Source organism: Adhaeribacter arboris, from assembly GCF_003023845.1.
Taxonomy (GTDB): domain Bacteria; phylum Bacteroidota; class Bacteroidia; order Cytophagales; family Hymenobacteraceae; genus Adhaeribacter; species Adhaeribacter arboris.
Map to the genome: position 1 here is coordinate 171,648 of NZ_PYFT01000001.1, position 115,343 is coordinate 286,990.

Annotated in this window: 92 protein-coding genes, 1 tRNA gene, 1 pseudogene and 1 riboswitch (1 of these 95 only partly in view); of the genes and pseudogenes, 64 read left to right on the top strand and 30 right to left on the bottom strand. The window is 42.0% G+C overall.

Annotation, left to right across the window (positions count from 1 at the left end; all coding sequences use genetic code 11):
• Positions 1-372: 372 nt before the first annotated feature.
• Both AHMF7605_RS00750 and AHMF7605_RS00755 read left to right on the top strand, forming a co-directional pair.
• Complete coding sequence (locus AHMF7605_RS00750) at positions 373-741, top strand: YciI family protein (protein ID WP_106925502.1); 369 nt, start codon at positions 373-375, stop codon at positions 739-741.
• A gap of 44 nt (positions 742-785) precedes the next feature.
• Positions 786-2,018 (top strand): RNA polymerase sigma factor, encoded by a 1,233-nt coding sequence (locus AHMF7605_RS00755; RefSeq protein ID WP_199200171.1) that lies wholly within the window; start codon positions 786-788, stop codon positions 2,016-2,018.
• A gap of 185 nt (positions 2,019-2,203) precedes the next feature.
• Here AHMF7605_RS00755 and AHMF7605_RS00760 read toward each other — a convergent pair whose 3' ends face one another.
• From AHMF7605_RS00760 to AHMF7605_RS00770, 3 genes are all read right to left on the bottom strand, one after another.
• Positions 2,204-4,951, bottom strand: a complete 2,748-nt coding sequence (locus AHMF7605_RS00760) for a T9SS type B sorting domain-containing protein (RefSeq protein WP_106925506.1) — start codon at positions 4,949-4,951, stop codon at positions 2,204-2,206.
• Between the two features lie 168 nt (positions 4,952-5,119).
• On the bottom strand, positions 5,120-5,596 hold the full coding sequence (locus AHMF7605_RS00765) for a hypothetical protein (RefSeq protein WP_106925508.1): 477 nt from the start codon (positions 5,594-5,596) through the stop codon (positions 5,120-5,122).
• A 212-nt stretch (positions 5,597-5,808) separates the two neighbouring features.
• Positions 5,809-8,568, bottom strand: a complete 2,760-nt coding sequence (locus tag AHMF7605_RS00770; RefSeq protein ID WP_106925510.1) for a T9SS type B sorting domain-containing protein — start codon at positions 8,566-8,568, stop codon at positions 5,809-5,811.
• Positions 8,569-8,956: 388 nt separating this feature from the next.
• Between AHMF7605_RS00770 and AHMF7605_RS00775 the strand changes: the two genes are divergently transcribed.
• From AHMF7605_RS00775 to AHMF7605_RS00790, 4 genes are all read left to right on the top strand, one after another.
• Positions 8,957-9,637 (top strand): succinate dehydrogenase cytochrome b subunit, encoded by a 681-nt coding sequence (locus tag AHMF7605_RS00775; RefSeq protein WP_106925512.1) that lies wholly within the window; start codon positions 8,957-8,959, stop codon positions 9,635-9,637.
• Between the two features lie 18 nt (positions 9,638-9,655).
• Positions 9,656-11,569 (top strand): fumarate reductase/succinate dehydrogenase flavoprotein subunit, encoded by a 1,914-nt coding sequence (locus AHMF7605_RS00780; RefSeq protein WP_106925514.1) that lies wholly within the window; start codon positions 9,656-9,658, stop codon positions 11,567-11,569.
• Positions 11,570-11,754: 185 nt separating this feature from the next.
• Positions 11,755-12,510, top strand: a complete 756-nt coding sequence (locus AHMF7605_RS00785) for a succinate dehydrogenase/fumarate reductase iron-sulfur subunit (protein ID WP_106933300.1) — start codon at positions 11,755-11,757, stop codon at positions 12,508-12,510.
• A gap of 165 nt (positions 12,511-12,675) precedes the next feature.
• Positions 12,676-13,200, top strand: a complete 525-nt coding sequence (locus tag AHMF7605_RS00790) for an NADPH-dependent FMN reductase (protein WP_106933301.1) — start codon at positions 12,676-12,678, stop codon at positions 13,198-13,200.
• Positions 13,201-13,466: 266 nt separating this feature from the next.
• Here the strand turns inward: AHMF7605_RS00790 and htpG are convergent, their stop codons facing one another.
• Complete coding sequence (htpG, locus tag AHMF7605_RS00795) at positions 13,467-15,290, bottom strand: molecular chaperone HtpG (RefSeq protein WP_106925516.1); 1,824 nt, start codon at positions 15,288-15,290, stop codon at positions 13,467-13,469.
• A 367-nt stretch (positions 15,291-15,657) separates the two neighbouring features.
• Between htpG and AHMF7605_RS00800 the strand changes: the two genes are divergently transcribed.
• Positions 15,658-17,964: a LysM peptidoglycan-binding domain-containing protein gene (locus tag AHMF7605_RS00800; RefSeq protein WP_146153480.1), complete on the top strand. Its 2,307-nt coding sequence runs from the start codon at positions 15,658-15,660 to the stop codon at positions 17,962-17,964.
• A gap of 305 nt (positions 17,965-18,269) precedes the next feature.
• Here AHMF7605_RS00800 and AHMF7605_RS00805 read toward each other — a convergent pair whose 3' ends face one another.
• Positions 18,270-19,610, bottom strand: a complete 1,341-nt coding sequence (locus tag AHMF7605_RS00805; protein ID WP_106925520.1) for an MFS transporter — start codon at positions 19,608-19,610, stop codon at positions 18,270-18,272.
• A 411-nt stretch (positions 19,611-20,021) separates the two neighbouring features.
• Here AHMF7605_RS00805 and AHMF7605_RS00810 point away from each other — a divergent pair, with 411 nt between their 5' ends.
• From AHMF7605_RS00810 to AHMF7605_RS00820, 3 genes are read left to right on the top strand one after another with little or no spacing between them, the layout of a single operon-like run.
• The gene (locus AHMF7605_RS00810; RefSeq protein ID WP_106925522.1) at positions 20,022-20,360 is read left to right on the top strand and encodes a PadR family transcriptional regulator; all 339 of its coding nucleotides are present in this window, start codon (positions 20,022-20,024) and stop codon (positions 20,358-20,360) included.
• Positions 20,357-22,987, top strand: coding sequence for an ABC transporter permease (locus AHMF7605_RS00815; RefSeq protein WP_317046485.1), 2,631 nt, complete (start codon positions 20,357-20,359; stop codon positions 22,985-22,987). The genes AHMF7605_RS00810 and AHMF7605_RS00815 overlap by 4 nt, the downstream gene beginning before the upstream one ends.
• A gap of 3 nt (positions 22,988-22,990) precedes the next feature.
• Positions 22,991-25,660 (top strand): ABC transporter permease, encoded by a 2,670-nt coding sequence (locus tag AHMF7605_RS00820; protein ID WP_199200172.1) that lies wholly within the window; start codon positions 22,991-22,993, stop codon positions 25,658-25,660.
• A gap of 50 nt (positions 25,661-25,710) precedes the next feature.
• On the opposite strand, the gene AHMF7605_RS29405 is transcribed toward AHMF7605_RS00820, so the two are convergent.
• Positions 25,711-25,902 (bottom strand): hypothetical protein, encoded by a 192-nt coding sequence (locus AHMF7605_RS29405; protein WP_146153481.1) that lies wholly within the window; start codon positions 25,900-25,902, stop codon positions 25,711-25,713.
• A gap of 380 nt (positions 25,903-26,282) precedes the next feature.
• Here AHMF7605_RS29405 and dnaE point away from each other — a divergent pair, with 380 nt between their 5' ends.
• Positions 26,283-29,918, top strand: coding sequence for a DNA polymerase III subunit alpha (dnaE, locus tag AHMF7605_RS00825; protein WP_106925524.1), 3,636 nt, complete (start codon positions 26,283-26,285; stop codon positions 29,916-29,918).
• Between the two features lie 58 nt (positions 29,919-29,976).
• Here the strand turns inward: dnaE and AHMF7605_RS00830 are convergent, their stop codons facing one another.
• Positions 29,977-30,387 carry a hypothetical protein gene (locus AHMF7605_RS00830; RefSeq protein ID WP_106925526.1) on the bottom strand — a complete coding sequence of 137 codons (411 nt, stop codon included), beginning with the start codon at positions 30,385-30,387 and terminating at the stop codon, positions 29,977-29,979.
• 76 nt (positions 30,388-30,463) lie between these two features.
• Positions 30,464-31,027 (bottom strand): DUF3644 domain-containing protein, encoded by a 564-nt coding sequence (locus AHMF7605_RS00835; RefSeq protein WP_106925528.1) that lies wholly within the window; start codon positions 31,025-31,027, stop codon positions 30,464-30,466.
• Between the two features lie 163 nt (positions 31,028-31,190).
• Between AHMF7605_RS00835 and AHMF7605_RS31050 the strand changes: the two genes are divergently transcribed.
• Both AHMF7605_RS31050 and AHMF7605_RS00845 read left to right on the top strand, forming a co-directional pair.
• Positions 31,191-31,322 carry a DUF4160 domain-containing protein gene (locus AHMF7605_RS31050; protein WP_199200173.1) on the top strand — a complete coding sequence of 44 codons (132 nt, stop codon included), beginning with the start codon at positions 31,191-31,193 and terminating at the stop codon, positions 31,320-31,322.
• A 93-nt stretch (positions 31,323-31,415) separates the two neighbouring features.
• Positions 31,416-31,664, top strand: a complete 249-nt coding sequence (locus AHMF7605_RS00845) for a DUF2442 domain-containing protein (RefSeq protein WP_106925530.1) — start codon at positions 31,416-31,418, stop codon at positions 31,662-31,664.
• Positions 31,665-32,244: 580 nt separating this feature from the next.
• Here the strand turns inward: AHMF7605_RS00845 and AHMF7605_RS00850 are convergent.
• From AHMF7605_RS00850 to AHMF7605_RS00865, 3 genes are all read right to left on the bottom strand, one after another.
• Entirely contained in the window at positions 32,245-32,595 is a 351-nt protein-coding gene (locus tag AHMF7605_RS00850) for a hypothetical protein (RefSeq protein ID WP_106925531.1), read from the bottom strand.
• A 403-nt stretch (positions 32,596-32,998) separates the two neighbouring features.
• Complete coding sequence (locus AHMF7605_RS00860) at positions 32,999-33,277, bottom strand: DUF4242 domain-containing protein (RefSeq protein WP_106925535.1); 279 nt, start codon at positions 33,275-33,277, stop codon at positions 32,999-33,001.
• A 95-nt stretch (positions 33,278-33,372) separates the two neighbouring features.
• The gene (locus tag AHMF7605_RS00865; protein WP_106925537.1) at positions 33,373-35,982 is read right to left on the bottom strand and encodes a helix-turn-helix transcriptional regulator; all 2,610 of its coding nucleotides are present in this window, start codon (positions 35,980-35,982) and stop codon (positions 33,373-33,375) included.
• A gap of 126 nt (positions 35,983-36,108) precedes the next feature.
• Between AHMF7605_RS00865 and AHMF7605_RS30075 the strand changes: the two genes are divergently transcribed.
• Complete coding sequence (locus AHMF7605_RS30075) at positions 36,109-36,762, top strand: DUF4242 domain-containing protein (RefSeq protein WP_199200174.1); 654 nt, start codon at positions 36,109-36,111, stop codon at positions 36,760-36,762.
• A 1,158-nt stretch (positions 36,763-37,920) separates the two neighbouring features.
• On the opposite strand, the gene AHMF7605_RS00880 is transcribed toward AHMF7605_RS30075, so the two are convergent.
• Positions 37,921-37,995, bottom strand: a tRNA-Val gene (locus AHMF7605_RS00880).
• Positions 37,996-38,176: 181 nt separating this feature from the next.
• On the opposite strand from AHMF7605_RS00880, the gene AHMF7605_RS00885 reads away from it, so the two are divergent.
• Positions 38,177-40,702, top strand: coding sequence for an AsmA-like C-terminal region-containing protein (locus tag AHMF7605_RS00885; RefSeq protein ID WP_158267424.1), 2,526 nt, complete (start codon positions 38,177-38,179; stop codon positions 40,700-40,702).
• 137 nt (positions 40,703-40,839) lie between these two features.
• On the opposite strand, the gene AHMF7605_RS00890 is transcribed toward AHMF7605_RS00885, so the two are convergent.
• Together AHMF7605_RS00890 and AHMF7605_RS00895 are read right to left on the bottom strand one after the other, a co-directional pair.
• Positions 40,840-41,775, bottom strand: coding sequence for a ring-cleaving dioxygenase (locus AHMF7605_RS00890; protein ID WP_106925541.1), 936 nt, complete (start codon positions 41,773-41,775; stop codon positions 40,840-40,842).
• A gap of 76 nt (positions 41,776-41,851) precedes the next feature.
• Positions 41,852-42,388 (bottom strand): YceI family protein, encoded by a 537-nt coding sequence (locus AHMF7605_RS00895; RefSeq protein ID WP_106925543.1) that lies wholly within the window; start codon positions 42,386-42,388, stop codon positions 41,852-41,854.
• Positions 42,389-42,772: 384 nt separating this feature from the next.
• On the opposite strand from AHMF7605_RS00895, the gene AHMF7605_RS30370 reads away from it, so the two are divergent.
• Together AHMF7605_RS30370 and AHMF7605_RS00905 are read left to right on the top strand one after the other, a co-directional pair.
• The gene (locus AHMF7605_RS30370) at positions 42,773-43,690 is read left to right on the top strand and encodes a DUF5996 family protein (protein WP_106925545.1); all 918 of its coding nucleotides are present in this window, start codon (positions 42,773-42,775) and stop codon (positions 43,688-43,690) included.
• 231 nt (positions 43,691-43,921) lie between these two features.
• Positions 43,922-44,680: an ROK family protein gene (locus AHMF7605_RS00905; protein ID WP_106925547.1), complete on the top strand. Its 759-nt coding sequence runs from the start codon at positions 43,922-43,924 to the stop codon at positions 44,678-44,680.
• 108 nt (positions 44,681-44,788) lie between these two features.
• Here AHMF7605_RS00905 and AHMF7605_RS00910 read toward each other — a convergent pair whose 3' ends face one another.
• Positions 44,789-45,931, bottom strand: a complete 1,143-nt coding sequence (locus AHMF7605_RS00910) for a PQQ-dependent sugar dehydrogenase (RefSeq protein WP_106925549.1) — start codon at positions 45,929-45,931, stop codon at positions 44,789-44,791.
• 373 nt (positions 45,932-46,304) lie between these two features.
• On the opposite strand from AHMF7605_RS00910, the gene AHMF7605_RS00915 reads away from it, so the two are divergent.
• The 5 genes from AHMF7605_RS00915 (at position 46,305) to AHMF7605_RS00935 (ending at position 53,189) form a co-directional block, all read left to right on the top strand.
• The gene (locus AHMF7605_RS00915) at positions 46,305-46,928 is read left to right on the top strand and encodes a TetR/AcrR family transcriptional regulator (RefSeq protein WP_106925551.1); all 624 of its coding nucleotides are present in this window, start codon (positions 46,305-46,307) and stop codon (positions 46,926-46,928) included.
• 488 nt (positions 46,929-47,416) lie between these two features.
• Positions 47,417-49,996: a DUF5686 and carboxypeptidase-like regulatory domain-containing protein gene (locus AHMF7605_RS00920; RefSeq protein ID WP_106925553.1), complete on the top strand. Its 2,580-nt coding sequence runs from the start codon at positions 47,417-47,419 to the stop codon at positions 49,994-49,996.
• A gap of 124 nt (positions 49,997-50,120) precedes the next feature.
• The gene (locus AHMF7605_RS00925) at positions 50,121-50,369 is read left to right on the top strand and encodes an acyl carrier protein (protein WP_106925555.1); all 249 of its coding nucleotides are present in this window, start codon (positions 50,121-50,123) and stop codon (positions 50,367-50,369) included.
• Positions 50,370-50,436: 67 nt separating this feature from the next.
• Entirely contained in the window at positions 50,437-50,685 is a 249-nt protein-coding gene (locus AHMF7605_RS00930) for a hypothetical protein (protein WP_106925557.1), read from the top strand.
• Between the two features lie 161 nt (positions 50,686-50,846).
• Entirely contained in the window at positions 50,847-53,189 is a 2,343-nt protein-coding gene (locus AHMF7605_RS00935) for a GAF domain-containing protein (RefSeq protein ID WP_106925559.1), read from the top strand.
• 63 nt (positions 53,190-53,252) lie between these two features.
• Here AHMF7605_RS00935 and AHMF7605_RS00940 read toward each other — a convergent pair whose 3' ends face one another.
• Positions 53,253-54,278 carry a substrate-binding domain-containing protein gene (locus AHMF7605_RS00940; protein ID WP_233218786.1) on the bottom strand — a complete coding sequence of 342 codons (1,026 nt, stop codon included), beginning with the start codon at positions 54,276-54,278 and terminating at the stop codon, positions 53,253-53,255.
• A 327-nt stretch (positions 54,279-54,605) separates the two neighbouring features.
• On the opposite strand from AHMF7605_RS00940, the gene AHMF7605_RS00945 reads away from it, so the two are divergent.
• Positions 54,606-54,953, top strand: coding sequence for a translation initiation factor (locus tag AHMF7605_RS00945; protein ID WP_106925563.1), 348 nt, complete (start codon positions 54,606-54,608; stop codon positions 54,951-54,953).
• Between the two features lie 78 nt (positions 54,954-55,031).
• Here the strand turns inward: AHMF7605_RS00945 and kdsB are convergent, their stop codons facing one another.
• Positions 55,032-55,769, bottom strand: a complete 738-nt coding sequence (kdsB, locus tag AHMF7605_RS00950) for a 3-deoxy-manno-octulosonate cytidylyltransferase (protein ID WP_106925565.1) — start codon at positions 55,767-55,769, stop codon at positions 55,032-55,034.
• A 216-nt stretch (positions 55,770-55,985) separates the two neighbouring features.
• Here kdsB and AHMF7605_RS00955 point away from each other — a divergent pair, with 216 nt between their 5' ends.
• From AHMF7605_RS00955 to AHMF7605_RS00970, 4 genes are all read left to right on the top strand, one after another.
• The gene (locus AHMF7605_RS00955) at positions 55,986-56,825 is read left to right on the top strand and encodes a DUF4905 domain-containing protein (protein WP_158267425.1); all 840 of its coding nucleotides are present in this window, start codon (positions 55,986-55,988) and stop codon (positions 56,823-56,825) included.
• Between the two features lie 11 nt (positions 56,826-56,836).
• Positions 56,837-57,832 carry a septal ring lytic transglycosylase RlpA family protein gene (locus AHMF7605_RS00960; protein WP_158267426.1) on the top strand — a complete coding sequence of 332 codons (996 nt, stop codon included), beginning with the start codon at positions 56,837-56,839 and terminating at the stop codon, positions 57,830-57,832.
• Positions 57,833-58,203: 371 nt separating this feature from the next.
• The gene (locus AHMF7605_RS00965; RefSeq protein ID WP_106925571.1) at positions 58,204-59,211 is read left to right on the top strand and encodes a LysM peptidoglycan-binding domain-containing protein; all 1,008 of its coding nucleotides are present in this window, start codon (positions 58,204-58,206) and stop codon (positions 59,209-59,211) included.
• Between the two features lie 95 nt (positions 59,212-59,306).
• Positions 59,307-60,086, top strand: a complete 780-nt coding sequence (locus tag AHMF7605_RS00970) for a TIGR02757 family protein (RefSeq protein ID WP_106925573.1) — start codon at positions 59,307-59,309, stop codon at positions 60,084-60,086.
• 146 nt (positions 60,087-60,232) lie between these two features.
• On the opposite strand, the gene AHMF7605_RS00975 is transcribed toward AHMF7605_RS00970, so the two are convergent.
• Both AHMF7605_RS00975 and AHMF7605_RS00980 read right to left on the bottom strand, forming a co-directional pair.
• Positions 60,233-60,949 (bottom strand): DUF4097 family beta strand repeat-containing protein, encoded by a 717-nt coding sequence (locus AHMF7605_RS00975; RefSeq protein ID WP_394336226.1) that lies wholly within the window; start codon positions 60,947-60,949, stop codon positions 60,233-60,235.
• Complete coding sequence (locus AHMF7605_RS00980; RefSeq protein ID WP_106925577.1) at positions 60,910-61,170, bottom strand: hypothetical protein; 261 nt, start codon at positions 61,168-61,170, stop codon at positions 60,910-60,912. Before AHMF7605_RS00980 ends, AHMF7605_RS00975 begins: the two co-directional genes overlap by 40 nt.
• Positions 61,171-61,668: 498 nt before the next feature.
• Between AHMF7605_RS00980 and AHMF7605_RS00985 the strand changes: the two genes are divergently transcribed.
• A complete protein-coding gene (locus AHMF7605_RS00985; protein WP_106925579.1) occupies positions 61,669-62,193 on the top strand; it encodes an AAA family ATPase in 525 nt (174 codons plus the stop codon).
• 112 nt (positions 62,194-62,305) lie between these two features.
• On the top strand, positions 62,306-63,178 hold the full coding sequence (locus tag AHMF7605_RS00990; RefSeq protein ID WP_106925581.1) for an aldose 1-epimerase family protein: 873 nt from the start codon (positions 62,306-62,308) through the stop codon (positions 63,176-63,178).
• A gap of 187 nt (positions 63,179-63,365) precedes the next feature.
• Here AHMF7605_RS00990 and AHMF7605_RS00995 read toward each other — a convergent pair whose 3' ends face one another.
• Positions 63,366-63,620, bottom strand: a complete 255-nt coding sequence (locus AHMF7605_RS00995; RefSeq protein ID WP_106925583.1) for a hypothetical protein — start codon at positions 63,618-63,620, stop codon at positions 63,366-63,368.
• 192 nt (positions 63,621-63,812) lie between these two features.
• A riboswitch (TPP riboswitch) is annotated at positions 63,813-63,910 on the top strand.
• Between the two features lie 61 nt (positions 63,911-63,971).
• Between AHMF7605_RS00995 and AHMF7605_RS01000 the strand changes: the two genes are divergently transcribed.
• The 5 genes from AHMF7605_RS01000 to queG all read left to right on the top strand — a co-directional run bounded on the left by AHMF7605_RS01000 (position 63,972) and on the right by queG (position 71,146).
• Complete coding sequence (locus AHMF7605_RS01000) at positions 63,972-66,383, top strand: TonB-dependent receptor (protein ID WP_106925585.1); 2,412 nt, start codon at positions 63,972-63,974, stop codon at positions 66,381-66,383.
• 456 nt (positions 66,384-66,839) lie between these two features.
• Positions 66,840-67,997 (top strand): acyl-CoA dehydrogenase family protein, encoded by a 1,158-nt coding sequence (locus AHMF7605_RS01005; protein WP_106925587.1) that lies wholly within the window; start codon positions 66,840-66,842, stop codon positions 67,995-67,997.
• A gap of 223 nt (positions 67,998-68,220) precedes the next feature.
• Positions 68,221-68,607 carry a RidA family protein gene (locus tag AHMF7605_RS01010; RefSeq protein ID WP_199200175.1) on the top strand — a complete coding sequence of 129 codons (387 nt, stop codon included), beginning with the start codon at positions 68,221-68,223 and terminating at the stop codon, positions 68,605-68,607.
• Positions 68,608-68,831: 224 nt separating this feature from the next.
• Positions 68,832-69,872: a Holliday junction branch migration DNA helicase RuvB gene (ruvB, locus tag AHMF7605_RS01015; protein ID WP_106925591.1), complete on the top strand. Its 1,041-nt coding sequence runs from the start codon at positions 68,832-68,834 to the stop codon at positions 69,870-69,872.
• A 338-nt stretch (positions 69,873-70,210) separates the two neighbouring features.
• Positions 70,211-71,146 carry a tRNA epoxyqueuosine(34) reductase QueG gene (gene queG / locus AHMF7605_RS01020; protein WP_106925593.1) on the top strand — a complete coding sequence of 312 codons (936 nt, stop codon included), beginning with the start codon at positions 70,211-70,213 and terminating at the stop codon, positions 71,144-71,146.
• A 4-nt stretch (positions 71,147-71,150) separates the two neighbouring features.
• Here queG and AHMF7605_RS01025 read toward each other — a convergent pair whose 3' ends face one another.
• The 3 genes from AHMF7605_RS01025 to AHMF7605_RS01035 form a co-directional block, all read right to left on the bottom strand.
• On the bottom strand, positions 71,151-71,339 hold the full coding sequence (locus AHMF7605_RS01025) for a hypothetical protein (RefSeq protein WP_106925595.1): 189 nt from the start codon (positions 71,337-71,339) through the stop codon (positions 71,151-71,153).
• 277 nt (positions 71,340-71,616) lie between these two features.
• The gene (locus AHMF7605_RS01030) at positions 71,617-72,450 is read right to left on the bottom strand and encodes a ferritin-like domain-containing protein (protein WP_106925597.1); all 834 of its coding nucleotides are present in this window, start codon (positions 72,448-72,450) and stop codon (positions 71,617-71,619) included.
• A gap of 20 nt (positions 72,451-72,470) precedes the next feature.
• Positions 72,471-73,238 (bottom strand): ferritin-like domain-containing protein, encoded by a 768-nt coding sequence (locus AHMF7605_RS01035; protein WP_106925599.1) that lies wholly within the window; start codon positions 73,236-73,238, stop codon positions 72,471-72,473.
• Between the two features lie 323 nt (positions 73,239-73,561).
• Between AHMF7605_RS01035 and AHMF7605_RS01040 the strand changes: the two genes are divergently transcribed.
• The 3 genes from AHMF7605_RS01040 to AHMF7605_RS01050 all read left to right on the top strand — a co-directional run bounded on the left by AHMF7605_RS01040 (position 73,562) and on the right by AHMF7605_RS01050 (position 77,416).
• Positions 73,562-74,974: a BatD family protein gene (locus AHMF7605_RS01040; RefSeq protein ID WP_106925601.1), complete on the top strand. Its 1,413-nt coding sequence runs from the start codon at positions 73,562-73,564 to the stop codon at positions 74,972-74,974.
• Positions 74,975-76,054, top strand: a complete 1,080-nt coding sequence (aroC, locus tag AHMF7605_RS01045; RefSeq protein WP_106925603.1) for a chorismate synthase — start codon at positions 74,975-74,977, stop codon at positions 76,052-76,054.
• 201 nt (positions 76,055-76,255) lie between these two features.
• The gene (locus AHMF7605_RS01050) at positions 76,256-77,416 is read left to right on the top strand and encodes a hypothetical protein (protein ID WP_146153482.1); all 1,161 of its coding nucleotides are present in this window, start codon (positions 76,256-76,258) and stop codon (positions 77,414-77,416) included.
• A gap of 115 nt (positions 77,417-77,531) precedes the next feature.
• Here AHMF7605_RS01050 and AHMF7605_RS01055 read toward each other — a convergent pair.
• Positions 77,532-78,982: pseudogene (locus AHMF7605_RS01055) on the bottom strand (sodium:proton antiporter).
• 154 nt (positions 78,983-79,136) lie between these two features.
• Here AHMF7605_RS01055 and AHMF7605_RS01060 point away from each other — a divergent pair.
• Positions 79,137-79,754, top strand: a complete 618-nt coding sequence (locus AHMF7605_RS01060) for a NifU family protein (protein WP_106925607.1) — start codon at positions 79,137-79,139, stop codon at positions 79,752-79,754.
• A 115-nt stretch (positions 79,755-79,869) separates the two neighbouring features.
• Here the strand turns inward: AHMF7605_RS01060 and secDF are convergent, their stop codons facing one another.
• The 4 genes from secDF to AHMF7605_RS01080 form a co-directional block, all read right to left on the bottom strand.
• Complete coding sequence (gene secDF / locus AHMF7605_RS01065) at positions 79,870-82,920, bottom strand: protein translocase subunit SecDF (RefSeq protein WP_106925609.1); 3,051 nt, start codon at positions 82,918-82,920, stop codon at positions 79,870-79,872.
• Positions 82,921-83,124: 204 nt separating this feature from the next.
• Positions 83,125-83,496, bottom strand: a complete 372-nt coding sequence (locus AHMF7605_RS01070) for a hypothetical protein (RefSeq protein ID WP_106925611.1) — start codon at positions 83,494-83,496, stop codon at positions 83,125-83,127.
• 41 nt (positions 83,497-83,537) lie between these two features.
• Positions 83,538-84,170 carry a uridine kinase family protein gene (locus AHMF7605_RS01075; RefSeq protein ID WP_106925612.1) on the bottom strand — a complete coding sequence of 211 codons (633 nt, stop codon included), beginning with the start codon at positions 84,168-84,170 and terminating at the stop codon, positions 83,538-83,540.
• Between the two features lie 167 nt (positions 84,171-84,337).
• Positions 84,338-85,108, bottom strand: a complete 771-nt coding sequence (locus AHMF7605_RS01080; protein WP_106925614.1) for an SAM hydrolase/SAM-dependent halogenase family protein — start codon at positions 85,106-85,108, stop codon at positions 84,338-84,340.
• A gap of 94 nt (positions 85,109-85,202) precedes the next feature.
• Here AHMF7605_RS01080 and AHMF7605_RS01085 point away from each other — a divergent pair, with 94 nt between their 5' ends.
• The 12 genes from AHMF7605_RS01085 (at position 85,203) to AHMF7605_RS01145 (ending at position 97,553) form a co-directional block, all read left to right on the top strand.
• Positions 85,203-86,231, top strand: coding sequence for a PhoH family protein (locus AHMF7605_RS01085; protein WP_106925616.1), 1,029 nt, complete (start codon positions 85,203-85,205; stop codon positions 86,229-86,231).
• A 204-nt stretch (positions 86,232-86,435) separates the two neighbouring features.
• Positions 86,436-86,864, top strand: coding sequence for a GNAT family N-acetyltransferase (locus AHMF7605_RS01090; RefSeq protein ID WP_106925618.1), 429 nt, complete (start codon positions 86,436-86,438; stop codon positions 86,862-86,864).
• A complete protein-coding gene (locus AHMF7605_RS01095; protein ID WP_106925620.1) occupies positions 86,861-88,999 on the top strand; it encodes a ComEC/Rec2 family competence protein in 2,139 nt (712 codons plus the stop codon). The genes AHMF7605_RS01090 and AHMF7605_RS01095 overlap by 4 nt, the downstream gene beginning before the upstream one ends.
• A 205-nt stretch (positions 89,000-89,204) precedes the next feature.
• Positions 89,205-89,978: an enoyl-CoA hydratase/isomerase family protein gene (locus AHMF7605_RS01100; protein ID WP_106925622.1), complete on the top strand. Its 774-nt coding sequence runs from the start codon at positions 89,205-89,207 to the stop codon at positions 89,976-89,978.
• A gap of 513 nt (positions 89,979-90,491) precedes the next feature.
• Entirely contained in the window at positions 90,492-91,394 is a 903-nt protein-coding gene (locus AHMF7605_RS01110) for a MerR family transcriptional regulator (protein ID WP_106925624.1), read from the top strand.
• Positions 91,395-91,813: 419 nt separating this feature from the next.
• Positions 91,814-92,329, top strand: a complete 516-nt coding sequence (locus AHMF7605_RS01115) for an RNA polymerase sigma factor (RefSeq protein ID WP_106925626.1) — start codon at positions 91,814-91,816, stop codon at positions 92,327-92,329.
• A 29-nt stretch (positions 92,330-92,358) separates the two neighbouring features.
• A complete protein-coding gene (locus tag AHMF7605_RS01120) occupies positions 92,359-93,843 on the top strand; it encodes a phytoene desaturase family protein (RefSeq protein ID WP_106925628.1) in 1,485 nt (494 codons plus the stop codon).
• Positions 93,844-93,938: 95 nt separating this feature from the next.
• Positions 93,939-94,772, top strand: coding sequence for a phytoene/squalene synthase family protein (locus tag AHMF7605_RS01125; protein WP_106925630.1), 834 nt, complete (start codon positions 93,939-93,941; stop codon positions 94,770-94,772).
• A 5-nt stretch (positions 94,773-94,777) separates the two neighbouring features.
• Positions 94,778-95,302: a hypothetical protein gene (locus AHMF7605_RS01130; protein WP_106925632.1), complete on the top strand. Its 525-nt coding sequence runs from the start codon at positions 94,778-94,780 to the stop codon at positions 95,300-95,302.
• Complete coding sequence (locus AHMF7605_RS01135) at positions 95,302-96,000, top strand: lycopene cyclase domain-containing protein (protein ID WP_106925634.1); 699 nt, start codon at positions 95,302-95,304, stop codon at positions 95,998-96,000. The genes AHMF7605_RS01130 and AHMF7605_RS01135 overlap by 1 nt, the downstream gene beginning before the upstream one ends.
• A gap of 5 nt (positions 96,001-96,005) precedes the next feature.
• Positions 96,006-96,851: a 4-hydroxy-3-methylbut-2-enyl diphosphate reductase gene (locus AHMF7605_RS01140; RefSeq protein ID WP_106925636.1), complete on the top strand. Its 846-nt coding sequence runs from the start codon at positions 96,006-96,008 to the stop codon at positions 96,849-96,851.
• A gap of 21 nt (positions 96,852-96,872) precedes the next feature.
• Positions 96,873-97,553, top strand: coding sequence for a fatty acid desaturase (locus tag AHMF7605_RS01145; protein ID WP_106925638.1), 681 nt, complete (start codon positions 96,873-96,875; stop codon positions 97,551-97,553).
• A gap of 256 nt (positions 97,554-97,809) precedes the next feature.
• Here AHMF7605_RS01145 and AHMF7605_RS01150 read toward each other — a convergent pair whose 3' ends face one another.
• On the bottom strand, positions 97,810-98,202 hold the full coding sequence (locus AHMF7605_RS01150; RefSeq protein ID WP_106925640.1) for a hypothetical protein: 393 nt from the start codon (positions 98,200-98,202) through the stop codon (positions 97,810-97,812).
• Positions 98,203-98,535: 333 nt separating this feature from the next.
• Here AHMF7605_RS01150 and mraZ point away from each other — a divergent pair, with 333 nt between their 5' ends.
• The 13 genes from mraZ (at position 98,536) to ftsZ (ending at position 114,270) form a co-directional block, all read left to right on the top strand.
• Entirely contained in the window at positions 98,536-99,003 is a 468-nt protein-coding gene (mraZ, locus tag AHMF7605_RS01155; protein WP_106925642.1) for a division/cell wall cluster transcriptional repressor MraZ, read from the top strand.
• Complete coding sequence (gene rsmH / locus AHMF7605_RS01160) at positions 99,004-99,909, top strand: 16S rRNA (cytosine(1402)-N(4))-methyltransferase RsmH (protein WP_106925644.1); 906 nt, start codon at positions 99,004-99,006, stop codon at positions 99,907-99,909.
• A gap of 103 nt (positions 99,910-100,012) precedes the next feature.
• Entirely contained in the window at positions 100,013-100,447 is a 435-nt protein-coding gene (locus AHMF7605_RS01165; protein WP_106925646.1) for an FtsL-like putative cell division protein, read from the top strand.
• Positions 100,431-102,527 carry a penicillin-binding protein gene (locus AHMF7605_RS01170; RefSeq protein WP_106925647.1) on the top strand — a complete coding sequence of 699 codons (2,097 nt, stop codon included), beginning with the start codon at positions 100,431-100,433 and terminating at the stop codon, positions 102,525-102,527. Before AHMF7605_RS01165 ends, AHMF7605_RS01170 begins: the two co-directional genes overlap by 17 nt.
• Positions 102,527-103,990: a UDP-N-acetylmuramoyl-L-alanyl-D-glutamate--2,6-diaminopimelate ligase gene (locus AHMF7605_RS01175; RefSeq protein WP_106925649.1), complete on the top strand. Its 1,464-nt coding sequence runs from the start codon at positions 102,527-102,529 to the stop codon at positions 103,988-103,990. Before AHMF7605_RS01170 ends, AHMF7605_RS01175 begins: the two co-directional genes overlap by 1 nt.
• Positions 103,991-104,125: 135 nt before the next feature.
• The gene (gene mraY / locus AHMF7605_RS01180; RefSeq protein ID WP_106925651.1) at positions 104,126-105,343 is read left to right on the top strand and encodes a phospho-N-acetylmuramoyl-pentapeptide-transferase; all 1,218 of its coding nucleotides are present in this window, start codon (positions 104,126-104,128) and stop codon (positions 105,341-105,343) included.
• Positions 105,344-105,497: 154 nt separating this feature from the next.
• A complete protein-coding gene (gene murD, locus AHMF7605_RS01185; RefSeq protein WP_106925653.1) occupies positions 105,498-106,853 on the top strand; it encodes a UDP-N-acetylmuramoyl-L-alanine--D-glutamate ligase in 1,356 nt (451 codons plus the stop codon).
• 75 nt (positions 106,854-106,928) lie between these two features.
• Positions 106,929-108,104: an FtsW/RodA/SpoVE family cell cycle protein gene (locus AHMF7605_RS01190; protein WP_106925655.1), complete on the top strand. Its 1,176-nt coding sequence runs from the start codon at positions 106,929-106,931 to the stop codon at positions 108,102-108,104.
• Positions 108,094-109,203: an undecaprenyldiphospho-muramoylpentapeptide beta-N-acetylglucosaminyltransferase gene (murG, locus tag AHMF7605_RS01195; RefSeq protein WP_106925657.1), complete on the top strand. Its 1,110-nt coding sequence runs from the start codon at positions 108,094-108,096 to the stop codon at positions 109,201-109,203. The genes AHMF7605_RS01190 and murG overlap by 11 nt, the downstream gene beginning before the upstream one ends.
• Complete coding sequence (gene murC / locus AHMF7605_RS01200; RefSeq protein ID WP_106925659.1) at positions 109,200-110,612, top strand: UDP-N-acetylmuramate--L-alanine ligase; 1,413 nt, start codon at positions 109,200-109,202, stop codon at positions 110,610-110,612. Before murG ends, murC begins: the two co-directional genes overlap by 4 nt.
• A gap of 37 nt (positions 110,613-110,649) precedes the next feature.
• On the top strand, positions 110,650-111,363 hold the full coding sequence (locus tag AHMF7605_RS01205; protein ID WP_233218805.1) for a cell division protein FtsQ/DivIB: 714 nt from the start codon (positions 110,650-110,652) through the stop codon (positions 111,361-111,363).
• A 9-nt stretch (positions 111,364-111,372) separates the two neighbouring features.
• A complete protein-coding gene (gene ftsA, locus AHMF7605_RS01210) occupies positions 111,373-112,695 on the top strand; it encodes a cell division protein FtsA (protein ID WP_106925663.1) in 1,323 nt (440 codons plus the stop codon).
• Between the two features lie 24 nt (positions 112,696-112,719).
• Positions 112,720-114,270, top strand: coding sequence for a cell division protein FtsZ (gene ftsZ, locus AHMF7605_RS01215; protein WP_106925665.1), 1,551 nt, complete (start codon positions 112,720-112,722; stop codon positions 114,268-114,270).
• 218 nt (positions 114,271-114,488) lie between these two features.
• Here ftsZ and AHMF7605_RS01220 read toward each other — a convergent pair whose 3' ends face one another.
• Complete coding sequence (locus AHMF7605_RS01220; RefSeq protein WP_106925667.1) at positions 114,489-114,788, bottom strand: sll1863 family stress response protein; 300 nt, start codon at positions 114,786-114,788, stop codon at positions 114,489-114,491.
• 409 nt (positions 114,789-115,197) lie between these two features.
• Here AHMF7605_RS01220 and AHMF7605_RS01225 point away from each other — a divergent pair, with 409 nt between their 5' ends.
• A protein-coding gene (locus AHMF7605_RS01225) for an amino acid permease (protein ID WP_106925669.1) crosses the window boundary here: on the top strand, positions 115,198-115,343 show its start. It continues 1,429 nt past the right edge of the window; only the first 146 of its 1,575 coding nucleotides appear in the window; it begins with the start codon at positions 115,198-115,200; the stop codon falls past the right edge of the window.

The window sequence follows — 115,343 nt, forward strand, 5'->3', positions numbered from 1 at the left end:
TAAATAGTTATTGAACGAAATATTATATGATTTTTTTATTTTATCATCCTTGTGTACCGGCATTTACAAAAACGGGGCTAAAAATAGCAGGCTCAACAATGCACAATAAAATATTTGTCATTATCCAATCCTTATATTTATATAATTATATATAATATAAAATCTAAAAGGTATTCAGAATAAAGATTTAGACAGATTAAGGATTTATAAACAGGTATTTAAATGGAGGGAATTCTTTTTAAACAGGTATTTTGCCATTGTTTGGCAAAAGGGATAAAATTTTATAAATTTCTTCTAATAATGTCCAATTTGGTTTGAGTCAATTGATATAAGGTTGTAGTAAGTATATTCACAACTTTAAACACTAACAAAATGGATGAATTTCTTTTAATTTTTCGGCACGAAGATGGGCAAAAAATAGCTTCGCCGGAGCAAATACAAACCTGGATGAAACAAACTATGGACTGGATTGGTGGTATTGCGGCTCAGAACAAATTTAGCGGGGGTAATGGCTTACCATTTGAGGATGCCCGGGTAGTAAGACCCAACAACCTAGTGACCAATGGACCTTTCGGAGACATTAAAGAAACTATAGGCGGCTACATTATTGTAAAAGCCCATTCTGTTGACGAAGCCGTTGAATTTGCCAAAGGTTGTCCGGTATTGCAGGGCCATGGTAATAGTGTAGAGGTCCGGAAAATAGCAAAAAACGATACCATTCAACACGATACCATTCATTAACTGCTTTAAACGCTTCTGTAGTTTAACGGAAGCGTTTTTTTATTATGTCACACGAGTTAGTACCCCATTTATTTCGGACCGAATACAGCAAAATAGTAGCCGTTATAGGAAAGTTTTTAGGATTGGAACACCTTGAAATAGCTGAAGATATTGCCAGCGAAACCTTTATCGCTGCCCTGGAGACTTGGCCTTATAAAGGAATTCCGGAAAACTCTACTGCCTGGCTGTACGCAGTAGCTAAAAATAAAGCTAAAAACTATCTTACTCGCCACCACCATTATACGGAAAAAATTGCACACAAAATAAAATCTACTGCTACCCAAAGCCCGGAAATAAATCTGGACTTATCAGATCAAATTATTAAAGATAGTCAGCTGCAGATGTTATTTGCAGTTTGTCATCCGGTTATTGCTCCGGAGGCACAAATTAGTTTGGCTTTGCGTTTTTTAGGAGGTTTTGGGATTGAGGAAATAGCCAATGCCTTTTTAACGAATAAAGAAGTTATTAACAAACGCTTATTTCGGGCAAAAGAAAAATTACGCGAGGCAAAGATACAAATAGAATTGCCGCCGGAAGCAGAGATAGATAATCGATTGGAAACAGTTCTGACAACCTTATACTTATTTTACAACGAAGGTTATTATTCTGAAAGTCGGGATGTTGTTTTGCGGGAGGACCTTTGCTTAGAAGCCATGCGCCTCACTTACTTGCTCCTTCAAAACGAAAAAACGAACCAGCCCGCCGTAAATGCTTTATTGTCTTTAATGTGTTTTCATGCTTCCCGGTTTCCGGCTCGGAAAGATAATAACGGGGAAATAATTTTGTACCAAGAGCAAGACGAAACACTTTGGAATAAGGAGTTAATTTCGAAAGGAATATACTTTCTGCGCCAAGCTGCTCAAGGTAATAAAATTTCTAAATACCACTTAGAAGCGAGTATTGCCTACTGGCACACCATAAAAGCAGATACTCCAGAAAAGTGGGAATCTATTTTACAATTGTACAACCAATTATTATTACTAGAATATTCTCCGATTGCTGCTCTCAACCGAACCTATGCGCTTGCTAAAGCAAATAACAAGCAAGAAGCCCTAATTCAGGCCGAAAAATTACAGCTTACTCATAACCCTTATTACTACACTTTACTCGGAGAACTTTACTTGGATATAGATACTGCTAAAGCTAAAATCTATTATGAAAGAGCGTATACCTTGGCCAAAACGCAAACGGATAAACAAACAATCCAAAAGAAATTAAATAAACTTGCTTTTAAGTAGTGTATACGCTAATACTATTTATACAAAATTAAATTCTACTTCCACCTGAAGCATAACTCCTTTCCTGTATAGTTGATAACATAAAGGCAAGCAAACTCTTTGATTATGATTGTTGGGAGGAAATAAAAATAAAAGTCCGGGTTTGCCGGACTTTTATTTTTATTGTTAGAAGAAAGACAGCTTTTTTACCGCACTATTTCTACCCAGCCTTTGTAAGTTTTGCGGGCATTTTTAGGATCTAAGGTAAAGAACTCAACCTCGGCCTGGTAGTAATAGACGCCATCTGGTACTTTATTGCCGTTATTATCTAACCCTTTCCAGTTAATGAGCGGATCGGAGCTGCCTTCGTACAACTTTGCGCCCCAGCGGTTAAATACGGTAAACTTCGTCGATTTTATAAAGCTAGGTCGTTTATCATCGGGTTTAAACACGTCGTTTTTACCATCGTTATTCGGTGTAAAAATGTTTGGCAAACTAAAATAGAAGCAGTTGTCTTTACAAACTTCATTACTTACGGCGCTTTCATTGCCGGATGCATCGGTGGCCGTAACTACATAGCAACCCGCAAACGACGTTAGATTCTGGTGCGTGTACGTAGTAATATCCGGGCCGGTAAAGGCAATGGAGTCGTACTCACTTTCCGGCGAAGCTTTAAAATAAATAGTATAATAGGCAATATCCTTACTACACGGCGGCGTAACATTTGGTACCCAAGTTAAGATGTTCTGAATAGGAGTATTGGCCGTTAACTTATCGCAATCCAGTTCATTTAAGCTAAGTACTGGCGGGCACGGTGCCGTTACATCCTCGAACAGGACACAGGAAATCTGACTATCGTTGAGTAGTAAATACGGAATTCTGGGATTGGAGTAACGGCCTTTGGTGGTAACGTAGTAACAATATTCCTGATTTTCCTGCAAAGGTTGGTTATTAAAAGTACCCTGATCCGTGTACGTGCCGCCGTTAATGGTAGCGTCCACACTGTCTATTAATACAAAGTTGTTATCAATGCGCCGGTAAATTAAATGCTTCCGTGCGGTATTATTCCACGGTACGCGGTAAGTCCAGGTGAGAATGTTTGTTTTGTTTTCCGATACCGTAGTGAGGCGCACACTCGAACCCGGGGAGGCAGTGTCTACTAATGCTGTTGGAGTACCGCCATTAGGTGAATGGAAAAACTCGATCTTATAGGTATAGGCATTAACCTCGGTATTCAGGTTAGTATCCGTGTAGGTAGTATCGTTTAAATTGTTGGTTTGGTAAATTTGGGCAAAAGCTGCCACGGTACCTACCTGCCCTTCGGCCCGGGATAAACGGTATTGCAAGGGCGGCGTTAAACCTTCCACGCCTTCGTGCGGCTTGGTCCATTTAACTAATATTTTACCGGTAGTAGGGGAAGTTTCCGTAACACTTACGTTGGTAAGCATGGGTACATTATCGGGCAAGGTAATGCATACCGGCGGAGCCGCTAAACTTTCGCCATTGCCCGGAGGTGCCCAGGCGGCGTAAATAGTATAACAATAAGTTTGTCCTCTTTTTAAGCCACCGGCTATGCCATTATCGTAAAAGGTAACTACTCCATTGTTTACCTCTCCCACTCGTACAAAACCAGTGGAGGCGGGTACGCCGGTAATGCATATTTGGGGAACAAAATCTGACTCGCCTTCTTTGCGGTAAATGAATAATTTCTCGGCGTTCTGGCATTCGTAATTTTGCCAGTTCAACCGGATTCCTCCTCCTTCAATGGTGGCCGTTAAACCCTGCGGAGCCGGCCCAATTACCCGAATGCTCCAGGGCTTTAAGTCCGCCAGCGGTACGGCCGCATTATCTACTGCCCGAAATACTACCTGGTAAGGTTTATCCCGGACATCGGTACAACTGGTAAGCCAGTTAAATTGCCCGTTGTTGTTATTAATCTGGTTAAATAGGGCCGGGGGCAAAATACCACCGTAGGCTTGTATCTTCAAGATATTTCCAGGGTCCGGATCGTTAGCCGTAATAATTTCACTTATAGTAGTTCCGGCCACCACGCAGAGATCTTTCTGGTTAAGCACCGGCGGTCTATTTTCAGTGGGCAAAACCCGGATTTGCATATCGCGCAGCACTTCCCCGATTTTACGCCCATCGCGCCATTCTTCCACAAAAAAAGCTACGTTGTAGTCGCCTAGGCGCCCCGGGGTATTCCAGGTAATTTGGCCCGTAATCGCATCAATGGTGAACGTGGGCGGACCACCCGGTGGATTGGGCAAAGCCGTACCACCAAACATATTCGGCCACTGAAACCCAAATACATTGGCTAGTATGGGGTTGCTAATATCATCCGTTAAATTTTGTTGCGAGGGAAATAACCGGAAAGCAATGCTGTCGCCGTCGGCATCAAAAGCCCCCGGATTATGCACGTATAACTGACCTGAAGTAGCCACATCAATGGGCGGGACTAATAATTGAGGGGTGTGGTTAATCGGTTCGAATAAATCAATGGTAAGCGTAGTTTTTATAACAAAATCCTGCTGATCGGATTGAGTCATGTTAACCACGTTTTTACTGCGGTTTACTTCGTAATATATAATGGTGTAAGTACCCGGTCCGGAATAAGTATGTTCAAAATAATAAACGTTACGCCAGGTATCAGGAGTAATTTTTTCGTGCCTTGCCCGGTCTCCATTAGGTGGTTGCGAAATGGTACCATCACCAAAGCTCACTGTAGATTGAGGATTATCGGCTTGGGAGTTAACATCGGCGTATTGCACCATTTTAAAAAAGTAGCGCAGCGGATTTCGATTAGCTACGGGTAAGGTAGTATCACTTTGAGCAATAATTTCGCCGGCCCGGATGTGCGTGGCCTGCACCTTGGTTGAAAAGCCCAAACACCAAACCAGCACACATAAGCAGAAAACCGGTATGGCTGTTTTGGAGGGTAAATTTATGCGCATAGAAAAGCTTTTTAGCAATAGAACGAAGGTGTGAGTAATATTAATATTATTAATTATAATAATTTAATAAAAAGCAATGTATGTTTGGGGTTGTAAACAATAATCCTAAGTTAGTAGCCAACTTGTTGTATATCCTTAAACATATCTTAATTACTTGTTCCTTCATAATCATTCTTTATTGATTTTAATACCCGTTAATTTAAAATTGTAATTTACTCTGTCAGTAGGTCCGGCGGGCGCTTCATCTATACACGTAGATTTTTCATCGCCGCTGTAAATAACCTTAATCGATGAATTCTTATGATTTCTAGCTAGTTTTCTTAATTGCTTGGTAGTAGAACAGATAAAATGGAAGCTCTCCATATTATCGGAAGTTTGATCGACAATAATATACTGGTTCCTTTCCGAATTGTAGTGTAAAGTTCCCTTAGCGTTAGCAAGAGTACGTACGGTAGGATTTTTACACCCGCAATCAAATTCTTCTTTCTCGCAACCGGCAATAGTAAAAAAGAATACTCCTGCAAGGAACAAAACAGGTATAGTTTTTTTGATTTTTATAATTTTCAAAATAAAAATACTAGCTAAGAAGTTTTTGGTATTAGCACAGTTACTTTCTATTGCCGTTACTTTACTTATTATAGTCAACCGTACTTGTTATAAGCTAACTCAATTTTACTAATAAAGTTAAATTGAGTTAGTCAGTTATGCGCAAATTAGTGGTTACTATTACTATAAGGTGGTAAAATTAAAATAACTAGTAATCCCGCAAAACAGAAAAGACCGGATTTTCCTCCAGCCTTTCCCTTATAATTGTCAAGAAAAACAACTTTTAACTTTCCAACTTTTAAACCAACACCCTATCGTACTATTTCCACCCAGCCTTTGTACGTTTTGCGGGCATTCTGCGGATCTAAGGCATAAAACTCTACTTCGGCCTGGTAATAGTAAATGCCATCGGGTACCCGGTTACCGCTTTTATCTACTCCCTGCCAATTGATTTTCGGATCAGCGCTGTTTTCGTAGAGCTTAGCGCCCCAACGATTAAACACCGTAAACTTCGTGGCCTTAATAAAACTTGGGCGTTTTTCGTCGGGTTTAAACACGTCGTTTTTATTGTCGCCGTTTGGCGTAAAAATATTGGGTAAGCTAAAGTAAAAACAACTGTTTTCTTTACACACTTCGTTGCTTAATGTACTCTCATTGCCCGCTGCATCTGTGGCAGTTACCACGTAACAACCCGCAAACGATGTTAAATTTTGATGCACAAACGTGGTAATTTCCGGCGCCGTGAAACCAATAGAATCATACGCGCTGGCGAGAGAAGCCTTATAATAAATAGTGTAATAAGCAATATCCGGACTGCAGGGGGCTGTTATATTCGGTACCCAGGTTAATAAATTTTGAATTGGAGACTCTTCGTCTAACTGGTCGCAGTTTATTTCATTTAAACTAAGTACCGGTGGACAAGGAGCGGTTACATCCTCCATAAGCACGCAGGAAATCTGGCTATTGTTGAGCAGTAAATTCGGGATTCTAGGAATGGCGTACCGCCCTTTGGTAATAACGTAGTAACAATATTCCTGATTTTCTTGCAGTGGCTGGTTATTATAAGTACCCCGGTCCACGTACGTGCCTCCATTAATGGTAGCATCCACGCTATCGATAAGGATAAAAGCATTGTTAATTTGCCGGTAAATTAAGTGCTTGCGGGCGGTATTATTCCAGGGTACCTGGTAGGTCCAGTTTAAGCTAATGGCGCCCCTTTCGGACGATGTAGTTAGCCGGACGCTCGACCCCGGAGAAGCGGTATCGACTAAAGCCGTCGGTGTTCCGCTCGTTGGGGAGTGAAATAGCTCTATTTTGTAGGTATAGGCCAGTTCTTCGGTATTCAGGTTAGTATCGGTAAATGTAAGTTCATCCAGATTATTAGTCTGAAATACGGGTGTATAAGCAGCAATGGCTCCTACCTGTCCTTCGGCGCGGGAAAGTCGGTATTCTAAGGGAGAAGTTAACCCTATAACTTCGCTTGGCTTAGTCCATTCTACTAAAATTTTACCGGTAGTAGTGGCTGTTTCGGTTACACTAACTTTGGTTAATAAAGGCACATCGTCCGGTAAAACTACGCAGGCCGGTACGGCAGCTAAACTTTCGCCGTTGCCGGGAGTCGGCCAGGCCGCGTAAATGGTATAGCAATAGGTTTGGCCCCGTTTTAAACCACCAGCAATACCATTGTCGTAAAAGGTAACATCATTTTTATTTACTTCCCCAATCCGGACAAAGCCTGAAGAAGGTGGTACTCCGGTAATACACACGGCAGGCACAAAATTGGACTCGCCTTCCTTGCGGTAAATATATAGTTTCTCGGCGCCTTGGCACTCGTAGTTTTGCCAGTTCAAACGAATTCCTCCTCCTTCGATAGTTGCTGTAAAATTTTGCGGTGCCGGGCCAATTACTCTTATATTCCATGGTTTTATGTCGGCCAACGGAAGAGGAGCATTGTCAACTGCCCGAAAAACTACTTGGTAAGGCTTATCCCGGACATCGGAACAATTGGTTTGCCATTTGAATGTAGCGGTATTGTTATTAATTTGGTTAAATAAGGCCGGCGGCAAAATACCACTGTATGCCTTTATTTCTAAAATGTTTCCGGGATCTGGATCTGTAGCCGTAATAATTTCACTTATAGTAGTTCCAGCTACCACGCAGAGGTCTTTCTGGTTAAGCACTGGTGGCCTATTTTCGGTGGGCAAAACCCGGATTTGCATATCGCGCAGCACCTCCCCAATTTTACGCCCGTCTCGCCATTCTTCCACAAAAAAAGCTACGTTATAATCCCCTAAGCGCCCGGGCGTGTTCCAGGTAATTTGGCCGGTAATGGCATCAATGGTAAAAGTGGGTGGACCACCTGGTGGATTAGGTAAAGCTGTACCTCCAAAGTTATTAGGATATTGAAAGCCAAATACATCGGTTATCATGGGATTATTTCTGTCCTCGTTCAAGTTTTGTTGCGAAGGAAATAACCGGAAAGCAATGCTGTCGCCATCAGCATCAAAGGCACCAGGATTATGCACAAAGAGTTGTCCCAGAGTAGCAAAGTCAATGGGTGGTACTAATAGTTGGGGCGTATGGTTAATGGGTACAAATAAATCAATGGTAATGGTAGTTTTTATCACAAAATCCTGATCTGTAGAATTGGTCATGTTTACCACGTTTTTACTGCGGTTTACTTCGTAATAAACCAGCGTAAAAATACCTGGGCCAGAGTAAACATGTTCAAAATAATAGACATTCTGGTAAGTGTCTGGCGTAATCAAAACTTTGGAAAACCGCTTGACGCCTTCCTTGCTGGCCGGGGTACTCGTGGAGGTTCCGTCGCCAAAGCTTACGATGGCGTACTCATTGTCGGCATTTGAGTTTTTATCCGCGTATTGTACTAACTTAAAAAAGTACCGGAGAGGGTTTCGGTTAGCGACGGGAAGGGTGGTATCACTTTGAGCAGTTATTTCGCCGGCCCGGATGTGCGTAGCCTGCACTTTGGTAGAAAAAACCAAACACCAAACCAACAACCATGCGCAGAAAACTGGCACGGCAGTTTTAGAGAGTAAGTTTATGCGCATAGAAAAGGATTTTAATAATAAAACGTAGGTGCTGGTAATATTAATATTATTCCACGGAATTATTTACTCTTAAAGGATAAAGAAAAGAAAACACTTTACTTACGGTTATTTATTTAAAAATTACTTCTAAAAGTTTTCTTTAAGCCAAGCCTTGTTAAAAGGTATTCTGTCCAATATTATAGTTAAAGAAACATAGGAGAATTTAGTAACAAAACAAAAATAAATACTGTTATAGATACAGCGGAAATCAGAATATAAACGGGTCTAATTTCTCTAATTTAGATTCATTCAAAATATGCATTTGTTTTGTTTTATATACCCTCCGCCATTACCTTTGAACACGTAACAAAACAATGCTTAACCTATCACTTAAACTTTATTTGTATAAATGAGTTGGTTCACAAAAACGTTTTCCAGTACTATTGGCAGAAAACTTATTATGTCCCTAACGGGCCTGTTTCTCTGTTCCTTTTTAGTGGTTCATTTAATCGGCAACCTGCAGTTATTTAAAGACGATGGCGGCGAAGCTTTTAACATTTATTCTAAGTTCATGGGCCATAACCCGGTTATTCGCACCCTGGAGTTGGTACTCTTGGCCGGTTTTGCGTTCCATATCTGGGATGCCCTGGCGCTAACCCGGCGTAATAAATCGGCCCGGTCAGTGGGTTATGCCGTTAATCACCTCGATCAGAACAGTAACTGGTCGTCGCGGAATATGGGTTTGCTGGGTACGGTAATTTTAGTTTTTTTACTAATTCACTTGTATAACTTTTTCTGGCGCGCCCGGTTCGGCGACTTACCGGTACAGACGATTGAAGGGGAAGAATATGAGGATTTGTACTCGGTAGTCGTGGAATCCTTTCAGATTTGGTGGTACGTCACTATTTACGTAATTGCCATGGCGGCATTGTGCTTTCATTTAATCCACGGTTTTGCGAGTGCTTTCCAAACGTTGGGCCTGAATCATAAAAAGTACACGCCGGCTATTCAAGCCATCGGCTATGGTTTCTCTATATTGGTATGTTTGGGTTTTGCCGCCATGCCACTTTACTTTTTCTTTCAGCGATAATTTAATTCATCTGCTTATATGCTATTAGATGCAAAGATTCCCGAAGGCCCATTAGCCGAAAAGTGGGAAAAACATAAATTTAACGTGAAGCTGGTAAACCCGGCCAATAAAAGAAAATACGATATTATTGTGGTAGGTACCGGTCTGGCCGGTGCTTCGGCGGCGGCTACTTTGGCCGAACTGGGATATAATGTAAAAGCGTTCTGCTACCAGGATAGTGCCCGCCGCGCCCACAGTATTGCGGCGCAAGGCGGTATTAATGCCGCTAAAAACTACCAGAACGATGGCGATAGCGTGTACCGTTTATTTTACGACACTATCAAAGGAGGTGACTATCGGGCCCGGGAAGCCAACGTGTACCGTTTGGCGCAAGTGTCTGTAAACATCATCGATCAATGCGTGGCGCAAGGCGTACCCTTTGCCCGTGAGTACGGTGGGTTATTGGCCAACCGTTCGTTTGGGGGAGCTCAGGTATCGCGTACGTTTTACGCCCGTGGCCAGACCGGACAACAATTACTACTGGGTGCCTACAGCGCCCTTAACCGCCAGATTGCAGCGGGTAAGGTATTAATGTTCCCGCGTACTGAAATGCTGGATTTAGTAGTGGTAGACGGCAAAGCCCGGGGCATTATTACCCGCCACCTAATTACCGGCAAAATTGAAACGCATAGTGCGCACGCCGTAATTTTAGCCACTGGCGGTTATGGCAACGTCTTTTATTTATCCACTAATGCTATGGGTTGTAACACCACGGCTATCTGGCGGGCACACAAAAAAGGCGCTTTCTTTGGCAATCCGTGCTTTACGCAAATTCACCCAACCTGTATTCCGGTTTCCGGCGAGTACCAGTCTAAATTAACGTTAATGTCGGAATCGTTGCGGAACGATGGTCGCGTTTGGGTGCCCAAAGCGGTGGGCGACAAACGGGCACCACAAGACATCCCGGAAAATGAACGCGATTACTTCCTGGAACGTAAATATCCTTCGTTTGGCAACTTGGTGCCGCGCGACGTAGCCTCCCGTAACGCCAAACAAGCCTGCGACGAAGGACGTGGCGTAGGATCTACTGGCCTGGCCGTTTACCTCGATTTTGCCGATGCTATTCAACGCGACGGTTTAGATAAGGTAAGCCAGAAATACGGTAATTTATTTGATATGTACGCCAAAATTACCGGCGAAAACCCGTATGAATCGCCAATGCGCATTTATCCGGCCGTACATTATACCATGGGCGGTTTATGGGTAGATTATAATTTAATGACGACTATTCCGGGCTTATACGCCACTGGTGAATGTAACTTTTCGGATCACGGGGCTAACCGTTTAGGTGCCTCGGCTTTAATGCAAGGTTTAGCAGATGGCTATTTTGTTATTCCGTATACCATTGGCGATTACCTGGCTCAGATGAAAACGGAAAAGGTAACCACAGATCACCCGGCTTTTAAAGAAGCGGAACAACAAGTTACATCTCGCATTAATAAATTTTTATCGATCAACGGTACTAAAACCGTCGATCATTACCATAAAGAACTGGGTTTACTCATGTGGGATTACTGCGGCATGGCCCGTAACGCCGAGGGTTTGCAGCATGCCAAACAAAAAATAAGCGAACTTCGCGCTGATTTCTGGCAAAATGTGCGGGTATTAGGCGAAAATGAGGAACTGAACATGACGCTCGAAAAAGCCGGCCGCGTTGCCGATTTTCTGGAATTAGGCGAACTAATGGTGGACGATGCCCTGAACCGGAACGAATCGTGCGGTGGCCATTTCCGGGAAGAATACCAAACTCCGGAAAACGAAGCTCTCCGCGATGATGCTAATTTTGCCTACGTAGCGGCTTGGGAATATACTGGCGACAACCAACCGGAAAACCTGCATAAAGAAGCACTAGATTTTGAGAATGTAAAACTCACGCAACGGAGTTATAAATAATTTATTAAATTAAAAATTAGAAATTATGGATTAGAAATTAAAATTAGGCAAATAAGAAATGGACAAAAAAGTAGGTTATGTGCAAGTGAGTCGTTTCTAATTGCTAATTTATAGTTCCTAATTTATTATTCATCATTCATAATTGAAAGATAAAAATGGCTGGTAATAATCCCAACGCAGCGCCAATGAACCTGACACTTCGGGTTTGGCGTCAAAAAAACGCGAGAACCCCAGGTAAACTGGTAACCTATAAAGTAAATAATATCTCGCCGGACATGTCTTTCCTGGAAATGATCGACGTGGTAAACGAAGATTTAACCCTGAAAGGTGAAGACCCGATTGCTTTTGACCACGATTGCCGCGAGGGTATTTGCGGTATGTGCAGCATGTACATTAACGGCAGGGCGCATGGCCCGGAAAAAGGCACCACTACCTGCCAGTTGCACATGCGTAAATTCCAGGATGGTCAAACCATTACCATTGAGCCGTGGCGTGCCAATGCTTTCCCGGTGCACAAAGATTTAAGCGTAGACCGTTCCGCTCTCGACCGTATTCAGCAGGCGGGTGGTTACATCTCCGTTAATACCGGCGGTGTACCAGACGCCAACGAAATTCCAATTCCGAAAGATATTGCCGATAAAGCTTTTGATGCCGCCACTTGTATCCAGTGCGGTGCTTGTGTGGCCGCTTGTAAAAATGCTTCGGCTATGTTATTCGTGAGTGCCAAGGTATCGCAGCTAGCTTTATTGCCGCAAGGTAAAGTTGAGCGCAAAACCCGCGTAGAGAATATGCTCGCCCAACACGATGCCGAAGGCTTTGGCGCTTGTTCTAATATTGGTTCCTGCGCCGCTGAATGTCCGGTGGGTATTTCCTTGGAAAACATTGCGATGCTGAACCGGGAATACCTGGGTGCGAAACTTACTTCCGAGAACGTAGGTTAATACAAGAGTTGAAAATAAAAAAAAGCGGACTGGAAGGTTCGCTTTTTTATGGACTACTATTTACCAGCCTTACTTTACCTTTTTGCTGAAAACGCTGGTTCAAAACAAAAGTGTACTTTTTATGGTAGCAAATACGTAGGTTTAAATTTATTAAGCTTTTTATTCATGATTACCATTATATCCGGTACCAACCGTCCCCGTTCCAATGCTAGGGTTATATCTACTATCTACGCGAGTTTATTGGACAAGCGCGACATGCCTAATCAAATCTTAGATTTGTTAGATTTACCGCCTGATTTTGTTTTCAGCGCTTTGTACCACAACGCTGGCAAAAATGAACAATACAACGAACTGAATAAATTAATTGAAACCACCGATAAGTTTGTTTTTATTGTGCCGGAATATAATGGCTCATTCCCGGGGGTATTAAAAGCTTTTATTGATGGCTTAAGTTATCCGGGAAGTTTCAAAAATAAAAAAGCCGCATTAGTAGGAATATCCACCGGTTCACAGGGCGGTGCTTTAGCTCTAAGCCATTTAACCGACGTTTTACATTACATGGGAATGCACGTACTAGCCGCCAAACCGCGTTTAAACTACATATCTAAAAGCTTGCATAACGGGGAGCTTACCAATACTTTATACGAAAGCTTATTGCTGGAGCAAATAGAATCTTTTATCAATTTTTGAATAGAAAAACTAAGAATCGTATAGGTTACAAAACTATGTTATCATTTAAAGTTTTGCCATTTCAATTCGAACTAAAAATTTAAAAATTTTATATCGCGATCGAGGACGCTCGCTGCATAAGGGCAACTTAAAGTTTTAGACATACTTAAAAACAAAAAGACCGGATTACTCCGGCCTTCTTATCATTCTTTAGGTTTCATCTAAAACCAAGGGGCATTCAAGAAGTAATAGCCATGGATTATGGTCTATGGACAATGGTCTAAATACTACTCTTTTTCGATCAATTCTACACTACGTTTTACGAAGGCCGTTAAAGCCGGACCAGTGAGCATGTTTTGCGATAATAAAGCTAAATCAAAGGCTTGTTTCGCAATTTTTTCTTTGCTCTCGTCACCCGCTTTCAATACGCGTTGGTTAATCGGGTGGTTGGCATTCACACTCACGTTGTACGTATCCGGCATATTACCCATAAATAGCATACCGCCGCCACCGGTGCGGCTCATGTCTTTCATGCGGCGCATAAATTCCGGTAAAGTGATAATTACCGGCTGGTCTTGCGGCGAAAGCGGCTCGATAGAAACGTGCATGTTAGTGTTGTTAATGGCTTTCTCGTAGATTTCCTTTAACTGCGTTTTCTCGTCTTCGCTCAGTACCGATTCCTTGGTTTCGTCTTTCTCGATGAGTTTATCTACGGTTTCGGCATCTACGCGCTTCAGGGTAACTTTTTCGAGTTTCTGCTCCAACATGCCAATAAAGTGGCTGTCAATCATCGTATCCAGCTTTAACACATCGTAGCTACGGTCCTTGGCCGATTCCACAAAAGCGTGTTGCTTTTCTTCGTCGCTGGTATACAGAATTACCAGGTTATCGCTTTTATCTTTTTGATTGGCCTGAATGTATTCTTTATACTCATCAATGGTAAAATATTTACCTTCGGTATTTTGAACCAGGGCGAAATCTTTGGCTTTTTCGTAAAATTTATCGTCGGAAAGCATGCCGTACTTCACGAAAATATTAATGTCGTTCCATTTATCCTGAAAGTTCTCGCGCTCTTTCTTAAAGATTTCGGCCAGTTTATCAGCTACTTTTTTGGTGATATAGGTATTGATTTTCTTTACGTTCGAATCGGCTTGCAGGAAGCTTCGCGATACGTTCAGCGGAATATCGGGTGAGTCGATAACCCCGTGCAGTAGCATTAAAAACTCGGGTACTACATCTTTTACCTCATCGGTAATAAACACCTGGCGGCTGTACAGCTGAATTTTGTTTTTCTGAAATTCAAACTCGTTTTTTAGTTTCGGGAAGTACAGAATGCCCGTTAAATTAAAAGGATAATCTACGTTCAGGTGAATCCAAAACAGCGGATCCTCGGAGAAAGGATACAGTTCTTTGTAGAAATTCTTGTAATCTTCGTCGGTTAATTCTGCTGGCGATTTGGTCCAAATTGGGGTGGGATTATTAATTACTTCGCCTTTAAACTCAACCGGTACTGGTAAAAATTTGCAATATTTATTCAGAATAGTCTGAATGCGGGCTTCGTCTAAAAATTCTTCCGAATCAGCGGCTATATTTAAAATGATATCGGTGCCTCGTTCTGCGCGTTCGGCTTCGGTAATAGTGAATTCCGTAGAACCATCGCAAGTCCAGTGAGCCGCCGGAGCATCGTCCTGGTAAGATTGAGAGATAATCTCTACGGTATCGGCTACCATAAACGAGGAATAGAAACCTAAACCAAAATGACCAATGATCTGGTTCGCATCTGGCTTGTCTTTGTATTTCTCTACGAACTCCGTAGCGCCGGAAAAGGCAATCTGGTTAATATATTTTTTTATTTCATCGGCGGTCATCCCAATACCATTATCACTTACCATAATGGTACGGGCTTCTTTGTCAACGGCTACTTTTACCTTCAGGTCGCCCAATTCCCCTTTGTACTCCCCAATTGCCGATAACCGCTTTATTTTTTGCGAGGCATCCACCGCGTTAGATACCAGCTCGCGCAAAAATATCTCGTGATCGGAGTACAAAAACTTTTTAATTATTGGGAAAATATTCTCGGTGTGAATCGAAATATTACCTTTTTCTGCCATAATGCATTCTTTAATTTATATAAACTCTGTTTTCGTTTACGTTCTACGGTAAAACTCCGGTTTCAAAAGTTATTCCAGCTAACCCGTTTTCTTAAAAATGTGACAGCTTGGCAGATTAAAAATTCGCCAGGTTTTAAAAACTGGCGGGTTTGCTCGATGTCAGTTGTGGATAAGAGCTGTGGATAAATTGTAGAGAAGTAATCGTCTTAAAAATTTACTATCCGGTCAGAATTAGGGTAATTTGTTTTTGGGTTATATCCTTATTATTTTCTGTATTTTCTGCTACAAACTATACCGGCCTCAAAGCCATACGTGTAACCAGATTAGCCTAAGTAAACCCGTATTTGAATTCTTTTCGCTGAATACTATGAGGAAAAATCTCTTATTGCTTCTGTTAGGTTTGTTTTGTTTGGCAGCTAAAGCCCAAACCGTAGTAGTGCCGAATAACATTTACTTTGCGGATCAGCATTTAACGATTAACGAAGATGCCCGAAAAGCTATCCAGAAACAGGTAGATGCTTTACTCAAGTATCCCCAGTATTTTCAGGCTAAAATAGACCGGTCGGATGCTTATTTCCCCATTATATCCCGCATTTTTGCCGAAGAAGGTTTACCCGATGATTTTAAATACCTGGTTTTACAGGAAAGCGGGCTGGTTTCGGATGCGGTTTCTACTTCAAACGCGGTAGGTTTCTGGCAATTTAAAAAAGAAGCCGCTGCCGATCATGGTTTGCTTATAAACGCCGATGTGGACGAACGTAAACACATTGTTAATTCCAGCCGGGGAGCCGCCAAATACCTGGTAAAAAGCAATACTACTTACTATAAAAATTGGTTTAACACGCTATTATCTTACTATTTAGGCTTTACCGGCGCCAAATCGTTCGCCAAACCGGAGCACGTAGATAGCAAAGAAATGGAAGTTTCCGGCAAAACCAACTGGTATATCTTAACTTTTCTGGCTCATAAAGTAGCTTTCGAAAATTCTATCGGTAAAAATCCCAATCCGCCGGTTGTGATTCAAGAAGTGCCCGTAACAGTTGGCCAAAGTTTAAGCGATGTTGCTTTGGCTACTCAAACCGACTACGCCGAACTCCAGAAATATAACAAATGGCTGAGCGGTAGTGTAGTACCAGGCAACAAACCTTACACGGTATTAGTACCTATAACCAACCCCAATCAGCAACAAGCCGTTTTAGCGGTGAACAAGACTCGGATGCCCATTTCTATTCCGGGTAAGTCTGGCTCTTTAGCTGGTCCGGCTATTCGTAAAACCTACAACGGCTTACAAGCAATTGTAGCCCGCCGAGGCGATTCTCAGGATAATTTGGCCCGGGCAGGTAAAGTAAGCCTTAAACGTTTCCGGCAATACAACGAACTTACTAATCGCGATGAAGTAATTGCCGGGGAAACGTATTATCTGGAACGCAAACGCAGTAAAGCAAGTACCGCTTATTATGCGGTTCAGGGGGGAGAACAAACCTGGAATGTAGCCCAAAAATTTGGCGTTAAAGTAAAGTCTTTGCTCTGGTATAACCGCTTGCGTAAAAATGAAACCTTACTGGCCGGTCGGGTAATGTGGTTGCAGCAGCGTCGGCCGAGCCACGTGCCGGTAGAATACCAAGACATTCCACCTGCAACACCCACTCCGCAACCAGAAACGCCAACTAAACCACTTATTATAGCTCAAAAAGAACCTAACCCTGCTCCCCCGAAAACATCTGCTCCTGCTGCCAAGCCAGCTTCTAAAAACACCGTGGAAGATAAGCTGGCAAATATTTTTGGAGTAAAACCAGCTCCGGAGAAAGTAGCGAAGGTAGATACGCAACCGGTAGAAGTGGACGAAAACCTGAGCGAAGTTAATGAAGAGCCAGAAGATAATGAACCGGTAGTAACGGCACCGGTGATTCCTAATACTCCTTCTACATCCGGAACGGAGGTAACCACAACCAGCGATTCTATTCAGGTACCAGCAAATGAGTCAGTTTTTTCTATTGATGTTGCTCCGGTTTCGGAATCCGGGAACGATGCGATAATAGATACCACGCTAGCCCGTTCCGAGCCAGAAAAAGAAGTAGCGCAAATCAATTCCGAGCCTCAGAAACCAGATTTGTATCCAACCCGGAAATCATCCGCCTCCACCAAGGATTCCGTTTTTCTTAAATCCGGCCCGGTAAGTTCTGCGCCTAAAGCATCTACTTCTTTAATTGCCAAAGAGGAAATGGCTTCTCCCGCCGAAAAAACTGCGAATACGGTATCCGTAATTATAACCGAGCACGTGGTGTCGAAAGGTGAAACTTTGTACAGTATCTCCCGGCTTTATGATATTCCGGTAAACCAACTACAAACCTGGAATAGCTTAAGTACCTTGGCCTTGTCAATTGGTCAAAACTTACGGCTTACACCTCCCGTGAAAACTCCAGCCCAAAAAAAATCTGTAGCCGATAATTCTATCATTACCGCGGCCACTATGCCACCCGTTACAGAGCGAGCTACTACTGCCAATACCATTACTACCCAACACGTAGTATCTGCCGGCGAATCCATGTACCAAATCTCGCGAAAATACGGTGTTACCATTAAGGAAATTATGGAATGGAACAACAAATCCGACTTCAGTGTATCACCGGGCGAAAAACTTACCATTAAACCAAAATCCAGCAGTCGGAAATAGTTGAAAGTTAAAAAGCTGCAAGTTGGAAAGTTTAAAGGTTGGAAGGTTTTAGAGTTTATTTATAACTGCTAATCGAATGTTGGTAAATGTAAATAAATCACCTGTCCCTCCTAAGCTTAGGAGGGGCAGGTGATTTATTTAACCTAATTAAGCTATTTCTTAATTCTTTTCCTACTTTCTAAAATTTTCTTACCAGTGCGCCACCAAATTATTTTATTGAAATAAAATGAACATGTATTCTAGCCTGAACCTCTTTTAGCCTAAATATCTAATTCATAATTTCTAATATTTAATTTGGTAAAACCCTAGCGATTTTCCGGGGCCATGGTTAAATTAGAAGCCGTTTGTACTCCGGTTGCCACTTGGGGTAAAATGCCTAATTGCTGGTAAATGGGTCGTACCAACTGGCGCATTTTTGGCAACTGGATCGCGAACGGAATAACAATTAACCCGCACAAACAACCACAAATAAGTAAGGTATTCGGTACGCCAATATGATTGGCCACGGTACCCGCCAACAGCGAACCAAAAGGCGCCATGCCCAGAAAAGCCATGGAATAAAAGCTCATTACCCGGCCGCGTTTATCATCTTCTACAATGGTTTGCAGAATGGTATTATTGGCGGCCATTTGCACAATCATGCCAAAACCAGTTATACTAATAAATACCAGCGACAGCCCAATGTGGCGCGTAAAAGAAAAGCATATCAGCCCAAAAGCAAGCATTAAAGTAGCAGTAATTATTACTTTTCCTAAACCTAACACCGATGGACGCTTGGCCAGATACAAAGCACCCGTAAGTGCCCCAATGCCGGAAGCACCCATTAAATAACCCAGCGTATTTGCCCCGCCATGCAGAATATCGCGGGCAAAAACGGGCATTAATACGCTAAAAGGCATCCCAAATAAGCTAATTAAGCCTATTTGCATCAAAATAGCTCGGATAGGTGGAAAACCAACCACGTACCTGAATCCTTCCCGCAGCGATTCCCATACGCGAGTGTCTTTATTAGTGGAGGTTGGCTTGCTAACAACTTTAATTGTTAGCAGGGAAAACAATACGGCCACGTAACTGAAGGCATTAAAAGCAAAACACAGGCCCTCGCCTACTGCTGCAATAACTAGTCCGGCTATGGAGGGTCCTGCCAAGCGCGCAACGTTAAACAACGAAGAATTTAAGGCAATCGCGTTGCTGACATCTTCCCGTTTATTAATCAAATTTATGACGAACGACTGCCGCGTAGGCGTATCAAAAGCATTTACCATTCCCAGGAAAATACTTAAACCCACAATCCAATAAATGGTCACGGTATCGGTAAGTACCAGTACGGCCAGAATCGTTGCCTGTACCATAGCTAGCGATTGCGTAATAATTAAAATGCGGTGTTTATTAAACTTATCGGAAAGTACCCCCGCAAAAGGCCCGAGCAGAAAAGCGGGAACCTGGCCGGCAAAACCTAAAACGCCTAATAACAATACTGAATTAGTTAGTCGGTACACGAGCCAACTCATGGCTACTTGCTGCATCCAGGTGCCCACCAAAGAAACTCCCTGACCCATGAAGAAGATTCGGTAATTGCGGTATTGCAAAGCCCGAAACATCTCGGACAAAGTCACTTTATTTTTCTTTTCTGCAGTTGCATCCATTCGTTTACCTCTATTTGGCTTTCTATCACCAAACTTGCTTTACGGAAAAGGCACCAATAAGCTGACCTAATTTAGAGTCGCGGGAAAAATAACATCAAGACCTCGTCTTCAACTCACCATTCCTGGTAACAAGTTATTATGCTTCATATCCTAATTAGCAAAAAAAGTAGTACAACTAGTTTTGCCTGAAAAGTAACCGTTTAAAGAAGTATAAGCTTGGAAGTAAAAGTACAATGTTTCTGATTTTTACCAGCTTTCTATTCATGTTCTAAACCGGACACTTTCTGTCCGCAAATAAGACAATTCAAATCTATTTACGATTGGTATATTTAATTTAAAAAGTTAACAACCAACTACTTATAAAAAAGGCCTATTATTTGTACGACAAAATATAGAATAATACTTTACTCAATGAGAAAAACTTATTTAGGCGAATTTGAAGAAGTAATTCTGTTGCTGGTAGCCATTCTGGATGGAGATGCCTATGGCGTAACCGTGAGCCAGGAATTAGAGCAACAAACGGGTCGGCAAGTTACTTTTGGTGCGGTGCACAATACCCTGATTCGCCTGGAAGAAAAAGGCTTTGTACATTCTCAACTAGGGGGAGCTACGGCCGAACGCGGAGGACGGCGCAAACGCTTGTTTACTTTAACTCCCGCCGGAAGCCGGGCCTTGCAAAATATTTGGGAGTTACGTCAGCAACTCTGGCAATTAGTTCCGCCGCACGCCATTAAACCCGCTGGCATATGATGTATTCTAATAAACCTACTCCTCAGCCTCCCCGCTGGGTTATTCGTCTGCTGCAAAGGCTGCATCCTACAGAAACTTTAGAAGAAGTAGCAGGTGATTTAGCCGAACTGTATGTTTACTGGTATCAGCAAGCAGGTAAACGACAAGCTGATTGGCGCTATGTACTAGCAGTATTTTCGGTGCTACCACCTTTTGTGCGACGACGCCAATTAAAACAAGAACATGCATCAAACTCCTTTATTCCTTTTACTATGTTAACGCACTATTTTACCATTGCCTACCGCCACTTGCTGCGGAACAAAGCAACTTCTTTCCTTCATATTGCCGGCTTATCTTCCGGTATGGCAGTGGCTATGCTGATTGGGCTATGGGTTTGGAATGAATTGTCGTTCAATAAACACCACCAAAATTACGATAGGATTGTGCAACTCTGGCAATTTGTTGCTTTCGACGCGGAAAAATCTTCCTACAATTCCTTGCCGATACCTTTAGCCGAGGAGCTCCGAAATAACTATCCTGATTTTAAATTAGTGAGTGTCGCTACCTTTAACCGGGAAAGTATTCTGGCTCATGGACAAAAGCAATTTACAAAAACTGGGATGTACGTGGAACCGGCTTTTGTGCCAATTATGTCGGTGAAATTATTGGCAGGCGCCGCTAATGGCCTGAACGACGTTCGCAGTATCATGCTTTCCCAATCCCTGGCCCAAACCTTTTTTGGCTCCGAAAATCCTATTAACAAAGTAATCAAAATCGATAATAAGCAAACGTTAAAAGTAACGGGAGTTTACGAAGATTTTCCTGGTAATAGTTCCTTCAGAGAGGTTTTGTTTTTGGCTCCCTGGCAGTGGTTTGTGGCTACGAATTCTTACGCTCGGAATGCCCAAAAAGAATGGGATGAAAATTCATTTCAAATTTTTGCCCAGCTCACCGAGCAAGCAAACGTAGAAAAAGTTTCGGCAAAAATTAAAGATATCCGGATGAAGCTGGATAATCCGCCGCCGTATAAGCCCGAATTTTTCCTGCACCCCATGAGCAAATGGCACTTATACGCCGATTTCCAGAATGGCGTTAACACCGGTGGGCTGATTTACTTTGTCTGGCTATTTGGCATTGTGGGTGTTTTTGTATTGCTGCTGGCTTGCATTAATTTTATGAATTTAAGCACGGCTCGCAGCGAAAAACGGGCCAAAGAAGTAGGCATTCGCAAGGCAATTGGTTCGGTTCGCCGGCAATTAATATTTCAGTTTTTAAGTGAGTCGCTTCTAACGGTAGCTATCTCTTATTCAATTTCTATCCTGGTAGTATTGGTTGCTTTGCCTTTTTTTAACGAAGTTGCCAACACTAATATTCGTATTTTGTGGTCCAACCCAGTTTTCTGGCTTTCTTCCCTGGTATTCTGTTTACTTACCGGTTTCATCGCCGGCAGCTATCCGGCGCTGTATTTATCTTCCTTCCAACCGGTTAAAGTGCTGAAAGGAGCTTTAAAAGTTGATCAGTCAGTAGTAGCTCCCCGCAAAATGTTAGTTGTTTTTCAATTTACGGTTTCAATTACCTTAGTTATTGGCATTATTACCGTTTTCCGGCAGATAGACTACGCCAAAGATCGCCCGACGGGGTATAGTCGCAACGGCTTAATTGAGGTCAGAATAAATAGTCCGGAATTAAACCGGCAGTTTGCGTCCATAAAAAACGACTTATTTCAAAGCCGGGCCGTAGTTGCTTTTTCCGAATCAACTGGTTCTGTAACCGATGATTACGGAGGAGTAACGAATGTAGATTGGCCGGGCAAATCTCCCGAAAGTCACCCCTTGTTAATGGCCAATCGAATTACCCATGATTACGGCAAAACAATAGGCTGGCAATTAATGGCTGGCCGGGATTTTTCCGAAGACTTTGCCAGCGATTCGTCGGCAATAATTTTAAATGAATCTGCCTTACAACTAATGGCGCTTAAAAATCCAATCGGCGAAACTATTTACTGGAACAACAAAAAATACCGGATTATTGGTATTATCCGAGACATGATTAAAAACAATCCTTTTGAGCCGGTAAGTCCTTCTTTCTTTGTGATAGATTACGAGTCGGCAAATGTCATGAATATTAAACTGGCTCCGCAAATGGGTACGCGGGAGGCTTTGCGGAGAGTAGAAGAAGTGTATAAAAAATATAATCCTGCGGTTCCTTTTGAATATAAATTTGTAAATGAAGAATACGCTAAAAAGTTTAGCCATGAAGAACGCATTGGTAAGCTGACTACTTTTTTTGCCATTCTCGCCATTTTTATTTCCTGCTTAGGTCTGTTCGGTTTGGCCTCGTTTCTGGCGGAGCAGCGAACCAAAGAAATTGGTATCCGCAAAATACTGGGGGCACCGGTATTTCATATATGGCGTTTGTTATCTAAAGATTTTGTATTTCTGGTTCTGATTGCCTTTTTTCTGGCTACGCCTATTGCGTATTATTTTCTTCATAAATGGTTACAAAACTACGAATACCGAACCCAATTACCTTGGTGGGTATTTGCCGCTGTTGGCAGTGGAGCTCTGATTATCACGCTATTAACGATAAGTTACCAGGCAATTAAAGCGGCACTGGCTAATCCAATAAAATCCTTGCGTAGCGAGTAAATTATGGAATCTACTCCGAATCCACCCCGCTGGGCTGTTCGCTTGCTGCAAAGGTGGCATCCTTTAGAAACTCTAGAGGAAGTAGAAGGCGATTTAGCCGAATTGTATATTTATTGGCACAATCAGTTAGGTAAGAAGCCGGCTAATCTCCATTATGTGCTGGCAGTATTTTCCGTATTGCCTCCTTTTGTGAAGAAACGTGCGTCCAAATATCCTTATCCTCAAACTTCTTTTTTCCAGCCGGCTATGATTCGTAACTATTTAACTATCGCCTTCCGGAACCTTCTCCGGCAAAAAGCTTATTCTTTCCTAAACATTGGTGGTCTGGCCTTGGGTATGGCGGTAGCGCTGCTGATTGGTTTGTGGCTGCAGGACGAATTATCATATAATACTTATCACGCTAATTATACGTATCTGGCGAAAGTAATGAAGCGGGGAAACGACAAAGGTAGAAATTGGTCTAGTACTAGTTTACAATATCCCTTAGCCACGGAACTGCAAACCACTTACAAAAGCCATTTCCAACACATTGTAAAAGCTTCGTGGGTACAGGACTACATTCTGAGCAGCGGCGAAACGAAAATATCCAGCACCGGAGTGTTCATGGAAGCTGCCGCCCCGGAAATGTTTACGCTTAAAATGTTAAAAGGTAACTGGAGCGCTTTGCAAGACCCGCATTCCATCGTGCTTTCTGCTTCTTCTGCTAAGGCCTTGTTCGGGAATCAAGACCCCTTGGGAAAAATTGTAAAAATGAATACCAAGGTTCAGGTACAGGTAACCGGGGTGTACGAAGACTTACCCCGCAACACGGAACTCCACGAAATAAAATTTTTTGCTCCTTTTTCTTTATGGGCTTCTCTCAACGACTGGATTGCGGAACGGGCGTTAAATGATTGGACCAATCATTTCCTGTATTTATACGTCCAAATTAAGCCAACCAGTAGTTTGGAGCAGGTTTCTGCCCGCATTAAAGATGCCGAACTCAACCAAATTAAAAAGTTAGAGGGCTTACAAAAGCAAGTTGCCTTGCAGCCGCAAGTTTTTCTGCATCCCATGCCTAAATGGCACTTATTCAGCGATTTTGAAGAGGGTAAACCCCAGAGCAGTTCGGTTCGTTTTGTCTGGCTGGTAGGTTTAATTGGTAGCTTTGTTCTTTTATTAGCCTGCATTAATTTCATGAATTTGTCTACGGCTCGCTCCAGTAAACGCGCCAAAGAAGTAGGCGTACGGAAAACCTTAGGTTCGCTCCGCACCCAATTAATTGGCCAGTTTTTCAGCGAATCGTACCTGATAGTCTTCTTGGCTTTCGGCCTTGCCCTGGTGCTAGCAAAGTTAGGTTTGCCCTATTTCAACGAAATTGCCGCTAAAGATATGCGCCTGCCCTGGAACCAGGGCTGGTTTTGGTTGGGTAGCATTCTATTTATTCTGATTACCGGCTTGCTGGCCGGTAGTTACCCGGCATTGTATTTATCTTCCTTTAATCCGGTAAAAGTACTCAAAGGCACTTTCCGGGCGGGTCGCCTTGCCTCTTTGCACCGCGAAGTAATGGTGGTGATGCAATTCACTATCTCGGTTACTTTAATTATTTGTACCATCATTGTGTATAATCAGATTATGTTTGCCAAGAACCGTCCGGTGGGTTACGCCCGCGATGGCTTGATTACGATGGACATGAAGTCGGATGATTTTTACGGCAAGTACGATGTACTCCGCACCGAACTGAAAAACACCGGGGTGGTAGCGGAAATGTCGCAATCCATGGGCAAAATAACAGAGGTAGCTTCGGGCAATAACGGTTTTCAGTGGAAAGGAAAAGATCCGAACCGGGATGATAGTTTTGGCACCTTAGCGGTATCGCACGAACACGGCAAAACCGTAGGCTGGCAGTTTGTAGCCGGGAGAGATTTTTCCCGAGAATATGCCAGTGATTCCGTCGGCATGGTAATTAACGAAGCGGCGGCAAAATTCATGGGTTTAAAAAATCCGGTAGGAGAAAGCGTCAGCTGGACTTGGTGGCGGACCCAGGAAGTAAAGCACTATAAAATTCTGGGAGTAATTAAAGATATGGTAATGGAATCGCCGTACGAGCCCGTAGAACCCACGGTTTTTTATCTGAAGGGCTTTAATGGTACCGTGAATTGCATCAACATCAAAATTAATCCGGCCGTGAGTGCCCGCGAAGCTTTACCCAAAATAGAAACCGTCTTTAAAAAATTAATTCCATCGGCTCCTTTCGAGTACCAATTTGTCGACGAGGAATACGCCAAAAAATTTGCTACCGAAGAACGTATCGGTAAACTGGCGGCTTTATTTGCTTCGCTTGCCATTATAATTAGTTGCTTAGGTTTGTTTGGTTTAGCCTCTTTTGCCGCCGAACAGCGCACCAAAGAAATAGGCGTACGCAAGGTTTTAGGGGCCTCCATTGGGGATGTGTGGCTACTCTTATCGAAGGATTTTATGCGGTTGATAGCCATTGCTTTAGGGATAGCTGTACCTTCAGCTTTTTATTTTATGCACCATTGGCTTCAAAATTACGAGTACCGGGTCAGGATAGAGTGGTGGATTTTTGCTCTGGCAGGAACGGGAGCCATAAGCATAACTTTACTTACGGTAAGTTACCAGAGCATTCGAGCAGCCAGGCTCAATCCGGCACGCAGCTTACGTACCGAATAATGCGGAGTTCTATTCTTTATTCACCCTCTTGGGCGCAAATACCCTTTATTTCATTCCTTATTGAGAGGTAGCTCTTTGGAGTCGGTTCCCGGCTCCATGTTCAGGTACTGATCCAATTGGGGCAGTACCCAGTTTGCCTCCTGGTCGGCGGGCCTCGTCGGGGCACTTGGGCGGGCTAATTTTGCTTTTCTCTGGTGGGAACGTTCGCAGCACGCCCCTACTCGTCGAAATGCCTGCGGCACCGGAAAATCAACGCCCGTCCTCGCTGCCTCGACTGCTGTCTGTTCTGCTAGCTATCGCTTTTCGGGCTTCTCCCTTTTAAATCGATCTACTTATATCCTAGTGGTAACTCAAATGCATAAAAATTCAAGCTATTCTTATCATTCTGATAATTAGCGAAATTAGGTATTGAAGCTTACCATACGAAACTTATCGAATCTATTCTTCCAGGCAAAAGTAGCTTAAAGGAGTAAACTTTTGCTTCCGGAACTGCTACTTTTTATCTAACTTTAGTGTTCTCTCAGGGGTGTTCCTTAGAGAATGAACTTACTATATACCCTCGTTTCCCGTTGTAAATGGAAACAACTCTTAACTCATAACTTTTAACTCTTAACTAAATAAAGTGCCCGAATTCTCGCATTTACACTGCCATACGCAATATTCTTTGCTCGACGGCGCCGCCAGCATTGGTGGCTTGATGAAAAAAGCCCAGGCGGACGGCATGAAAGCCGTCGCCATGACCGACCACGGCAATATGTTCGGCGCTTTTAACTTCGTGGCCGAGGCGAATAAATATAACGTGAAGCCCATTGTGGGCTGCGAATTTTACCTGGTGCAAGACCGCCACCAAAAGGTTTTTACCAAGGAACAGCGCGATAACCGCTACCACCAATTACTATTAGCGAAAGACCAGGACGGTTATAAAAACTTGTCCAAGCTTTGCTCCATGAGCTACATCGAAGGCTTGTACAGCAAATGGCCGCGCATTGATAAAGAAATTTTAAAAAAATACGCGAAAGGCTTAATTGCGACCAGTTGCTGCATCGGGGCCGAAGTTCCCCAGGCTATTCTTTGGAAAAGCGAAGAAGAGGCAGAAAAGATTTTACTGTGGTGGCTCGATCTATTCGGCGAAGATTACTACATCGAAATCCAGCGACATGGCCTGCAAAATATTGATAACACGGGTAAAAGCCAGGAAGACGTCAATCAGGTGCTGTTGAAGTGGGCCAAAAAATACAACGTAAAAGTAATCTGCACCAACGACTCCCACTACATCGAGCAAAACGACTGGAATGCCCACGACATTTTGCTTTGCGTGAATACCGGTGAAGACGAAAGCATTCCGGTGGGTGATTTTAACACCAAGTATTTCCGGCTCTTAACCAATAAAGGCGACGTTGCTTACGATCACTTGGATAACCTACGCAAGAACCTGGGCAACGACGAAGTGGCCCGCCGGATGCTGTACCGGATTGAGGAAGAAATGCAGAAACCCCGGCCGCAAACCCGCTTTGGTTTTCCGAACGATGAATTCTACTTCAAAACCCAGGCCCAGATGAACGAGCTGTTCCGGGATGTGCCCCAGTCAGTGGATAATACCAACGAAATCGTGGACAAAATTACGCCGCCCAAGCTGCAGCGCGATATTTTACTGCCCAATTTTCCCATTCCTGCCGAACACGCCGGGCCGGACGCGTATTTGCGCCATTTAACCTTTGAAGGAGCCAAAAAACGCTACAAAGAATTGACGCCTGAAATAGAAGAACGCCTAAATTACGAGCTGCAAATCATTGAAACGATGGGTTTTGCCGGGTACTTTTTGATTGTGCAGGATTTTATTAACCAAGGCCGTAAGATGGGCGTTGCCGTGGGACCGGGCCGGGGTTCGGCGGCAGGTTCGGCGGTGGCGTATTGCGTGGGTATCACCAACATCGACCCAATTAAGTATTCTTTGCTGTTCGAGCGTTTCCTGAATCCGGAACGGGTATCCATGCCCGATATTGATATTGACTTCGACGACGAAAACCGCCAGCGGGTAATTGATTACGTGGTCGAAAAATACGGCAAAAACCAGGTAGCTCAGATTATTACTTTCGGCACCATGGCGGCCAAATCGAGTATTAAAGACGTAGCCCGGGCTACCGAACTGTCTTTAGCCGAAGCCAACGAACTCGCCAAAATGGTACCCGATACTCCCGGTACTACGCTCGCCAAAGCTTTTATTGAATCGCCGGAATTGGCCAACATTCGCGCGGGCAACGACCACCGCGGTAAAGTAATGCAACTCGCCGAAAAGTTAGAAGGTTCGGTGCGCAATACCGGTATTCACGCCGCTGGGGTAATTATTGCGCCCGATGATATTACCAATTATATTCCGGTTTCTACTTCAAAAGATTCGGACCTGTTGGTTACGCAGTTCGACGGGAAAGTAATTGAAAGCGCCGGCATGCTGAAAATGGACTTTCTGGGTTTAAAAACCCTCACCATTATTCGCGATGCTTTAGAACTGATTAAAACCAACCACGGCGTAGATATTGACATTGACGAAATTCCGCTGGAAGACGAGAAAACTTTTGCGCTCTACCAACGTGGCGATACGATTGGTACTTTCCAGTTTGAATCCGAAGGCATGCGGATGTACTTAAAAGATTTGCAGCCGACCAATATTGAGGATTTAATTGCCATGAATGCGCTTTACCGGCCAGGTCCGATGCAGTTCATCCCGAACTTTATTAACCGGAAACATGGCCGGGAGCCAGTAGAATACCCGCACGAGTTGCTCGAACCCATCCTAAATTATTCTTATGGGATTATGGTGTACCAGGAGCAAATTATGCAAACCGCCCAGATCTTAGCGGGTTACTCCCTGGGTGGTGCCGACTTGCTACGCCGCGCTATGGGTAAAAAAGACATGGCCAAAATGGCCAAGGAGCGTGAAAAATTTATAAAAGGCGCCAAAGAACTCCACAAAATACCCGAGAAAAAAGCGTCGGAAGTATTCGACGTTATGGAGAAATTTGCCCAGTACGGCTTTAATCGGTCGCACTCGGCGGCGTACTCCGTAGTAGCCTATCAAACCGGTTACCTCAAAGCGCACTATCCCGCCGAATACATGGCAGCGGTGCTCACGCACAACATGAATGATATTAAGAAGGTAACTTTCTTTATTGAGGAAGCCCGTCGCCAGCAAGTACCGGTTTTAGGGCCGGACGTGAACGAATCCATCTATAAATTTAACGTGAACAAAGAAGGCGCGATTCGTTTTGGTTTGGGGGCCGTGAAAGGAACCGGCGAATCCGCTGTAGAGGCCATCTTGGAAGAACGGGAAAAGAAAGGCCCTTATTCCGATATTTTTGACTTTGCCAAACGGGCTAACCTACGGGCGGTAAATAAAAAAACTTTCGAAAGTTTAGCGCAAGCCGGGGCGTTTGATTCGTTTGAACGCTACCACCGGGCGCAGTACATTGAATTAGCGGACGGTGAAAACCAGAACCTGCTTGAAAAAGCTATCCGCTTCGGTAACCAATACCAGGCCGAGCAAAGCTCCGCGCAGCAATCCTTATTTGGCGGGGGCAGCGCCGTGCAAATTCCTTTACCCAAAGTACCCGATATTGCCCCTTGGAGCCAAACCGAAATGCTGCGCCGCGAGAAGGAAGTGGTAGGTTTCTATATTTCCGGCCACCCGCTCGACCAGTTTAAACTAGAGATTGACTCTTATTGTACTTGTTGCTTGGAACGTATTGCCGAATACAAAAACCGTGATATTTCCGTAGCTGGTATCGTGAGTAACATCGTGATCCGGACAGGTAAAAATGGGAATCCCTTCGCCTTGTTTACGCTGGAAGATTACGATTCTACCTTAGGGTTAGCTTTGTTCGGGGAAGATTACGTCAAATTCTCACCTTACCTGAAAGACGGCATGTTTTTGTTTGTGAAAGGCAAAGTAACCTTGCGGTATAAGTCGGAAGACCAATGGGAACTGAAACCCACCCACATGCAACTCCTCGGCGATGTAGCCGAAAAACTGGCCCAGGGCGTGCGCCTGGACATTGACCTGCGTACATTAAGTGCCCTGCAAATCGACCACATCGAACAAGCCGCTCAAGAATCGCCCGGCCAGAAAAAGCTCGAACTCGTGCTCTGCGAACCCAATGAACGCCTCGCCGTCGAAATGTTCTCCCGCAAATACCGCATCGACCCGAAATTGTTTATTCAGAAGGTGAAGGAGAGGGAGTTAGGGCAGTACAAGTTGATTTAGTTTTATAATTTAGGCGTGTTAGATATTATCACTGACACGGCTAAAGAAATTTTTTTGTTTATGCTGCTTCATTTGAGTCGGGCTTAGGATAATTGTCAATCAAAGCTTGGTATATTATATCACTATAAAGCTTCATCTTGCTACCATTTGGTTTCAGAGGATTCTGTGGCCTTTGGTAACAAATATTTTGATCTTTCTCTAATTTCTTCATAAGAGCATGGAATTGGTCATTCATTTTCACATGTGGCAAATTCCCTTTAACAAACTTACGTACATCTTCGTGAGTTAAATTAAAACCTGATTCTATCAATTCTTTTTCATTGATTCTTATAACTGCTGCATTTTTATCATTATTAATTTTAATTGGGCCATTTAGTTCTCTTACAACTTTTAAAGTATCAGCTTCTATATTAGAATTATCGACCTTTACAGAGATGTCCGCAGAATTTGCATTTCTTACATTCTGCAAAACTATTTTAAATTGAACAAGTACTGACTCTTTATTTTCAGCAGCATTTAATCTTTGAGCTGCCTCATCAATATGCTTAAGAAAATTTTTTAACTTCTACCGATGCATTCTGACTTGCTGAGAAAGGCGTAAGGAAATCTTCTGGTGTAAAAGGTCGCTGATACGCAATAGGCATCAAGCCTAAATCTTTATCAGAAAAAAGATTTCTATTAAATTGGTTCTGTAAAAACTTTGCAAATTGATGTACTGATTCGCTAAGCAAAGCAAAAATAATTGTATCTAAACTTTCACCATAAAAATGGACTGCCTCATTTCTATACTCATAAAGCAGCTTTAAATTTTCATAGGTTGCATCAAATTTTACATCGGATTGATTCTTAACGGCTAAGAGGCAATCTCCGAATTCTATAGTTCTCTTATTTCTTTTAAATATTTTGAAATGCTTTTTATATAAAATTGATTTTAGTGTTTTTTCCCATGCAGTAATTACAAGGGCTGAAACTATTTCATAACGGTGTGAAAAGTAAGGTTTATTTTGAATTTCTATTGCAGCAGTCATATGTGCAATTGCACTATTAAGTAAAGATCTAGCAATTGGATATTTTCTAGTTCTTGTTTTAGTAACTATCTCAACACTCATATTTTAACATAAATTTTTATTAGAAAGGACCTATATTAAAACTAACTAATAAATAATTGTTTTTAAAATCATTTGTATGTTTATTTTCCTACACCCATTTAGCGCAAGTGTTAAGCGAAGCGTCACTGGTGCTAAATAGACAAAAGGAAGTATCCCAACTTTCATGTTTTACAATGATCACAATCCACCTCATTTTCACGTAGAATATGGGGAATATAAAGCGGTTATTAACTTTGAAGACGAAATTCTAAAAGGTTTCATGCCAAAGCGAGCTTTAACGCTAGTCTTTGAGTAGATGGAAATACATAAACAAGAACTTTTAGAAGACTGGGAACTTGCTAAAGTAGGTAAACCATTAAACAAAATAGAACCCTTAAAATAAGTTACAATGGAAAATATTTGGGTAATAAAAGTGGAATATATTAAAGATTATGAATTAGAACTTTATTTCAACGATGGTACAAGTGGCATCATTGATTTAAAAAATAACTTAAACAAACCAGTTTTTGAACCACTTCGCAACATTCAATATTTTAAAAATTTCAAACTAAATTCTTGGACAATTACCTGGGAAAATGGGGCTGATTTTGCACCGGAATTCTTGTACGAGCAAGCAAGAAAACATATAACTCAGTAAAATCCTGTTTAGGATCAGATATTCGAATATAATCATTTGCATAAAACAAAAAATTTGCAGACTACCCTAACTATCACCTAGCGCTTACCAATCAAAAGGAAGTCTCCTGGCTTCCGTGAAAAGATAGTACATACTCGCCAATTCGGAGACTAGCTCTTGTCAATCGGTCCAAGAGGCGCTGCGCCTAACTATTGAACCAGAATAAAACGTATAATCAGCTAATGAACCGAAAATATATAATCAGAGATCAGCACAAACTATAATTTGTACTTTTGCCGTGGTGCGGTGGGTAGACGTTTTCACCCGGCAGGAATATAAAACTCACCCAACAAGGAACAAGTAGCGATAAAGCTTCTTGTTAGGTCTATTTTTACATTTTTGTAATAGCTATTACGTATAATTACTTCCTGGCTTAGCCTTTTTATAAGCGGGAGAAAACGGACGTAGGAAAATTTATTTATTGGAAATTAAGTGAAAATGAGTGAAAATTAAATAGCAAGGCAAGAAAGTACTTTAGGCGGTTTGCTGCCGGCGAAAACCTGGGCGTAAAAAATTCAACTGTTTTCGCCGGCAGCATTATTTAATTATTCTTACTTATTTGTTCGGTCGGTGCAACTGGCAGTTGATCTTGATTATAATTTTTATTTCGCTGATGGCTTTTTTTAGTGGTTATGTTCCAGCGCTCTATGTAACCGGATTGACCATTTACCTTTACAATAATCCAGCGGTCATCAAACTTCCGCACCATCTGAATGGGATCACTCAGCTTGACTACTTGTAGAACTTCGGCCTTGTATGCCGGTTGTTTGTAGACTTTAGCATTTTCGTTTCGAACGTAGATAGTGGGTGCCTCCGGGGTGGTAGGAGTTTCTTTAGCTACAAGCCAACTTACTTGCAGCGAAACCAGAATAATTAATACTAACTTTTTCATCGTCTTGGATTTTTAATTGTTTGTTTTTTTAGTGTTGGGAATTTTTAAAAATTAAGTGAGTAACTTAAAGTAAGTTTCCTATTTGTATGCGAATTCTCGGTCAGGTTAACTCCGTTTTGAAATTTTTTTGGAAAAATTTTCGTTGGACGTTACTTATTACCCAGGTTATTCTGGTCCTTAAAGTGTTTTACTGCCGTTTTGAAGCGCGTTGCGCTACTTCATCCGCGTTTACTTGGTTTGCCGATTACTTAGCTTGGTTTGTTAGGAATAAGCTGGATAAGTAAAGAAGATGTTTTGCTAACCATTTGGTGCGGCTCGCTTTCCATTAAATCAATGGACACCCTCGCAATAACTAAGGATGCAAGGTGCCCATTGATTACGGGGTAGCCGGAAATAGGAAGGATCAAGTACCGCTGCTGGTTTGCGGATCGATTACTGCTCGTACTTCCGAGACGGTATTGATGGGGAAATTACCCCGCTTGGCGTGTTCCCGCACAACTTCCTCGCTTTCGGCGATATGAATACAATAGATTTTATCATCCGTCACGAATGATTGTATCCAATGGTACGGCTGCCCTAATTGGCTTACTACCTCACAGGAAGTCTGGGAAATGTTCTTTAATTCTTCGGGCGAAAGGTTACCGGCTCCCGGTAGATTTCTTTCAATAACAAACTTTTTCATGCAACTGGTTTTTTAGATGAACTGTGATGGCAAAATTGCAAACAGAGTTCTTGTTGCACGAGGGAGAAATTCCCTATTTATCTGGTTGCGGTTCCCTATTTTAGAATACCCAGCCGGACCGCCTCCTGCACGGCTTTTACCCGGGAGTTCATTTCCAACTTCAACAGGATAGCCGAAATGTGATGATCCACTGTTTTGGGCGATATAAAAAGTTTGTTGCCGATTTCTTTGTTCTGCATTCCTTCTTTCAAGAGCCGCAGTACTTCCAACTCGCGGCTGGTTAAAAGCGCTGGATTAGATCGGGTAGTTTCCCGGATACCGCGGGGAATGTTTCTGATCCCGGAAGCCCGCAACTCCTGTTTCATTTTTTCGTGTACGGCCAGTGCCCCGAGTTCGTGAACCAGGGTAATAGCTTTCTTCTTATCCATCTCATTACCCATAAACAAGGCAAGTGCCTGCTCATACGGGCAGCCTAATTTTTCCCACCATACCGCGGCTTTGGCGGCTGTTGCTTCATTGTCCATCCGGTACCCTTCGTACCATTCCGGCAGCGGTAGCGATTGTTTACGGACTTTACCTAACCAGAAAGCAAACTCACTGTTTTGCCAGACAACACCCGCCTCCTCCATCATTTTAATAATTTCTTCCAGGGCTTCTGGCTCTATAACAGGTTTTCCGGTTAGCCATTCGTATTCTAGTATGGCTATCATAGTCGGTAAAATGCGTTGCAATTCTCCTGCTGCAAAAGCTTTTACTTTTGCCTCCTGAAGTAAAAGAAGGGCATCCGGCTCACCTCTTCGCAATTTTATCGTGGCCACTACCACCAGAGCGGTAATTTTTACTACGGGTGGCTGGTTTGCTTTTTTAAGCAAATGATCGGCAATTTGGTAGGCTTCTTTCCAATTACCGGTTTCCAGACACATTCTAGCTTTCCAGGAAAGCATGTAGGTTGTCCAGGAATCCAAATCTCTTTCTTCGCAATACTGGATACCTTCCTGCAGCATTTTTTTGGCAAAATCATACTGCTTGCTCGTTACGCCTACACTACTTAGGTTGGTGTAGGCACGAGCCACGTGTTCGTGATAACCGTTCTTTAAGGCGATGGCCAAGCTTTGCTGCAAGAGTTCCCTGCCTTTTACCTGGGAAGATTCGAGCATCATTTGCGTGGTACCCACATTATTTAGAGCGTGCGCCAGAATTTCCTCTTCGCCCAGGGTCTGGGCAAGCTCTATTGCCTTTTCCCCCCATGCCAGGCACTCCGCCGATTGTCCAGCCAACATTTTTAGCTGCGACATATTGCTGAAGGCCATTGCTTTGGCCCGGCAATCTGGTTGGGTGTTCAGTACATCAATCGCCTGTCGGGCGAAACTTTCTGCCTGCAGCCGGTTACCTTCAAACCACCAAAGGCGGGACAAAAACCGCAGACAATTTCCTGTTTTTTCAATATCATTCTTTGTTTGCCACAAGCGTAATGATTTCCCCTGGTAAATAATGGCTTCTTTAATCTGGTTCGTTAAATAACATTCGTAGGCGTAAGCTTCGTAAAATTGAATTAAGGTAGCGCTATCCTGGCCCTGGTAATACTCAATGGCGGTTAAATACAGTTTAGAAGCCTCGATATGACAGCCCAAAGATGCGGCTTTTCGGGCCGCTAAAGGCGCAAAATGTACCACACACTCGTAATCATTGGCATTTTTGGCGTGGTGAATAATGCGTTCGATCTCCCCATTCTGTTCAAAGCTCTCCTGGTATAATTCTAGTATTTTCTTGTTCAGAGCCACCCTTTTCAACGGCGATAACGCCGACTCAATGGTGCGCCGGTATAATTCATGTTTAAAGAAGATAAAAGCATCCTGCATTACTAAAATTTTTGAATCCAGACAGCGTTCAATAGCAGCCGCGTACAAAGGCACCATTTTTTCCAGGTACTTAATCTCGAAGCCGGTAGGGAGGATGGACAATAATTCCCAGATGTATTTGGTGGGGTCTTCCTGCCGGTTGTAAACGGACAGAACGGCATCTTTCACATTATCCGGCACGCCCAAACTATAGCTGGCCAGTATTTCATTCACGTAAAAAGGATTTCCCCGCGAAATGCTGTAGACATCTTCGCCGTTGTAGCCTTTTTCCTGCGCCATTTTTTCCACGGCCTTACTCGATAAAGGGCTAAGGGGTAATCGGGTGAAAGAATCGGGAGAAAGTTGCCCCATCACGTTTCGCAAGGGATGCCCGGAATGAATTTCATCGTCGCGGTACGTCAACAAGAACAAGCATTTTAGGTGGGTAATCCGCCGGGCCAGGAACTTAATAAAATCAAAGGTAGCTTCGTCGGCCCAATGAATATCTTCAAAAACAATGATAATAGGATCTTTTGCCGTACTTAACTCCTGAAAGACGCGCGTAAATAAGCCGGTCCGGTCAGAGGAGCGATCGGCGTGGTCGTTGTTGCTTTCCCAGAGTTCCCTTTTAATTTGCCAGATGATATCGTAAAGCGGGGCCAGCGGGCGAGGAGTAAACAAAGCATCACACACCCCCTGATAGATCGAACAATCCGCTTTTCTTTCTTTACAGAAAGCCTTAATCAGCGACGTTTTACCAATGCCGGCTTCGCCACTCACAAAAATGGAATGACCTTCCCCGTTCGCCATTTTGTCAAATTGGGTTTGAAGCAGTGCCAAATAACTGGTTCTTTCGATTAGTTCCATGTTTGCGGCGTTTTAAAATAGGGAGATAGGTTGTATAAAAATAGGGAAAATTGCGGATATCCGGTTGGAATATAGAGACTTCCTTTGTATCGAAGTTCAATTTTTTCACCTTTAAACTATTCATTCATGAAAACTTATTTTTTTGCGGCTGCCTTCGCCGCCACTTTTATTTCTTGTCAACAAGCTGCTCACACCAGCCAGACCGGCGCCTCCGTTAGTAAGTCCCCATCTTCTCCGGCCAAAGCAGTTGCCAACCATCTGTATATGGATGTACACCAACTAGAACCGGGTAAAGTAACCTACGGAGCAGTAGCCGAAGCCCACGCCAAAGATCTGGCCGTTCAGGGAAAATACAACGCCCACTTCCTCCGGTACTGGGTAGACGAAGCGAAAGGGCGGGTGTATTGTCTGTCCTCTGCCCCCGGTATAGCCTCCATCCGAAAAACGCATGCCGAAGCCCACGGCCTCTTACCGGATGAAATTTACCCCGTGACCGAAGGAATGGAAGCGGCTTTAACCGGAGGCAAGTATTTGTTTCTGGATGTGCACGAACTAGGTGCCGGAAAGGTAACAGCTCAAGACGTGGCAGCGGCTCATCAAAAAGATTTGGCCTCTCAGCAAAAGTATGGGGTGAACTTTATTAATTATTGGGTGAGCGAAAAAGAAGGCCGGGTATTGTGTCTTTCAGAAGCCGCGGATTCAACGGCCATTATCAAAACCCATCAAGAGGCACACGGTTTGCTTCCGGCTTATGTCGTTCAAGTCAAGCAGGGAGAATAAATCAAACAAATAATTCAGTCCGGTTTACCCTACCGTAGCAAAGCTGTTCTGCCAAAATCAACAGCCGCGCTACGGTATACTCCTAACTGACTTAACCTACGATAAACGTAACGCTCTATTCTGCTTGGAAGCCCACCATTTTTCAATTTCTTTGATAGCTTTGCCCGTTGGATCGTTTTAAAAAAAACTGACCTACTTTTTAGTTTTTTTTTGTTTCAAGTCATTCTACTAGCCATAAGTAGGATATAACCAGAGTAAAATCTCACTCCGCATAAATTTCGGGATAACCAGGGCGCGGTAGTTGAACATGATTACCCAGATTACCACGTATCAGTAAAAAACCGAGGTGTTCTTTATCGTTTTACGCTGAGCTATAAAGTTGGCTGACATACCGGCTAGTGATATAAATATTAGGACGTATAAATGCGTAATTAAGCGCGTAACAAATAGAGCAATAGTATCGCGGATGTAGTCTAAGTTTATTAGAATTATTAAACTTACTTAGGAGTAAATGAATAGCTTTAATGCAGTGAAGGGTGTTTTGTTTAATTGGTATGGCTAGCGTTTTCATGTGAATTGTTAAAGAAATAGCTGCGGCATTCTGCCTGGTCTTTTTATTAGTAAAGGCTTTCGGTTATTGGTTAACAGGCTAATGAAAAATATTACTTATCTTTCCAGCATCAGCTGCTTACTGGCTACGCTTTTCCATTAACCCATACGCGGTAAACGTACATCCTGGAAGCCAACTCTTGACCGGATAGGGCAATTTTTGGTTTAGAGAAAAGAGATATTTTGGTGAGTCTTGCCGTCGGAATAACTTAATAGGGCTATATTAGATTATAAAGCCCTTCGCAAAGAAGAAAGATTGTTCTAATAATTATAAAATGGAGAAAGCCATTTTATTCTATGGAACAGTTCCTTTTTTAACATTGATTAGTTCAAATTTGGCTGTTGCCGCCTGTTAAGAGCCGTAAATAAGTAAAATTTTAAAGAAGTGCATCAAAAACAATAAAATAAGAAGAGAAACAGATAACCTAGTTAAAAATAAGTTTAATTCTTTTAGCTAGACCTATTTGGTAAATTAAAAGCTAGTTATTGAAATTTTAAACCAAAAAAAAGAGGTTATAGATTTTATCTATAACCTCTTGATAATCAAGGTGGGGCGTACTGGATTCGAACCAGTGACCCCCTGCTTGTAAGGCAGGTGCTCTGAACCAGCTGAGCTAACACCCCATTTTAAGTCTGACAACCCGTTGTTGTCGTTTATTGTGGTGCAAATATGGTAGGTTTTTTTATCACTGCAAATTATTTAAATAAAAAATTGAAAAAATTTTTATCCCGGCCGCAAGTTGTCTCAGAGCATTTTTCAGAGTATTTTTAATGGTTACTTCCGGATTTTTACAAGTAATTGATATTGAATAAGAAAGCCATTGGCAAAGTCCTCCGGTATAGTTTAGGCGGATTTTTGCTGTTGATATTGCTCACAACGGGGTTACTTTATAGTTTTAAAGATAAAATTATTCAGCTGTTTGTAGCCGAAGCCAATCGTCACTTGAAAACCAAAGTTCAGGTGGAGGAAATCTCGCTTTCGCTCTTTCGCCAGTTTCCCAACGTAGCCATTGCTTTAGATAATGTTACCATTACGGAAAGTTTGCCGGGGAGTAAGGCTCCCTTAGCCAAAGCCAAACACTTATATTTTACCTTAAACGTACCCGATCTATTAACCGGCCAATACCGGGTAAGCGAAGTTAATTTAGAAAATGGCCAGGTATTCGTGAAATTTTTACCGGATGGCACGGGTAATTATCGGGTATTTGCGGCGGATGATAGCCAACCTGAAAACAAAAAGTTTGCTTTTAAATTAGAAAAAGTAACTTTTAAAAATGTAGCTATCCATTACACCGATCAGCGTCGGGCGCAGTTTTACCAGGTGCAGGCCCGCCAAATGGTAGCGGCTTTACAGGTAACTGACCAAAAAGTAGCTGTTGCGGCCACGGGCAAATTCCAGGTTCAAACCATTCAGGTGGATAAAGACGATTATTTTCAGAATAAGGAAATACAGCTGCAAACCAATCTACTCGTAAATCGTTCGGCAAGTCAGGTAACTATTTCGCCCTCGGAGGTGAGGGTAGGACCGGCGCTTTACCAGGTGACGGGTTCCGTAAATTACGCCGGACCAACCGCTCTTGATCTGCAATTTAATGGCAAAAATACCAACATCCAGGCGCTGCTAGCTTTATTGCCACTCAAATACAGTCAGGCTTTTGGCGAGTACCAGAGCCAGGGAAACGTATATTTTAACGCCACGGTAAAGGGAATTACTTCGGGTAAAGCTAATCCGCAGGTGCTGGTTCAGTTTGGATGCCGGAATGCTACGTTTTTCCATTTCGCTTCCAAACAAAAGCTGGAAGACTTAAATTTTCAAGGACAATTCTCGAATGGTAGCCAGCAAAACAACCTCACTTCGGTAATTGAATTAAAGAATATTCGCGGACGGCTCCGAAACCGGCCTTTTAGCGGCAATGTGGTGTACCAGAATTTACAGGACCCTTACCTGCAGGTAAAATTAAAAGGAAACCTGGACGTAGCGCATACCTTAGAAGTTTTTCCGGGTACTCATCTGAAGCGGGGTAGCGGAGAAGTAGGCATAGACATTGCTTTTGCCGGAAAAGTGCGTTCTTTTCAATCGCGTACCGGTTACGGACAAGTAAACAGCTCCGGCGAAATCTCGCTTCGCAATGTATCGTTGCAGGTTAAAAATTATAAACCCGTTTTCCGGCAGTTAAATGGTAATTTCCTTTTCCGGAAAAGTGATTTGGCCGTAACTGGTTTTAAAGGAAAATTGGGGAGTTCGGATTTCTTAATCAATGGCTATTTTAAAAATGTACTGGGCTGGCTGTTTTTATCGAAACAACGCCTGCACATGGAAGCAGACCTGGAATCTGGTTTTCTTAATTTTGATGAGTTGCTCCGCGAAGAAAAAGAAAATGCCAGTATCAGGCGCCAGGTAAATAATCCTCCGCCGAAAGCCACGTCTGCTTATAAATTAAGGGTTTCGCCGTATTTTGATTTTGACGTGAATACCACCGTTCAGCGATTGCAGTTCCGGCGATTTAGAGGAAAAAACGTACGCGGCAAATTGCGCCTGAAAAACCAGGTAATCTCGTCGCCGGAGTTAGCTTTGCAAATTATAGGGGGACAGTTTGCCATTCGCGGTATGCTCGATGCCCGCCAGCCGAACAACATTCAGGTAACTTCGCTTACTTCCGTTAACGATATCCGTTTAGACAGTTTATTTTACGTTTTCGAGAATTTTGGGCAGCAATTTTTAGTACAACACCATTTAAAGGGGGAACTCACGGCTACCATTCATTCCGATTTGTATTTCAATAGCCACCTAAAACCTTTAACGGACCGCATGGAGGCCGAAGTAAATGCCCAGATCCGGAACGGGCAACTGCTCAACTTTGAGCCCATGCTAAAGCTTTCGCCGTTTATTCCGAAGCAGGAACTAACTCATTTGCAATTTTCGGAACTGAGCAATACTTTCTGGGTTCAAAACCGGACCGTTTATATTCCCGAAATGGAAGTACGCTCAAATGTTTCTCGGGCTTCGGTAATTGGTATTCAGGGCATGCACACCTTCGATCAGCAACTAGATTATAAATTCCGGATACCCTTGCGTAACAAAATGCGCCGCACGGGTGGTGAAGTTGGAGGTTTAGCCGAAAACAATGGTCCTAATTTATTCTTAACTTTAAAAGGCAACGAAAACAACTACAAAGTAGCCTACGACAAGCAACGGGTAAAAACTAAGATCGCCCAAGACCTACGCCGCGAGAAGAAAGAGTTTAAAGAAGTTTTAAAGAACAACGCCCCGGTTTCACCTAAAAAGCAATCGGCACCCCAACCTAACACCGACGAATATTTTGATTTTTAGAGTTGTAACTCGCAGGTTGGAAAGTTAAATAATTAGATTAAATTTTGACATTTCAGGAGCTATTGCAACTCAATAAAAAAGGCAAATGCTTCCCATACCAGGAAGCATTTACCTTTTCTAAATTTATAAATTAAAGATTAATTCAGATTAGGGAGCACCGCTTCAATGTCGGCGCGACGTGGTTCGTACTGCGGTGGCAAGAGTAAACTTGAGCCTAATTTATCCCAAGACTCATCAATTCCAAAACCCGGATTATCGGTAGCAATCTCGAATAATACGCCACCCGGCTCTCTAAAATACAGAGAATAGAAGTAGTTACGGTCAATTTTTTGGGTGATATTCAAACCGCGGCGGGCAACTTTTTCCCGAAAATGCATCAAAGTTTCTTCATCTTTCACCCGGAAAGCAATGTGGTGGTTGGTACCGGCCCCGCCTACCCCCCGGATCTGATCCGGAGCATCTACTAAATCAATAATTCCGGCTTGCTGTACGGCATCGGTGGCGTACCGGTGGCGGTTTCCTTCCTGGGCCACCAACTTATAATCAAAAATATCGGTTAAAATAGCCGCCGTAGCCTGGCTATTCCGGAGGGATAAAGTAGCACTGTGAAAACCTTTAGTAGCTACGTCGGCCTTTACTTCTTCCGTTTCCCAAGGTAGGCGCGAATCATTTGAACCAGGGGTTATTAGGGCAAACTGCAAGCCATCGGGGTCCTGAAAAGCAAGGTATTTTTCACCAAATCTTTCGGCCGGCTGGTGGAACGGGACATTATTTTCGGCGAAGCGGTTTAACCAAAAGGCAAAACTACCTGCCGGCACGGAATAGCCAATTTCCGTCACCATGCCGGTTCCGGTCAGGCCACGGCGGGCTCCTTCGTATGGAAAAAAAGTAAGAATAGTGCCGGCACTGCCTTTTTCATCGCCGTAATACAGGTGGTAAGTACCCGGATCGTCGAAGTTTACGGTTTTTTTAAGCAGGCGTAACCCCAGCACCTTGGTGTAAAAATCTAAGTTGCGTTTGGCCTTATCGGCAATAGCCGTAATGTGGTGCAGGCCTAAAATTTTATTTTCCATAGAATTGTAATCGTTAAAGGGAAGAAGCCCGGATTTTAAGAGTTGAAAGTTACCCTGCCAAAGGGCAGGGCTTACATCAACCTTGTTTTACTAATTGTACTTCGGCTTGTAATTTTATTTCGTCGCTAACCACTACGCTACCAGCTTCGGTTACTGCGTTCCAGGTTAAGCCAAATTCTTTCCGGCTAATTTTGCCGGTTACGGTAAAACCAGCTTTGGTTTGACCGTAAGGGTCTACTACTATACCGCCAAATTCAACGTTTACAACTAGTGGTTTAGAAATACCCCGAATGGTTAAGGTACCGTGCAGTTTGTAATCGTCACCACCGGCATTCTCGTATTTATCGGCTACAAACCGGATTTCGCCGTGGTTTTCGGCATCAAAGAAATCAGCTGATTTTAAGTGCGTATCGCGTTGCTCGTTGTTGGTGCTGATAAAATTAACGTCGGCAGTAAAAACAACACTTTTCGCGCGGGTAAACTGATCGTCTTCGGTTTCGGCTTCCACGTTAAATTTCTGAAAATAACCAGTTACCGTAGTAATCATAAGGTGTTTTACTTTGAACTGAACTTCGCTGTGCATTGGGTCTACTGCCCATTTTGTAGTTGCCATAGTCTTACTATTTAGTTTTTTATTTAGTTGAATACTTAATTAATATAACAAATGTATGTACATTTAATGTATATACATACAAATAAGAGAAAAAATTCAAAAAATATTTTTTAGAACCAGCAAATACGGTAAAAACTTAAATCTTTTAACTACTAATAACCCGATTCATATACTTTAAAGAATAACTTAAGCTTAGGTATTTAGTTATTCCTTAAGCTAAACATTGCAGTATTTCGTACACCAAGGTAAGTTAACCTACTGTAATTATTTCAAAATCAAGCAATAAAATATCTAGCCTGAATAAATTCCTGGCAGCCTTTCGTAGAGATGAAGAAAAATAATAAAGTAGCATTTAAAAATTAATCTGATTTAAAGAGAAATGGTATGATGAAATCTAATTGGCCCGAACTTTCCTATGCAAATACCAAAGAGACCTACCAAACTTTATTGCTTTATACTCAAATTGTAGGAAAAATAAAATTGGCTCAACTGCCTTGGCTGAACCATGCGTGGCACGTGACTTTGTTTGTTACGCCAACCGGACTTACTACGGCTCTTATTCCAAGTGAAAAGCAGTCCTTTCAAATTGATTTTGATCTACAAAACCATAATTTAAAAATAATAACTCAATCCGGCGAAAGACGACAATTTAGTTTAAAGAATCTTTCGGTGGCCGACTTTTACCAGAAAACCTTTTCCAATCTGTCAGAATTAACTATTAATATCAAGATTTATCCAGTCCCGAACGAACTGGAAGAAGTAATTCCTTTTTATCAGGATACGGTACATGCTACGTATCAGGCCGAGGAAGTAGAGCGTTTACACGCGGTTTTGCTGCATGCGCATCGCTTGTTAACTAATTTTCGCGCTGATTTTAGAGGTAAGTGTAGTCCGGTGCATTTTTTCTGGGGAGGATTTGATTTGGCAGTTTCGCGTTTTTCAGGTCGGCCTGCCCCTAAACATCCGGGTGGAGTGCCGCATTTACCGGACTGGGTAGCCCAGGAAGCTTATTCACACGAAGTAAGTAGTTGTGGTTTTTGGCCCGGCAACGATAGCTTTCCCGAGGCGGCTTTTTATTCTTATACTTATCCGGAGCCTGAGGGTTTTGGTAAAGCCACAATTTTGCCTTCTACGGCTTACTATCACCAAACACTCCGCGAATTTATATTACCTTACGAAGCCGTTCAACAAGCGGAAGATCCGGATCAAGCTGTATTAAGCTTCCTGCGAAGTACGTATGCCGCGGCCGCAGATCTCGCGAACTGGGACAGAGCAACCTTGGAAGTAAGAATTAACTCCTAACCGGCTACTCATAATTTTATAAATTTGCCGATTTGTCGGCACTTAATTTAAGATAATGAAAGAGATTCAGTTGTTGGTTTTAAGTAGTAGCGATAGATTTTTCAGGAAAGATTTCCTTGAAGACATAGACTCAGAAAATATGGCTTGGTAAAGTACTAGCGTCGGCACAACTTGTTCGGATTAAATGAGTATATTACTGTTCCAAAAACTTCTGTTTCCTAATTTTACACGATGAAAAGTCTTTTATCCGAAGATAGAATTTTATCCGTTGATATTGGTGGTTCCAACATTAAGGCCACGATTTTAGATGCTCAGGGCAACCTGTTAAATGAGTACAAAAAACTGCCGACTCCCTTGCCAGCCGCTCCCGAAAAGGTGATTGCTACCATTCAGGAATTGGTGAAAGATTTTTCGGATTATAATAAAGTATCCGTTGGCTTTCCGGGCTATGTTCGGAACGGCCGGGTGTTTACGGCGCCCAACCTGGATACCGAACTTTGGCGGAATGTTTGTTTGCAAGAGCAATTAAAAGATGCGTTAAACAAACCCGTGCGGCTAGTGAACGATGCTGATTTGCAGGGTTTAGGGGTAGTAAAAGGCCAGGGTTTAGAAATGGTTATTACGTTGGGTACGGGCTTTGGTACGGCTTTATTACTGAACGGTAATTTATTGCCTCACCTGGAGCTGGCGCATCACCCGGTAAGTGGCCGTAAAAGTTACGACTATTATGTGGGCGAGAGAGCTTTCCGGAAACACGGTGAAGAAAAGTGGAACCAACGAATGGAGCGGGTACTTAAAATTTTAAAAGCCGTTTTTAATTACGATCATTTGTACATTAGTGGCGGTAATGCTTCTAAAATCCGGTTTAACCTCGACGAGAATATAACCATTGTTTCGAACCGGGACGGGATAAAAGGGGGAACCCGCCTTTGGTTGCAGGAAGACCATCATTTTTCTGAGACCTGCCAGTCGGCTTTTAAAATTTTTTAACAAGAATAAACTTCATTCAGGAGCTTAAAAGATAAACCCGACGAATATTTAAATTCGCCGGGTTTATTTATGGAAGGTATTGCCTGATTAAAATTAAGTTTTATTCCATTATGACTTGCTGGGAGTAAGCTTGATGAGTAAGCCTGGCCCTTCGGTTAGCGCGTATATAAAACCGTCCGGCCCTTCGGCTACGGCCCGAACCCGGCCAATATCCTGCACTAATCTTTGCTCTTTCACGTATTTGGTGCCTTCTAACTGCACCCGGGCAATGTACCGGAAAGCCAAAGCGCCCACTAATAAATTACCTTTCCAATCCGGGTATTGGTTGCTGGTTACCATAGTCATGCCGCACGGACCAATGGACGGAACCCAATAGCGAACCGGATTTTCGACCCCTGCCATTTCTTTAAACTCCGTTAGAATGGTGCCGTCGTAGTTAATGCCGTAAGATGTTTTTGGCCAGCCGTAATTTTTCCCTTTCTGAATCAAGTTTAGTTCATCGCCGCCTTTCGGGCCATGTTCTACGGCCCAGATGCGGTTGTTTTCAGCATCGTATACCATGCCTTGCGGATTGCGGTGGCCGTAAGTCCAGATAGACGGATGGGCTCCTTTTTGGTTGACGAAAGGATTATCTTGCGGCACGCGGCCATCGTCGTAGAGGCGGTGAATTTTACCGTGATCGTTATCTAATTCCTGTACTTTCGGCTGCGTGCCTCTTTCGCCGGAACTGAAGTACAAAAACTTATCTTTATCGAAAACTATGCGGCTGCCAAAGTGGAAATCAGCTTTTAAATAGGGCTTCGCTAAAAATAAATCTTTTTTCTCCACTAACTGGTTGCCTTGCAGTTTAAAACGCATAATGGCCGTGGTAGCGCCCCCTTCTACCGGCTTGGAGTAGGAAATATAGATCCACTTGTTCTTTTGGTAATCCGGGTGTAATTTAATATCGAGCAAACCCCCCTGGCCTTCGGCAAACACTTCCGGTACACCGGTTAACTTCTCGCCGGTAAACTTGTTATTTTTAAAAACGAGAATCTGTCCAGCCCGTTCGGTAACCAATAACCTGCCATCCGGCAACCAGGCCATACCCCACGGATTAGTAAATCCTTCGTACAGTTTGTCTACCGTAAAAGCGGTAGAATCGGCGGCGACAACGGACTTTGGTGGAGAAAAGTGGGGCAGGGGAGAGGTAGCGGCTAAGGTGGCAAAAGCGGCTAGTAAAACAAGTAAGTAAAAAACTGGTTTATTCATAGGATAAATTTAACTAATATTTGATGAAATAATGCTTGTTTGGAGCACTCAAATTTGGCTAAGGAAAAGATAAGATCAAATAATTTAGGCAATAATGCTACTTAATAAGGCCAATAATTCGTTAACGCAGTAAGATAATTACTGGTAGTAATTTATAAAAGTGGGAATATTTTTGAATAAACCCGTACACTTTATTTTAAAAGAATTCTTCCCTTCCCTTTTTATAGATATCACGTATTTTATTAAAACCTTGATAAACATATAATTAGAGTTGACTAAAAAATTGTTTTAAACAATTGTTTAAAATTATCGTTTAAAACAATAGATTATCTTAGAGTTTCCTTTTACCTTTGTCCCATTCATTTAAAGTAGTATGACAAACTGTTGTTTAGTACCCGAAGAAAAGTTAAAAGAGGCGGCTAAAAAAGTGTTTCTGGAGAAAGGTTTCGATGGCACTACCACCCGCGATATTGCTCAGGAAGCCGGCATGAATGTAGCCTTGTTAAATTATTACTTCCGGAGTAAAGAAAAACTTTTTTCGTTGGTTTTTAATGAATTATTCGAGCTTAATTTCCGGGGTATGCTCCAGATAATGAATCAATCTATACCCTTGAAAGATAAAATCACGGGATTAATTGATCATGATTTTCAAATTTTTAAAAGTAATCCGGGCCTAGTTACCTTTTTGCAGAACGAGTTGCACCGCAATCCGGACCGTTTTCTCTGTGCTATAACCTTAGAAAAAGAACGTCTTACCACGATTTTTGACCAGCAGTTGCAGAAAGCTATTGCGGCGGGTGAGGTTCGCTCCATTACTATTCCGCATGTGTTGCAGCTCATAGCGGCTAATGTGCAGTTTATTTTCCAAAGTAAAGTAATGAGTACCCGATTGTGGCAAATGACGGATGTAGAATTTGACCAGTTTGTGGAAAACCACCAGAAAATAGTGAAAGATATGATTTGCAATTACTTATTTATTCCGCAAGAGGCTGATTGATTTTTTTTGCGAGTATTTTAATCAAATGTTTAAAACACTTTAATAATCCACTTGTTTTTAAGAACCAGCTCTCCTTTAAAGCTTTATCTAGCCGTTGTATTATACTTACTAACCCTGAAACAGAGCTAATTAACTATGCTACATTGTACTCACCGACAGGTTAAAAACATTCACCGAAAAATTTCAACGTTTCACCGATAGGTTTTTACCCTTAACCAGACTTTCTATTTCTTGACTAACAGTTAATTAACAGATTTGCGGTATACCAATTCGTAAATCCATGAAAATAGAATTTGCTTATTTGTACCTCGCCAAATGTATTTCTGCCAATATCTTTTTTAGATAAAGCACAAACAGATGAAACCACTCCTCACTATTAATTGCGAGAAGGTGTTTTCTGAAAATGGTGGGATTTTACTTTAACATTTAAACCTGCTTTCAATCCCTTGTTCCGCTCATATTGCTACCACCCAGTCAATTTTAAAACTATGTTTGCTCATTATTTATCAAACTTCATCAAGGTACTTCTTCTGATTGGAGTTTTGTGTTTCCTGGCGGTAAATAAAATGCTGGCTCAGACTGCCCCTCCTACAGTGGTAAGAGGAATTTTAAATGATGCCCAAACCCAGGAACCCCTTATTGGAGTTTCCGTGTATTTCCCGGATACCCAAATTGGTACCGTTACCGATGTAGCGGGTAAGTACGTATTAAAAGCAAATCAAGCTTTTTCGCAGGTGCGGTTCTCCTACGTGGGTTATAAAACCGTTACCCGGTTCATTACCCCCAATCAAAGCCAGGAACTTAACTTAAGCCTGGATAACGATAGCCAGCAGTTAACCGAAGTGCTTATCAAAGGCAAGCGCCATTACCGGAATAAAAACAACCCGGCAGTAGATTTAATCCGGGAAGTAATAGCGCATAAAGCCGCGAACCAATTGCAGCAGTATAATTTTGCGGAGTACGAACAATATGAAAAGCTGCGGTTCTCTATTACTAATACGCCCGAAAAAATGCAGAAGAATTTTTTGCTCCGGAAATTTCCTTACTTGATCTCAGATTTAGATACGACCACCTTAAAGGGAAAAGCGTTGCTGCCCTTTTATTTACAGGAAGTTTTTTCTAATAACTACTATCGTCGGAATCCCGACAAAAACAAAAAAATAATTACCGCTGAGAAGAAAGTAGATTTTGGCGAGTACATCGATAGTAAAGGAATGCAAGCCTATTTCAATCACTTGTACCAGGACATTGATATTTACCAAAATAACATTCCGGTAGTCACCAATCAGTTTTTAAGCCCAATTGCGGATGCGGCACCTACTTTTTACCGGTTTTATATTACCGATACAGTAGCTACTCAAAATGGCAAATTGATAAAGTTAACTTTTGAACCCCGTAACGAAACCGACTTTTTATTTGCAGGCAACTTATACGTAACGCAAGACGGTAACTTTGCCGTGCAGAAAGCCGATTTAGGCATAAGTAAAACCATAAACCTGAACTGGGTGCGGGATTTGCGCATTAAGCTGGATTTTACTCCCGACGAAGCCGGTAAATACCACCTAAGTAAAAGCGAGATGCGCGCCGATCTAGGCCTAACCCCCAAAGGCAATTTTGGCATGTACGGTACGCGCCTGGTAGCTTATAAAAACTACGCCTTTGATAAACCGCAACCCATTAATTTTTACGATGGCTTACCGGTAGTAACGGCAGAGTTAGTGAGCCAACCCGACGAAAATTTTCTGCAAGCGAACCGGCCGGATACTTTAACGGCCAGCGAAGCTACTACTTATACTAATATTGAGACCCTAAAAAATTCAGCTTCTTTTAAAAGAACCGCCGATTGGGCTACTTTACTCATTGCCGGTTACAAAAAAGCTGGTCCTAACATTGAAATCGGCCCGGTAGCTACTTTTTACAGTTTCAATCCCGTAGAAGGTTTCCGGCTGCGGTTTGGCGGTCGCACCACGCCCCATTTCAGTAAAAAAATTAATTTTGATACCTACGCGGCTTACGGTTTTAAAGACGAGAAATGGAAGTATTACCTGGGAGCCACTTACTCCTTAAGCGATAAAACCATTTACGATTTTCCGGTAAGATCCGTGCGGGTAAGCTACCAGCAAGATACCAAAATTCCCGGTCAGGAATTGCAGCTAATTCAGGAAAGTAACGTGTTTTTGTCGCTTAAACGGGGCATCAACGACAAATATTTATACAATAAAACGTTTAATCTGGAGTACTTGCAAGAGTTTGAAAATCATTTTTCTTACCGCTTGGGTTTAAAAAGATGGCAACAATCTCCGGCGGGTAGCCTGGCTTTCGAAAGAATTACCACTTCCGAAAATCAGTCCGCTTTGCTGTCTCATTTAACTACTTCGGAATTATCGGCGGAACTCCGGTGGGCACCCAACGAAAAGTTTTTTCAGGGCAAAATTTACCGTACTTCCTTTGTTGGTCGTTATCCGGTATTTACCTTGCGCGGCATAGCCGGGGTAAAAGGTTTGTTCGATGGCGAGTATAATTATCAGCAGCTCACCCTGAATGTATTTAAGCGGTTCAGTTTATCGCAATTAGGTTATACCGATGTGGTAACGGAAGGCGGTTATTTGTTCGGGCAAGTGCCGTACCCGCTATTATCCATTCACCGGGCCAATCAAACGTATTCGTACCAATTTCAGTCGTATAACCTGATGAACTTCCTGGAATTTGCCAGCGACCGGTACGCCAGTATGATGCTTGACCATTGCTTTAACGGATTTATTTTTAATAAAATACCGCTCATCAAAAAAACCAAGTTCCGGGAGTACGCCACGCTTAAAGTTCTTTACGGCGGCCTGCGCCCTGAAAATAATCCGGCAGAAAATAACCAATTGTTGAAATTTCCGGTGGATGCCAGCGGGGTAACGACTACTTACTCTTTAGAAGATAAGCCATACGTGGAAGGCAGCTTGGGAATTGGTAATATTTTTAAATTTTTCCGGATAGACCTGGTTAAACGCTTTTCTTACCTGGATCATCCGGATACGTCCGAATTAGGCATTCGAGGTCAGTTTAAATTCGACTTTTAAAACTTTAACCGCAGTTAGCCTAAGGGTCATTTTTTGTTTCGCCACTATCTTTTTATTTCATGGCTAGTCCACCAATCTTATGGAAGTAAGTAAACTAACCACTATAAATTTAATTTAAAGGCACATGACACTATTTAACCAAGTGAAGGATTTGATTTTGGCCCAAGGCATTGTTTCGCGGGTAGCTATCTTACCCGAAACGGATTTAGTGCTAGACCTGAATTATAAACCGGTCGATATAGCGGAGTTAATCCGGATGATGCAACGCGAATTTAAAACAAACTTAATTCCCGAAGAATTTACTTCCTTAACCCGGCTGGACCAAATAATCCACTATATCCAGAAAAGTCGCCAAATTACCGATCCTTACTAATGCAGGTTACATTTAAAAACAGGAAAAAGAACGAGGAAATACGAGTACCTATCAGATAAAAAATGAAATGAGAAATAAAAAAGTACTACTAGATAAAAAATCAGTTTACAATTTAATTAAAAATGAATGGCAGATTTCAGAGGAATTATCCCGGTTAAAAAAATTACCTTTAAAAAAGTTGGGGGTATCGGCTCTGGAAATAAACTGGCTCCTGAATACCATGGAAGGAGAGTACCACTGCCGTATCGTGGATAATAACGTTTCGTTAGGTATGCCCCTGGAGGAATTTGTGCACCTAATTACGCAAAGTAATTAAAATTAAGATAATTGATTTTTCTGAAGTAACGCCTCATTGAGCTTTATTGAATTAACTATACATCTACTTTTACTTATTTAGCGGTTGATGCCTTAACGATTACTTATTATATTGTTAGGGTATTCAAAAAAAGCTGCTAGGCGCACTTTAAAAATAAAGGCATGGAACTACTGCAAATAAATATTCCCCGGCTAGTAGAAAACGTTCGGCCTTTTCGCTTATCCTTTCAGCCGTTTGTGCATTACCTGCAAAAGCAGAAACAAGAAGCGCCACCCAAATCGGGGCTTATTTTTTTGTATGATTACCTCATTTCCAAGTTTACTCCTTTTTTGGCGCTGCAGCATACCTTAGAAGAACTAACGGATACGGAACCAATTGATGAGCTTTTTACTCTAATCAAGCACAGTGTTTTACCATTTATTCATCAGGGCGAAGAAACTCCGTATGCTATTGGATTGCCCCACCATCCGCTTTCCCTTTTTCATTATTCCGAATCTTTTAAGCGTTTAGCCGGTTCCTCCACGGAAACGCCCCCTCACCCCGATTTGCTTACCATGCGCGAAAATTTGGGGCGCGCTTTATACAAATTGGTGCTGGAGAAATGCTACCACATCCCGACCAGTATTGCCTTGTCGCCCTGGCTTACCATCAAGAAAGAAGTAGCGGGCCTGACGAAATATTACCGCCTCCGGATCGATTTCCGGTTTATGGAGCCCCATCCTTTGAGTTCTTTGCCTCCCGTAGATGCTAGTTGGCTGGAGTTTGCCGGTAATAATATCCGAACCGTGGAAGAACTACCCGTAGCCTTGCCTTTGGAGCAATTTACGTTCGATGGGTTCAGTTTTTTCCTGATGGAAGATGTAACCGAACAAGCTACCCTGCAGGATTTGAAAGAAGTATTTGTGCATTTGCAATCGGAGGTAGAAAGTGGTATTTACCAGCGTTTTGAAAAAGCATTGCGTAACTTATGCGGCCTGCAAGACCTCCAGATTGGGTTAATGCCTTTTTTGCAGGTAAACGGTAATTACGTGCACCACGCTCCCTATACTTCCCGCAGTATTTTCCTGAAACACTCTACCCCATTAATAGATGAGAAAAGTAAACCCAAAGTTCAACACTTAATCTATGAGATAGTTCGTCGTCCTCAGCCACGGATATTCAATGATTTAACTTGCGCTAAAACACCCCAACAACGGCTTTTGCGGCGCAAAGGATTCGGAAGTTTTATTGTGTATCCGCTGGTAGTCGCTAATAATGCGGTGGGTATGCTCGAAATTGGCAGCCCGCACGTGGGAGTGTTAAACCGGGAAGTTTTGCGCAAGGTAGAACAAGCTATTCCGATGGTGGTAGAATTACTATTGTACCAGCGGAATCAGTTTAAGAACAGCATGGAAGAAATTATCCGGCAAAAATTTACGCTGCTGCAACCTGCTTTAGAGTGGAAATTTGCCGAAGCCGCCTGGGCTTACCTGCGACAAGGCCAAGAAGAACTGCTCGAAGAAGAAGCCACGCAGGTAATTTTTGAAGAAGTATTTCCTTTTTACGGGGCTATTGATGTCCGCAATTCTTCCACGGAACGGAATAAAGCCATTCAGCAAGATTTTATCCGTCAATTCCGCTCCATCGGGGAGATATTGCAATTGCCCAACCTACCCAGGTATCAAAGTAGGCCCGAAAAGTTGCTGGCTAAGTGCTGGTATTGGCAACGCCGGTTGATAGAAAAAATTACTCCGGAGGAAGAAGAACAAATTACGGAATTTATAAAACGGGAGATAAATCCTTATTTCCGGTATTTGCACCAGCATCACCCTGAATTTAATACTTGGTTATTCCCGTATCTAGAAGTGGTAGACCCAATAACTCATCTTTATCAGCAAAAATACCGGGCCTACGAGCAAAGTATGGCGCAAATAAATACTACTGTTACCACTTACCTAGAGCAAGAGGCCAGAAATATACAAGCTATTTTCCCGCATTACTTCGAGAAGTTTCGCACCGACGGTTTGGAGTACAACCTGTACATCGGTTCTTCTATTGCTCCTTGGTTACCTTTTGGGCCGGAGCATTTACAGCAAATCCGGCAATGGCAACTTGCCTCTATCCTGCAAATGGCGGCTTTAACGCACCAGCTATTACCCGGCTTACCTTTACCTTTGCAAACCACCCAACTTATTTTATTGCATTCGCACCCGGTAGATATAAAATTTCGGCTCGACGAACACCGGTTTGATGTGGAAGGCTCTTATAGCATCCGGTACGAAATAATTAAAAAACGGCTGGATAAAGCTCACCTGAAAGGAACAAACGAGCGGCTTACTCAGCCCGATACCATTGCGTTAGTGTATACAACCCGTCCCGAAATAGAAGAATTTTTGCCGGTTATTCATCGCTTCCAACAAGAACAAAAGCTGGGTATGGAGTTAGAGTTTCTGGAGCTAGAACCCTTACAGGGAGTAACGGGTCTGAAGGCGCTCCGCCTCCGGATTAATTATAAAGGCATTTAAAAATCAACGGTTTCATTCTACTGATATAGGAAACCCGCATTAAGGTTGCCTAAAGCAGTAAGTTTACTTTTTCAGAAATTGGTCTACGTTTTCGCGGGTAATCCGGAGCAGGCCGGTATTAATGGTGGTGGGCACGTTGGTAATATTAGAAGCAGCATCGTTAGCGGACAACCGATTCGTGCGGTGTACCATGTCAAACAAAAACTGCGCGCCGTACCAGGTAAATAATTCCCGCTTCTGGCCGGCCAGCATTTGAATAACGCCTTCTTTCACTAATTGCAAATGTTCTGGTTCCCAATCTACGGTGGTAATTTTTACTTTGCCTGCTTTCCCGGCTTCTTTTACCGCCAATGCCATACCCGGTCCCGAGTTAGAATCAAAGCCGCAAATACCCGCTAAATCCGGATGAGCCGCTAGCACGTCGGAGGTAATTTTGGCAGCTAGCTCTACGTTGGCCTTATCGTCGTATTTACCTACCACCTGCATTTTGGGGTACTTTTTGAGTACATCCAGTAAACCTTGAAAACCGGCTTCCATATTGGTTAGGCCTAAAATGCCCATGTAAGCAACTTTACCTTTTCCGTTGGTTAGCCGTACCATTTCTTCGCCTTGCATGCGACCGATCTGGTACCAGTCGGTACCCAGAAAAGCATGCCGATTCGAGTTAGGTACATCAGAATCGTAAACTACCGTAGGAATTCCGGCGGCTACGGCTTGGTTAATGGCTAAAGCAATACCCGGATCGGTGCCATTGATGAGCAAGCCGGCTGGCCGGGTAGCAATTACCTGTTCAATAGTTTCAATTTGAGCGGGCACATCCCACTCCGACGGCCCCAGAATAGAAGTTTTAACCCCCATTTTTTGTCCCCAGCGTTTAAAAGCGGACTGGTCGTGGTTCACGTACATGGGCATGCTGATGGCAGTTGTAACCATTACGTATTCTTCATCCGGATTAACTTCGTCGCTGGTGGCGGTAGTTAAAACCGTACCTTCGCTCGTTGCGGTTTTCTCCCGCGGCGGTAATTCGCAGGCATTCAGCCCCAAAAAACCAGCTAGTAAGAAGCAATAAACCACTTTTGGTATCATCATTTGCATTATTAAATAATTGGAAAGAAAAATTTAATGATAGTTTACTTGTTCTGACTTTATTCTTGTTCTGATTTTAATAGAGACAGATCAAGTAAAAAAAACGTCTTAGAGAAGATTTCTTTAAAAGAACACTCCTAAAATTTTTACACATATTAATGTAATTTCGGGCATATACTTATAAGATAAAGGAAAATTTTCATTAAACCGTAGAAATTAACCTATTGTAAACGGCTCACTTCTTTTACCTAAACGAATAAAAAGATGCGGGTTTATTGATGGAAATAGAAAAACACGTATAATCTATCACGCAAAAAATAAATTCTGAATATGGCAGATAAAAACAAAAAAGGTCGTCAGGGAGTTGTTTTTTCTACCGACCCAGATTTTAAATATGAATACGAACCGGAGGAGCAAATTACTACTTTGCCGCCGCCGCAGCAGAACTTAAAAGTGCAGCTAGATAAAAAAGCCCGGGCCGGTAAGCAAGTTACCTTAGTGACGGGTTTTGTAGGAACCGAAGACGACCTGAAAGAACTGGGTAAGTTATTGAAAAATAAATGCGGCGTAGGCGGTACCATCAAAGACCAGGAAATAATCATTCAAGGCGATTTTCGGGATAAAATCCTGCAAATCCTCATTCAGGCTAATTACAAAGCGAAAAAAGTGGGCGGTTAACCACTGGCGAGAATTAGCTAATGTACTATGAAGTGAATAGATGCTATTTTTTATTTCCAGTAGAAAGATTTAGAGCTATCACTCTTTAAATTGCAAAGCTTTTTCTAAATCATCTGGCGTATCAATTCCAAAAGTTTCCTGATGCGTAACGGCAACCGAGATTTTAAAGCCATTCTCCAGCCAGCGCAATTGCTCCAGTGACTCGGCTTTTTCCAGCGGGGAGGGCGGTAGCTGAGTAATTTGTTCCAGAATATCAGCCCGGTAGCCATAAATGCCGATGTGCTTGTAATAGGAATGTTTTTCGGTCCAGGTACTTTCTTCGGCTCCCCGCAAGTAAGGAATCGGCTGGCGACTAAAGTAAATAGCTTCGTGGTGCTGGTTGATAACTACTTTGGGTGAGTTTGGGTTAAATAATTCAATGGTCGTTTCAATAGGTTTTACCAGAGTAGCCAGTTGGGTAGCTGGATTTTCGAAGCAGGAAACGAGTAAGTTAATTTGCTCCGGCTGAATAAATGGTTCGTCGCCTTGGATATTAATGATATAATCATGCGGCACATTGTAGCGCGTGTAAGCCTCGAAGCAACGGTCGGTGCCGCTTTGATGGTGACTAACGGTAAGTATGGCTTCGCCGCCGAAACGTTGTACTTCAGTTAAAATTCGTTCGTCATCGGTGGCTACCAGAACTTTGGCTAAACGGGCTTTACTCGCTTGCTCGTACACCCGCTGAATCATGGTTTTACCCTGAATAGATACGAGAGGTTTGCCCGGAAACCGGGTAGAGGCGTAACGAGCCGGGATAATACCAATTATTTCCATTTTACGATAAAATTTACAGATTTACACTTTAAACGGCCAACAGCCGCAATTTAAAATAAGTTAGCTCAAAAGAACTAATTCTTCCGCCCGAAAATAATTTCTTACAATTATCTGCTTCTTTAACTAACCAAGGTGGTTTCACCGGATATTCCGAAAATATAAGCCCGCTCTTTCCGATAGATTTTTTACCTTTGCAAGACCCGGTGGTTATTAGGTTTGGCGGGTATTCGTTTGGAAGCAAGTTCTCCGCAACAACAATTTTTGCTCACCTTTGAATCGCCTATCTGGCAAATTCGGGTAGATTATGAACAAGGGTTATTAGCGTTCGAACTCCGCGACAGCGATCGTTTACAAGTGGAATTTGCCGTACTAAATTTACAAAACGGCCAGCTTAGCGCTCCTTACCGGGCACCCGAAAACTGGTGGATGGGTTTAGAAGATGCTTACGGGCGAATGCTGTTTTTGCATGGTTTTGGCAATCGGGCTATTGGCACGCACCAAGGTATTACCGCCGTTTCTGCCGACTCGTACCAAATTTTATGGCAGCAGGATCAAACGGTTTTTTACGGATTAGCCGATAATTCTCGAATTATAGCTCGGCCGGTTAAAGCAGAAAACGAGTTTTTTCAGGCTTTAAATGCCCAAACCGGGGTTATCTTGGAAACAAATATTAATCCGGTAGAAGCTCAGGCAGCGGTTACTAGTTTTAACCGATCACGAACTTCTAAAAGTAATTACCCGGTTCACTATCCAGCAACCAGTGAGCATTTTGCTTTGCTGAGTCAATTCATTTTCTCGCATTCGGAGCGGCAGGGCCAGGGCGCTATTGATTACCTGGAAACAGAAAAATATTTAATTTTAGGTTATAACGAGGTCGTAGCAAAGGGCAAGTGGCAAAATATTTTAGGAGTTTACTCCGCGACTGAAGGCACGTTGTTGTTGGAAGAAGTTTTAACGGCTTCTGCTTCCGGCTTAGTTCGGGATACTTTTTTTGTAATAAATAATACTCTGCTGTTTATAAAAGCAAAAAATACATTGGTAGGGTATTTCGTTTAATAATTATGGCTATGATGAAGTTTTTAGTAGCGGCTTTGTGTTTGTTAGCAGCAGTGTCTGTAAGCAATTCTTATGCGATTGCAACTCCTCTTGATTCGATAAAAATAATTGCTAATGGTAATAAATTGATCCGGCACCAAGTGCAGGCCAAAGAAACCATTTTTTCTGTGGCCCGGAAATATGGCGTAACCGTAACCAAAATAAAGCAAACAAATCCGGGATTAACCACGCTACTGGTAGGTCAGGTAATTTTCGTTCCAGTGGCAACCGCCACGGGTAATCCATCTAAAACAATTAACGTAACGAAAACGCCGGTTAAAAAAGAAAATAAAACTGCGCCCGTATCTCCTACAATTGGTGGTCCGGTTTTGTTCGATGGGCAAGGAAACCAGGTCCATAAAGTAGATAGCAAACAAACTTTATTTTCAATTGCCCGCTTGTATAATGTGCGTATTGCCGACCTTAAAAAATGGAATAATCTGCCGGACGATAACGTGCACGATAACCAGACGTTAATTGTGAAGCCCCAGGCCTCTTCTGGAAAAGCAATAGCCAATTCTCCGGTAGAACCCGTCATTCCCGTTAAACCTGAAACAACAGCTGTAACTCAAACGCCGGTGGTAGTTTCCCGGCCCGAAACCATACCCGTCGATCATACAGCGGTACGCCGCGAAGATAGCATAAGAGCGGCTGCGCCCCGGGAAACTTTTTCGAGGGTAACGGAAAGTGGTTTGGCCGAATTAATCAGCGAAGGAAAATCGGGTAATAAATACTTGGCCTTGCATAAAACCGCTCCCGTAGGCTCCTTTATAAACGTTCGTAACCTGATGAATAATCAAGCAGTTTCGGTTCGGGTAATCGGTAAATTGCCCGATATTGGTTCGAATGAAAAAGTAGTGGTGAAGGTTTCGAAACGGGCTTATCAACGCTTGGGAGCTTTGGATAACCGCTTTATGGTGGAAGTGCAATACGAGGTAGCTGATAAAGTTTTATCTTCGAACCAGTAAATTCCCGGTTATTCGTTTAACCTTGCTACTAACACAAGTATTTCTCTTTCCAAAAAGGGTAACCATTTTCGAGCGGCGGGTAAAGCTTAATAGGAGAACTTGTTTATTTTAATTTGTACCTAAGATTATTTTCCAGCGCCTATTCTTTAACAAAATTCTTCGTTAGTCATAGAGAATTATATTCTCCATCTTTTATAAATTTTCTTTCCTCTCTCTGTGAGTTAATAGCCATTCCGTACGGGTTTTGTTGATAAGAATGTTGATAATTCTTTCTAAAAAAAAGACCCCAGCAAGGGAAGTTAGTTTTTTTATCCGGGCCGAAAAGTTAAATTTGAAATAAGAAAGAAACGTCAGCTCGTTAAGATAGGAATATGATTAAAGGTTTTTTGGCCGCCGTTTTTACGTGCGGTTTCATTCAGGTTTCCCAAGCCGCCATTCCGGCAGTAGTAGATTCAGTAGGTACAGTTGTTAAAAATGGTAAAACCTTTACCGTTCATAAAGTAGCCCCTAAAGAAACAATTTATGCTTTGGCGCGTCGCTACGGTATTTCCGTTACGCAGGTACAACAAGCTAACCCCGGCGTAACTTCCTTAGTGGTAGGGCAAACCGTATTTGTGCCTAGTCGCGGTAAAGCTAATTCTGCTGAAAGTACATCATCGGTAATTAGTCAACAAAAAGAAGCTTCTGCATCGGTAGCTATCGTACCCACTAGTCCCGGTATAACTAACCCTGCAACAGCCAACAATGGTAACAATAAGGTACACCAGGTAGGAGCTCGCCAAACTTTATTTGCGATTGCCCGGCTATATAACGTAAGTACCACTGATCTTAAAAAATGGAATAATTTAACTTCCGATGATCTGCAGGAAGGGCAGACCTTAGTGGTGACTCCCCCCGGTAATAGTTCTGTAACAAGTACTCTTAATACTGTTGCTATAGCGGATAAAAATGAAGATAAAGTTGCAACCACGGTACCTGCTTCTGCTCCAACCACCAGCCCCAAGCCGGTAATTCGTCGGGAAGAAATTAAATCGGCTACCGCTTCGGTGGCAACCCGGGATAATTCCGAGGTAAAAGAAGAACGCACGGAAACCCGGTATACGGAAAATTTAAGCCGGATTTCGGAAAGCGGAATGGCAGAAGTAATGGACAAAGCAGAAGGAAATAAATACCTGGCTTTACATAAAACCGCGCCGGTGGGGACCATTTTACAGGTGAAAAATACCTTGAATAATCAAAGTGTGTACGTGCGGGTAAGTGGTAAATTACCGGAAAACAGTACCAGCGATAGAGTAATTATTCGGGTTTCAAAACGGGCTTATCAGAAATTGGCCGCTACGGATAGCCGCTTCCAGGTGGAAGTGAACTATATGCCTTAAGCAATTGCAGCTTTTTAAATTCTACTAACTCTGCCTAAACTTCTATTTTGGAGGTTTTAGCAGAGTTATTTTTTTGATTTTAATTTAAATTAACTATGCTGTTATTTCAGGAGCTGTATGAGTTACTCGAACAAAATTACGAAAAGTTTAACCGGCCCCATTTTATTTCGGACGATCCGATTTCTATTCCGCACCGGTTTTCCCGGAAGCAGGACATTGAGATTAGTGGTTTGTTTGCGGCAATACTGGCCTGGGGGCAAAGAAAAACGATTATAACTAAATGTGCTGAGCTCATGCAACGGTTTGATTCGGCGCCCTATGATTTTATCAAAAACCACCAGGACTCCGACTTGAAAGCTTTGTTAGGCTTTAAACACCGGACTTTTAACGATACCGATCTGTTGTATTTGGTTTATTTTCTGCACCAATTCTACCTGCAGCACGACTCCCTGGAACTGGCTTTTGTAGGTTCTGATCCTATCAAAATTCAGAATCAAAAAGACCGGTTAGAATATTTTCACAATCTGGTTTTTTCTTTACCCGAATCGCCCTCTCGTACTCGAAAACATATTTCTACTCCTGCCCGCAAATCGGCTTGTAAACGAATGAATATGTATTTGCGCTGGATGGTGCGCCAAGATAAGAAAGGAGTTGATTTTGGTCTTTGGCAATACATGCAGCCTGCCGACTTAATTTGCCCCTGCGATGTACACGTGGACCGGGTAGCCCGCCGCTTAGGTTTAATTACCCGGCCGCAAACCGATTGGCAAACCGCCGTTGAACTTACCGCTAAACTTCAGGAATTTGACCTGACAGATCCCGTAAAGTACGATTTTGCTTTGTTTGGTTTGGGCTTAGAAGAACGTTATGGGTGAAGGTAATTTTTGTAAGATAAAGGTTTAGAATGGATTCTTTTCAAGTCTTCTAGGAGTGGTGCTGAAACACTACAATAGTAATATAAAGAAAATGCCGACTGTGAGTGCAGCCGGCATTTTCTTTTATGTAAATTTTATATTTAAAGCTACATCCGGTAAGAAAGTTCGGTGGTACCGCCGGAAGTACTCATTTTTACCGGGATACCGCCTCCGTTTACAGTACCCTTTACCCGCCGAGTATCCGAAGTGCCATTAAAATTAGTTAAAGCGGTTTTTACCCGATTACCTTCTAAATCTAGGTCTAGACCTTTGCCGCCGGGAATGGTAGCGTGTACGGAGCCGCCGCTGGTTTCTAAAGTAAGATATTTACCTAAGCGTTGTACATCTGCGTGGATGCTGCCCCCGCTGGTATGAGCATTGATATCGCCGGCTACCTTATCTAGGTGAATGCTGCCCCCGCTGGTATGTACTTTCAGGCTGCCGTTGGCATCGTCGATGTTGATGGAGCCGCCACTGGTTTGGGCATCCAGGGAACCTTGGTAATTAGCCAGGTCAATGCTGCCGCCGGAGGTATTGGCGTCCATGTTGCCTTTAATGTTTTTAAAGCTAAGGCTACCTCCACTGGTTTGTACTGTTTGTTCCCCGGTAACGGATTCCAGGCTAATACTGCCGCCGCTGGTGCGCAGGTTGCAGGCCATTTGCTGCGGCACTTGAATCTCAAAACCAATGCTTAAGTTATTTTCATTGTTCCAGCTTCTTTCTTTGCGTTCGGCAATAGCATAAATAGTATTACCTTCCTGGCGAACGTCGATGGTGTATTTGGCTAAGGCTTCGGGGAAGGTGCTTCCAGGCGACGCTTCCAGTTAGCAGGGGTAACAAAAACCTTTACTTTTACCTGGTCGCCCGAACCACCCGTAACTTTAATGCTGCCACCCGAAGTTTTGGCTTGCAGTTTACCCGCTCCGGTTAGGCTAAATTCTTTTACCAAGTAAGGTTTTTTATCGTCGGCTAAGCTTTTGAATGCCGTAATTATACCGACAAACGCGAAGATCAGAATTAAGAAAATTCCTGTAGTTTTTTTCATAGCAGTTTAAATTTAAGAGTGATTAAATGAGTAGATGTTGCTTAGATGTAGAAGGTTGCCTGATTACACAAATTCCTTTGATTATTAGTTGGGTAATAATAGAAGCTGCTAAAACAAGGTTAATACAAAACTGACCAGTATCGGCAAATAGTTAAAAATAAAAATAACAAACTTAAAATCAGCCGAATCTAGATTTCTCCTGTCCAGAAATTTACAAAAAATAAGGAATAATGGCAGTTTTTTAATTCGAAAACTTTAACCGGAGAATTAAATTGTAAGTTTATTAAATGAGCAGTGATTGCTGGTTGGGAAATATTGAAGACTGCCTATAAAAACTGGTGGAAAGTTCACGACGGTATGCCGATTAGAAAGAGTTGTTTTCTGATTTTTGGGAAGAGTTTTTGAAATATTAACGATATTAAGCAGTAATAACTTGCTTCTTTTGCATGGTAAATAAAAATTAGCCAGTTTAGTCGCAGGAAAATTAAATTAAAATCTTTGCCCGAAAAAACACTTACGATTGGCATAACCGGACCAGAATCTACGGGTAAATCTACCTTAGCCGAGCAACTAGCAAATTATTACGGAGCCGTGTGGGTGCCGGAATACGCCCGGGCATACTTAGCTGATTTACAGAGGCCTTACACGCAGGCCGATGTAGAAAAGATAGCAGTGGAACAGCTAGACCGGATGAATAAAGCTCTAAAACCAGCACCAAAACTCGTTTTCTATGATACCGAATTATTAGTTTTAAAAATTTGGCTGGAAAATGCCTATGGAACTAGTCCGGCTTGGCTGCGCCAGGCTCTTCACCAACAGAATATAGATTTGTACTTACTAATGGACGTAGATTTACCTTGGGAACCCGATCCGCAACGCGAACATCCTCATTTACGCCAATTCTTTTATGATTGGTACCAGCGCGAATTGCTAGCTCTTAAATTAAACTTCGTGACAATTTCCGGATCTTATACTGCCCGGTTCGAAGCTGCCCGCCAACAAATAGATAAACTTTTAATTTAGAATTAAGTCACTCATAATTTTCAAGGTAAATATTTTAAAGAAGACTACCCAGTCGAGATTTAAATTTATTGCGGATAACGTAAAACTTACAACTTTAAACTTACAACCTCTTATGCATACTCTTCAAAACGGTACTTTCCAGATTGGCGTGCAGGAACAAGGCGCAGAATTGTGCAGTTTTAAAAATAACCAGAATAATCTAGAGTATATTTGGCAAGCTGATCCGGCTATTTGGGCGCGGCACGCCCCGGTATTGTTCCCCACTGTGGGTAAGCTAAAAGATAACCGCTACACTTACCAGGGTAATGCTTACACTTTGCCGCAGCACGGTTTTGCCCGGGATTATTCCTTTGCTTTAGAAAGTAAAACGGAAAATTCTTTAACTTTTCTCCTGCAACAGTCAGAAGCTACTTTAACTAATTATCCTTTTTCGTTCCGGCTTTACATAAGTTATCGTTTACAAGAAAATGCTTTAACCATTGCTTACTGCGTGGAGAATCCGGGCGATAGTATTTTATTTTTTTCGCTGGGAGCGCACCCAGGCTTTACTTGTCCTTTATTCCCGGATGAAAAATTTTCGGATTATTACCTGCAATTTGAACATCCGGAAGCCTTAGAAAGGTATTTACTCGAGCAAGGTTTGCAGAACGGCCAAACGGAAGCAGTGCTATTGGAAAATGATTCTCAGCTGCCGCTGAATTATGAATTATTCGAGAAAGATGCTATTGTTTTAAAAAATCTTCGTTCCGAAAAAATCTCTTTGCGCAGCCGCCACCACGAACACGGGTTAGATTTCGTATTTAAAGGCTTCCCGTATTTCGGCATCTGGACAAAAGAAAAAAATGCGCCTTTTATTTGCTTGGAACCATGGCACGGCATTGCCGATTCTATAAACAGTTCCGGTGACCTCACCGAAAAAGAAGGTATAATATCATTGCCTCCTTCTAAGAATTTTACCTGCGAGTACAGTATTGTGGTAAGGTAATAACCATTGCACAAAGGTAGAAGTAGACGACATTCTATGTCTAGCTGGTGACAGAAATGGAAGTTTAAAAATTAAAAGAGAATTTTCCTAAACCAGCTTACCTATAAATAAAAAAGCTTTTGCTCTGATATTTACTTATCAGGGCAAAAGCTTTTTTTAATAGCCGTTCGAAATTTTTTTAGGAATATTAGGAATATATTAATACACCATCTTCCCGCACAAAAATGCGGGGAGCCGGTTTATTATAGTCCGGTTCAAAATCACTTACTGGTAAAGAAATGCCCGGTGGTAAGTCCAGGTCCGGTAAATCTAGCCCTATGGGTTCGCCACCATCATCATCACTGCCTTCGGAAGAAGGTCTATTGTATTTCCGGCGGGGCATTACAATAAAATACGCCAGTATAGTAAGCACCGCAAAGGTATAAAGTAGTGAAATTAACATAATATTTAGTCACTATTAAAGGTTAAGCTGCATTTATAAGGCCATAATGGTGTAACGTAATACCTAACGAGAGGTTCTTCAATTCCAGGCTGATTCTGAACATTTTTCCAACCCAAAATCTGGATAACAATATAACAAATAAAAAGTAAATAAGATATAAAATTTGTAATAAAAAAAAATGCCGCTACCTTTGAGGTAGTTTAGGGGTGCCTTATCATATCGGGCTGAGATCATACCCATTGAACCTGATCCGGGTAATGCCGGCGAAGGGAAACACGGTTTTTCTTTTTTAGCTTTCTGTTTATCAGGCATTCCTGCTATTGTCTAGTTTATTTAAATTCTTTCAGCAGGATGAAACACGTACTTTTACTTTGGGCTTGCCTTTTTGGGCCATTTATTACCTTAGCCCAGTTTGCGGTGAGCGGCCGGGTTACGGATGTACTTTCGCAAAAACCGTTGATAGGTGCCACCGTGCAAGTAAATCAAACCGGTACCACTACCAACGAACAAGGTTATTACCAATTACCAGGCATTTTGGCTGGTGCACAAAAATTGATTGTATCTTACTTGGGATATGAAACAAATGCAATTGCTTTCAATCTGCAGCAGGACCTTACGCAGAATGTTGCTTTAAACCCTACTAGTCTGCGGGCGAACGAAGTAGTAATAACGGCTACCCGTGCCAACGATAAAACCGGTACTACTTTTACCAACGTCGACAAACAACAAATTGCGGCCCGTAACTTTGGGCAGGATTTGCCTTATCTGTTGGAACAAACGCCTTCGGTAGTGGTTAATTCCGACGCCGGAGCGGGGGTAGGTTACACGGGTATCCGTATCCGGGGCTCCGATATTACCCGCATTAACGTAACGGTAAACGGTATCCCTATCAACGATGCCGAATCGCACGGCGCCTTTTTCGTGAACATGCCCGATTTAGCTTCTTCGGTGCAGGATATTCAGGTGCAGCGAGGGGTGGGCACCTCTACCAACGGGGCCGGCGCTTTCGGGGCAAGTTTAAATATGCGTACTATAGGAGTAAATCCCGAAGCGTACGCCGAAGCCAATAATACTTTTGGCTCGTTTAATACCTGGAGGCATACTTTAGCTTTTGGTACCGGATTGCTCCGGAATAAGTTTTCTTTAGACGCCCGCTTATCTAAAATTTCTTCTGATGGTTATATTGACCGGGCTTTCTCCAAGCTTAAATCGTATTATGTGGCGGCCGGCTATACAGGTAAAACCGGTATGCTGAAGTTTGTCACTTTTTCGGGGCAGGAGCAAACCTACCAGGCCTGGAATGGAGTACCCGCAGACTCACTTAAAACTAACCGGAGGTATAATTCTTTAACCTACGACAATGAGACCGATAATTATCAGCAAGATCATTACCAACTGCATTACTCGAAAACTTTTGGTCCTTTGTTTGATTTTGGGGGTGCTTTTCATTTAACCCGGGGCAAAGGCTATTACGAACAATATAAAAACGACCAAAGTTTAAGCAACTATAACCTGCCGCCCATAATAATTGGCGATACTACCATTTCCCGTACCGACTTAATTCGGCGTAAATGGCTCGATAATTATTTTTACGGGGCCACTTATGCTTTAAATTACCATGCGCCTCAAGGCTTATTTAGCGCCACCTTGGGTGGCTCCTGGAACCGGTACGATGGCGATCATTACGGCGAAATAATCTGGGCGCGTTATGCTTCTAACAGCGAAATACGGCAGCGGTATTACCAGGGCGAATCATTAAAAACCGACTTTACCGTTTATGGTAAAGTAAACTACCAGGCTATGGACCAATTAAGCTTATTTGGCGATGTTCAATACCGCACCATTCACTATGAATTAGCGGGTACCGACGATAATAAACGCGATGTAACGCAACAAGCAGATTTTAATTTCTTAAACCCGAAAGCCGGTATAACTTACGCCTTTACGCCGAACCAAACGGTATATGCTTCTTACGCCGTAGGCAACCGGGAGCCGGTCCGGAGTGATTTTGTAGACCGGAAAGGTGCCGAAAAACCTAAGGCCGAAACTATGTATAACCTGGAGGTAGGCTACCGTTTACGGAATAGCCAAACTAATTCCAGCGGTCAGCAACTGCGCTATAGCTTGGATGCGAATTATTATTACATGGATTATTACAACCAATTAGTTTTAACCGGCCAGTTAAACGACGTGGGCTCCCCGCTGCGGACCAACATAAAACAAAGTTACCGCACCGGAGTAGAATTAGCCGGTTTGCTTAACTGGAATAATTTAATTGAATTTAGCAGCACGATTACCCTGAGCCGGAATAAAATTAAAAATTACTTCGAAACGGTTTACGTGTACGATGCGGATTATAACGTGGAGAACACGGTGGTAAATGATTATTCTGAAACTGATATTTCTTTCTCCCCGGATTTTATTTCCTCGCATAAACTGGAATTACAACCCATCAAAGGTCTAAGGGCAGCCTTGTTGTACAAAACGGTAAGTAAACAATATTTAGATAATACTTCCAACGATTTGCGCCGGTTAAATGGCTACCAGGTAGCGGATGTGCGTTTGCGTTACACGATCCAGCCCAAATTTTTAAAAGAATTAGAATTGGCTCTGCTGATCAATAACATTTTAAATAAAAAGTACGAAGCCAACGGCTATACTTTCAGCGAACAGTATTCCAACGATCCTACCCGGTACGATTACAACTATTACTATCCGCAGGCAACGCGTAATTTCTTGTTAACCATAGGAGTTAAATTTTAGATCGCAGATTTTCAAGGGTTAATGGAATTACACAGATTATTCTCTTGTATCAAAATTAATGAAGATTCTACCAAGAACAGAAAATACTACTTCTTGTGATTAGGTAATTTTTCGAGTAACAGATAAATAAGGTTAAGCTTCCGGAGAAGCTTTTTTATTTATAATAAGGTTAAGACAAGAATCCAGTGTATAAACCATTAATTATTATATGAGATTAGAATGTAGATTCTGCCAAGAAGTAGTAACTTATCACACAACAATTCTGGAAAAGGCAGGTTATAACATAACGGATTAAAGAATCGGCTTTGCCCACTGTACATTATTGCTTATTCATGAAGTGCTGCATTAGCTATATTTAAAAATATAGGAATTGGTGACACGCTTTGAATCCGTTTAATTTGCAATTCAAAAATCCGCGCAATTCTATTAATCCGCCTAAATCCGCGATTCAATTTTATGACTGATTACTTTCAAATTTCCGACCTTTTAACCGACGAACACAGGCTGATTCAGCAAACTATGCGCGACTTTGTGCGGCGCGAGATTTCGCCGTACATTGAAAAGTGGGCCCAAGACGCGCATTTTCCGCCCGAAATTGTACGTAAGTTCGGCGAAGTAGGCGCTTTTGGCCCAACTATACCCACGGAGTACGGAGGGGGCGGCCTGGATTATATTTCCTATGGTATCATCATGCAGGAAATTGAGCGGGGCGATTCGGGGATGCGGTCTACGGCTTCGGTGCAAGGGTCTTTAGTCATGTTTCCGATTTATCAGTACGGTTCCGAAGAGCAGCGCCGCAAGTATTTACCTAAACTGGCAACCGGCGAATGGCTGGGTTGTTTCGGCTTAACTGAGCCGGATTACGGTTCAAACCCCGGCGGCATGCTCACTACCTTAAAAGATAAAGGGGATCATTTTGTCCTGAATGGTTCTAAGTTGTGGATTTCTAATTCACCAGCTTGTCAGGTAGCCGTAGTTTGGGCAAAAAACGAAGAAGGCCGGATTAAAGGTGTTTTGGTAGAACGGGGCATGGAAGGTTTCTCTACGCCCGAAATTCATAATAAATGGAGTTTGCGGGCCAGTACTACCGGCGAACTTGTTTTTGAAAACGTAAAAATTCCGAAAGAAAATATTTTACCGAATATTGAAGGTTTAAAAGGCCCGTTAAGTTGCCTCGACTCGGCCCGTTACGGTATTTCCTGGGGCGCTATCGGAGCCGCTATTGATTGTTATGAATCGGCCCTTAATTATGCCAAGCAGCGCATTCAATTCGATAAACCCATTGCTTCGTTCCAGCTAATCCAAAAGAAATTAGCCGAAATGCTCACCGAAATTACCAAAGCGCAGTTAATGGCTTGGCGGCTCGGCATTTTAAAAAACGAAGGAAAAGCCACGACGCAGCAAATATCCATGGCAAAACGCAACAGCGTGGATATGGCTTTACAGGTAGCCCGTGATGCCCGGCAAATTCACGGCGGCATGGGCATTACCGGCGAATACCCGATTATGCGCCACATGATGAACCTGGAATCGGTAATTACTTACGAAGGTACCCACGACATCCATTTATTAATTACCGGCGCCGATATTACGGGTATTCCGGCGTTCAAATAATAGATCATTAATTATCACTCATACATTATTTTAGAATTAAACGCTACGCAACCAATTATGTAGTCCTTCACTTTAGATTTTAGAATAAATCTTATAGATGAAATAAATAGAAAAAGTATTTTGTCTCATTTCTAATTTTTAATTCAAACAAGCAGTCGCTTCTATGAGGTTATAACTTATTTCTGAATCTACAACCCACAACTTTAAACACATACCTTAAATTATGAATCGACAAAATATTTCTTCGGGAGCCGTTTGGGAAGAGGTGATTGGTTACTCGCGGGCAGTACGCATAGGCAATGTTATAGAAGTAGCGGGTACCACCGCAGTAGACGGCGATACCGTTATTGGTTTGGGCGATGCCTTTGAGCAAACCAAATTTATTCTTAGTAAAATTGAAAAAGCCTTGCAGGAAGCCGGAGCCAATATGGCCGATGTGGTTCGAACCCGGATGTTTGTAACGGATATTTCTAACTGGGAAGAAATTGGCCGGGCGCACGGAGAATATTTTAGCACTATTAAACCAGTTACCTCGATGCTAGAAGTAAAAGCTTTGATTCAGCCTGAATTGTTAATAGAAATTGAAGTCACAGCTATTCTTTCTACCTAAATCATTGGTAAGCCATCTGTTAACTTCCCCAATTAGCAAAGCTGTTTATTTGAGGAATTTTCTTTCTGTAAGTTTTTATAATTTGCTAAAATTATTGGAAATCAAGGTTGTTTTTATAAAAAAATTAGTTTAACAAGCTAAATTTCTGTTCCATAAGGAGCGATTTACCGGTTTAAAGTGTTATCTTTAAAATACAAAAGCGGAACTCTCGACTATAATTAAATATGCGTGAAGATTATTTAACCGGCGGTGATGATAGTATGTCGCAGGCCGAAAAAGAAATTGACAAAGCCCTCCGGCCCTTAAGTTTTCGCGACTTTACGGGTCAGGAAAAAATTGTCGAAAATTTAAAAATATTTGTGCAGGCGGCCCGGCGGCGGGGCGAAGCTCTGGACCATGTTCTCTTACATGGGCCTCCTGGTTTAGGTAAAACTACCTTATCGCACATTATTGCTTCCGAACTGGATGCCAATATTAAAATGACTTCCGGGCCGGTACTGGATAAACCCAGCGATTTGGCAGGTTTATTAACCAACCTCGACCGGAACGACGTTTTGTTTATCGACGAAATTCACCGCTTGAACCCTATTGTGGAAGAGTATTTATACTCGGCCATGGAAGATTATAAAATTGATATTATGCTCGATTCGGGACCAAATGCCCGTACCGTGCAAATTAGTTTAAATCCGTTTACTTTAATTGGTGCTACCACGCGCTCAGGCTTGCTAACCTCTCCGCTACGGGCTCGTTTTGGCATTAATTCCCGGTTAGAGTATTACGATTCGGCTTTATTAACCAGCATTGTAAAACGGTCGGCCGATATTTTAGGGTCGCCTATTCACCAAGATGCCGCATTTGAGATTGCCCGCCGGAGCCGCGGAACGCCGCGGATTGCCAATAACTTGTTACGCCGAACCCGGGACTTTGCCCAGATTAAAGGCGATGGTACCATCACGGTAGATATTGCGCAGTTTGCTCTAAACGCGTTGGATGTGGATCATAATGGTTTAGATGAAATGGACAACCGGATTTTAAATACTATTATTGATAAGTTTAAAGGTGGTCCGGTGGGTTTATCTACCATTGCTACTGCCTGCGGCGAAGAATCCGAAACCATTGAGGAAGTATACGAGCCGTTTTTAATTCAGGAAGGCTACATTAAACGTACTGCCCGTGGCCGCGAAGCAACGGAATTGGCTTACATTCATTTAGGTAAAATTCCGCCCCGGCAAGTAGGTACTTTATTTGACTCGCCTTTATCTTGAGTTTTGAATTTGTTTATTTTTTTAAAGAAAGCAGGCTTTGTGCCTGCTTTTTAAGTTTTAAAGCTGTTATTTCAGCCGGATTTCCATATTACAATTAAGTTATAATTAAAACTATAAGTGTATTATTCAAGAAACTTGATTAATCAAAGCCTAACCTAGAATATCCAATAACATGAATCATCTGCCTTAAGGTTAAGATATGAAAACCTACTGCTTTGTTTTAATTTATATAGCAGCTTAAAAAAGAAAATCAGTATAAAGGCCAGCCAAGTAAAAACACCTTCTAATAAGGACTTATTTTCGTTTAATTTTGTTACTGTGCCAAACCAAGGACTATTTTGTTACCAACCCAACAGTATACGCAGTTAATAAAGCAGAAAGCCTTAGAGCTGGGGTTTATGTATTGCGGCATATCCAAAGCAGAGTTTCTGGAAGAAGAAGCGCCCCGCCTGGAAAATTGGTTGAACCGCCAGATGCACGGGCAAATGCATTACATGGAAAATCATTTCGATAAACGCCTGGATCCCCGTTTGTTGGTAGAAGGTGCCAAATCCGTGGTTTCTTTGCTGCTGAACTATTATCCGGAAGAACAACAACCCAACGACACTTTCCAGATTTCAAAATACGCTTACGGGCAAGATTACCACTTTGTCATTAAAGATAAGTTAAAAGACTTGCTGGCTTATATCCGGGAAAACATAGGCGAAGTAGGCGGGCGCGCATTCGTAGACTCGGCACCGGTGCTGGATAAAGCTTGGGCGAAAAAAAGTGGCTTAGGTTGGATAGGGAAAAACAGCAATTTAATTACACCCCAGGTAGGTAGCTTTTACTTTATTGCCGAATTAATTTTGGATGTTGAATTGGAGTACGACGGCCCGATTAAAGATTATTGCGGTACCTGCACCAAATGCCTGGACGCTTGCCCTACCAACGCCATTATTGAACCTTACGTGGTGGATGGCAGCAAATGTATTTCGTATTTTACAATTGAATTAAAAGACCAGATTCCTGACTCAGTAGATGGTAAATTGGGTAATTGGGTATTTGGCTGTGATATTTGTCAGGACGTTTGCCCCTGGAACCGGTTTGCGCGACCGCACCAAGAACCTGCCTTTAATCCGAATCCGGGTTTACTAAATATGTCAGAAAAAGATTGGCAGGAAATTACCGAAGATGTATTTCGAGAAGTGTTCCGTAAGTCGGCCGTTAAACGAACGGGTTATAACGGCCTTTTACGCAATATTAAATTTGTAACTCATAAAAAAGACGACTAATTTACTAGGAAGCTTTCGCAAAAACCCGGTTAACAATGCTATGGTATATTCCGGAAAACCGCACATAGCACCATTGCCGTAGCTGTTCTAGTTCTTCTTGAGCGAGCATTTTCAGAGCTTTCCGAAGCTCCTTCTCAAATAATCGGACATCAAAACTTACTTTAACAAGAATAGTTTTAACATACTCTAACATTTCGCTTTTTGATTAAAATCTGAATTTTTTATTTAATAATTTTTCAAAATAAGTAGCTATTTAGAAGCTAAATAATATACGTATTTTAATCAGGTATGTTAAAGTAATTTTAACGAATTATCATATTTATACTAAGCATCTTTATAGTTAAAGAGTTAAAGCTTGTTTTGTTGCAAATTATCTAATAAAAGAGTTTTGAGGCGATATAAAATAATTAGCCACAAAAAAGGACGGGTATCCCGTCCTTTTTTTGTGGAAACATATAGGAAAACTTGTTTTATTTTTTCAAGAACGGAGTAACGATAGCCGTTACTTGTTCGGTGGTTAAAGGCTCATCAAAAGCTTCGGAAGCCGCCGCTTCGCTAATGGTTATGCCGCCAAAAGTACCGGTAATTTTTACAGTAGCCTGAGTAGTTAATTCTTCCCCATCATAAACTGGTTGAATTATAGAAGGTAGACCGCCTAAGTCCTTACCGGTAATCCAGGGTTTTTGATTAGCGGGCATAGCCGCCATATCGCGCCGCATGCGCCGAATATGAGCGGCATGCCGGGCTTCTATCGAGTGAATTTGTAAAGCCGCCTGTAATACATCGTTATTGCTGATTAAGAAAGCCGCCTGGCCTTTATAAGCTCTCACTCCGGTATCTTCAAAAGCTTGCGCTACGGCCAGCATAGTGGCATAATCAGTGAAAGTTTTACCTCCCAATAGTCCACCGGCGTCATAATCAAAAGTGTCAGCCGTGTAGGTAGGGGCATCGGCTCCTAAAGCAGTTTTTAAGAAAGCCACGTGCGCTACTTCGTGGTTCCGGATAGTTTCAAAGGCTCCTTTACCAGCAGGGGTTAGGAAAATATCCTTCGCGGCCGCTTGTTTGTAAAATTCGGCCTCTAAGTTTTCTAATAGGTAAGCAAATTTAAGGACATCGGTAACGGAACGGTTGGTTTGTCCATAAGCTTTGTTCAGCATAGAGCTGAAAGCGAGCGGTACAGCAGCAACCGCTAGTTTTTTGCCAAATCCGGCAAAGTGTTTAAAAATTGCTCGGCGCGAATCTAAACGTTCGTAGATTTCCGGATCAACTTTTTCAATTTGGGTAAGCAGATTAGGTATATTCATGATTTATTTTCTCCTAAAAATTAAGATGTTGGTAACTTACTAAAGTCGATGGTTTCTTTTACAAAGGATTTGGCCGCTCCTAAAACAGTGGCCGGATCGGCTACTAAATCAAAACCCTTATCATTATTTCCGGTATCGGCGAAAGTGCCATTTGAAATCAAATCCCGGATTTCGGCCGCGTGACGGGCCTCGACCGATACAATTTTTCCGGCTAATACCAGAAAATCAGGAGTTGTGAGAAGCTTGCCCGCTCCGTTATAAGCCGATACTCCTAAATCTTCGAATGTTTTAGCGGCATTTAAAACAGCAGTACGATCACCAAAATTAATGGAAGAAAAATTGGGAGTTAAGCCCGGAATAATTGCAGCGGGGGCAGCCGCAGTTAAAGCCGCTTTAAAAAATTCGCGGTGCGCTATTTCGTGATCCCGTATATCCGTTAAAGTTTGTCTTTCCTTAGCATCCGGAAAAGTAGCATTAAACGTAGTGCTGGCTACTACCTGGGTATAAAAAGCGGCTTCGAGTTGTTCCAGGGCATAAGCATAGTTTAATACACCTACATCGCCGGACCCCAGACTAACCGTAGTTGGACCAGGTGTTGGAGGGGTAGGTGGGGTATCTACTACGCCGTTAAATTTACCATCGTCATCGTCGTTACAACCAGAAAGTAACAGGGTAGTTAAGGCCGCTCCTGCACCGGCAAATTTAAAAAAACTCTTCCGGTTAATGGGTTTGTTCACCGATTCAATTAACCCGTTACCGCTTTCCTTCGGTTTCAATAGTTTTGTCATAATAGTCGTTTATTAGAATGTGTAAAAGGGAATTATGAAAACTAAGACGCCTACCAGGTGTTAAACATACTCCCTGCATTAGCTTCCTAGTTACCCGACCTACGTAGTGCTTGCGGAATTTGGATTTACTGCTTTATAAAATATAACAGATATTTTATTTGAAGCCGGATATTTATGGAGAATGGGCCTACTACGTTCTATTTAAAGTCGTTTAATTTTTCGTGATATTCGTCTTAAATGACATAATTTAAAATTGAAAGAATAAAACTAACTTTCGATCGTTTTCCGGCGGATTAAGGTCTGATAGTTTCAATCTATTTTTTGTGCTTAAAAGAATTGGTTTATTTCTTTGTTTGATCGGGTGCTTGCTGCCTGCTTATGGCCAGCAAATCAGCATCGAATTTGGCCCGGCTACTATTCCGATTGAGACGTATTTTACCATTTCCATTCGCCTGAAAGGAACTACTTTAAAACAAGCATCGCCTTTTCCGGAAATAGAAGGTTTTCAAAAGAGTAATCGCTTCTCCAAAAAAACTACCTTAAAATCGGGCAATAACCTGCTGGAGGAAATACATACGCAAAATTACGCGGCGTTAAACGAAGGTACTTTTGTGGTAAAACCGTTTACTATGATTATAAACGGCTTAGCCGTAAAAAGCCCGGGTACTACCGTACAGGTAGGACCAATAATTGAAGATAAGGAAGATATAACCGCTTCCCCCGAAGCTCCACCCGAGGCAAAAGCACTACCGAATAAAACGCCCCAATCTTTTCTAAATTTAGAAACAGGTAAAAAACAAGTTTATATGGGCGAAGGCTTGCACGTAGCTTTGTACTTTTATTTACTGACTTCCGAAAACGGCCAACTGGAATTTTATGATTTCCTGCAGCAATTACCTGCCTTATTTAAGCAAATAAAGCAACCCAACGTTTGGGAAGAGGTTTTTGAACAAACCGAAATTTTACCTGATACCGTACAAGTTAGCAAAGTGCCTTACCTTCGGTATAAATTGTACGAAGCTGTATATTATCCCCTTAATTCCCAGAGTTTAGTTTTCCCGGCTTTGTCTTTAAAAATGGTAAAGTATACTCGGGCGAAAGACGCTACTTTTGCCACTGAAAAGCGGCTTTCGGAAATAAAGGAGTATACTACTGAACCAGAAACAATTATGGTGAAACCTTTACCTCCGCATCCATTACGGGAGTCGGTGCCCGTAGGGCATTACCGCCTCGACGAAACCTTAGATCGCACCCAAGTTACCCTGAACCGAGCCGTAAATTATTCTTTTGCCATAATCGGAGCAGGAAATATTTCCGGATTGTCTGCTCCCACTTTGCCCACTTTATCCTCTTTGGAGATTTATCCGCCGCAGGTAAAGGAAAATTTGCTTAGGCAACAACAGCGTGTTTCTGGTTCCAAACGGTTTCAGTACTCCATTGTGCCCAAAGCGCCCGGTACTTTTCCGCTAAATCGCTTATGGCAATTTATTTATTTCGATCCGGTACGGGAACGTTACGATACGCTTACTTCCCGGTTAATTTTAAAAGTTAGCGGTAGGGTAGATAAAGATGCCGCTATCGGAACCGGAGTTACCGGCGACTTTTACAAACTCATTCAAACGGAAGATAATACGCTCGTCAGTCTGCATAAATTCGAAGAACTTAAATTGTATACCAACCTGATTGTATTACTTTTGCTGACCATATCGGTGTACTTATATTTGAGAAAAAGATAAATGAGTAATTCGTACGGCAAAATTTTCCGGATAACTACTTTTGGCGAATCGCACGGGCAATCTGTTGGCGTAGTGGTAGATGGCTGTCCGGCTGGTCTGGAAATTACCCAAGCAGAAATTCAACTGGAACTGGACCGGCGGCGTCCCGGCCAATCTAATATTACAACCCAGCGCAAAGAAGAAGACGAAATTATTATTTTGTCCGGCTTATACGAAAATAAAACCACGGGCACGCCCATTGCCTTAATGGTGAACAATAAAAACCAGGCGGGTAAAGATTACTCCCACCTCGAACATGCCTTTCGGCCTTCGCACGCCGACTATACTTATACCGCTAAGTACGGTTTGCGCGACCATCGGGGAGGTGGCCGCTCCTCCGCCCGGGAAACGTTGGCCCGGGTGGCAGCGGGCGCTATCGCGAATAAATATTTAAAGCAACAAAGTATTCAGATTGCCTCTTATGTTTCTTCGGTCGGACCTATATCTTTAACGGAATCGTACGAACAATTAGACCTAACGCAAATCGACAGTAATAAAATCCGGTGTCCGCAACCCCAAGTCGCCGATGAAATGATTGAACTGGTAGAAGAAACCCGCAAAAACCGCGATACGGTAGGAGGGGTGATTACCTGCGTCATAAAAGGAGTACCAGTGGGTTTAGGTGAGCCGGCCTTCGATAAATTGCACGCGGAACTTGGCAAAGCTATGCTCAGTATTAATGCCGTAAAAGGATTTGAATACGGCAGCGGTTTTGATGGAACCAAGCTGTACGGCTCGGAGCATAACGATGTATTTTACACCGATGCGGACGGGCGGGTTCAAACGCGAACCAATCACTCCGGAGGAATTCAGGGGGGGATTTCCAACGGGCAAGATATTTATTTCCGGGTGGCTTTTAAGCCAGTAGCTACTATTCTGCAACCGCAAACCAGTATAAACGATCAGGGCGAAACCATTACTCTCGAAGGCAAAGGTCGCCATGATCCTTGTGTTTTGCCCCGGGCCGTTCCTATTGTTGATGCCATGACTGCCTTGGTGCTGATTGATTTTTTGTTACGCCAACGAACCGTTCGGGTATAAACAGCTTTTTTACATTTACACTTATTGAGATAAACTAATTTGAGAAAAGAAAGCCGCTTTATAAAAGAGCGGCTTTCTTGTTTTCTGGTATAGCTGCCTTTAAGTTGGCATACTTTTTAATTCTGTTATCTTATATTTTACCTTGTAGTCGTGCCTAGGTAAAGATATTAGCCCTATTTTCTACATAAATAAGTTTTAAAGATGAACAGATACAGATTTATACTTACTCCCCGGTATTGTACTGTAAAAGGTTTTTTGCTCTATAGTATCCTGCTTATTATGGGTGCTTGCTCCAGTGGCAAGCAATCTTTCGAAAAGGGCGATTACGACCGAGCCGTTTATCAGGCGGTAAATAGGCTGCAGAAAGACCCAAACAATAAAAAAGCTTTAACTACTCTTCAACAAGCGTATCGTTATGCCCGCGAAGATCACCAGAGCCGGATAAAAAATGCTATTAATTCCAGCGAAGTTTTTCATTGGGAAACCGTTGTTCAGGAATACGAGAGCATGAATAGTTTAATTGAATCGGTTAGTAGGTGCCCAACTTGCCGGCAGATTATTAGTACGGAAGACAAATACCAGGAGCAAGTAGAAAAAGCCAAGGAAAAAGCGGCGGAAGTGCGTTATACTCTGGGGGTAAAACTACTAAGCGAGAATAACCGGCAAAGCGCCAAAGAAGCTTACCAGCATTTTGAGCGGGCTGACCAGTTTATTCCGGATTACAAAGATGTCCGGCAAAAATTAAACACGGCGTACCAGGCCGCAATTTTAAAAGTAGTAGTAGAGCCGGTTGAGATTGAAAAAGGCATTTATAAGTTGAGTAATGAATATTTTCAAAATAAAATTTTTGAATACCTGCAGCATTACGAGGAGAAAAGTTTTATAAAGTTCTACACGCCGCAGGAAGCCCGCTCTAAAACTCTCGTTCCGGATCATGTATTATCTCTTTCTTTCGATGATTTTGTGGTAGGTCAAACGTATTTAAAAGAAAAAGAACAGGAAGTAAGCCGGGATAGTGTGAAGACTGGTACGGTGGAGGGCAAAGAGGTGTATGGCACAGTAAAAGCCAAATACATTACCTTCGAAAAAACTATTTCGTCCAGTGGTTTGCTGGATTTACGGGTAATGGATTGGAAATCAAAAAACACTCTTACTCAAGAAAAAATGCCCGGTACTTTTGTTTGGCGCGACGAGTGGGCCACTTATAAAGGCGATGAACGAGCGCTGGACAAAGAACAAAAAAAGAAAGTTAAACGACGAGAAAGTCCGAATCCGGCTCCGCAATTTCTTTTTGTTGAATTTACCAAGCCTATTTACAATCAGCTTACCAGAAAAATCGAAAGCTTTTACCGGAAATATTAATAGTCCTAGTTTATGGGTAATCTCATAATAGCAAACCGTGTTTTGTAAATAGTTTATCTTAAAGAGTTAACCCTAATTTAGAACTAATTTATTCCGGACTTTTAAGCCAATTCTATTAATAAATTACTAGTAACCAGATCAGAAAAAGAATGGGTAATAGAAACGGAAGCGAGAAAGAAGTAATGTATTTAAAAAAAGACGGCATTTTTATACCGGCTTCTTCCGCAATAGCTTTCACCATAAAGTTTGGGCCATTCCCGATGTACGAAAATGCCCCGAAAAGTACGGAGCCTACGGCAATGGCTTCCAGTAAATGATACGTTTCCGGGGCATTAGGCAGGCCATAAGCAAAAGCATGCACCTGAGAAACGCTGCTGTAGCTTAGTTTGTATTTGGCCATAGCCAAAGATAAAAAGTTGGCGTAAGTTGGGGCATTGTCCAGAAAACCGGAAAGTGTGCCGGCACTCCAGTAAACCGTATTAGGCGTTAATAACTTCGCAAACTGGGGCAAAGCCGCCACATAAGCCGCCAATTGCAAAGCCGGCATCATGGTAAAAAATATTCCGAAAAAAGAAAGATAACTTCTAAAATAGGAGAAAAAGTAAAGTGATTGCCATTTAGCGCGGTTTTACTCGCATAACGGTAGCAAAAAAAAGCTGCTGTAAGCTGTATTATTTCCCGGATAAAGGATAATTTAAATTCGTGAAAGGGAATATGCGGCAAACCTGAAATAACGTTAGGGTCAAGAAAAATGGCTCCTATAATTATAATTAGCCAAACCAGATTTCGCTTACCGGTAAAAAAGAACTCCGTTACCTCGTCAATTTTCTTTATTACCTCTTCTTTAGGTTTATAATCCTGGCGTCGATCTCGGGTATCTAAATAAAAGAATATAGCCGATAATCCCAAAACTCCCAAGAGCCACGGAAATAACAAATGCTGTAAAGTCCAGAAAAAAGGTACCCCTTTCAGAAAACCAATAAATAAGGGAGGATCACCTAATGGCGTTAATAAACCACCCGCGTTACTAACAATAAAAATAAAAAAAATAACGTGAAATGTCCGGATATGATTAATGTTTAACCGAATATAAGGTCGAATGAGCAACAAAGAGGCGCCGGTGGTGCCTATAAAGTTGGCTAATACGGCGCCGGTAATTAATATCAGTACATTTATAAACGGGGTCGCCCGGGCACTTACATTCAGGTAAATACCACCAGCGGCAATGTAAAGTGAGCTTAATAAGATAGCGAAGGAAGCGTAATCGGCCAGAGTTTCGGCTGGTAAGTGGGTATCATGAAGGAAAAACAAATAATACGATAGAACCAGCAAACCCAGTGCTACAGCAATAATTCGATAGTATCGGTGCCAAAAATGTTCAAAAAAGATGGGCCCGCAAGCAATTAAACCCAATAAAATTAAAAAAGGAAGAATAGTGAAAGGTTGTACCGGCGGAAAAATAGCAGCCAATAAAAGTAGGTAATCAGGCATATTATTAGATTCTAAATGCCGGCAGGTAGCCGTTACGTATAATTTACCCTGGCGAAGATAAAAGCTTTTAAACATTAGGCCAATACTCTTGGTTTTTATTTACCGGCAATTCTTAGTAGTTTAAAGCGTAATATCCTATAACCAATTTGCGGATCATACCTAAAACTAATTACTTTTGAAACTTTAATATTTATTACTAAGTTTTTACCTTATTAAGGAAGCAACAACCATGATAGAAAATAAAGAAAAATCCGTATCGGTGTATGCAGAAGCCAACCCGAATCCGGAGTCCATGAAATTTGTGTTGAGTACCATTTTACTGCCCGAAGGGGTAAGCGTGGATTACCCCAACGTAGAAGCCGCCGCTAATTCGCCGTTTGCCCAGGAATTATTTAATTTTGATTATGTATCGCGGGTTTTTATTGCCAGTAACTTTGTTACCGTTACTAAAAATACCAACGACCAGTGGGTACAATTAATTCCGGAATTGCGTTTGTTTATTAAATCGTACGTAGAAGCCGGCGGGCCAATCTTTTTGGAAGATCCAGTGGCGGAACAAACCCAAGCAGTTACCGATATTACTGGTGAATTGAGTGGGGATGATGCCGTTATTTCGCATAAAGTTATTGACTTATTAGAAAACTACGTCCGTCCGGCGGTAGAACAGGACGGCGGTAATATTACTTTTAAATCGTACAAAGACGGGGTAGTAACGGTTAACTTACAAGGTTCCTGCAGCGGCTGTCCATCGGCAACTATTACCTTAAAAGCCGGTATCGAGAACTTATTAAAACGCATGGTTCCGGAAGTAACGGAAGTAGTAGCCGAAGGCGTTACGGATTATTAAATGTAAGTTACAAGTTACAGATTTTAAGATATTTTAATGCTAATTCAATTTTTATTATTAACTAAAAAACCCGGCCAATTTGGCCGGGTTTTTTAGTTAATAATAACCTAATGGTTTATGAACGTACTTTTCCAGTGGTGGTCAGTTTAGGCGTAACGGTTGCGGCCGCTACTTTCGGTTTATCATCATCTACGGTATCCATCAAAATTGGAGTAGCGATATACAAGGTAGAGTACGTACCAGAAATTACCCCGATTAGCATCGCGTAAGAGAAGCCACGCAAGGTTTCCCCACCAAATACAAATAGAATAACTACCACAAATAATACCGTTAACGAGGTAATAATGGTGCGGCTCAGAGTATCGTTCAGGGCCGGATTAATAACTTCTTTAATCTTGCTCTTTGGATGATTGGTTAAGTGCTCCCGGATACGGTCGTAGATAACTACGGTATCGTTAATGGAGAAACCAATAATCGTTAAGATAGACGCAATAAACACCTGATCCATTTCGTAATTTAAGCCAAAAATACGGCCAATAGCGAAGAAGGCGGTTACCATTAAAGCATCGTGAATCAAGGCTACTACGCCCCCCAAGCTGTATTGCCATTTCCGGAAACGAATCATTACGTAGAGGAAGATTCCGGCAAATGAGAGCAACACCGAGATAATTGCCGTTTTCTGAATATCATCGGCCATGGTAGCGCCTACTTTAGAAGAACTTAAAATATTAGGACTTTCTGCCTTATACTGCTTTAAGCCGGTTTGTAAGGCGGCCTGTACCGTTTCGTCGGCTTGGGTAGATTCATCTTCGGCTAAATAACTGGTAGTTATTTTCAGGCGATTAGATGCGCCAAAGGTTTTTACGTCGGTACCAGAACCTTTAAATTCATCCAGTAAAGCAGTTCTTACCTCGGAAGCCGGTACCGCTTTATTAAAATTAACTATATAAGAACGTCCTCCTTTAAAGTCCACACCCAAGTTCGGCCCGCCTTGTACGTACATCATAATAAAACCGAACAAAATTAAAGCAGTAGAACCAATGTAAGCCGCTTTGCGGTACTTAATAAAATCGAAGTTAAAGTTCTTGAACAGGTTTTTGGAGAACACAGTGGAGAAGCTCATATTGTTTACGTTCTTGCCACGAGTCATGTATTCTAAAAATAACCGTGACACATAAACAGCGGTAAAGAATGATGTAGCAATACCCAACATTAAGGTAATAGCAAAGCCTTTTACCGGACCAGAACCGAAGAAGTATAAAATAATACCGGCTAATAAAGTAGTTACGTTGGAGTCAAAGATAGAACTAAAAGCCCGGTCGTACCCTTTATGGATAGCTTCTTTAATACTAACTCCTAATGCGAGTTCTTCCCGGATACGTTCAAAAATCAGCACGTTCGCATCCACTGACATACCCATTGTTAAAACCATACCCGCAATACCAGGCAAAGTAAGGGCTGCCCCGAATTGAGCCAAAATCCCAACAATAAAGAAGATGTTGAAGAATAAAGCTAAGTCGGCTATAAAACCACCTTTGCTGTAGTAGAATATCATAAATATTACCACAACCCCCATAGCTGCCAGTGAAGATAGAAGACCTTGGTTAATGGCTTCCTGACCCAAAGATGGACCAACAATGGCTTCTTCTACAATGCGGGTAGGGGCGGGCATTTTACCCGCTTTTAAAATATTAGCTAAGTCCTGGGCTTCTTCAACGGTAAAATTACCCGAAATAGAAGAGTTACCGTTCGGAATTTCGCCTTGAACTACCGGCGCAGAATACACGTAATTATCCAGTACAATGGCTACCTGGCGACCAATAGTAGAAGCAGTTAAACGCTGCCATTTTTTAGCGCCGGCAACATTCATTCCCATATTTACCTCCGGGCGACCTTGCTGATCAAAATCCTGGCGCGCATCGCTGATGGCATCGCCGCTAACCGGCGCTTTACCATCCCGGCCTTTTTTGATGGCGTAGAATTCCAGGAACTCTTGTTTATCTTGTCCTACAATTGGTTTTACCGCCCATAAAAATTTCATGTTAGACGGGAAAATAGCTTGTACTTCCGGCCGGCGGAACAACGCATTTACTTTAGCAGTATCGCGTACGTTAGTGCCTAAACCACCTGGCAATGCAGTAAATAATTTTGCAAGCTGGCTACTTTGACCAGCAGATAACGAATCTGTTTTAGTAGAATCGTTTTTGGCGGATGCTACAGTACTAGCTTTAGTGGTATCAGTCGCAGCGGAATCGGTAACTGGTTTGCCGGTTAAAGGATCAATGGCAGGTTTAGCGGCCGCTTTCGATAAAACATCGTCATTGGTAGTTTTAGCTGCAGCCTTTGGCGATTTACCGGCTGCTAATTTGTTGGCTGCCTCTTGTTTCGCTAAAACGGCATTTAACTGCGCAAAGTAAGGACTAAATTCTTCGGCTTTCCATACTTCCCAGAATTCCAGATTAGCGGTACCTTGTAATAATTTACGGACCCGGGTAGCATCGGTAACACCTGGTAATTCAATCTGAATCTGATCAGTGCTTTTTAAACGTTGGATATTAGGTTGATTTACACCGAATTTGTCAATCCGGGTTTGTAAGATGTTGAATGAGCGGTCAATAGCGCCGTTTACCTCGGTATCAATAGCCGAAATTACTTGCTCGTTAGTAGAATTGTAATTGATACGGCCTTTATTAGCCGTATTAGAGAAGATAGAGGCTAAACGACCCGTAGGATTAATTTCGCGGTATGCCTGGGCAAATAAGGTAGTAAATTTTGCCTGACTGTTAGCTTGCCGTTGCTGAGCTACCTGTAAAGCTTTTAAGAAGTTAGGGTCTTTGTTGTTACCAGCCATGGATTTAATAATTTCCACCGGCGAAACTTCCAGGATTACGTGCATCCCGCCTTTTAGATCCAATCCTAGGCTTAACTCGCTGTTCTGAATTTCTTCGTAGGTATAATTAATACCTAAAAAGTTAAAAACAGGCTCTTTCCGAACCGAATCCAGATAAGCAAATTTCTTGTTAGTGTTTACATTGCCTTTGGCATCCGTGGCATACGCTTCTGCTTGGCGCTGCACCCGTTTGGATACAAAGGTAAACGACAGATAGTAGGCGCAGAGAGCAGTTACCACTATCGTTAATAACAATATTCCGGTTTTGTTACGCATTTGTAATTAATAATTGTTAAGATTTATGAATTATATTTTGAAGGGTTAGATAAAAAATAACTACTCCGTTAGAGCTTTTTTTATTTTGTATTTTAAACCTGATTCTGGATTTCGAGATTTGGGTGTTTTCAGTAGTTTAAGAAAACCGAATATGCCCGCACAACAAAGCTGGTGCCGGAATAATTTCTGAAAACAAGAGAAAAACTAAGGAGCGTTGGGAATAATAATAAAAGAGAATAGAACCCTGAAAAAATATCTTGCCCGGTAAACTTTAAATAAAGGTTCAGGGATGTTAAAAGTAGGAGTCTGAAATATTGGTTTGAGCCAATTGGTAAAATGGGCTATTTGCAGAATGAAATAAGAGGTAGTAGCTTCAAAAGTTACCTTTTGTTTTACTACGGTCTGCTCTTTCCTGGATGTATTTTTCTGTAATTGACTGTCTCCAGCGGCGGATGTGCCTTTTATAACGGGCTGGTAAGTAGTAATTACCTGATTATTAAGCAGCAATACACAGCACCAGGTTACTGCGGTAAGCAGAAACCGAATTTGCTGCGTTATAGTACGATTAGCTGCCATTTAAAACGCGAATATACAGGATTTTACCTTATTTAAATACATCAACTGTAATAACTTTGGATTTTTGTTCTCAAAAATGAAACCAACACTTCTAAACCATTTTCGAAATGTCGATTATTCGGAATAATTAAATCAGTATCGTACTTATAAGGGCGGATGTATTTTTCGTAAGTAGGCACCACGTGGTTGGAATAACGGTATAAAACATCATCTAAGCCTCCATAACCGCGCTCTTTTACATCGCGTAAAATGCGCCGTTGCAATTTAACGTGTTCCTCGGCATCTATATAAACCCGCAGATTAAGAAGTTTGGCTACTTCTTCAAAATAAAATACAAAAATTCCTTCTACTACTATTATCGGGGCCGGATTAAAAACTAATTCGCGCGGAATAATATTAGGATTGTTAAAAGTATATTCCGGACGGGTAACTACTTCGCCGTTACGCAACTTTAATACATCGCGGGCATAAGCTGTTGCATCAAATGACGAGGGTAAATCAAAATTAATGACACCGTTTTCATCTATTTCCTGATCATCGTGGGGCAAATAATAATTATCCTGCGCCATAAGGCAAATATCCTTTGGATCGAACGAAGCCATTAGCTTTTTTAGAAAAGTGGTCTTGCCCGAAGCACTGCCACCGGTAATCCCGATAATATAGGGTTGCTGCATGTTAAATGAAAAATCGGCATCGCAATTATATCCTATTGCTAAATGCTTATCGCCCCTGGAACAGAAGAAAAATTTAAAAAGTTTATAAATAAACTTAAGATTGCACTAAGACCTGGTTATAAGTCTTTTGTACTAATCTTAGGATTAAAGTAGGTGGCTCATTATACTTACATTTTTTTGAAATGCACATTTATTTGCGAATCATAATGCAGGCCTAATAGTTCGGAGGCGTGGCCTTTGTTCACCCCAATGGATAACCAACCTTGCTGGTTATAGAAACAAATTACATCGCCTTCGTCTACGTGGGTAAAATCCCCGGAAATTTTCTGGACGGTTTCGCGCGCAAAATGCACGGTAAAGGGGCGATCGTGGCCAATGGCGTCCATACTATCGCGGGACACATTGGTAATTAAGTTGCCGTAATGATCTATGTGTACTACGTGGCCAGTAATAGCATGATCGCTTAGGCGCAATTGGCGGTTTATGAGTTCCCGGTACTGTGTAATGGGTGTTCCTATACTGTTTAAATTAGCGCCATTTGCTAAAGCTAGCGCTGCCGGAGCTAAAATATCTTTAGCGGCAAAAGTAGTAGGCGTGATTACCGGTAGTTCTACCATTTTAACCAGTTGCGATTCAATTAAAAGAGATAATAATCCGTTATCTGCCGCTAGAAAATAATGCTCCTGAAATTGTATTGCTAGGTACCGGCCCTGTCGACTGCCTTGCGAATCCACGGCTACTAAATGCACGGTATTAGGAGGAAATTCCCGGAATAAGGAGTTTAGAACAAAAGCTCCGTGCGCAATGTTATATGATTCAATGGCGTGCGAAATGTCTATAATTTGGGTCTGCGGCGCACTACTTAAAATTTTGGCTTTTACGGCTGCAACGTAATGATCGGTATAGCCAAAATCAGACAAAAAAGTAATCAAACCCATACAAGCGAACTATAATATTTGTATTATTGTAATATACAAAAGTAAGAACAATTTTATTCTTTAATTAACAGAATACGCAAAATAAGCTAAGCATTTGGTAGAAAAAGTAATTACCCTAGAAAATGTATCGTTAATAGATTTTTTAGGAACTGAAAATCAAAATATTAAACAATTAGCGGCAGCTTTCCCGAGTAGTAAAATAATTTCACGGGGCAACGAAATTAAAATTCAGGGTAAAACCCCCGAAATAACTAAAATAAACGAAATTTTAAGCTCGCTTATTGAGCATTATCATAAATTCGGGAAGATAACTCATACCAGCGTGAATCATTATATTGCTGCCGACGGTGATTCGGAAGAAGAAGTAATTGCCACCTCTCCGGATATAATCGTGTACGGAAGTAAAGGCGGCATTATAAAAGCTAAAACGCCCAATCAGCAAAAGTTGGTAGATGCGGTAGAAAAGCACGACTTGGTTTTTGCTTTAGGACCGGCAGGTACCGGTAAAACGTATATTTCGGTGGCATTAGCAGTGCGGGCGCTAAAAAATAAAACGGTTAAGAAAATCATTATCTCCAGACCCGTAGTGGAAGCGGGTGAAAACCTCGGCTTTTTACCCGGTGATATGAAGGAAAAAGTAGATCCCTATATTCGCCCGATCTATGATGCTTTAGAAGACATGATTCCGGTAGAAAAATTAAAATACTACCAGGAAAATAAAATTATTGAAATTGCTCCTTTGGCCTACATGCGTGGGCGCACGTTAAATAATGCTTTTGTATTACTAGACGAAGCACAGAATACCACCCCGATGCAGATGAAGATGTTTCTTACTCGGATGGGGCCTAGTTCGAAAGTAATGATTAACGGTGACCGATCCCAAATTGACTTACCAACGAAAGTTAAATCTGGTTTAGTAGATGCCCTACAAACCCTTAAACATATCAAAGACATTGCTTTTGTGGAAATGAAAGCAGAGGATGTGGTGCGGCATAAGTTAGTAAAATCAATCGTGGAGGCTTATACCAAAGCGGAAGAGGCAAAATTACTAGCCGAACCGGAAAGGAAAGCCCCCGACCAGAATAACCGACCGATTAAACTGGCAGAACCACGGGAAGTGTAATTTAAATTACTAGATTTTCTTTTTAATATTTTTGCAAACATGGATGCAGACGGGTCTCAATAGGAAACCGGCTACATCCATTTTTATTTACTAACCGTTTCACTAATTCATCCGGTTTGTCTTCTTGCTAATTTTCGGAAGAATCTTTACTGTATTTCATACTTCACCTTTTAAAACGTATAACTTAAAACGTACTACTTGCTTATGATTGTTGTAAAAAGAGTGTCGGACATTCGCGATTTAGATGCTGCCTTTACTATCCGGGAAAAAGTTTTTGTGAAAGAGCAAAAAGTACCGAAAGACGACGAATACGACGAACATGATAAAACCGCTAATCACTATTTAGCCACTTATAACGGAGTACCAGTAGGTGCGGCGCGTTGGCGTCAAACAACTAACGGGGTTAAACTTGAACGCTTCGCTGTTTTAGCCGATTACCGTAATAAACAAGTGGGCAGTGCGCTCCTGCAGGCTGTATTAAAAGATGTAGTAGCTATCTACCCGAACGCAAAAATTTACCTGCATGCTCAAATACCCGCTATACCCTTTTATGCTCGCCACGACTTTACCCAAGTAGGCGAATTATTTAGCGAATGTGATATTGACCACTACCAAATGGTTTATGCCGCATGATAAAGTGGACACCTTATGTTTTTCTGCGAATAACAATTTGTTTTGCGGCTGGTATTTTAGTGCAGATTTATGGTGGTAATTCGTTTGCTTACGTAACGGCTTTACTCATCTTTTTTTGTTTTTTATTTTTAAGTTTATCTTTTTTAAGAGCGAGCCAGGCTTCCGATTTGCTTACCTCTCTAGCAGGTTTTTTCGGTTTAACGAACATTTTTTTGTTTGGCGTTCTGATTACCCAGCAACGTACCGAAATCAATCACTCCGAACATTTGATTCACCAAAAGCTGCCTATCCAATACTATACCGGCGTGATTAATGATTTTGTGGTAGAAAAACCTAATCACTACAATGCTATTCTTCAAGTAAATCAGGTAAGAACTAGTAAAGGCTGGCAACCTGTTACCGGAAAAGTGATGCTGATGCTACGCAAAGCAACAGGTAAGTCCATACCCCGGTACGGCGATAGGCTGCTCATTCAAGGAAAGCCCGAGGTGCCTTTACCTCCCTTAAACCCGAATGCTTTTAATTATAAGCAGTACCTGTCGTACCAACAAATCTACCACCAGCAGTATGTTTGGCCTCAGCAAGTTAAAGTTATCGGGTATCAGCCCTCGTCGCTGTTACTCGCTTTTAGTATTCAGCTACGTCATTATTTAGATGCTTTATTAAAGAGATATGTGCCGGAGCAACGTAATTATGCTATTGCTACCGCCCTTGTGCTGGGCATGAAAGAATACTTGGATCCGGATATCAAAGCCGCCTATACCCGAACCGGAACTACGCACGTGCTGGCGGTGTCTGGTTTGCACGTAGCCTTGTTGTTTCTGGCCCTAAATTACATTTTAGGAAAGCTTGCCAAAACTCCCCGCCAAAAATTAGTCGTATTTCTTCTCTTATTGGCAGTAATGTGGTTATACGCTTTTGTAACAGCTCTATCGGCATCTGTTCTGCGGGCAGTAGTTATGTTTACTTTATTGTCGATCGGGAAATTCTTCCGGCGGCGAAGCAACATGTACAATATTTTAGCGGCTACCGCTTTTGCGTTGCTGGTGTATAATCCGTTTTTTTTACTCGATGTCGGGTTTCAATTGTCGTTTGCGGCGGTCTTCGGTATTGTATTCTGGCAGCCGAGGTTAAAAGAGTTGTTTAAATTTGATAATTGGTTAAGCGGTAAAATTTGGGAAGGAGTTACCGCTTCGGTAGCCGCGCAATTAGCTACTATGCCGCTGGCTTTTTATTATTTTCATCAATTTCCGGTTTACTTTCTGGTTGCTAACTTATTTGCGGTAATTATTTCGGAATTTATACTGTATGTAGGTTTTCTATTGTTAGCGGGTGGGGTTATACCTGTTTTAGGCCCTGTACTCGGCCGCTTTTTTGGTTGGCTAATGAGTTTTTTGCTGGATATAATGAACTGGGTAGTACTAGCAATGGAAAAGTTGCCCATGGCCATTGTCGAAGGTATTTCTCTGACCTTGACTCAAACCTGGCTGTTAGCCCTGATTTTGCTTCTGACAAGTTGGTTTCTAATTTACCGCATAAAAGTATTTCTATTAACTGCATCTATTGCTTTGGTAATTTACTCCAGCTTGCAATTAACAAGAATTGTACCTCAGCAGAACCAGCGAATGTGGGTAGTATACACTTTAAAGAATAACTCGGGGCTTGGCTTTATTCAAGGTCAGCAAGCTACTTTACTCGCTGATTCGGCAGTTTTGGCTAATAAAGCCGATTTTACTTATAACATTCAGCCGCATTGGTGGCAGTTGGGTATTAAAGAGGCAAGATTTATTTCCTTCCAAACTCAAAGCAATCCGGCGCTACCCACTTTTAAAACGCTAGCGGGCAACACCGGTATGGTTTGGCGCGGACTACGAATCTTGATTTTAGATTATCCTGAGCAGTTTCATTCTACTTCGGCAAAGCCGGTAGTATTCGATTATGTGTTACTACGGCGCAATGTAAAAATAGACTTAGAAGCGTTACAGGCGGCTATCCAATTTAAATCTCTTCTGGTAGATTCTTCAAGTAAAAACTGGTACCGACAAAAGCTGCAACAACAGTGCGCCGGGCAACAGATTTCACTCTACGACGTTTCTAAACAAGGAGCCTTTATTTGCAGTAAGATAAATAACTGAATTACGGATGGGGCTACTTCCTATTTGTACTTTTTAGTATAATTTTTGATACTTACTAAGTTAGCATTTAGAGTAACTATTTTCGATTTAGCAAACTTTAAAAATGAAGTATTTTTAATCTTCTGAATTAATTTAGGTTTAGCCAACTAATGCTAATTTTTATAAATTAAGCGGTATCCTTTTTTAGAATTAAACACGTAGTGGCATGCAATTTATAGATTATTATACCGAAAACCGGATAGGCTATATTACATTGAACCGCCCGGAAAAACGCAATGCCCTTAATTATGAGGTAATTAGCGAGTTAAAAGAAGCCTTTGATCTGGCTGAAAGCGATGATGATTGTAAAGTAATTATACTAAAAGCCAACGGAGAGGTATTTTGTGCGGGTGCCGACTTAAGCTATATGCAATCTTTACAAGAAAATACTTTTGAAGATAATTTAAATGACTCCACGCATTTAGCGCATTTATTCTACCAGATTTATACGTTGCGCAAAATGGTAATTGCTCAAGTTCAGGGGCCTGCCATTGCTGGCGGATGTGGTCTAGCTACCGTATGCGATATAATTTTTGCTTCACCGGCGGCTACTTTTGGCTATACCGAAGTGAAAATAGGTTTTATTCCGGCTATTGTGAGTGTGTTTTTATTGCGTAAAATTGGCGAAACTCATACCAAACAACTCTTATTATCCGGTGATTTATTAACGGCCGTAGAGGCAAGAAATATAGGGCTATTAACGTACGTAGTGCCTGCCGAAGAACTTGAGGAACAGGTATTTGCTTATGCCCGCAAAATTTGCCAACAAAATTCGATGCAATCCATCGAATTAACCAAAGATTTAATTGCCCACATTCAGGACATGGATTTGCAGCGGGGACTGGGGTATGCGGCCGAACGTAATGCTTATGCGCGCGAAACGCTGGATTGCCGGCGCGGTATTGCTTCTTTTCTGAATAAGCAAAAAATTTCCTGGTAAGCAGAATTAAACATTTTCAGCCCGAGAAAGTTGTAGTAGTATGTGGGGGAATATTGCAATTGTAATACTAACTTTTAGCGGCATGGAACTGGTAGCGTGGTTTACTCATAAGTATATCATGCACGGCTTTCTGTGGGTATTACACCGTTCGCACCACACGCGGCACCCACACTCACTCGAGCGTAACGATTTATTTTTGTTTATTACGGTATACTTTCCACTCTATTCATTATTTACGGCAGCCCTGATCATGATTATCGTTTTTGGATAGGAATAGGCATTGGTTTGTACGGGTTCGTTTATTTTCTGATTCACGATGTATTTATTCACCGGCGGTTACGCCTGTTTGGTAAAACCCAAAGTGCTTATTTAAAAGCATTAGACATAGCCCACAAAGTACACCATAAAACTACGGGTAAAGATGGGGCCGAGTCATTTGGAATGTTATGGGTAAATTCCAAGTTTTACAAATTGGCTAAGAATAGAATTAAGCAAAACTAGAGCGGAAAGAAGGTGGGGCAGTATTCAATAAAAGAACTAGAGCAATTAACGGGAATAAAGGCCCATACTATTCGAATTTGGGAATCACGTTACGGTATTTTAAAACCCAAACGTTCTGAAACGAATATTCGCACGTATGACGACGACGATTTAAAACATATCTTAAACGTTTCGTTACTCAACCAAAATGGTTACAAGATTTCCAAAATAGCCTGCATGTCAGTCTGCCAGATCGGGGATGCTATCTTAAGCTTGAGCGAAAGCCGGGAAGAATGCCCGCACCAGATAAGCGCATTGGTAGCGGCAATGGTTGAAATGAACGAAGAACGATTCGATAAAGTATTATCAACCGTTATTCTACAAAAAGGCTTTGAAGCCGCGGTAAACCTACTAGTGCTGCCTTTTTTAAAAAAGATCGGCATTTTATGGCAAACCGGCAATATTAACCCAGCACACGAACATTTTGTTTCTAATATTATCCGGCAAAAATTTATAGTAGCTATCGATGGGCAAATAATTTTAAGTGGTTCGGACGTTCCGCGTTTTATTTTGTTTTTGCCGGAAGGAGAGCTCCATGAATTAGGTCTTTTGTTCATGCAATATATACTGCGGACCCGCCAAGTACGGGTATTATATTTAGGTCAGAATTTACCCCTGGCAGATCTGATTAAAGCTTATGAAGGTTTCCGGCCGAATTATTTTTGTACCATTATTACTTCGGTACCCGCCCGCGCCGAATTACAAGCTTACCTGAACGCGTTAGCCGCACAATTTCCGGATAGTGGATTCTTTGTTTCCGGCTATCAATTTGTTTGTAACGAAATAATTTTACCTTCCAATTTCAAGTATATCACCGATATGCAAGCTTTCTCCAGGGAGGTAGATACGCTCATAGCAGAACCGGTATTTTCCTAAAATCTTTTCATTCTTATATTTTCAGGAAAGTAGATTATCATTCTTGTTATCTGACTTTGACCTATCATTCTGTTTAGAAAATTACACTGTTCCAGTAATTTAGTTTGTTTATCCCACGCCAATGAAAGGATTAATAACTCTAAGTTAACCAGTTGTTTTTACTTAATTCTAACCTTCCAGATTTTACTTTACTTCTGCCCTATTAAATCTTTATTAAGGCAATCCGGAAAGAGTTGTACTTCGTTTGTACGTAAATACCCTTAATAATGCTCGTTTATATAAAGCCTACCACTACTGTTTAGTAAAAACTACTCTTAATTTTTTTGTTTAATAAATATGGATAATAATTAAACAAAAAATTTTATTTTAAGTATTACCTTTTATATTTGTATAAGTTTTATCTTAAAAAGTTGAGCAGAATGACAGCAACAGAATTTAGCTCCATGGTGCAAAAAATATCAAAATCTTTGAAGCCAGTAGCTCTTAATTTAACCCGCGACGCCGATGATGCAAAAGATTTGGTGCAGGAAACCTTATTAAAAGCCTTATTGAATAAAGATAAATTTAAGGCCGGCAGTAATTTAAAAGCTTGGTTATACACCATTATGCGCAATACTTTTATTAATAATTATAATAAAATAACCAAGCGTAGCAGTAACATTGATTCTACGGAGTACTTTCAGTATTTTAATACCGATGAAAACTACATTGCTAAAAATGGAGCCGTATATACCTTCGTTGTGTCGGATATTAACGAGGCTATCTCGCATCTGAATGAGGAATACCGTACTCCCTTTATGATGTATTATATTGGTTTTAAGTATTTAGAAATAGCCGAAAAATTGAATATTCCCATTGGCACGGTGAAAAACCGGATTCATATTGCCCGCAAGGAATTGAAAAAAGTTCTTAAAATTTACGAACAGAATGGCTAAATAATTACAGTTAGTAGATCGACAGCACATTGAGCGAGAAAAAAGTTGTAGTTATTGGTTCTGGTTTTGCCGCCCTTTCGGCGGCGGCTAATTTAGCGGCTAAAGGCTTTAACGTAGAGGTACTGGAGAAAAATGCTACTCCGGGCGGACGCGCGCGTAGCTTTACGGAAAAAGGTTTTACCTTCGATATGGGTCCCAGTTGGTATTGGATGCCGGATGTATTTGACCAATTTTTTCGCCAGTTCGGTAAATCTCCCGCTGATTACTACCATTTAGTTCGTCTGGACCCTTCTTATACAATAATCTTTGGTAAGGACGACTTTATGCCGGTACCCGCTCAAATGCCAGAGATTAACGCCTTGTTTGAGTCTCTGGAAACTGGTAGCAGCCAGGCATTGCAAAAGTTTCTGGCGCAAGCGGCTTATAAGTACCAGGTGGGTATCCATCAGCTCGTGCATAAACCTAGCCGTTCTATATCCGAATTTCTTAGTGTTCAATTATTAATAGATATCTTGCGCTTAGACATATTCCAGTCCATCCACGTGCATTTGCGGAAATATTTTCATCACGAAAAATTATTAAAACTGCTGGAATTTCCCATTTTATTCTTAGGGGCCCTGCCGCAAAATACTCCGGCTCTTTATTCTTTAATGAATTATGCGGATATCAGTTTAGGAACCTGGTACCCAATGGGAGGCATGTATAAAATTGTGGAAGGAATGGTAGCTCTGGCCAAAGAACAGGGAGTTCAGTTTAGATTTAACCAAAATGTTCAACAAATAAAAGTTAAGGACAAGCGCGCTCACCAGGTAGTAACGGATACTAGCGTATTTGAAGCCGACATAGTACTAGCCGGCGCCGATTACCACCACGTAGAGCAGCAACTGCTCACACCCGAATTACGGAGTTATACGGAAAGCTACTGGGAGCAACGAATTTTAGCGCCCTCGTCGCTCCTATTTTACTTGGGAATTAACAAGCGTTTACAAAACTTAACCCACCATAATTTATTTTTCGACGAAGATTTTGGCCCACATGCCCGTGAGATTTACGAAGATCCTAAATGGCCGGAAAAACCATTATTTTATGTTTCCGCGCCAAGCCAAACGGATGCCTCGGTCGCTCCCGACGGATGCGAAAACTTATTTATTTTAATTCCGGTAGCTCCAGGTTTAACCGATAACGAAATTATTCGAGAGCACTATTATCAATTAGTAATGGATCGGCTGGAAAAACTCACTGGTCAGACTATCCGAGATGCGGTGGTAGTAAAACGAAGTTACGCCCATGCTGATTTTATCCGGGATTATAATGCTTTTAAAGGGAACGCCTATGGTTTAGCGAATACCTTAATGCAGACGGCCATTTTAAAACCTGGCTTGAAAAGTAAAAAAGTGAAAAATTTGTTTTATACCGGTCAGTTAACCGTACCTGGTCCGGGAGTGCCACCCTCGCTTATTTCGGGGCAGGTGGTAGCAGAAGAAATTTGGAAAGAATTCAGTTCATTTAATTAGATGTTAGAAATTAGAAATAGGAAATGATACCGGCATATACCCTGATCGATTTCTCAATTTCTCATTTCTAATTCATAATTTTTAAGTAAAGATTTATGGAATTATTCGACCTGACGAGTTACAAATGCAGTAAACTGATTACCCAGCACTACAGTACCTCTTTTACTTTAGGCATTAAAACCTTAGATAAAAAATTTCATTTTCCCATTTACGCGGTTTATGGGTTTGTGCGTTATGCCGACGAAATTGTAGACACCTTTCATGATTACGACAAGGCGGCTTTATTGCGAGAATTTAAAGCTAGTACCTACAAAGCCATTGAAGATAAAATTAGTCTGAATCCTATTTTACACGCTTTTCAATTGGTGGTGCATCAATATAAAATCAAGCACGAATTTATCGAAGCCTTTCTGCGCAGCATGGAAATGGATTTGGAAGGTAAACGCTTCGATAAAGATTTGTACGAAGAATATATTTACGGCTCGGCGGAGGTAGTAGGTTTAATGTGTTTACAAATTTTCTGTGAAGGTGATGCGGACGCATTTGAGCGTTTAAAAGAGCCTGCCCGCAGCTTGGGCGCCGCTTTCCAGAAAGTAAACTTCTTGCGCGACATGAAAAGCGATTACAAAGAACGCGGGCGCGTGTATTTCCCTAAAGTTGATTTTCAATGCTTCGATAATGGTTGTAAAAAAGAAATTGAAGCAGAAATTGTAAAGGATTTTGCCCTGGCTTACGAAGGAATTTTAAACTTACCCCGTTCTGCCCGCATGGGAGTTTACCTGGCTTATATTTATTACCGCAAATTATTTAAAAAAATACAGCATCTTCCGGCTGCCCGAATTTTGTCTGAGCGCGTAAGAGTACCTGATAATACCAAATTAGCGTTATTATTGGGTTCTTACGTTAAATACCGACTAAATACTATCTGACTACCGTGAATGTACTGCTGCTTACTGGATTACTTTTTTATCAATTCTTTTTTCAAACCGAATTCACTTATAAACCCGCTGAACTGCGCAAAGTATACTTCCAGGCGGCCAAGGACAAAAATGCTTACGAACAATTAGCCCAACAATTAGCGCAATATAAAGGCAACGATGTGTTAATCCAGGGTTTTCAGGCGGGCATTGAAGGAGTAGGTGCCAAATACGCTTCGGGTTTATACGCCAAATTAAAGCACGTGCGAAGTTCTGCCCGGGCGTTTGAAGAAGTAATTAAAAAAGATCCTCGCAATCCGGAAGTCCGCTTTTTACGCTATACCATTGAGTACCATGTGCCGCGTTATTTGTTAATGAGCGGGCATTTACAAGACGATAAAAAAGTAATTTTTAGTAGTTTACTAACTTATCCCCGTTCTGGTATGGATGCGGATGCCTTTAAAATTATGCGGGAGTATTTTCTACGCGGGGACCACAGTACCAACGACGAAAAAAAACAGTTACGCAACCTGGGAGTCTGATGTATATTTATTTGTATTTAAATATTTTTACCATTTTGTTCCCGTTTTTGCTGTCTTTTGATAAGCGGGTGCAATTCTATAAAACCTGGAAGTATTTGTTTCCAGCTATTGCCATTAATGCCTTTATTTTTATTGTATGGGATTTTCTTTTTACCCAACACGGAGTTTGGGGCTTTAATAATGATTACTTGCTGGGTATTTACCTGTTTAACCTGCCATTGGAAGAAATTCTGTTTTTTATTACGGTACCTTACGCCTGTGTTTTTATTTACGAATGTCTGAATGTTTACATTAAAAAGAATTATTTACAACATGGGGCGCTGCTAGCTACCATTTTGTTAGCCATTTTTATCTCAATAATAGGTTTGTTGCATTTGCAGCAATTGTATACTTCTGTTACTTTTTTGTTTCTGCCGGTTATCTTGCTCATCCATTATTCGATATTTAAAGATCGGCTGCTCGGCCGCTTTTACCTGATGTACCTGGTGCACTTGGCGCCTTTTTTATTGGTGAACGGCGTACTTACTTCCTTGCCGGTGGTTTGGTACAATAATGGGCATAATTTAGGTATTCGGCTTACCACTATTCCCATTGAAGATACTATGTACTCCATGGTGATGCTGCTGATAACGATTACCGCTTTTGAATATTTTCGGCGCAATCAAAAACAAAACCTTCCGGTGCCAAAATTTGTTTAAAAAGTATGTTACAGTTGCGCGTTCAAATCGATCCTAATTCCGGTTTTTGCTTCGGGGTAATTTACGCCATTCAAATGGCCGAAGACATTCTCGATGAACAGGGTTATTTGTACTGCCTGGGCGATATTGTTCATAACGACGTGGAAGTGCAGCGCTTAGAAAAGCGAGGTTTACGCATAATTAATCATGAACAGTTTAAGCAGCTTCAAAACGAGCATGTACTCATCCGGGCCCACGGCGAACCACCCAGTACTTATCAGACGGCCTTAGAAAATAATCTGAATTTAATTGATGCTTCCTGCCCGGTAGTATTAAAATTGCAGAACCGCATTAAGACTTCGTACGATAAAAATGAGAAAATTTTCATTTATGGTAAACACGGCCACGCTGAAGTTTTAGGCTTGTTAGGGCAAACGAACAACGATGCCGTAGTTTTCGAAAACGTAGATGAATTATTACAACACGAATTACCCGCTAACATTACCTTATATAGCCAAACGACTAAAAGCACCGATAATTTTTATAAAATTAAAAACTTACTCGAAGACAAAGGTTATCAGGTAAATGCCAACGATACTATTTGCCGGCAGGTAAGTAACCGCGATCAGGATTTGCGAAAATTTGCGGGAAAGTTTAATAAGATTATTTTCGTATCCGGCACGAAATCTTCTAATGGCAAAGTACTCTATCAAGTCTGCAAAGACACCAACCCCAACACGTACTTTATATCCAAAGTAGAAGAATTGCGGCCAGAATGGTTTAAGGCAGCAGAATCGGTGGGAATTTGTGGAGCTACTTCTACGCCTATGTGGCTGATGGAAGAAGTACAAAAAGTTTTACTTTCATATTAAGTTTTGAATGCAGGTGTAAGAATGACTTTTTTTCAGAAAAACCAAGGTGTTTTAATTGCCTTAGCCATAATTATAGCTTGGTTCAGTAGCTTAACTTTTCTATTACATCAGGTGGTAAACTGGGCATCTCCCGCCACGTATTTGTTTATTCTGGTGCAAATGCATTTATACACTGGCCTATTCATAACGGCGCATGATGCGATGCACGGGGTGGTTTCCCGAAATAAAAAAATCAATCAAATTATTGGTGTTATAACCGCCGGACTTTTTGCCTACAATTATTACTACCGTTTGTTGCCCCGCCATCACGCGCATCACCGCCACGTAGCCACCGACCAGGACCCGGATTACCATGGCGGCAATTTTGTTGCCTGGTATTATTCTTTCCTGAAGCAATACATTACCTGGCCTCAGCTTTTGCTTATGGCTATTAGCTTTAATGTTTTAAAGGTTATTTTCCCGGTCGAAAACGTAGTTTTGTACTGGATGCTACCAGCCATTATAGCCACCTTTCAGTTATTTTACTTTGGTACTTATTTACCCCACCGCGGCGAACATGCGCCCGATAATAAACATAAATCGGGTACACAGGCTAAAAATCACTTGTGGGCTTTCCTGAGTTGTTATTTTTTCGGGTATCACTACGAGCACCACGACAAACCATATCTGCCTTGGTGGCAGTTGTATAAAGTTAAAACCTGAATCGCAGATTCTCGCGGATGACATGGATGGCGCAAATTTTTATTTCAGTGTTTATTAAATAAAACTATACTGATGATTAATTTTCCTATTTAAAATTATAAATGTCAATCAAAACAGAAGCGCCATTATACAATCTATGTAATGGCGCTTCTGTTTTAACTATTAGTAAACCTTTTTACATCAATTTTTTACCTACACTATCCATACTTCATTTTTGAAATCCGCACAATTCCATTAATCCGTGAAAGTCCGCGATTCAGAAACCAGGTGTTACAAAGTAGACGAAGTTAGTAGTCAATGTAGCAAATGAATAATGGGCAGGTAAAGTAAGGTTTTCCTGAAAAGCTACTTCTCCGGTAATTGGCAGCAATACGGGTAATTTATTTAAAGTTGGTTTATCAGCAGCCGGAACGGGCTTATAGCAATTTTTAGGCGTGGCAGCACATTGTTCCTTTTTTTGTTTTGCTTTGGGTTGTACCAGTTTTTTTACTTTTTGTTTCGTGCGGCAAACATCCACTACCGCGGGTGCGGGTTGATTTTGCGAAATGGTCACTAGTGGTGTCTGCTCCGTGGCCGCCATACTCGCCGGGCTTTTCAAAATTCCAAAAACAAGGCTCAGGAAGAAGCCTTTTAGTAGCAGCGTTTTCATGCGTTAAATTTAGGAAATACCTCCCACTTTCTTCCACTTCTTTTAGCTTCTCTTTCCGCTTACCTAAGTTGGCATTTAGGTGTTTTTTGTAACTGTTTTAAGGTTAGATAATTATCTTTTATTTACCCAAATTTTCTCGAAAAATTTGGTTTGAATACTCCAGAAGCGGGTTTTTGTAAGTGGAAGAAGAAATATGTGGACAATGTGTATAAGTGGTGGGGATAACCATAATTTATCCACAAAGTGGTAAAAAGTGGGAGAACGTGGTTGACAAATTTTCTGGATTGTGTACATTTGTTTACCTGAGAATTATTTAAATCTTAGGTAAACTCTATGAACTTTCTCTCCGGTGAATACGAGTGCAAGCTGGATCCTAAGGGAAGGTTGGTTTTACCCGCGAAGATAAAAGCCAACCTGCCGGAAGAATCGGGCAACCATGTGGTATTAACCCGGGGTTTCGAGCCTTGCCTGGTTTTATATCCGAAGCAGGAATGGAAAAAGATATACGATCGGGTTGCTGGCTTAAATGAATTTAACGAAGAATATCGCCATTTTCAGCGGAATTTCTTTCGCGGAAACACGGAGATAGAGCTCGATAATACAGGCCGGTTTATTTTGCCGCGCACCATGGTGCGTTACGCAGAAATTGATAAAGATGCCATCATTGTAGGATTGGGTAACCGGGTGGAAATCTGGAACCCGGACAAATACGAGGATTTCTTGATCAAAGACCAGGAAAATTTCTCTAAGTTGGCTCAGAAGTTTTTAGGCGATCAGCCCTTAAATCCAGTAGTAGAATAAATGGCATACCATGTTCCTGTTTTATTACCGGAATCAGTAGAAGCCCTGGATATTAAGCCTGGCGGTACTTATGTGGATGTTACTTTCGGCGGCGGTGGCCATTCCAAATACATTGTAAATAAACTAACCGGAGGCGCCCGGTTATATAGTTTTGATCAGGACAAGGACGCGGAGCAGCAAGCGCAGCGGATAACAAGTCCGGCTTTTACTTTTGTGAAGGCAAACTTTCGTTATCTGAAAAAATACTTACGGTTGTACGGGGTAAAAGAGGTAGATGGCATTTTGGCCGATCTGGGCGTTTCGTCGCACCAGTTTAATGTGCCGGAGCGCGGTTTTTCTACCCGGTATGATGGTCCATTGGATATGCGCATGGACCCGGAAGCCGATTTGTCGGCAAAAGAAGTATTGGCGACTTACTCCGAAGAAGAGTTGCACCGGATTTTTGGGATGTACGGCGAAGTAAAAAATGCCCGGACTCTAGCCCGACAAATAGTGCAGGTCCGGGGAGGGCAGGCAATTGAAACCACAGCGGATTTTAAAAAAGCTATTAGCAGCTTAATTCCGCGGGGAAAAGAAAACAAATACCTGGCGCAGGTTTTTCAGGCTTTACGCATTGAAGTGAACGACGAATTAAAAGCGCTGGAAGAAATGCTGGAGCAAGCCGTTGCCGTATTAAAACCCGGCGGACGGCTAGTGGTAATTTCCTATCATTCGCTGGAAGATAGGTTAGTGAAAAATTTTATTGCGAAAGGTAAATTCTTTGGAGAAGTAGAAAAAGATTTGTTCGGTAACGAAATTAAACCGCTCGAATCAATAATCCGCAAAGCCATTGTTCCTTCCGAGAAAGAATTGCAGGAAAACAATCGCTCCCGGAGCGCGAAACTGCGTGTAGCGCAGAAGTTATGAGTTGAAAGTTAAGAGTTATGAGTTAAACTTACGAAGAGCAATGGCGCTTACTATGCGGATAAAGAACCTAAAACCTTAAACGTATAACTTAAAACGTAAAAAAATGGCATATAATACAGTTAAGGAAAGACCACCCGTAAAACCAAAAGCAAATACCCTACGGGCCGTTCCGGCACCCACCCCGGTAGAAGTACCCCGCCAAAAGGGTACGAGCTTATTTCATCTTCTGGATCGCTACACCAAAGTAGATATTTTTTTTCAGGATGGGTTACCGGTAAAGTACTTGCCTTATGTACTGTATATAATGGTTATTACCCTGTTTTACATTGGCAATACCCATTACGCCGAAAAAACCATCCGAAAAATTGACCGCACAAAAAGCGAAACCGAAGATTTGCGGGCCGATTATACTACGCTTAAATCCGACTACATGGAAGCCAGTAAGCAAAGCGAAGTGGCGCGTAAAGTAGCCCCGGCCGGAATTGTAGAAAGTTCATCACCGCCTTATCAGATTGAAGTAGATGGGGGAGAATATTAAAAAATCGATTGTTACCCGCGTGCGGGTAGCCTTCTTGTTTGTGTGTTTATTTGCCGGCGCTATTATTTACAAAGTAGTGCGTATCCAATACTTTGAGGGTACCAAATGGCGCCAGATTGCGAAAGAGAGCCGCATAATTTATCAGCCGGTTTATGCTACCCGGGGTAATATTTACTCCGATAACGAAAGTATTTTAGCTACTTCCCTGCCTTTTTACCGGGTAGCTTTTGATGCCAGTATTTGCGACGATAAAGTATTTAACAAGGGGATTGACTCTTTAGCATTGCTTCTATCTCGTTTTTACCAGGATAAATCACCGGAAGGTTACCGCCGGAAATTAAAAAATGCCCGGGCGGAGCAACGTCGTTACCTACGGTTACATCCGCGCCAGATTAATTATCAGGAAAAGAAAATGATGGCTTCCTGGCCCATTTTTAGAGCGGGTAAAAATAAAGGCGGAGTAATTTTCGAAAAAGTAGATAAACGTTTCCGGCCATTCGGTTCGCTGGCCCAGCGTACTATTGGTCGCATGACCGAAGATGGTAATGGCTCTGGGTTAGAGTTTACTTTTAATCGTCAATTAGCCGGTAAAGATGGGGAAGCCCTTTTTGAACGTATGGCCGGTGGTAACAAACCCATTTTTGATGGTACCGAAATCAAGCCTTTACCCGGTTACGATATAAAAACCACCATTGATATTAACCTGCAGGACGTAGCCGAAAATGCCCTTTACAAAGCCTTGGTCTTAAATAATGCCCAATATGGTTGCGTCATCTTAATGGAAGTAAAAACCGGGGCTATTAAGGCCATTGCCAATTTAGGCAAAGCCGGTGAAGGCGTTTACGTCGAAAATTACAACTATGCCGTAGGCGATCACGGCCGAACCGAGCCGGGTTCTACGTTTAAACTGGCTTCCATGATGGCTCTTTTCGAAGATACTAATCTTACCCCGGAAGATACTGTGGATACCGGCCATGGCCGCCAAGTATTTGGCGGCGTGAGTATGGGTGAGGCGCACGGTGGCGGTTACGGTAAAATCTCGATCTCCCAGGTTTTTGAAAAATCATCGAACGTTGGTACCGCTAAGCTTATTGAAACCCATTTTGGGAAGAAACCGGAAAAATACATTGAGTATTTGCAGCAGTTTGGCATTGATAAACCGCTTGGTTTCCAGATGCACGGCGAAGCAAAACCATTTATTCGGACCACTACCGACCGAGGTTGGAGCCGGTCTACTCTGTCGCGGATGGCCATTGGTTACGGATTAAAAATTTCGCCTTTACAAACGCTGGCCTTTTACAACGCGGTGGCGAACAACGGCATTAAAGTAAAACCCATGATTGTGAAGGAAATTCGCAAAGCAGATGCCGTAGTAGATTCTTTTCATACCGAAACCTTGGGCCGTATTTGTTCCGAAGAAACGGCAAAAAAGCTTCGGACCATTATGGAAGCAGTGGTAGAAAAAGGAACGGGTAAACAAGTAAAAAATTCGAACTATAAAGTGGCGGGTAAAACCGGTACTTCCTGGAAAACGAAAAACGGGCAGTACATTAAAGATTATTCAACGTCCTTTGCGGGATATTTTCCGGCCGACAATCCTAAATATTCCTGCATCATTATTATTGATACCCCGAAGAAAGGTCGTATTTACGGGGGCGATGTAGCGGCGCCGGTGTTCCGGGAATTAGCGGATAAAGCTTACGTCCGCGATTTGGCCATTCATAAGCCGTTTGTGGCCCTTGTTATGCCGGAAAAACGCACCTTACCCCCAGTAAAAGCGGGTCAGCAAGAAGAGTTAACCTTAATTTGTAACCGGATTGGTATCAGTAGCCATCCCATAGCTGACCAAGATTGGATTAAAGCTGATTCGCAAGCACATGCTTACGTTTGGAAACCGGTACCGCTGCAGGTAGGCCGGGTACCCGATGTGAGTGGCATGACCTTGCGCGATGCTTTGTTTTTGCTTGGTAACCAAGGTTTAAAAGTAAAAAAAGTAGGAGTGGGGCGGGTACAAAAACAATCAATAGAACCGGGTTCTCCTATTCAAAAAGGAAGTATTATAACCCTAACCCTGAGTTAATGCCAATTTTAGAAAATATACTAGCAACTGTTTCCGTCGTTCGGCTTATTGGCCCGAGCGACGTTGCTATTCAGGGGCTTACCTTCGATTCACGGCAGGCAACCTCCGGCAAAGCGTTCTTTGCCATTCGGGGCGCACAGGCTGATGGTCATGCCTTTATGGATAAAGCTATTGCGGCAGGTTCTTCGGTAATTATCTGCGAAAAATTGCCCGACGAATTAAACCCCGAGGTTACCTACGTGCAGGTAAAAGACTCTGCCGAAGCTTTGGCTTTAATGGCGGCCGGCTTTTACGATCATCCATCCAAGAAATTAAAATTAGTAGGAGTAACCGGTACCAATGGTAAAACCACCTGCGTTACGTTATTGCACAAGTTATTTCGGGAGTTAGGGTATAATACCGGTTTACTTTCCACGGTTCAGAATCAAATTAACGAGATTGTTTTGCCGGCTACGCATACTACGCCCGATGCTATTACCCTGAATGCGTTGTTACAGCAAATGGTAGATGCCGGCTGTACCCATTGCTTTATGGAAGTAAGCTCCCACGCTTTGGTGCAGCACCGGGTAACCGGTTTAGCTTTTGCGGGCGGAATTTTCACTAACATTACCCACGACCATCTCGATTACCATAAGACCTTCGACGAATATATCCGGGCGAAAAAATTATTTTTTGATATGCTGCCCGCAAAAGCATTTGCTCTGGTAAACGCCGATGATAAACGGGGCGCAGTTATGCTCCAAAATACCAAAGCTACTCCCCACGAATATTCCTTGCGTAAGGCCACGGAGTTTAAAGCCCGTATCGTAGATAATTCTATTCAGGGTTTGCATTTAGAGATGGATGGCAACGAAATTTGGTTTAAGCTGATTGGTACTTTTAACGCTTATAACATTCTGGCCGTTTATGGAGCAGCGGTTTTACTCGGCGAAGACTCCCACGAAGTGCTAACCATCTTATCTAGTCTGACCTCGGCTGCCGGACGATTTGATTACGTAGTTTCGGAGATGAATATTACGGGAATTGTAGATTACGCCCATACTCCCGATGCTTTAGAAAACGTGTTACAAACCATTCAGCAAATTCGCACTCCTTCGCAGCAAATAATAACCGTAGTGGGTTGTGGCGGCAATCGCGATGCGACCAAGCGGCCCATTATGGCCGACATTGCCTGCAAGTTGAGCGACCGGGTTGTCTTAACTTCCGATAATCCGCGCTTTGAAGATCCGCAGGAAATTCTAAATCAAATGCAACAAGGTGTAAAGCCAATTGATTTTAAAAAAACCTTATCGATTGTGGATCGCAAAGAAGCGATTAAAACGGCTTGCGCCTTGGCGGATCAGGGAGATATAATTTTAATCGCGGGTAAAGGACACGAAACGTACCAGGAAGTAAAAGGAATAAAGTACGATTTTGATGACAAAAAAATAGTAAAAACCATGTTTGCCCAAATGGGAAAATAGAAACGGATGGTTGAATGGCTAGACTGTTGAATGTTTAAATTGTTGAATGACTAATTATTAAAAGCATAGCTTATTTAAGTTTATTTAACATAAATCAACAATTCAGCAATGCAACAATCCAACAATTACAAATAGATGCTCTACTATCTTTTTAATTATTTAGATAAACAGTTTGATTTCGTTGGCGCCGGTGTGTTTCAATACATTTCGTTCCGGGCGGGTATGGCGGCGCTTGTTTCTTTATTAATCGCCATGATTTTTGGGGGTAAACTTATAAAAGTTCTGCAACACCGGCAGGTAGGCGAAAGCATTCGGGATTTAGGTTTGTCCGGGCAAATGGAAAAGAAAGGAACCCCAACAATGGGAGGACTTATTATTCTGCTGGCCATTCTGGTACCCACTTTATTGTTTGCCCGTTTGGCCAACGTTTACGTTATTTTAATGCTAATTACTACGGTTTGGCTGGGTACCATTGGCTTCCTGGATGATTATATCAAAGTATTCCGCAAGAATAAAGAAGGTTTAGCCGGTAGGTTTAAAGTAGTTGGTCAGATTGGGATTGGGTTAATTGTGGGCTGCGTTTTATTTTTTAACGACGATGTAGTCGTTCGGCAATATATTACGGATACCGGGACCAGCGCGGTAGATGCTTCTTCTCGCTTTAAAGATGTGCGGCAAATGATTACCACCATCCCGTTTGCGAAAAATAATGAGCTTGACTACTACCAGCTTTTCTCATTTGCCAGTCCGGTTTTTGGTTCTTACGCCCGATTTTTATATATTCTCTTGGTTATTGTTATTATTACGGCGGTTTCTAACGGAGCTAATATTACTGATGGTATTGATGGTTTAGCGGCTGGTACTTCGGCTATTATTGGTGTTACCCTGGCAGTTTTCGCCTGGGTTTCTGGTAACTCATTCTTTGCCGATTATCTGGATATCATGTTTTTACCCAATTCCGGCGAGTTAGTAATTTTTTGTACGGCCTTTGTGGGAGCTTGTGTTGGGTTTCTATGGTATAATTCCTATCCGGCGCAGGTATTTATGGGCGATACGGGTAGCTTATCCATCGGGGGAATAATTGCTGTTTTAGCCTTAATCCTTCGCAAAGAGTTGTTGATTCCTATTTTATGCGGAATCTTTCTGGTAGAGAATTTATCCGTGATGCTGCAGGTAAGTTATTTTAAATATACGAAACGCAAATACGGGGAAGGCCGGCGGATTTTTAAAATGTCACCCCTGCATCACCATTACCAAAAACTTGGTTACCAGGAGGCAAAAATTGTTTCGCGGTTCTGGATTGTAGGGATTATGCTGGCACTTTTAACGCTGGTTACTTTAAAGCTTAGATAAATTGTTGGATTGCCAAAATGTTGAATGGCTAAGTGGTTGAGTAAAAGTTATTCTAATTCAACTCCTAGTCTGGGAGGAGAAATAGTAGGGATAAGTAATTTTAATCGGATAATATATTTCTAATTCATAATTTTTAATATCTAGTTTAAACCGAATGATAGCAATACTGGGAGCTGGTGAAAGTGGAGTAGGAGCAGCCCTGTTGGGCCAGGCCAAAGGATTGGAGGTGTTTGTTTCGGATAAAGGAGAAATTAAACCAGTTTATCAGGAAAAATTAAAATCCGCTAATATTCCGTTTGAATCTGGCTCGCATGATTACGATCGAATTTTAAGTGCTACCGAAATCATTAAAAGTCCTGGCATCCCTGACAAAGTCGATTTAATTCAACAAGCGAAGTCGAAGAACATACCGGTAATCTCGGAAATTGAATTTGCTAGCCGCTACACCAATGCTAAGTTTATTTGTATTACGGGTACCAACGGTAAAACCACCACCACCCTTTTAACTTACCATTTACTCCATAGCGCTGGTTTTAATGTGGCTTTAGCGGGTAATATTGGTGAAAGTCTAGCTGAGAAAGTTATCAAGGACGAGTACGACTATTACGTAGTAGAACTAAGCAGCTTTCAGCTAGACGGTATGTTTCAGTTTAAAGCACATATTGGTATACTGCTTAATATCACGCCAGATCACCTGGACCGGTATGAATACAGTATGACTAAATACGCCCAATCTAAATTGCGAATTGCCCAAAACATGACTTTCGCCGATTATTTTATTTATAATTTGGATGATGCGGTAACGAACGAGTATTTTCAACCCGACGGTTTTAAAGGACAACCAATACCATTTTCCATAAACCATCAGCCAGGAGCCAAAGCCTATTACTCGGACTCTCAACTGATAACCAATTACAATGGTACCGAGAAGCAGATAGAAATAAACACTTCCGTTCTGATCGGGAAACATAATCAATATAATACTGCTGCTTCAGTTTTAGCCGCCAAAATAGTTGGAGTGGCTCCGGAAAAGATTACGCAAGCCTTAGCTACTTTTAAAAATGCCGATCACCGCTTACAAACCGTGGGCGAAGCTAAAGGAGTTCGTTACATTAATGATTCGAAAGCGACTAATGTAGAGGCTGTTTGGTACGCTTTAGACGGAATCCATCAACCTATTGTCTGGATTGCCGGAGGCGTAGATAAAGGAAATGATTACACCACTTTGCACCCATTGGCCCAGGAAAAAATTAAAGCTCTCATTTGCCTAGGAGTGGATAATAAAAAACTGGTAAATTCTTTTACCGGAATTATTCCCGTGGTAGAAGAAACTCAGTCCGTGGAAGAGGCCATAATAAAAGCAAAAAGCTTAGCCACTTCCGGCGACGTAGTACTGCTTTCACCGGCTTGTGCCAGTTTTGACTTGTTTACTAATTACGAACACCGCGGCCAGCGCTTTGCCGAAGCCGTGCAAAAAATAGTGTTAGAGCCGCTCCAAAAGGAAAAATAAGTATAAGTTAATTTTTAAAATATACCGTGGACTGTGGTCTAGGGACTATCGACTAAAATTTATCGATTAAAAAGTATGATGCAGGTAAAGCTCTGGTTACGGGAAAATTTAAAGGGAGATCCTATTTTGTGGGGAATAGTAATTGCTTTTTCCCTGATAAGTATTGCGGTGGTATACTCGGCTACGGGTACCTTGGCCTACAAAAAAATGTCGGGTAATACCGAATATTTTTTATTTAAGCACACCAGCTTAATTATTGTGGGTTTAGCTTTTATGTGGTTTGCCCATAAAATTAACTACCGCTATTATTCCCGCTTGTCCTTGTTTGCACTTTGTTTATCCGCGCCTTTGCTCATTTTTACTTTTTTGTATGGCTCCAATATCAACGAAGCTTCGCGTTGGTTAACCATCCCGCTCATTAATCAAACCTTTCAGCCCTCGGACTTAGCCAAATTGGCTTTAATCTCGCATTTGGCCAGTATGCTTTCCAAGCGTCAGCACGTAACTACCGATGTTAAAAGTACCCTGATTCCCATTATGTTCTGGTGCGGCAGTATTTGCGGATTAATTGCTCTGACCAATGCTTCTACGGCTTCCTTATTGTTTATTACTTGTTTGCTGCTCATGTTTATTGGCCGGGTACCCATGAAACACATTGCCATGGTTTTAATAATTGGGGGCGTACTAGGCGTAACGGCTTTGGCATTAGGGCAACGCATGAAAACGGTGATCAGCCGGGTAGAAAATTTTACCAATACGGAGGCTCCGGTTTTTCAATTAGAGCAGTCCTACATTGCTATTGCCACGGGTGGCCCATTTGGCAAAGGGCCCGGTAACTCCGATCAGCGTAACTTTTTACCCCACCCGTATTCCGATTTTATTTACGCTATTATCATTGAAGAATACGGCTTGCTGGGCGGCGTAGTGATTTTATTTTTATATCTGGCATTTCTCTATAGAGGTTTAGTTACGGTAAATAAAAGCTTTGGGGCATTCGGCGGCCTGCTCTCGGCCGGTTTATGTTTTAGTCTGGTGCTGCAGGCCATGGTAAACATGGGAGTAGCCGTAGGCTTGGGGCCAGTTACGGGTTTGCCCTTGCCTTTGCTTAGTATGGGCGGAACTTCTTTAATTTTTACGGGGATATCCATCGGTATTATTTTAAGCGTTAGCCGAACAGAGGCCGAACAGGCGCCGAGTGGAAATATTTTGTCGGGTAATATCTCCAAAAAAGTAGTAGTACATGCAGATTAAAAAACCATACCGGGTAATTATTAGCGGCGGCGGAACGGGCGGGCATATCTATCCGGCGGTGGCTATTGCGAACCAGTTAAAGGCACAACAACCAGAAGCAGAAATCTTGTTTGTGGGAGCGAAAGGCCGCATGGAAATGACGCGGGTGCCCGAGGCCGGTTATAAAATTATTGGTTTACCTATTGCCGGTTTGCAGCGACGCCTTACCCTTAAAAATTTAATTTTTCCTTTTAAAGTAATTTCCAGCGTCCGGACAGCCCGGAAAATAGTAAGAGATTTTCAGCCCGATGCAGTAGTTGGGGTAGGGGGCTATGCCAGCGCTCCGGTGTTGTTTGCGGCTACTTCTTTAGGTATTCCTAGTTTAATTCAGGAGCAGAATTCTTATGCCGGAATCACGAATAAACTACTTGGCAAGCGGGTAGATAAAATATGCGTGGCTTACGAGAATATGTCAGTTTTTTTTCCATCGGAAAAAATAGTTCTTACGGGTAATCCGGTGCGTCAGGATATTGTAGGTAGCCAGAATAAACGAGAAGAAGCTTTAACTTTTTTCAATTTAAAATCTGATAAACTCACTATTTTAGTAATAGGCGGTAGCTTAGGGGCACGTACTATGAACGAAAGTACTGCTACTCACCTGGCCCAAATAAAAGATAAAGGTTACCAGTTACTCTGGCAAACCGGTAAAACTTATTACCCAAAAGCTACCGAACAAACTGCAACGTTAATAGGTACAGGCATAAAGAGTTTTGATTTTATTCAGCGGATGGACTTAGCTTACGCCGCGGCCGATGTGGTAATTTCCCGGGCGGGAGCTTTATCTATTTCAGAACTTTGCTTAGTGCGTAAACCGGCTATTTTGGTGCCGTCGCCCAACGTGGCCGAAGATCATCAAACCCAAAATGCTTTAGCCTTAGTGAGCCAGCAAGCTGCTTTATTGGTGAAAGATAGCGAGGCCGCTACTAAATTGTACCCGGTGGCCTTCGATTTATTAGCGGATAAATCGAAACAAGCGCAATTAAGCGCCAACATTCAGAAACTAGGGAAACCAGACGCCGCTCAAAACATTGTGGATCAATTAATCAGTTTGCTAAAGTGAGATCGGAGAGCTATAAATATATCTACTTTTTAGGAATCGGCGGTATTGGCATGAGCGCCATTGCCCGCTATTTTAACGCGAAAGGATTACCGGTATGGGGTTACGATAAAACCCCCACTCCTTTAACTCAAGCCCTGCTAGAAGAAGGTATTCAAATTCATTTTGAAGATGAAATAAATTTGATTCCGGATAAAGTAAAGCAAAACCGCGAACAAACCTTAGTGGTTTTAACCCCTGCTATCCCGGCAGAACACCGCGAATGGGAATACTTCCGGGAGAATGGATTTGAAATAAAAAAAAGGTCGGAGGTATTAGGTATTATAACGGCAAACGCCTTTACCATCGCGGTGGCGGGTACGCACGGCAAAACAACTACTTCTTCCATGATTGCCCATTTGCTGCACCATGCCGGCGTAAATTGTTCTGCTTTTTTAGGAGGCATTTCGGTTAATTTCAATTCAAATCTGCTCCTGGGAAAAGAAGAAGATGGTCGGGAGATAATAGTAGTGGAAGCGGACGAATATGATCGCTCTTTCCTGCGTTTGTTTCCGGATATTGCGATTGTTACTTCCACCGATGCCGATCATTTAGATATTTACGGCGACAAGGATGCTCTGATTCATTCTTTTCAGGATTTTATCGGTCAAATAAAACCCAAAGGTACTTTACTCTTAAATACCAAGGCCGATGGCCGGGTAAAGGCTAAAATGAATCCTTCGGTAAAAATACTGCCTTACGGCTTAGAAAGAGCAGAAGTTAATGCCGGTAACATCAGTATTGAAGGGCACCATTTTAAATTTAACCTAGTAACTCCTGCTGGAATTTTACCCGGCTTAGAGTTGCCCGTTCCTGGTTATCACAACGTAGAAAATGCTCTGGCCGCTTGTTATACAGCCCAGTTAATGCGTGTTTCTCCGCACCAGATACGCGCGGGTATTGCTGCTTACCGGGGAGTTAAAAGGCGCTTTGAGTTTGTAGCCGAAACAAAAAAACATATTTATATCGATGATTACGCGCACCACCCCAGTGAGATAAATGCGTTCGTAACTTCGTTAAAAGCATTATTCCCCGAAAAGAAGATTAAACTTATTTTTCAACCCCATTTGTTTACCCGCACCCGCGATTTTGCCGATGAGTTTGCGCAAAGTTTAAGTCAGGTAAGCGAAGTAGAACTGCTCGAAATATACCCTGCCCGGGAAAAGCCAATTCCTGGAATTACCTCCGAAATGTTGTTAGACCGCATTTCCGGACCAAAAAAGAGCCTGTTAACGAAACAAGAAGTATTGGATAAGATGCTGAAAGTCAACGACTTTGATGTGGTGGCAACAGTAGGAGCCGGTGATATTGACACCTTAGTTCAGCCAATTAAAAATATCTTAGAAAGTAAAAAAAATGTTCCAGAAGCGTAAGATTATTTCTATAATTTTTGCATCTTGTTGCATCCTAGTGCTCGCAACTTTGGGAGTATTTGTGGCGCAGAGACAAGCCCAAAAAGCTGTTCGGAAAGTTTCCGTTTCCATCGATAATGAGTATAATAATTACTTTATCAGTGAGCGGGAAGTAAAGAATATTCTCACCAATGATGGTGAGAAAATTATTGAAGGTTCAAAAATCACCGATATCGATTTAAAAAACCTTGAATTACGGATTAAATCGCATAAATTTGTGCGGGAAGCACAGGTATATCGTGATTTGGCCGGTAACTTAAACATTAAAATTAAACAAAATAGGCCTATTGCCAGAATAGTACACGACAATTCAGAGGAGGACGTCTATATTGATGATGAAGGGAATCTTTTACCTTTATCTGAACGATTTACCGCACGGGTGATCCCGATTACCAGATCCTTGTTTCGGCCGGCGCAAATGCAATCTTTTTACCAGGATTCATTAGGCCGGGCATATTTGGACTTGCTGAAGTTTATCGAAAAAGATGCTTTCTGGAAAGCGCAGTTAGCGGAAATGCAGATTGATGCCAAAGGTAAGGTAATTTTTATGCCTCAGGTAGGTACCCAAGTTATTGAATTTGGCAAGCCAGATGAAGTGGAACAGAAATTTAAAAAGCTGTTGGTTGTTTACAAAAAAGTACTCCCCGCTATGGGTTGGGATAGGTACAAACGCGTAAACCTGGAGTTTCATGATCAGATCATTTGTGAATAAAATATAGATATGCAAAACGACAAAATTGTAGTAGGCTTGGATATCGGGACAACCAAAATCTGTGCTTTGGTTGGCCGGAAAAACGAGTTCGGTAAGTTAGAAATTTTAGGAATGGGCAAGGCAGTTTCTGAAGGTGTTGTTCGCGGCATTGTGAGCAATATCGATAAAACCGTAGATGCCATCCGTAAAGCCATCCGGCAGGCGGAAGAACAATCCGGAATAAACATTGGCGTAGTAAATGTAGGGATTGCCGGCCAGCACATTAAGAGCTTGCAGCACAACGGCAGCATTACCCGGGCTACTTCCGATAATGAAATTACCGTAGAAGATGTGAATCGCCTGACGAACGACATGTACCGGTTGGTGACACCGCCGGGGAGTGAAATTATCCACGTAATGCCCCAAGATTATAAGGTGGATTACGAAGAAGGTATTGTAGATCCGGTGGGTATGTCCGGGGTGCGGTTGGAAGGCAATTTCCATATTATTACGGCCCAATCTAACGCTATCAACAACATTAACAAATGCGTTACCCGGGCCGGTCTGGAAATCGATAACCTGATTTTAGAACCATTAGCTTCGTGTATGTCGGTGTTGAGCGACGAAGAAAAAGAAGCCGGTGTAGCTCTGGTAGATATTGGCGGTGGTACAACTGACCTGGCTATTTTTAAAGACAATATTATCCGCCACGCAGCAGTTCTTCCATTTGGTGGTAATATAGTTACCACGGATATTAAGCAAGGCTGCATGGTGATGCAAAACCAAGCCGAGCAATTAAAAGTACGGTTCGGCAAAGCCATTGCCGACGAAGCTTCGGATAACGAGATTGTGTCGATTCCGGGATTACGGGACCGGACCCCCAAAGAAATTTCCATTAAAAATCTTGCTTATATTATTGAAGCAAGAATGGAAGAAATTATTGAACTTGTTTATTCCGAAATTGTTAGAAGCGGATACGCCAATAACCTGGCGGCCGGTATCGTGATAACTGGGGGAGGCTCGCAATTACAAAACTTAGTACAGCTGGTAGAATACTTAACCGGCCTGGATGCCCGTATTGGCTACCCAAATGAGCATCTAGGTAAAAGTAAAATCGACGCTGTAAAAAGTCCGATGTATGCTACCTCTGTTGGGTTAGTATTAGCGGGTTACCAAGCCTTGGATGAACGTTTAAATCGTTACACCGAAATTGCCGCCCGTACTTCCGAAAACCGGGTAAACGAACGGGTAGCGAAACCTGCTGCTTCGGGCGGCAGTGACTTTTTCAGGAAAATAATAGACCGGACTAAAGGTTTATTAATCGACGATTTTGACGATAAGCAGAATTATTAAGATTTTATTAAAGGAGAGTTATATATGAGTTTTTCATCCTATAAGTTTGATATACCTACGCAAAGCAAATCTATCATTAAAGTTATTGGTGTTGGTGGGGGAGGTAGTAATGCCGTAAACCACATGTGTGGTCAAGGCATTAAAGATGTAGAATTTGTGGTATGTAATACCGACGCACAGGCTCTGAAAAGCAGCAATGTACCCAATAAACTGCAAATCGGCGTTGATTTAACCGAAGGTTTAGGAGCCGGCGCAAATCCGGAACGCGGTAAGCAAGCAGCCATTGAAAGCCGGGAGCAAATCCGGGAATTGTTAGGTAATGATACCAAAATGGTATTTATTACCGCTGGCATGGGCGGTGGTACCGGTACCGGAGCCGCTCCCGTAATTGCTAAAATTGCGAAAGAACTCGATATTTTAACGGTAGGTATTGTTACCGCTCCTTTTATATTTGAAGGTAAGAAAAAACGGGACGCGGCCGAAAGAGGAATCAAAGATTTAAGCGAGAATTGCGATACCGTTTTAGTAATTCTGAACGATAAACTGCGGGAAATTTTCGGGAATTTACCTATCCGGCAAGCTTTTGCCAAAGCCGATAATGTTTTAACCACGGCGGCTAAAAGTATTGCCGAAATTATTACGGTTACTTCGGAAGTTAACGTTGACTTTGAAGACGTTAAAACGGTAATGAAGGATTCCGGAGCTGCCGTAATGGGTTCTGCTACTACCGAAGGCGAAAATCGCGCTTTACGAGCGGCAGAAGAAGCTTTATCGTCGCCGTTGTTAAACAACACGGATATTCATGGGGCGCAAAAAATATTGCTTTCTATCATGTCCGGCGATCAGGCGGAGTTGGAAATGGATGAATTAACCGAAATTACGGAATACATCCAGGAAAAAGCTGGAGAAGAAGCCGAAGTAATTTTTGGTCACGGGATTGATTCGGAGTTAGGACAAAGTATTCGGGTAACCGTAATTGCTACCGGTTTTGCCCGGGAAGCAGTAACGATTAACCACAATCAAGTAAAAAAAAACAATTCTTTTCCGGAAACTGACCCCCAAATTAATATTTTCGACACCGATAAACAAGTAGTGACAAAGGAGGAGGCCGTACCCGTTCGTGCGGCTGCCCCGGTACGGGTACCCGTGCAGGACGCAGCGCCAACCCCGACCCCGGTTCCAGTAGTTTCTACACCCAATCCAACGGCTGCTCCGGTACCAACGCCTCCCCGGGTTCCTGCGGAACCCGCTAAGATTGTTTTCGACTTAGAATCGCAGCATGAGGTGTTTGCTCCCGAAGAAACAGGCGAAAGTTTTGCTAACGCACCCGCCGAAGAAGACTTGAATGATTTGCAGCAAAAATCACTGGAACGCCGGGAACGTTTACGCCGGTTAAGCAGTGAAATTACCAACGAAGCTATAAAGGAAAAACTAGAGGTTCCGGCTTACTTGCGTCGGAATGTGGCGCTGGAAAATGTACCACATTCTTCTAACCGTAATATTTCCCGCTTTAATTTAAGCGACGACAATGATATTTTAGGCGATAACAAGTTTTTACATGATAATGTCGACTAAAATTTACCAGGCATAAAACAGAAACGCCGAACATAATATTGTTCGGCGTTTCTGTTTTATGCCTGGTAGGATAGCGAATAGGAAGACTCTAAATTATCTCTGCTTATTATGTAAAAGGAACAATTTTTTAAAAATAAGGGAAAAACGGCTTTAATCAAAAGCTACAAGGCGGTTATTTTGAAGGAAAATCGTAATGATTAGCAGAAATAATATATTATCTAGTCTAACATATTCCGGATCTCATCTTTTAGATTTTGTAAACCATTTTTAATGTCCGTCCAAGTGTTAGAAGTTTCATCTTGGGTAGTTCCTAATTTTTGCGCCAATAAAGCGCGTTTTTTTTCTAATCCGGCGATATGCTCGTGGTAGGTGTGGTTTGAATCAGCGGTAGTAGCGTGGGCTCGGCCTTGTAAAACTTTGATTTTGCTGTCCAACTCTTCTAAACTCTGCTCAATTTCGGCCCGGCTCAAATGTGCTGGTGCCCGCATGTGGTCTGGTTTTAACGGGTAGTGATCCATAGTAAGTATTCGTTAATATAAGTTTAATGTACAATGCTGCGTATATACTAGCGTACCGGTTTGTACTTAAAAAAATAAAAAAGATATAATTTAAAAAAATTGCTGAGCCTTATTTTTAAAATTTACTTGTACGAAGGAGGAACAGCAGCAATTTTATTTGGAGTCCAGATGCGATTAGGCAAATTATTAAGTTAAGTTTGTATTGTTTACGCTGGTTAAATCTAATAGATTAAAATGTTTTCTGGTGTTTATTCAACAAATTGCAGAATTTCTTTAATTTAAGGTCGTATTATTTTTAAATTTTTAGGCTTTAGATATTATTTAGTTACTTAGGTGATTTTTGAATAAATCTGGAGTGTTCCTTACATTTTTACTAAAAGTTCAGTGTTCCAAAATTTAAGACAAACGAATGGCATCTAATTTATTCGCTAAAAAATCAATTAATAAATTAATTCAGGAGTCAGAAGGCGGAGGGGGTGATGGCCACGGACATACCCTAAAACGTACCTTATCGGCTACTAATTTAATTTTGCTGGGCATTGGAGCCATTATCGG

Excerpts from the sequence above, each read along its gene's own strand:
- AHMF7605_RS00890 (WP_106925541.1), bottom strand. The coding sequence starts at position 41,775 with ATGGAAAATAAAATTTTAGGCCTGCACCACATTACGGCTATTGCCGAT.
- AHMF7605_RS01000 (WP_106925585.1), top strand. The coding sequence starts at position 63,972 with ATGAAACACGTACTTTTACTTTGGGCTTGCCTTTTTGGGCCATTTATT.
- AHMF7605_RS00965 (WP_106925571.1), top strand. The coding sequence starts at position 58,204 with ATGATTAAAGGTTTTTTGGCCGCCGTTTTTACGTGCGGTTTCATTCAG.
- AHMF7605_RS01005 (WP_106925587.1), top strand. The coding sequence starts at position 66,840 with ATGACTGATTACTTTCAAATTTCCGACCTTTTAACCGACGAACACAGG.
- secDF (WP_106925609.1), bottom strand. The coding sequence starts at position 82,920 with ATGCGTAACAAAACCGGAATATTGTTATTAACGATAGTGGTAACTGCT.
- AHMF7605_RS01140 (WP_106925636.1), top strand. The coding sequence starts at position 96,006 with ATGTTACAGTTGCGCGTTCAAATCGATCCTAATTCCGGTTTTTGCTTC.
- aroC (WP_106925603.1), top strand. The coding sequence starts at position 74,975 with ATGAGTAATTCGTACGGCAAAATTTTCCGGATAACTACTTTTGGCGAA.
- AHMF7605_RS01125 (WP_106925630.1), top strand. The coding sequence starts at position 93,939 with ATGGAATTATTCGACCTGACGAGTTACAAATGCAGTAAACTGATTACC.
- AHMF7605_RS01025 (WP_106925595.1), bottom strand. The coding sequence starts at position 71,339 with ATGTTAGAGTATGTTAAAACTATTCTTGTTAAAGTAAGTTTTGATGTC.
- AHMF7605_RS00810 (WP_106925522.1), top strand. The coding sequence starts at position 20,022 with ATGAGAAAAACTTATTTAGGCGAATTTGAAGAAGTAATTCTGTTGCTG.
- AHMF7605_RS01030 (WP_106925597.1), bottom strand. The coding sequence starts at position 72,450 with ATGAATATACCTAATCTGCTTACCCAAATTGAAAAAGTTGATCCGGAA.
- AHMF7605_RS01115 (WP_106925626.1), top strand. The coding sequence starts at position 91,814 with ATGACAGCAACAGAATTTAGCTCCATGGTGCAAAAAATATCAAAATCT.
- AHMF7605_RS00755 (WP_199200171.1), top strand. The coding sequence starts at position 786 with ATGTCACACGAGTTAGTACCCCATTTATTTCGGACCGAATACAGCAAA.
- AHMF7605_RS01150 (WP_106925640.1), bottom strand. The coding sequence starts at position 98,202 with ATGAAAACGCTGCTACTAAAAGGCTTCTTCCTGAGCCTTGTTTTTGGA.
- AHMF7605_RS00850 (WP_106925531.1), bottom strand. The coding sequence starts at position 32,595 with ATGAAAAAGTTAGTATTAATTATTCTGGTTTCGCTGCAAGTAAGTTGG.
- AHMF7605_RS00865 (WP_106925537.1), bottom strand. The coding sequence starts at position 35,982 with ATGGAACTAATCGAAAGAACCAGTTATTTGGCACTGCTTCAAACCCAA.
- ftsZ (WP_106925665.1), top strand. The coding sequence starts at position 112,720 with ATGAGTTTTTCATCCTATAAGTTTGATATACCTACGCAAAGCAAATCT.
- AHMF7605_RS00750 (WP_106925502.1), top strand. The coding sequence starts at position 373 with ATGGATGAATTTCTTTTAATTTTTCGGCACGAAGATGGGCAAAAAATA.
- AHMF7605_RS00970 (WP_106925573.1), top strand. The coding sequence starts at position 59,307 with ATGCTGTTATTTCAGGAGCTGTATGAGTTACTCGAACAAAATTACGAA.
- AHMF7605_RS00780 (WP_106925514.1), top strand. The coding sequence starts at position 9,656 with ATGCTATTAGATGCAAAGATTCCCGAAGGCCCATTAGCCGAAAAGTGG.
- AHMF7605_RS30075 (WP_199200174.1), top strand. The coding sequence starts at position 36,109 with ATGAAAACTTATTTTTTTGCGGCTGCCTTCGCCGCCACTTTTATTTCT.
- AHMF7605_RS00920 (WP_106925553.1), top strand. The coding sequence starts at position 47,417 with ATGTTTGCTCATTATTTATCAAACTTCATCAAGGTACTTCTTCTGATT.
- AHMF7605_RS00995 (WP_106925583.1), bottom strand. The coding sequence starts at position 63,620 with ATGTTAATTTCACTACTTTATACCTTTGCGGTGCTTACTATACTGGCG.
- AHMF7605_RS00915 (WP_106925551.1), top strand. The coding sequence starts at position 46,305 with ATGACAAACTGTTGTTTAGTACCCGAAGAAAAGTTAAAAGAGGCGGCT.
- AHMF7605_RS01175 (WP_106925649.1), top strand. The coding sequence starts at position 102,527 with ATGCCAATTTTAGAAAATATACTAGCAACTGTTTCCGTCGTTCGGCTT.
- AHMF7605_RS01095 (WP_106925620.1), top strand. The coding sequence starts at position 86,861 with ATGATAAAGTGGACACCTTATGTTTTTCTGCGAATAACAATTTGTTTT.
- AHMF7605_RS00960 (WP_158267426.1), top strand. The coding sequence starts at position 56,837 with ATGATGAAGTTTTTAGTAGCGGCTTTGTGTTTGTTAGCAGCAGTGTCT.
- rsmH (WP_106925644.1), top strand. The coding sequence starts at position 99,004 with ATGGCATACCATGTTCCTGTTTTATTACCGGAATCAGTAGAAGCCCTG.
- AHMF7605_RS01100 (WP_106925622.1), top strand. The coding sequence starts at position 89,205 with ATGCAATTTATAGATTATTATACCGAAAACCGGATAGGCTATATTACA.
- AHMF7605_RS01070 (WP_106925611.1), bottom strand. The coding sequence starts at position 83,496 with ATGGCAGCTAATCGTACTATAACGCAGCAAATTCGGTTTCTGCTTACC.
- AHMF7605_RS00945 (WP_106925563.1), top strand. The coding sequence starts at position 54,606 with ATGGCAGATAAAAACAAAAAAGGTCGTCAGGGAGTTGTTTTTTCTACC.
- AHMF7605_RS00785 (WP_106933300.1), top strand. The coding sequence starts at position 11,755 with ATGAACCTGACACTTCGGGTTTGGCGTCAAAAAAACGCGAGAACCCCA.
- AHMF7605_RS01075 (WP_106925612.1), bottom strand. The coding sequence starts at position 84,170 with ATGCAGCAACCCTATATTATCGGGATTACCGGTGGCAGTGCTTCGGGC.
- AHMF7605_RS00845 (WP_106925530.1), top strand. The coding sequence starts at position 31,416 with ATGGAAAATATTTGGGTAATAAAAGTGGAATATATTAAAGATTATGAA.
- AHMF7605_RS01060 (WP_106925607.1), top strand. The coding sequence starts at position 79,137 with ATGATAGAAAATAAAGAAAAATCCGTATCGGTGTATGCAGAAGCCAAC.
- AHMF7605_RS00925 (WP_106925555.1), top strand. The coding sequence starts at position 50,121 with ATGACACTATTTAACCAAGTGAAGGATTTGATTTTGGCCCAAGGCATT.
- AHMF7605_RS01170 (WP_106925647.1), top strand. The coding sequence starts at position 100,431 with ATGGGGGAGAATATTAAAAAATCGATTGTTACCCGCGTGCGGGTAGCC.
- AHMF7605_RS00980 (WP_106925577.1), bottom strand. The coding sequence starts at position 61,170 with ATGAAAAAAACTACAGGAATTTTCTTAATTCTGATCTTCGCGTTTGTC.
- AHMF7605_RS00910 (WP_106925549.1), bottom strand. The coding sequence starts at position 45,931 with ATGAATAAACCAGTTTTTTACTTACTTGTTTTACTAGCCGCTTTTGCC.
- AHMF7605_RS00805 (WP_106925520.1), bottom strand. The coding sequence starts at position 19,610 with ATGGATGCAACTGCAGAAAAGAAAAATAAAGTGACTTTGTCCGAGATG.
- AHMF7605_RS00800 (WP_146153480.1), top strand. The coding sequence starts at position 15,658 with ATGAGGAAAAATCTCTTATTGCTTCTGTTAGGTTTGTTTTGTTTGGCA.
- mraY (WP_106925651.1), top strand. The coding sequence starts at position 104,126 with ATGCTCTACTATCTTTTTAATTATTTAGATAAACAGTTTGATTTCGTT.
- AHMF7605_RS01135 (WP_106925634.1), top strand. The coding sequence starts at position 95,302 with ATGTATATTTATTTGTATTTAAATATTTTTACCATTTTGTTCCCGTTT.
- AHMF7605_RS00860 (WP_106925535.1), bottom strand. The coding sequence starts at position 33,277 with ATGAAAAAGTTTGTTATTGAAAGAAATCTACCGGGAGCCGGTAACCTT.
- AHMF7605_RS01090 (WP_106925618.1), top strand. The coding sequence starts at position 86,436 with ATGATTGTTGTAAAAAGAGTGTCGGACATTCGCGATTTAGATGCTGCC.
- AHMF7605_RS01050 (WP_146153482.1), top strand. The coding sequence starts at position 76,256 with ATGAACAGATACAGATTTATACTTACTCCCCGGTATTGTACTGTAAAA.
- AHMF7605_RS00790 (WP_106933301.1), top strand. The coding sequence starts at position 12,676 with ATGATTACCATTATATCCGGTACCAACCGTCCCCGTTCCAATGCTAGG.
- murG (WP_106925657.1), top strand. The coding sequence starts at position 108,094 with ATGCAGATTAAAAAACCATACCGGGTAATTATTAGCGGCGGCGGAACG.
- AHMF7605_RS30370 (WP_106925545.1), top strand. The coding sequence starts at position 42,773 with ATGATGAAATCTAATTGGCCCGAACTTTCCTATGCAAATACCAAAGAG.
- AHMF7605_RS01220 (WP_106925667.1), bottom strand. The coding sequence starts at position 114,788 with ATGGATCACTACCCGTTAAAACCAGACCACATGCGGGCACCAGCACAT.
- AHMF7605_RS00815 (WP_317046485.1), top strand. The coding sequence starts at position 20,357 with ATGATGTATTCTAATAAACCTACTCCTCAGCCTCCCCGCTGGGTTATT.
- mraZ (WP_106925642.1), top strand. The coding sequence starts at position 98,536 with ATGAACTTTCTCTCCGGTGAATACGAGTGCAAGCTGGATCCTAAGGGA.
- ruvB (WP_106925591.1), top strand. The coding sequence starts at position 68,832 with ATGCGTGAAGATTATTTAACCGGCGGTGATGATAGTATGTCGCAGGCC.
- AHMF7605_RS01035 (WP_106925599.1), bottom strand. The coding sequence starts at position 73,238 with ATGACAAAACTATTGAAACCGAAGGAAAGCGGTAACGGGTTAATTGAA.
- AHMF7605_RS00895 (WP_106925543.1), bottom strand. The coding sequence starts at position 42,388 with ATGGCAACTACAAAATGGGCAGTAGACCCAATGCACAGCGAAGTTCAG.
- AHMF7605_RS01145 (WP_106925638.1), top strand. The coding sequence starts at position 96,873 with ATGACTTTTTTTCAGAAAAACCAAGGTGTTTTAATTGCCTTAGCCATA.
- murD (WP_106925653.1), top strand. The coding sequence starts at position 105,498 with ATGATAGCAATACTGGGAGCTGGTGAAAGTGGAGTAGGAGCAGCCCTG.
- AHMF7605_RS00930 (WP_106925557.1), top strand. The coding sequence starts at position 50,437 with ATGAGAAATAAAAAAGTACTACTAGATAAAAAATCAGTTTACAATTTA.
- AHMF7605_RS00770 (WP_106925510.1), bottom strand. The coding sequence starts at position 8,568 with ATGCGCATAAACTTACTCTCTAAAACTGCCGTGCCAGTTTTCTGCGCA.
- AHMF7605_RS00760 (WP_106925506.1), bottom strand. The coding sequence starts at position 4,951 with ATGCGCATAAATTTACCCTCCAAAACAGCCATACCGGTTTTCTGCTTA.
- AHMF7605_RS00935 (WP_106925559.1), top strand. The coding sequence starts at position 50,847 with ATGGAACTACTGCAAATAAATATTCCCCGGCTAGTAGAAAACGTTCGG.
- htpG (WP_106925516.1), bottom strand. The coding sequence starts at position 15,290 with ATGGCAGAAAAAGGTAATATTTCGATTCACACCGAGAATATTTTCCCA.
- kdsB (WP_106925565.1), bottom strand. The coding sequence starts at position 55,769 with ATGGAAATAATTGGTATTATCCCGGCTCGTTACGCCTCTACCCGGTTT.
- AHMF7605_RS01010 (WP_199200175.1), top strand. The coding sequence starts at position 68,221 with ATGAATCGACAAAATATTTCTTCGGGAGCCGTTTGGGAAGAGGTGATT.
- AHMF7605_RS31050 (WP_199200173.1), top strand. The coding sequence starts at position 31,191 with ATGTTTTACAATGATCACAATCCACCTCATTTTCACGTAGAATATGGG.
- AHMF7605_RS01165 (WP_106925646.1), top strand. The coding sequence starts at position 100,013 with ATGGCATATAATACAGTTAAGGAAAGACCACCCGTAAAACCAAAAGCA.
- AHMF7605_RS00820 (WP_199200172.1), top strand. The coding sequence starts at position 22,991 with ATGGAATCTACTCCGAATCCACCCCGCTGGGCTGTTCGCTTGCTGCAA.
- AHMF7605_RS00990 (WP_106925581.1), top strand. The coding sequence starts at position 62,306 with ATGCATACTCTTCAAAACGGTACTTTCCAGATTGGCGTGCAGGAACAA.
- AHMF7605_RS00940 (WP_233218786.1), bottom strand. The coding sequence starts at position 54,278 with ATGATGATACCAAAAGTGGTTTATTGCTTCTTACTAGCTGGTTTTTTG.
- AHMF7605_RS01190 (WP_106925655.1), top strand. The coding sequence starts at position 106,929 with ATGATGCAGGTAAAGCTCTGGTTACGGGAAAATTTAAAGGGAGATCCT.
- AHMF7605_RS01080 (WP_106925614.1), bottom strand. The coding sequence starts at position 85,108 with ATGGGTTTGATTACTTTTTTGTCTGATTTTGGCTATACCGATCATTAC.
- AHMF7605_RS00905 (WP_106925547.1), top strand. The coding sequence starts at position 43,922 with ATGAAAAGTCTTTTATCCGAAGATAGAATTTTATCCGTTGATATTGGT.
- ftsA (WP_106925663.1), top strand. The coding sequence starts at position 111,373 with ATGCAAAACGACAAAATTGTAGTAGGCTTGGATATCGGGACAACCAAA.
- AHMF7605_RS00835 (WP_106925528.1), bottom strand. The coding sequence starts at position 31,027 with ATGAGTGTTGAGATAGTTACTAAAACAAGAACTAGAAAATATCCAATT.
- AHMF7605_RS00775 (WP_106925512.1), top strand. The coding sequence starts at position 8,957 with ATGAGTTGGTTCACAAAAACGTTTTCCAGTACTATTGGCAGAAAACTT.